General features: G+C 61.4%; 101 protein-coding genes and 2 pseudogenes (2 of these 103 cut by a window edge). 33 read left to right on the forward strand and 70 right to left on the reverse strand.

Features of this window, described 5'->3' with window-relative positions:
• The 5 genes from ACIPW4_RS18570 to ACIPW4_RS18590 form a co-directional block, all read left to right on the forward strand.
• Nucleotides 1–588: the 3' portion of a LysR substrate-binding domain-containing protein gene (locus ACIPW4_RS18570; protein ID WP_400660406.1), read on the forward strand. Its footprint begins 330 nt before the window's first position; the window shows 588 of its 918 coding nt (coding positions 331–918); the start codon falls outside the window, past its left edge; its stop codon occupies nucleotides 586–588.
• Nucleotides 589–1,015: 427 nt separating this feature from the next.
• The gene (locus ACIPW4_RS18575; RefSeq protein WP_400660407.1) at nucleotides 1,016–2,083 is read left to right on the forward strand and encodes an LLM class flavin-dependent oxidoreductase; all 1,068 of its coding nucleotides are present in this window, start codon (nucleotides 1,016–1,018) and stop codon (nucleotides 2,081–2,083) included.
• On the forward strand, nucleotides 2,080–2,610 hold the full coding sequence (locus ACIPW4_RS18580; RefSeq protein ID WP_181097976.1) for a flavin reductase family protein: 531 nt from the start codon (nucleotides 2,080–2,082) through the stop codon (nucleotides 2,608–2,610). Before ACIPW4_RS18575 ends, ACIPW4_RS18580 begins: the two co-directional genes overlap by 4 nt.
• The gene (locus ACIPW4_RS18585; RefSeq protein ID WP_400660410.1) at nucleotides 2,607–2,909 is read left to right on the forward strand and encodes an EthD family reductase; all 303 of its coding nucleotides are present in this window, start codon (nucleotides 2,607–2,609) and stop codon (nucleotides 2,907–2,909) included. The genes ACIPW4_RS18580 and ACIPW4_RS18585 overlap by 4 nt, the downstream gene beginning before the upstream one ends.
• 21 nt (nucleotides 2,910–2,930) lie before the next feature.
• Nucleotides 2,931–4,433 carry an aldehyde dehydrogenase family protein gene (locus ACIPW4_RS18590; RefSeq protein WP_181097975.1) on the forward strand — a complete coding sequence of 501 codons (1,503 nt, stop codon included), beginning with the start codon at nucleotides 2,931–2,933 and terminating at the stop codon, nucleotides 4,431–4,433.
• Nucleotides 4,434–4,526: 93 nt separating this feature from the next.
• Here the strand turns inward: ACIPW4_RS18590 and ACIPW4_RS18595 are convergent, their stop codons facing one another.
• The 3 genes from ACIPW4_RS18595 to ACIPW4_RS18605 form a co-directional block, all read right to left on the reverse strand.
• Complete coding sequence (locus ACIPW4_RS18595) at nucleotides 4,527–5,537, reverse strand: Lrp/AsnC family transcriptional regulator (protein WP_400660412.1); 1,011 nt, start codon at nucleotides 5,535–5,537, stop codon at nucleotides 4,527–4,529.
• 63 nt (nucleotides 5,538–5,600) lie between these two features.
• Entirely contained in the window at nucleotides 5,601–6,716 is a 1,116-nt protein-coding gene (ribBA, locus tag ACIPW4_RS18600; RefSeq protein WP_400660414.1) for a bifunctional 3,4-dihydroxy-2-butanone-4-phosphate synthase/GTP cyclohydrolase II, read from the reverse strand.
• A 38-nt stretch (nucleotides 6,717–6,754) separates the two neighbouring features.
• Entirely contained in the window at nucleotides 6,755–7,708 is a 954-nt protein-coding gene (locus ACIPW4_RS18605; protein WP_400660416.1) for a CobW family GTP-binding protein, read from the reverse strand.
• Between the two features lie 295 nt (nucleotides 7,709–8,003).
• On the opposite strand from ACIPW4_RS18605, the gene ACIPW4_RS18610 reads away from it, so the two are divergent.
• The 4 genes from ACIPW4_RS18610 to ACIPW4_RS18625 all read left to right on the forward strand — a co-directional run bounded on the left by ACIPW4_RS18610 (nucleotide 8,004) and on the right by ACIPW4_RS18625 (nucleotide 11,666).
• Nucleotides 8,004–9,605 (forward strand): amidohydrolase, encoded by a 1,602-nt coding sequence (locus ACIPW4_RS18610; RefSeq protein WP_223272742.1) that lies wholly within the window; start codon nucleotides 8,004–8,006, stop codon nucleotides 9,603–9,605.
• A gap of 63 nt (nucleotides 9,606–9,668) precedes the next feature.
• On the forward strand, nucleotides 9,669–9,821 hold the full coding sequence (locus ACIPW4_RS18615) for a hypothetical protein (protein WP_181097971.1): 153 nt from the start codon (nucleotides 9,669–9,671) through the stop codon (nucleotides 9,819–9,821).
• Nucleotides 9,818–11,263: a purine-cytosine permease family protein gene (locus ACIPW4_RS18620; protein ID WP_400660418.1), complete on the forward strand. Its 1,446-nt coding sequence runs from the start codon at nucleotides 9,818–9,820 to the stop codon at nucleotides 11,261–11,263. Before ACIPW4_RS18615 ends, ACIPW4_RS18620 begins: the two co-directional genes overlap by 4 nt.
• 64 nt (nucleotides 11,264–11,327) lie before the next feature.
• Nucleotides 11,328–11,666 carry a YybH family protein gene (locus ACIPW4_RS18625; RefSeq protein ID WP_400660420.1) on the forward strand — a complete coding sequence of 113 codons (339 nt, stop codon included), beginning with the start codon at nucleotides 11,328–11,330 and terminating at the stop codon, nucleotides 11,664–11,666.
• A 104-nt stretch (nucleotides 11,667–11,770) separates the two neighbouring features.
• On the opposite strand, the gene pgi is transcribed toward ACIPW4_RS18625, so the two are convergent.
• The 6 genes from pgi to ACIPW4_RS18655 all read right to left on the reverse strand — a co-directional run bounded on the left by pgi (nucleotide 11,771) and on the right by ACIPW4_RS18655 (nucleotide 19,722).
• On the reverse strand, nucleotides 11,771–13,438 hold the full coding sequence (gene pgi, locus ACIPW4_RS18630) for a glucose-6-phosphate isomerase (RefSeq protein WP_400660422.1): 1,668 nt from the start codon (nucleotides 13,436–13,438) through the stop codon (nucleotides 11,771–11,773).
• Nucleotides 13,439–13,514: 76 nt separating this feature from the next.
• Nucleotides 13,515–14,984 (reverse strand): glucose-6-phosphate dehydrogenase, encoded by a 1,470-nt coding sequence (zwf, locus tag ACIPW4_RS18635; protein ID WP_400660424.1) that lies wholly within the window; start codon nucleotides 14,982–14,984, stop codon nucleotides 13,515–13,517.
• Nucleotides 14,985–15,096: 112 nt separating this feature from the next.
• Nucleotides 15,097–16,365 (reverse strand): MFS transporter, encoded by a 1,269-nt coding sequence (locus tag ACIPW4_RS18640; RefSeq protein WP_400660426.1) that lies wholly within the window; start codon nucleotides 16,363–16,365, stop codon nucleotides 15,097–15,099.
• Between the two features lie 268 nt (nucleotides 16,366–16,633).
• The gene (locus ACIPW4_RS18645) at nucleotides 16,634–17,989 is read right to left on the reverse strand and encodes a D-tagatose-bisphosphate aldolase, class II, non-catalytic subunit (RefSeq protein ID WP_400660428.1); all 1,356 of its coding nucleotides are present in this window, start codon (nucleotides 17,987–17,989) and stop codon (nucleotides 16,634–16,636) included.
• Entirely contained in the window at nucleotides 17,970–18,929 is a 960-nt protein-coding gene (locus ACIPW4_RS18650; protein ID WP_400660430.1) for a sugar kinase, read from the reverse strand. The genes ACIPW4_RS18645 and ACIPW4_RS18650 overlap by 20 nt, the downstream gene beginning before the upstream one ends.
• Nucleotides 18,930–18,942: 13 nt before the next feature.
• Nucleotides 18,943–19,722: an L-iditol 2-dehydrogenase gene (locus ACIPW4_RS18655; protein ID WP_400660590.1), complete on the reverse strand. Its 780-nt coding sequence runs from the start codon at nucleotides 19,720–19,722 to the stop codon at nucleotides 18,943–18,945.
• A gap of 188 nt (nucleotides 19,723–19,910) precedes the next feature.
• Between ACIPW4_RS18655 and ACIPW4_RS18660 the strand changes: the two genes are divergently transcribed.
• Complete coding sequence (locus ACIPW4_RS18660; protein ID WP_400660432.1) at nucleotides 19,911–20,855, forward strand: sugar-binding transcriptional regulator; 945 nt, start codon at nucleotides 19,911–19,913, stop codon at nucleotides 20,853–20,855.
• 71 nt (nucleotides 20,856–20,926) lie between these two features.
• Here ACIPW4_RS18660 and ACIPW4_RS18665 read toward each other — a convergent pair whose 3' ends face one another.
• The 4 genes from ACIPW4_RS18665 to ACIPW4_RS18680 form a co-directional block, all read right to left on the reverse strand.
• Nucleotides 20,927–21,754 carry an aldo/keto reductase gene (locus tag ACIPW4_RS18665; RefSeq protein ID WP_400660434.1) on the reverse strand — a complete coding sequence of 276 codons (828 nt, stop codon included), beginning with the start codon at nucleotides 21,752–21,754 and terminating at the stop codon, nucleotides 20,927–20,929.
• 77 nt (nucleotides 21,755–21,831) lie between these two features.
• The gene (locus ACIPW4_RS18670; protein WP_400660591.1) at nucleotides 21,832–22,992 is read right to left on the reverse strand and encodes an MFS transporter; all 1,161 of its coding nucleotides are present in this window, start codon (nucleotides 22,990–22,992) and stop codon (nucleotides 21,832–21,834) included.
• A gap of 138 nt (nucleotides 22,993–23,130) precedes the next feature.
• Nucleotides 23,131–23,991 (reverse strand): SDR family NAD(P)-dependent oxidoreductase, encoded by an 861-nt coding sequence (locus ACIPW4_RS18675; protein WP_400660435.1) that lies wholly within the window; start codon nucleotides 23,989–23,991, stop codon nucleotides 23,131–23,133.
• On the reverse strand, nucleotides 23,988–25,148 hold the full coding sequence (locus tag ACIPW4_RS18680; RefSeq protein ID WP_400660437.1) for a metallophosphoesterase: 1,161 nt from the start codon (nucleotides 25,146–25,148) through the stop codon (nucleotides 23,988–23,990). The genes ACIPW4_RS18675 and ACIPW4_RS18680 overlap by 4 nt, the downstream gene beginning before the upstream one ends.
• Nucleotides 25,149–25,274: 126 nt before the next feature.
• Here ACIPW4_RS18680 and ACIPW4_RS18685 point away from each other — a divergent pair, with 126 nt between their 5' ends.
• Nucleotides 25,275–26,195, forward strand: coding sequence for a LysR family transcriptional regulator (locus ACIPW4_RS18685; protein WP_400660439.1), 921 nt, complete (start codon nucleotides 25,275–25,277; stop codon nucleotides 26,193–26,195).
• A gap of 282 nt (nucleotides 26,196–26,477) precedes the next feature.
• Here ACIPW4_RS18685 and ACIPW4_RS18690 read toward each other — a convergent pair.
• Nucleotides 26,478–27,803 (reverse strand): annotated as a pseudogene (locus ACIPW4_RS18690) (aldehyde dehydrogenase (NADP(+))); the annotation flags it as partial.
• On the opposite strand from ACIPW4_RS18690, the pseudogene ACIPW4_RS18695 reads away from it, so the two are divergent.
• Together ACIPW4_RS18695 and ACIPW4_RS18700 are read left to right on the forward strand one after the other, a co-directional pair.
• Nucleotides 27,765–28,569: pseudogene (locus ACIPW4_RS18695) on the forward strand (tyrosine-type recombinase/integrase). The pseudogenes ACIPW4_RS18690 and ACIPW4_RS18695 overlap by 39 nt on opposite strands.
• 450 nt (nucleotides 28,570–29,019) lie before the next feature.
• A complete protein-coding gene (locus tag ACIPW4_RS18700; protein ID WP_400660440.1) occupies nucleotides 29,020–30,402 on the forward strand; it encodes an amidohydrolase family protein in 1,383 nt (460 codons plus the stop codon).
• Nucleotides 30,403–30,408: 6 nt separating this feature from the next.
• Here the strand turns inward: ACIPW4_RS18700 and ACIPW4_RS18705 are convergent, their stop codons facing one another.
• The 12 genes from ACIPW4_RS18705 to ACIPW4_RS18760 form a co-directional block, all read right to left on the reverse strand.
• The gene (locus tag ACIPW4_RS18705; RefSeq protein ID WP_400660442.1) at nucleotides 30,409–31,734 is read right to left on the reverse strand and encodes a carbohydrate porin; all 1,326 of its coding nucleotides are present in this window, start codon (nucleotides 31,732–31,734) and stop codon (nucleotides 30,409–30,411) included.
• 193 nt (nucleotides 31,735–31,927) lie between these two features.
• On the reverse strand, nucleotides 31,928–33,247 hold the full coding sequence (locus ACIPW4_RS18710) for a c-type cytochrome (protein WP_400660444.1): 1,320 nt from the start codon (nucleotides 33,245–33,247) through the stop codon (nucleotides 31,928–31,930).
• 8 nt (nucleotides 33,248–33,255) lie between these two features.
• Entirely contained in the window at nucleotides 33,256–35,022 is a 1,767-nt protein-coding gene (locus ACIPW4_RS18715; RefSeq protein WP_400660446.1) for a GMC family oxidoreductase, read from the reverse strand.
• Between the two features lie 17 nt (nucleotides 35,023–35,039).
• Nucleotides 35,040–35,762 carry a gluconate 2-dehydrogenase subunit 3 family protein gene (locus ACIPW4_RS18720; RefSeq protein WP_400660448.1) on the reverse strand — a complete coding sequence of 241 codons (723 nt, stop codon included), beginning with the start codon at nucleotides 35,760–35,762 and terminating at the stop codon, nucleotides 35,040–35,042.
• Between the two features lie 242 nt (nucleotides 35,763–36,004).
• Nucleotides 36,005–37,033, reverse strand: coding sequence for a LacI family DNA-binding transcriptional regulator (locus tag ACIPW4_RS18725; protein WP_400660450.1), 1,029 nt, complete (start codon nucleotides 37,031–37,033; stop codon nucleotides 36,005–36,007).
• A gap of 74 nt (nucleotides 37,034–37,107) precedes the next feature.
• Nucleotides 37,108–38,010 carry a DoxX family protein gene (locus ACIPW4_RS18730; protein ID WP_400660452.1) on the reverse strand — a complete coding sequence of 301 codons (903 nt, stop codon included), beginning with the start codon at nucleotides 38,008–38,010 and terminating at the stop codon, nucleotides 37,108–37,110.
• Between the two features lie 12 nt (nucleotides 38,011–38,022).
• Complete coding sequence (locus tag ACIPW4_RS18735; RefSeq protein WP_400660454.1) at nucleotides 38,023–38,535, reverse strand: heme-binding protein; 513 nt, start codon at nucleotides 38,533–38,535, stop codon at nucleotides 38,023–38,025.
• A 63-nt stretch (nucleotides 38,536–38,598) separates the two neighbouring features.
• Complete coding sequence (locus tag ACIPW4_RS18740) at nucleotides 38,599–39,084, reverse strand: heme-binding protein (RefSeq protein ID WP_400660455.1); 486 nt, start codon at nucleotides 39,082–39,084, stop codon at nucleotides 38,599–38,601.
• 129 nt (nucleotides 39,085–39,213) lie between these two features.
• Entirely contained in the window at nucleotides 39,214–40,401 is a 1,188-nt protein-coding gene (locus tag ACIPW4_RS18745) for an L-dopachrome tautomerase-related protein (RefSeq protein WP_400660457.1), read from the reverse strand.
• Nucleotides 40,402–40,427: 26 nt separating this feature from the next.
• On the reverse strand, nucleotides 40,428–41,816 hold the full coding sequence (locus ACIPW4_RS18750; protein WP_400660459.1) for an MFS transporter: 1,389 nt from the start codon (nucleotides 41,814–41,816) through the stop codon (nucleotides 40,428–40,430).
• Nucleotides 41,817–41,877: 61 nt separating this feature from the next.
• Nucleotides 41,878–43,080: a mandelate racemase/muconate lactonizing enzyme family protein gene (locus tag ACIPW4_RS18755; protein WP_400660461.1), complete on the reverse strand. Its 1,203-nt coding sequence runs from the start codon at nucleotides 43,078–43,080 to the stop codon at nucleotides 41,878–41,880.
• Nucleotides 43,081–43,207: 127 nt separating this feature from the next.
• Nucleotides 43,208–44,251, reverse strand: a complete 1,044-nt coding sequence (locus ACIPW4_RS18760) for a LacI family DNA-binding transcriptional regulator (RefSeq protein ID WP_400660462.1) — start codon at nucleotides 44,249–44,251, stop codon at nucleotides 43,208–43,210.
• A 206-nt stretch (nucleotides 44,252–44,457) separates the two neighbouring features.
• Between ACIPW4_RS18760 and ACIPW4_RS18765 the strand changes: the two genes are divergently transcribed.
• From ACIPW4_RS18765 to ACIPW4_RS18775, 3 genes are all read left to right on the forward strand, one after another.
• Nucleotides 44,458–45,162 (forward strand): gluconate 2-dehydrogenase subunit 3 family protein, encoded by a 705-nt coding sequence (locus ACIPW4_RS18765; protein ID WP_400660464.1) that lies wholly within the window; start codon nucleotides 44,458–44,460, stop codon nucleotides 45,160–45,162.
• Nucleotides 45,163–45,246: 84 nt separating this feature from the next.
• On the forward strand, nucleotides 45,247–47,022 hold the full coding sequence (locus ACIPW4_RS18770; protein ID WP_400660466.1) for a GMC family oxidoreductase: 1,776 nt from the start codon (nucleotides 45,247–45,249) through the stop codon (nucleotides 47,020–47,022).
• A gap of 11 nt (nucleotides 47,023–47,033) precedes the next feature.
• Nucleotides 47,034–48,341 (forward strand): c-type cytochrome, encoded by a 1,308-nt coding sequence (locus ACIPW4_RS18775; RefSeq protein ID WP_400660468.1) that lies wholly within the window; start codon nucleotides 47,034–47,036, stop codon nucleotides 48,339–48,341.
• A gap of 84 nt (nucleotides 48,342–48,425) precedes the next feature.
• Here the strand turns inward: ACIPW4_RS18775 and ACIPW4_RS18780 are convergent, their stop codons facing one another.
• The 4 genes from ACIPW4_RS18780 to ACIPW4_RS18795 all read right to left on the reverse strand — a co-directional run bounded on the left by ACIPW4_RS18780 (nucleotide 48,426) and on the right by ACIPW4_RS18795 (nucleotide 54,012).
• Nucleotides 48,426–49,670, reverse strand: coding sequence for an OprD family porin (locus tag ACIPW4_RS18780; protein ID WP_400660470.1), 1,245 nt, complete (start codon nucleotides 49,668–49,670; stop codon nucleotides 48,426–48,428).
• 154 nt (nucleotides 49,671–49,824) lie between these two features.
• The gene (locus tag ACIPW4_RS18785; protein WP_400660472.1) at nucleotides 49,825–51,357 is read right to left on the reverse strand and encodes a UxaA family hydrolase; all 1,533 of its coding nucleotides are present in this window, start codon (nucleotides 51,355–51,357) and stop codon (nucleotides 49,825–49,827) included.
• Nucleotides 51,358–51,422: 65 nt separating this feature from the next.
• Nucleotides 51,423–52,610 carry a mandelate racemase/muconate lactonizing enzyme family protein gene (locus ACIPW4_RS18790; RefSeq protein WP_400660474.1) on the reverse strand — a complete coding sequence of 396 codons (1,188 nt, stop codon included), beginning with the start codon at nucleotides 52,608–52,610 and terminating at the stop codon, nucleotides 51,423–51,425.
• A 16-nt stretch (nucleotides 52,611–52,626) separates the two neighbouring features.
• Nucleotides 52,627–54,012 carry an MFS transporter gene (locus ACIPW4_RS18795; protein ID WP_400660476.1) on the reverse strand — a complete coding sequence of 462 codons (1,386 nt, stop codon included), beginning with the start codon at nucleotides 54,010–54,012 and terminating at the stop codon, nucleotides 52,627–52,629.
• Nucleotides 54,013–54,294: 282 nt separating this feature from the next.
• Here ACIPW4_RS18795 and ACIPW4_RS18800 point away from each other — a divergent pair, with 282 nt between their 5' ends.
• The gene (locus tag ACIPW4_RS18800; protein ID WP_400660478.1) at nucleotides 54,295–55,323 is read left to right on the forward strand and encodes a LacI family DNA-binding transcriptional regulator; all 1,029 of its coding nucleotides are present in this window, start codon (nucleotides 54,295–54,297) and stop codon (nucleotides 55,321–55,323) included.
• Between the two features lie 12 nt (nucleotides 55,324–55,335).
• Here the strand turns inward: ACIPW4_RS18800 and ACIPW4_RS18805 are convergent, their stop codons facing one another.
• The 10 genes from ACIPW4_RS18805 to ACIPW4_RS18850 form a co-directional block, all read right to left on the reverse strand.
• Nucleotides 55,336–56,265, reverse strand: coding sequence for an alpha/beta hydrolase (locus ACIPW4_RS18805; protein WP_400660480.1), 930 nt, complete (start codon nucleotides 56,263–56,265; stop codon nucleotides 55,336–55,338).
• Nucleotides 56,266–56,280: 15 nt separating this feature from the next.
• Complete coding sequence (locus tag ACIPW4_RS18810; RefSeq protein WP_400660482.1) at nucleotides 56,281–57,561, reverse strand: OprD family porin; 1,281 nt, start codon at nucleotides 57,559–57,561, stop codon at nucleotides 56,281–56,283.
• A gap of 39 nt (nucleotides 57,562–57,600) precedes the next feature.
• Nucleotides 57,601–58,470: an aldose 1-epimerase gene (locus tag ACIPW4_RS18815; protein ID WP_400660483.1), complete on the reverse strand. Its 870-nt coding sequence runs from the start codon at nucleotides 58,468–58,470 to the stop codon at nucleotides 57,601–57,603.
• A gap of 81 nt (nucleotides 58,471–58,551) precedes the next feature.
• Entirely contained in the window at nucleotides 58,552–59,640 is a 1,089-nt protein-coding gene (locus ACIPW4_RS18820) for a mandelate racemase/muconate lactonizing enzyme family protein (protein ID WP_400660485.1), read from the reverse strand.
• The gene (locus ACIPW4_RS18825) at nucleotides 59,637–60,446 is read right to left on the reverse strand and encodes an NAD-dependent epimerase/dehydratase family protein (RefSeq protein WP_400660487.1); all 810 of its coding nucleotides are present in this window, start codon (nucleotides 60,444–60,446) and stop codon (nucleotides 59,637–59,639) included. The genes ACIPW4_RS18820 and ACIPW4_RS18825 overlap by 4 nt, the downstream gene beginning before the upstream one ends.
• A gap of 34 nt (nucleotides 60,447–60,480) precedes the next feature.
• Nucleotides 60,481–61,770, reverse strand: a complete 1,290-nt coding sequence (locus ACIPW4_RS18830; RefSeq protein ID WP_400660489.1) for an MFS transporter — start codon at nucleotides 61,768–61,770, stop codon at nucleotides 60,481–60,483.
• An 88-nt stretch (nucleotides 61,771–61,858) separates the two neighbouring features.
• Entirely contained in the window at nucleotides 61,859–62,152 is a 294-nt protein-coding gene (locus ACIPW4_RS18835; protein ID WP_027608972.1) for a Dabb family protein, read from the reverse strand.
• Between the two features lie 13 nt (nucleotides 62,153–62,165).
• Nucleotides 62,166–63,572: an aldehyde dehydrogenase (NADP(+)) gene (locus ACIPW4_RS18840; protein ID WP_400660490.1), complete on the reverse strand. Its 1,407-nt coding sequence runs from the start codon at nucleotides 63,570–63,572 to the stop codon at nucleotides 62,166–62,168.
• A gap of 110 nt (nucleotides 63,573–63,682) precedes the next feature.
• Nucleotides 63,683–64,129, reverse strand: coding sequence for a nuclear transport factor 2 family protein (locus ACIPW4_RS18845; RefSeq protein ID WP_400660492.1), 447 nt, complete (start codon nucleotides 64,127–64,129; stop codon nucleotides 63,683–63,685).
• 3 nt (nucleotides 64,130–64,132) lie between these two features.
• Nucleotides 64,133–64,942, reverse strand: a complete 810-nt coding sequence (locus ACIPW4_RS18850) for a ribonuclease activity regulator RraA (RefSeq protein ID WP_167057502.1) — start codon at nucleotides 64,940–64,942, stop codon at nucleotides 64,133–64,135.
• Nucleotides 64,943–65,116: 174 nt separating this feature from the next.
• Here ACIPW4_RS18850 and ACIPW4_RS18855 point away from each other — a divergent pair, with 174 nt between their 5' ends.
• Nucleotides 65,117–66,682, forward strand: coding sequence for an IclR family transcriptional regulator C-terminal domain-containing protein (locus ACIPW4_RS18855; RefSeq protein WP_400660494.1), 1,566 nt, complete (start codon nucleotides 65,117–65,119; stop codon nucleotides 66,680–66,682).
• Nucleotides 66,683–66,815: 133 nt separating this feature from the next.
• Here ACIPW4_RS18855 and ACIPW4_RS18860 read toward each other — a convergent pair whose 3' ends face one another.
• From ACIPW4_RS18860 to ACIPW4_RS18930, 15 genes are all read right to left on the reverse strand, one after another.
• Nucleotides 66,816–67,763 (reverse strand): LysR family transcriptional regulator, encoded by a 948-nt coding sequence (locus tag ACIPW4_RS18860; protein ID WP_400660496.1) that lies wholly within the window; start codon nucleotides 67,761–67,763, stop codon nucleotides 66,816–66,818.
• 29 nt (nucleotides 67,764–67,792) lie between these two features.
• A complete protein-coding gene (locus ACIPW4_RS18865; RefSeq protein ID WP_279839781.1) occupies nucleotides 67,793–68,704 on the reverse strand; it encodes a LysR family transcriptional regulator in 912 nt (303 codons plus the stop codon).
• A gap of 74 nt (nucleotides 68,705–68,778) precedes the next feature.
• Complete coding sequence (locus tag ACIPW4_RS18870) at nucleotides 68,779–70,011, reverse strand: OprD family porin (RefSeq protein ID WP_400660499.1); 1,233 nt, start codon at nucleotides 70,009–70,011, stop codon at nucleotides 68,779–68,781.
• Between the two features lie 82 nt (nucleotides 70,012–70,093).
• Nucleotides 70,094–70,495, reverse strand: a complete 402-nt coding sequence (locus ACIPW4_RS18875; protein ID WP_400660501.1) for a hypothetical protein — start codon at nucleotides 70,493–70,495, stop codon at nucleotides 70,094–70,096.
• Nucleotides 70,485–71,861 (reverse strand): acetyl-CoA carboxylase biotin carboxylase subunit, encoded by a 1,377-nt coding sequence (accC, locus tag ACIPW4_RS18880; RefSeq protein WP_400660503.1) that lies wholly within the window; start codon nucleotides 71,859–71,861, stop codon nucleotides 70,485–70,487. Before accC ends, ACIPW4_RS18875 begins: the two co-directional genes overlap by 11 nt.
• Nucleotides 71,854–72,288, reverse strand: coding sequence for an acetyl-CoA carboxylase biotin carboxyl carrier protein (locus ACIPW4_RS18885; RefSeq protein WP_400660504.1), 435 nt, complete (start codon nucleotides 72,286–72,288; stop codon nucleotides 71,854–71,856). Before ACIPW4_RS18885 ends, accC begins: the two co-directional genes overlap by 8 nt.
• On the reverse strand, nucleotides 72,288–73,070 hold the full coding sequence (locus tag ACIPW4_RS18890; RefSeq protein ID WP_400660506.1) for a LamB/YcsF family protein: 783 nt from the start codon (nucleotides 73,068–73,070) through the stop codon (nucleotides 72,288–72,290). Before ACIPW4_RS18890 ends, ACIPW4_RS18885 begins: the two co-directional genes overlap by 1 nt.
• Nucleotides 73,071–73,085: 15 nt before the next feature.
• Nucleotides 73,086–74,051, reverse strand: coding sequence for a biotin-dependent carboxyltransferase family protein (locus tag ACIPW4_RS18895; protein WP_400660508.1), 966 nt, complete (start codon nucleotides 74,049–74,051; stop codon nucleotides 73,086–73,088).
• A complete protein-coding gene (pxpB, locus tag ACIPW4_RS18900) occupies nucleotides 74,048–74,734 on the reverse strand; it encodes a 5-oxoprolinase subunit PxpB (RefSeq protein ID WP_400660510.1) in 687 nt (228 codons plus the stop codon). Before pxpB ends, ACIPW4_RS18895 begins: the two co-directional genes overlap by 4 nt.
• Nucleotides 74,735–74,806: 72 nt before the next feature.
• A complete protein-coding gene (locus tag ACIPW4_RS18905) occupies nucleotides 74,807–76,138 on the reverse strand; it encodes an MFS transporter (protein ID WP_400660512.1) in 1,332 nt (443 codons plus the stop codon).
• Complete coding sequence (locus tag ACIPW4_RS18910) at nucleotides 76,138–76,779, reverse strand: hypothetical protein (RefSeq protein WP_400660514.1); 642 nt, start codon at nucleotides 76,777–76,779, stop codon at nucleotides 76,138–76,140. The genes ACIPW4_RS18905 and ACIPW4_RS18910 overlap by 1 nt, the downstream gene beginning before the upstream one ends.
• Before the next feature lie 270 nt (nucleotides 76,780–77,049).
• On the reverse strand, nucleotides 77,050–78,258 hold the full coding sequence (locus tag ACIPW4_RS18915; RefSeq protein WP_400660516.1) for a pyridoxal phosphate-dependent aminotransferase: 1,209 nt from the start codon (nucleotides 78,256–78,258) through the stop codon (nucleotides 77,050–77,052).
• Complete coding sequence (locus tag ACIPW4_RS18920; RefSeq protein ID WP_400660518.1) at nucleotides 78,255–78,884, reverse strand: RraA family protein; 630 nt, start codon at nucleotides 78,882–78,884, stop codon at nucleotides 78,255–78,257. The genes ACIPW4_RS18915 and ACIPW4_RS18920 overlap by 4 nt, the downstream gene beginning before the upstream one ends.
• The gene (locus tag ACIPW4_RS18925; protein WP_400660519.1) at nucleotides 78,881–79,546 is read right to left on the reverse strand and encodes an RraA family protein; all 666 of its coding nucleotides are present in this window, start codon (nucleotides 79,544–79,546) and stop codon (nucleotides 78,881–78,883) included. Before ACIPW4_RS18925 ends, ACIPW4_RS18920 begins: the two co-directional genes overlap by 4 nt.
• A gap of 1 nt (nucleotide 79,547) precedes the next feature.
• Nucleotides 79,548–80,210: an RraA family protein gene (locus ACIPW4_RS18930; protein ID WP_400660521.1), complete on the reverse strand. Its 663-nt coding sequence runs from the start codon at nucleotides 80,208–80,210 to the stop codon at nucleotides 79,548–79,550.
• A 107-nt stretch (nucleotides 80,211–80,317) separates the two neighbouring features.
• Here ACIPW4_RS18930 and ACIPW4_RS18935 point away from each other — a divergent pair, with 107 nt between their 5' ends.
• The 4 genes from ACIPW4_RS18935 to ACIPW4_RS18950 all read left to right on the forward strand — a co-directional run bounded on the left by ACIPW4_RS18935 (nucleotide 80,318) and on the right by ACIPW4_RS18950 (nucleotide 83,958).
• The gene (locus ACIPW4_RS18935; RefSeq protein ID WP_400660523.1) at nucleotides 80,318–81,217 is read left to right on the forward strand and encodes a LysR substrate-binding domain-containing protein; all 900 of its coding nucleotides are present in this window, start codon (nucleotides 80,318–80,320) and stop codon (nucleotides 81,215–81,217) included.
• 90 nt (nucleotides 81,218–81,307) lie between these two features.
• Nucleotides 81,308–82,117 carry an alpha/beta fold hydrolase gene (locus tag ACIPW4_RS18940; protein WP_400660525.1) on the forward strand — a complete coding sequence of 270 codons (810 nt, stop codon included), beginning with the start codon at nucleotides 81,308–81,310 and terminating at the stop codon, nucleotides 82,115–82,117.
• Between the two features lie 82 nt (nucleotides 82,118–82,199).
• A complete protein-coding gene (locus tag ACIPW4_RS18945; protein WP_400660527.1) occupies nucleotides 82,200–83,636 on the forward strand; it encodes an alanine/glycine:cation symporter family protein in 1,437 nt (478 codons plus the stop codon).
• 64 nt (nucleotides 83,637–83,700) lie between these two features.
• Nucleotides 83,701–83,958, forward strand: coding sequence for a hypothetical protein (locus tag ACIPW4_RS18950; protein WP_400660529.1), 258 nt, complete (start codon nucleotides 83,701–83,703; stop codon nucleotides 83,956–83,958).
• A gap of 83 nt (nucleotides 83,959–84,041) precedes the next feature.
• On the opposite strand, the gene ACIPW4_RS18955 is transcribed toward ACIPW4_RS18950, so the two are convergent.
• Entirely contained in the window at nucleotides 84,042–84,722 is a 681-nt protein-coding gene (locus tag ACIPW4_RS18955; protein ID WP_400660530.1) for a nitroreductase, read from the reverse strand.
• 321 nt (nucleotides 84,723–85,043) lie between these two features.
• Here ACIPW4_RS18955 and ACIPW4_RS18960 point away from each other — a divergent pair, with 321 nt between their 5' ends.
• Entirely contained in the window at nucleotides 85,044–85,229 is a 186-nt protein-coding gene (locus ACIPW4_RS18960) for a hypothetical protein (protein WP_400660532.1), read from the forward strand.
• Nucleotides 85,230–85,295: 66 nt separating this feature from the next.
• Here ACIPW4_RS18960 and ACIPW4_RS18965 read toward each other — a convergent pair whose 3' ends face one another.
• From ACIPW4_RS18965 to ACIPW4_RS19015, 11 genes are all read right to left on the reverse strand, one after another.
• Nucleotides 85,296–86,696, reverse strand: a complete 1,401-nt coding sequence (locus tag ACIPW4_RS18965) for a DUF2252 domain-containing protein (RefSeq protein WP_400660534.1) — start codon at nucleotides 86,694–86,696, stop codon at nucleotides 85,296–85,298.
• Nucleotides 86,697–86,724: 28 nt separating this feature from the next.
• The gene (locus tag ACIPW4_RS18970) at nucleotides 86,725–89,259 is read right to left on the reverse strand and encodes a fused MFS/spermidine synthase (protein ID WP_400660536.1); all 2,535 of its coding nucleotides are present in this window, start codon (nucleotides 89,257–89,259) and stop codon (nucleotides 86,725–86,727) included.
• Nucleotides 89,260–89,335: 76 nt separating this feature from the next.
• Nucleotides 89,336–90,874 (reverse strand): arylsulfatase, encoded by a 1,539-nt coding sequence (locus ACIPW4_RS18975; RefSeq protein WP_400660537.1) that lies wholly within the window; start codon nucleotides 90,872–90,874, stop codon nucleotides 89,336–89,338.
• A 138-nt stretch (nucleotides 90,875–91,012) separates the two neighbouring features.
• Complete coding sequence (locus ACIPW4_RS18980; protein WP_400660538.1) at nucleotides 91,013–92,008, reverse strand: HAD family hydrolase; 996 nt, start codon at nucleotides 92,006–92,008, stop codon at nucleotides 91,013–91,015.
• Nucleotides 92,009–92,037: 29 nt separating this feature from the next.
• A complete protein-coding gene (locus ACIPW4_RS18985) occupies nucleotides 92,038–93,339 on the reverse strand; it encodes a hypothetical protein (protein ID WP_400660540.1) in 1,302 nt (433 codons plus the stop codon).
• Complete coding sequence (locus ACIPW4_RS18990; RefSeq protein WP_400660541.1) at nucleotides 93,336–94,928, reverse strand: VWA domain-containing protein; 1,593 nt, start codon at nucleotides 94,926–94,928, stop codon at nucleotides 93,336–93,338. The genes ACIPW4_RS18985 and ACIPW4_RS18990 overlap by 4 nt, the downstream gene beginning before the upstream one ends.
• A 1-nt stretch (nucleotide 94,929) precedes the next feature.
• Entirely contained in the window at nucleotides 94,930–95,910 is a 981-nt protein-coding gene (locus ACIPW4_RS18995) for a vWA domain-containing protein (RefSeq protein WP_400660542.1), read from the reverse strand.
• Nucleotides 95,897–96,403, reverse strand: a complete 507-nt coding sequence (locus ACIPW4_RS19000; RefSeq protein ID WP_400660544.1) for a DUF4381 domain-containing protein — start codon at nucleotides 96,401–96,403, stop codon at nucleotides 95,897–95,899. Before ACIPW4_RS19000 ends, ACIPW4_RS18995 begins: the two co-directional genes overlap by 14 nt.
• A complete protein-coding gene (locus ACIPW4_RS19005; RefSeq protein WP_400660546.1) occupies nucleotides 96,400–97,341 on the reverse strand; it encodes a DUF58 domain-containing protein in 942 nt (313 codons plus the stop codon). The genes ACIPW4_RS19000 and ACIPW4_RS19005 overlap by 4 nt, the downstream gene beginning before the upstream one ends.
• 3 nt (nucleotides 97,342–97,344) lie before the next feature.
• Complete coding sequence (locus tag ACIPW4_RS19010) at nucleotides 97,345–98,319, reverse strand: AAA family ATPase (RefSeq protein WP_400660548.1); 975 nt, start codon at nucleotides 98,317–98,319, stop codon at nucleotides 97,345–97,347.
• Nucleotides 98,320–98,381: 62 nt separating this feature from the next.
• The gene (locus ACIPW4_RS19015) at nucleotides 98,382–100,685 is read right to left on the reverse strand and encodes a tetratricopeptide repeat protein (RefSeq protein WP_400660550.1); all 2,304 of its coding nucleotides are present in this window, start codon (nucleotides 100,683–100,685) and stop codon (nucleotides 98,382–98,384) included.
• Between the two features lie 101 nt (nucleotides 100,686–100,786).
• Here ACIPW4_RS19015 and ACIPW4_RS19020 point away from each other — a divergent pair, with 101 nt between their 5' ends.
• The 3 genes from ACIPW4_RS19020 to ACIPW4_RS19030 are packed head-to-tail and all read left to right on the forward strand — an operon-like array spanning nucleotide 100,787 to nucleotide 103,041.
• Nucleotides 100,787–101,692, forward strand: coding sequence for a transporter (locus ACIPW4_RS19020; RefSeq protein ID WP_400660552.1), 906 nt, complete (start codon nucleotides 100,787–100,789; stop codon nucleotides 101,690–101,692).
• 27 nt (nucleotides 101,693–101,719) lie between these two features.
• Entirely contained in the window at nucleotides 101,720–102,232 is a 513-nt protein-coding gene (locus tag ACIPW4_RS19025; RefSeq protein ID WP_400660554.1) for a hypothetical protein, read from the forward strand.
• 2 nt (nucleotides 102,233–102,234) lie between these two features.
• Nucleotides 102,235–103,041 (forward strand): transporter, encoded by an 807-nt coding sequence (locus tag ACIPW4_RS19030; protein WP_400660556.1) that lies wholly within the window; start codon nucleotides 102,235–102,237, stop codon nucleotides 103,039–103,041.
• 4 nt (nucleotides 103,042–103,045) lie between these two features.
• Here ACIPW4_RS19030 and ACIPW4_RS19035 read toward each other — a convergent pair whose 3' ends face one another.
• The 3 genes from ACIPW4_RS19035 to paaY form a co-directional block, all read right to left on the reverse strand.
• Complete coding sequence (locus tag ACIPW4_RS19035; protein WP_400660558.1) at nucleotides 103,046–104,824, reverse strand: ATP-binding protein; 1,779 nt, start codon at nucleotides 104,822–104,824, stop codon at nucleotides 103,046–103,048.
• Between the two features lie 43 nt (nucleotides 104,825–104,867).
• Nucleotides 104,868–105,791: a phenylacetic acid degradation operon negative regulatory protein PaaX gene (gene paaX / locus ACIPW4_RS19040; RefSeq protein WP_400660560.1), complete on the reverse strand. Its 924-nt coding sequence runs from the start codon at nucleotides 105,789–105,791 to the stop codon at nucleotides 104,868–104,870.
• Nucleotides 105,792–105,868: 77 nt separating this feature from the next.
• Nucleotides 105,869–106,468, reverse strand: coding sequence for a phenylacetic acid degradation protein PaaY (paaY, locus tag ACIPW4_RS19045; RefSeq protein ID WP_400660562.1), 600 nt, complete (start codon nucleotides 106,466–106,468; stop codon nucleotides 105,869–105,871).
• A 279-nt stretch (nucleotides 106,469–106,747) separates the two neighbouring features.
• On the opposite strand from paaY, the gene paaF reads away from it, so the two are divergent.
• From paaF to paaA, 7 genes are all read left to right on the forward strand, one after another.
• The gene (gene paaF, locus ACIPW4_RS19050) at nucleotides 106,748–107,521 is read left to right on the forward strand and encodes a 2,3-dehydroadipyl-CoA hydratase PaaF (protein WP_400660564.1); all 774 of its coding nucleotides are present in this window, start codon (nucleotides 106,748–106,750) and stop codon (nucleotides 107,519–107,521) included.
• Nucleotides 107,522–107,559: 38 nt separating this feature from the next.
• Complete coding sequence (gene paaG / locus ACIPW4_RS19055) at nucleotides 107,560–108,351, forward strand: 2-(1,2-epoxy-1,2-dihydrophenyl)acetyl-CoA isomerase PaaG (protein WP_400660566.1); 792 nt, start codon at nucleotides 107,560–107,562, stop codon at nucleotides 108,349–108,351.
• A gap of 2 nt (nucleotides 108,352–108,353) precedes the next feature.
• On the forward strand, nucleotides 108,354–109,871 hold the full coding sequence (paaH, locus tag ACIPW4_RS19060; protein ID WP_400660568.1) for a 3-hydroxyacyl-CoA dehydrogenase PaaH: 1,518 nt from the start codon (nucleotides 108,354–108,356) through the stop codon (nucleotides 109,869–109,871).
• Nucleotides 109,864–110,319, forward strand: a complete 456-nt coding sequence (gene paaI / locus ACIPW4_RS19065; RefSeq protein WP_400660570.1) for a hydroxyphenylacetyl-CoA thioesterase PaaI — start codon at nucleotides 109,864–109,866, stop codon at nucleotides 110,317–110,319. The genes paaH and paaI overlap by 8 nt, the downstream gene beginning before the upstream one ends.
• The gene (pcaF, locus tag ACIPW4_RS19070; protein WP_400660572.1) at nucleotides 110,312–111,532 is read left to right on the forward strand and encodes a 3-oxoadipyl-CoA thiolase; all 1,221 of its coding nucleotides are present in this window, start codon (nucleotides 110,312–110,314) and stop codon (nucleotides 111,530–111,532) included. The genes paaI and pcaF overlap by 8 nt, the downstream gene beginning before the upstream one ends.
• A gap of 114 nt (nucleotides 111,533–111,646) precedes the next feature.
• Nucleotides 111,647–112,966, forward strand: coding sequence for a phenylacetate--CoA ligase PaaK (gene paaK, locus ACIPW4_RS19075; RefSeq protein ID WP_400660574.1), 1,320 nt, complete (start codon nucleotides 111,647–111,649; stop codon nucleotides 112,964–112,966).
• A 191-nt stretch (nucleotides 112,967–113,157) separates the two neighbouring features.
• On the forward strand, nucleotides 113,158–113,494 hold the start of the coding sequence (gene paaA / locus ACIPW4_RS19080; protein WP_400660575.1) for a 1,2-phenylacetyl-CoA epoxidase subunit PaaA. Its footprint extends 653 nt past the window's final position; 337 of the gene's 990 nt are visible here — the first part of the coding sequence; it begins with the start codon at nucleotides 113,158–113,160; its stop codon lies beyond the right edge, outside the window.

Here is a 113,494-nt window from a genome sequence, read left to right on the forward strand (position 1 = left end):
TCCAAATTCCAAGCTCACAGTGATCAGTTCAACGCGCGCGTCGTTGCGGCCAACATCCATGATGCGGTGGTCGCCCTCGAAGAAGGCAGTTGTGACCTGATGATCACCTATCACCATCCTCAAGCCCCCATCCTCCTGGATCCTGCGTACTTCAGAAGCCTAACCCTGGGTCACGAAACCTTCATGCCAGTGTCAGCGCCAGCGGCGGACGGCAGACCCAAATACCAGCTTCCAGGCCGCAGTTCAGCGCCGGTGCCCTACCTCGCCTACACTGCTTCGACCTTTCTTGGGAAGGTCGTAGACACCCTGATAGCGGGTACAGGTGTGCCTGTCGCATTGGAGCGCTGCTACGAAGCAGATATGGCCATGTTGCTTATGCGCATGGCTGTCGAGGGCTACGGAATCGCCTGGCTACCGCAAAGTGCCGTACAGGAAGAGCTTTCGCGAGGGCGTTTGATTCAAGTCGGTGGCAGCACTTGGAGCACGGAGTTGGAGATCCGCTCCTACTCAGCTGTGCAGAACGACAATCCAACCATGCGCGGACTGTGGGAGGCTCTGGAAAGCTTCCAGAACGCAGTCCACCAGTGACCTGTTGATCCGCTGAGCTCATCAAGTTGGCCCAGGTGCAAAGACACTTCTTCGTGGATGAGACCTGCCTGGGCAGCTTAGACCCTCTCCTTCCCCCTGTTTTCCTCTCTCGTTCGCCCGGACGACCTGACAGCCCTACATGCCCTGTCCCTGAGAGTGCTGGCGACTCTCAGTGGTAACTGGATCGCCTGAGGCAACAGGATCCAACGCTTCGACTAACTGCCCCTCTATCACTCGAATTCGCGCCTCATCGATTGCCGCCTGGGCAAACCGGAAACGCAGAGCCTTTCGGGCGCTTTTTCCGGTAATCGCAAGCCGCGAAAATAACGAAAGACGGCAATAAAGTGAAAAATAATGCTTGAATGCGTCTCTCGTCTGGGTATAGCCTGCTGAAACCGGAAAACAAAAGCCCAATGGGAGACGAAAAATGAAGATCAGCCTGTTGCAAGAAGGCGAAACCATGCAAGGCGTGAGCGTTGCTCAGCGTTATCAGGAAATGATCGCTGAGGCGTGCCTGGCCGATAAGCTTGGTTTCTATGCCTGGGGCACCTCAGAGCAGCACTTCAACCCACCAAAATTCACGGTGTCGGCGCCTGAAGTGCTGTACGCCGCCATTGCAGCCCAGACCAAAGACATCAAGCTGCGCACCATGTGCGCAGTAATGCTCCAGTGGAACCATCCAATCCTGGTGGCTGAGCGCACTTCTACGCTGGATATTGTCTCGAACGGCAGGGCCGAGATTGCCACCGCGCGTTCCAACAACCTGGTCACGCTGGATGCTTTCGGCGTTGATCCGAGCACCACGCGTGCGCAGTGGGAAGACGGTATGGAAGTCCTCATCAAGGCCTTTGCTGATGAGACGCTCCAGCACAATGGGCCGATCTGGAACATTCCGCCCCGCACTGTTGTTCCTCGCCCACTGCAGACCCCGCACCCTCCGATTTACGTTTCGGCATCGAGCCTCCAGACCCACAGCAACGCAGGTGAGCGTGGCATTGGCGTGTTGAGCTTCGAAAACTACTTCGGGTTCGATTACCTGCAAGAGTGCATCGACGCCTACCGCTCCGGGCTCGCGACTCACAAGAGCAGTGTCCCGCGCCGAACCGAGCAAGCCGGCCTGTACGTAGCAACGGCGTTCTGTGATACCACTCGCGCGCGTGCCGTTGATATCGCTCGTGACGTAACGACGAGCTACTTCAAATTCATCATCGACCTGTACGCCCCTCTCGGTAAGAAGGGCTCTTACGAGTACCTGGACGGACGCATGCTGCGCTTGCTGGAGCATGAAGGCGACATGGACTTCCTGATCTCCGAGACCCCATCAGTAATGGTCGGTGATCCGGATGACTTCATCAAACGCATCCGTCAGCTCCAGCAGATGGGGATTGACGAAATCCTGTTGCGCATCGATGGCATTCCTCATGAGGACATCATGCGCTCGATCGAACTGATCGGTCGCGAGGTGATGCCAGCCATCAATGGAGGTGCGAAATGAGCCAGGCTCAGTTGCAGCAGCCCCTTGAGATGCCAGATATCGACCTGCAGGTTTTCAAGGAGGCGATGGCAGATTTTCCAGCAGCAGTCACAGTTATCACGACCTGGGATGACGAAGGCCATCCCGTGGGTGCCACCCTGTCCGCTGTCTCCTCGCTCTCGGCGACCCCACCCATGATGTTGGCGTGCTTTGACCGCAAATCGAAGACACTGGAATGCCTCACTCGGGGGAAGCCGTTTTTGATCCATGTGCTGGGTGCAGGACAAGAGCACCTGGCGATGCTGTTCGCCGGCAAGAGCACCGACAAGTTTGATGGCATCGCGTGGAAGTCGGGCGAACTGGGTCTGCCAACACTCCCGGGCGCGGCGTGCACACTGGCGTGTGAAGTCGCCGATGTTCTCCCGGGCGGGGATCACCTCATCGTTACCGGCTGCATCCGGCACATTTCGCATAACACGCAGCAGATGCCGCTTCTGTATCACCGCCGCAAGATGTTCGCCGTTCCACAAGCGGCCGCACAGCCATGAAGCGGGTCGTCGTGGTCTACGAGTTGCCGTCAAACCCAACTGAGTTTGAGCGCCACTACCGTGGCGTTCACATCCCACTCGTGAAGAAAATGCCAAACCTCGTCGCCCTCGAAGCCAGTATCAGTGGCTCGGCCAGCGCGCCACACGAGTGGCACACCGTCGCGATCATGACCTTCCGCAACCAGGCTGAACTTGATGAGTCCTTGGCGTCCCCTGAGGGAGTTGCGGCGGTTGAGGATGTCTCTCGCTTCGCCACGGGCGGCTGCAGGATCTTCACCTGCGAATTCGAAAGCTACTAACAATTAGAGTGAGGCCTTGCCATGAATTTACCACTGGATCCTTTGAAGCACCTGAGCCCTACCGTTCAGGCGTTTCTCAAGCAACCCATGAAGCTGATGATCGACAACCAGTTCGTGGATGCTTGTGAAGGGAAGGTTTTCCAGACCTTCGACCCCGCGACCAGTCAGCTCATAGCAAATGTTTCTGAAGCGGGTATTGCAGACGTCGAAGTTGCTGTTGCTTCCGCTAATCGTGCACTTGTAGGCCCGTGGGCAAAGATGCTGCCTAAAGACCGCGAAGCGGTCATCCATAGGCTTGCAGCCCTCATCGAGAAACATGGCGACGATCTGGCTCAGATCGAGAGCCTGGACAGCGGCAAGCCTGCCGCCCAGATTCGAGCCGTGGACGTCGAGCTTGCTATCGGTGCGCTTCGATACAATGCAGGCTGGCCAACCAAGCTCCACGGCCAGACTATTCCCGTAAGTGCACCTGATATGCACGTCTATACCCGACGCGAACCGCTGGGGGTAATTGCTGCCATCGTGCCGTGGAACTTCCCCCTGTGCCAAGCTTGCTTCAAGCTGGCTCCGGCGCTCGCTGCAGGCTGCACCGTCGTACTGAAGCCTGCCGAGCAAACCCCGTTGTCGGCACTATTCCTCGCGAAGCTTGCCATCGAAGCCGGCCTCCCTCCGGGTGTGCTCAACGTGCTACCTGGCTTCGGAAAAATTGCAGGCCAGGCTCTTGTCGAACACCCTGGCGTTGCGAAGATCGCGTTCACCGGCTCTGAAGCGGTGGGCAAGCATATCGTCAGAACTGCCGCCAGTGACCTCAAGCATGTCTCGATGGAACTGGGCGGGAAGAACCCGAACGTGATCTTCGCCGATGCTGACCTCGACAAGGCGGCGGCTACGGCAGCAATGGCAATCTTCTTCTACTCCGGTCAAGTCTGCGCAGCGGGCTCTCGTTTGATGGTGGAGCGCAAAGTTTACGAGCGCGTACTCGAAACGGTGATGGCAGAAACCGCCAAGCTCAAGCTGGGGCATGGTTTGGCTCCGGACACTGCCTTGGGGCCGCTGATTTCCGCCGATCAATTTGCACGGGTTAGCGGATTCGTTGAGCGCGCTAAGGCCGAAGGTGTCGAATGCGTGATGGGTGGTAACAAGGCAGGAGGCGCGCTTTCTGACGGCCACTTCCTGGAGCCGACGATTCTGGTGAATGCTTCGGATAGCCGTGAGGTCGTGGTTGACGAAATCTTTGGGCCGGTGCTGGTCATCCAGACGTTCGAGACCATTGATGAACTCACCACCCGGGCCAACAATACCGGCTTTGGTCTCTCTGCTGGGGTCTGGACAAGAGACGTGGGCAAGGCCCACCAGGTCGCTGGAGCACTGCAGGCTGGTACCGTCTGGATCAACACCTACGGCAACTTCGACTGTGCAGCCCCCTGGGGTGGATACAAACAGTCTGGCTATGGTCGCGATAACGGAGCTGAAGGCATCGAGAAATTCCTTCAGACCAAGACCGTCTGGACGAACTGCAACTGATCAGCGTGCGTTGCTCCTCTGAAGAGCCTGAGGGGTTCTTCAGGCAATCCGTCACCCTCTTTAGCCGACCAGAAGGTCGGCTTTTTTTCGGATTCAGATTTTGTCGGAGCCTAGTCGCTTATACAGGAGGTCGATGTAGGGGAAGCTTTCGATCCGCTCGATGCCCTCCACCATTCGCAATTGATCATCGATGAGCTCGAACAGGGCGTGCCTGGAGGGACAGACCACTTCAACGAACAAATCGAATCGGCCGGCGCAGATGGTGATGTAGGAGACTTTTTCGATCGCACGCAAGCGCTCAGCAACATCCTTGACCCGAACGCCGGGTCGCACGGTGATAGCCGTCCATGCGAGGGCTCGATCTTCAAGGTTCATTGGGCTGGTGATCGCCATGATATTGAGCAGCCCAGACTCAAGCAGAACATTTAGCCGGCCCCTGACCTGGGATTCCGAAATGCCGAGGGCCACAGCGATATTCTTCAAAGGCGCTCGGCCATCGTGGCTGAGTTCGCGCACAATCTTCTTGTCGACCTCGTCCATTTCCTTGCTCACCACCCCATGAGGCTGAGCTGCCGGCGGACGCCCGAAGAATTGCGCGCGCTGGTAGAAGACGCTGTAGTAAGGGAATACCTCAATGCCCTTAACGCCGTGCAGTACTGCCACCTCCTTGTAGAGGACATGCTGCATGCGCGCCATGTCGGTGCAGATAATCTCTACAACGATGGAGAAACGTCCCGTTGTGGTGACTACGTAATCGACATCTGCGATTTTGATCAACGCCTCAGACACTTCTGGTGCCGAGCAAGAGAGATCAAGGGTGATCCCAACCAATGCACCTGCTTGATACCCCAGAGACGCCGGATCCGTCAGCGCGACGATCTGGATGACGTTCTGCTCCAGCAACTGATGTACACGGTTGCGGACAGTGCGCTCTGAGATGTCCAACTCTCGGGCGATGGCTACAAAGGGACGTCGGCCATCCTCCTGCAGATGGGCAATGATTTCTCGATCAGTGACGGACAACAGCTGCTCTGAAAGCGGGCCTTGTCCTTTAGGCTGAAGTCGTGTGATGACGGGCGCTTCGTTCAGATCGGCAGTGTTCATATACTCAGCAGGTCTAGGGGGCAGGTGCGGGTATTATCCACCCCCTAGTTGAATGGGCAAGTACTAGGCTTCCACCTCACCCGCCAGTACCTCGACGACTTCCAAGTCAAACCCAGCCAGCCCGAGGAACTTGGCTGGAGACCCCATGTTCCTGAGCTTTCGTACGCCCAGATCCTGGAGGATTTGAGCGCCTGTGCCCAACTCGGCATAGGTGCGTGAATGGGCGCGCTGAGATTTGCGGTTTGGCTTTGAAAGCTGGGGAACACGCTCCAGTAACTCCTGAGACGACTCATGGGTGGCCAAGACCACCACTACACCCTCTCCTTCGGCGGCTACTTTCTCTAGCGCACTCCAGAGCGTCCAACTGCTCGGTGTAGAGCAATCTGCGCCCACAAGATCGCAGAGAGGATCAATGACATGCACCCTGACCAGCACGGGCTCATCACCAGTCGGCTTACCCATGACCAATGCCATGTGAACACCACCCTCGACAACATCTTCGTAGGTGACTAGGCGGAAGTTACCGTGAACCGTGGGCAGCTCACGCTCACCGATGCGAACCACGGTACGCTCGGTCGCCAATCGATAGTGGATGAGATCAGCAATCGTCCCAATTTTGATGCCGTGCTTCTGAGCAAACTGCTCCAGGTCTGCGCGTCGGGCCATGCTTCCGTCATCATTCATGACCTCCACGATAACCGATGCGGGAGTCAGCCCTGCGAGGCGCGCAAGGTCGCACCCAGCTTCGGTGTGACCCGCCCGGGTCAGTACACCACCATCCCGAGCCTGGACAGGGAAGATGTGGCCAGGCTGTACCAAGTCGCTGGCCTTCGCTCCGGGCCGCACTGCCGTTAGTACCGTATGAGCACGATCTGCCGCTGAAATCCCTGTCGTCACACCCTGTGCGGCTTCGATCGACATGGTGAAAGCGGTGGAGAACACCGCCCCGTTGTTCGGCACCATTTGCTTGAGCTCCAGCCGAGTGCAGTGCTCTTCAGTCAGGGTAAGGCAGATCAAGCCGCGCGCCTCCCTGGCCATGAAATTGATCATCTCCGGCGTGCACAGCTCCGCCGCGAGCAGCAGATCACCTTCATTTTCACGGTCTTCGTCGTCCACCAAAAGCACGGGCTTGCCCTGGCGAACATCCTTAATGATTTCTTCGATTGTGTTGAATAGCATGTTATCGCTCTTGTTTTAGGAGATTGATCGGGGTTGTGCTACTGCAGGCAGGCTTCGAAAGAGCTGCGCAAGGCGTCGGAATCAAGGTTTCGACCAATGAAGACGAGTTTGCTGGTGCGTGGCTCATCGTCCTGCCAGCGCCGCTGAACGTCGCCGTCAGCCATCGCCTGCACGCCCTGGAACACAAACCTGCGAGGCTCGTGGGTCAGCGCTAGAACCCCCTTGTATCGCAACAGATCCTCTCCGTACTCGCGCTGCAAGGCCTGTATGAACCCCATGAATCGGTCTGGCACCACCTCCTTGTCAGTGGTCAGAGACACGCTCACGACATGCTGATCGTGACGATGCAGCAGCACAGGAAACCGGTGGTCAGCACCTGTGATTTCCAGATCCTTCAAGCTGTATGCGCTGAAGCCAGACAGTAATCCCACGTCGACCGCGCAATGGCTCGTTCTAAACTGCTTGGCTGAAGGACTGAGTTTGCGAAGCAGGGCATCAACGGATTCAGCGTCGTCATCACAAAGCTGCTCAATCTTGTTCAGTAGCACGACGTCAGCGAAGGCAAGCTGCTGGACGATTTCCGGATGGCGTTTCCAGTAGCCTTGGATGTGGGCGCCATCGACTACACAGACCACCGCGTCGAGCACCAGCTCATCGTTCAGGTCATCGTCAAGCATGAAGGTTTGTGCAATCGGCGCAGGATTCGCGAGGCCCGTTGTCTCGATGATCAACGCATCGAAGCCACCCTTTTCGAGCAGAGCTTCCAGGCTCGACAAGAGATCCCCCCTCACTGAGCAACACAAACACCCATTGCTCAATTGGATGACCTGCTCGTCCCTGCTCTCGATCAATTCGGAGTCGATCCCAAGCTCAGCGAACTCGTTGACGATAACGGCGTAACGCCTCCCCCTGGGATCCGCAAGCATCTTGCTCAACAAGGTGGTCTTGCCCGCTCCCAGATAGCCCGTCAGTACCGTGACCGGAATTTTCATCGTGTCGGCTCCATCAGCTGGTCGTGCAGTGCTGTCGCTCGGCAGCACGCCGACCGACAGGGGAAAAAGACATTGACATCCCCTTTCGTTGCTGATTATGTAGCATCTCGTTAAGAAAAAAAACAAAAGCGGAATTTAAAAGATTGGAAAAAGTTTTTTCCGTAGCTGACCGGTGGATAGTGCTGTGGTATCCGCCTTCGCGTTAGCCTTTTTGAACCTCCGCAGTGGAGACGTAACGATGATTGAGAGAGAGGCACCGCCCGAGAGGATCCTTCTTGGCGGTAAGGTGATTACCATGAGCCCGGATGCTGACTCGCAGGCTGAAGGGGTAATCATCAGAGGTGACAGGATCGTGAGGCTGATTCGCCGTGATGAGGTCGATCAGTTCCGCACTGAGAACACTGTCGTCACAGACCTTGGCAATCGCACCCTCATGCCCGGGTTCGTAGATGTCCATGCTCATGCGGAAGTCGTGTGCAGGACGACTTTCAACACCATCGATTGCCGTGCGCCGGAGTGCTCCTCAATCGCTGACGTCTGCAGCTTGTTTGCGAAAGCACGAGACGAGCGTGCTCCAGGCGAATGGATCGTTGGCCAAGGCAACCTGTTCTTTGATCGCAAACTCAAAGAAGGCCGTTTACCGAGCAAAGCCGAATTAGATGCCGTCAGTACTGAGCACCCCATCGCTATACGCGCCGGGGGGCACATCACCGTACTCAACAGCAAGGCTTTGGAAGTCGCTGGCATCGACAGAGATTATGTGGCGCCCGAGTTCAGCGTCACCGGCCTTCCTATCGTCGAGCGCGACGACAATGGCGACCCTACAGGGGTAGTCAAGGAAATGGATACGTTACTCCCCTTCCCTGGCTGCGATCGTGCAACCCTCAAGAGCGCACTCAAGGAAGGTCTGTTCGATTACTTCACCCGGTTCGGCGTTACAACAATCGGAGAGATCTCTGAGACCGTCGAGGGCATCCAGTGCATGGATGAGATGGCCTGTGAGGGAACACTGCCCGTGGCGATGCGCGTCTATATCTGGGCGCCGGGCACCATGGAGCTCGATGATGCCTGTAACTGGCGGAGCAAATTCGAGCTAAAGGCATCCGAGCACATGATCCGCATGCAAGGCATTAAGCTCTTCGCAGACGGCGGATTCTCGGCCAAAAGCGCTGCTGTCAGCTGCCCATACCTTGGGCTGAATGGCCAATGCGGCGAGATCGCATTTCCTAAGTACTTTTTCCGTCGTGCCTACGAGCAGTCCCAGAAGAGTGGGCTACAGCTGGCAGTCCACGCGAACGGTGATCGAGCTCAGGAGTGGCTGTGTGAATTAGTCCAGTCCATGGGGGGCGCCAGCAGCGGTCGCACGCGCATGCGAATCGAGCACGCAGGCAACTTCATGCCTAGGCAGAAAACCATGGAGGCCTGGGCAACAGCCGGCATCATCCCAGTACCCCAGCCGGTGTTCATCTACACCTTCGGGGAGTACTTCCCTGATTACCTCGGTGATACCGGTCGCATTGGACGTTTCCCGTTCAAAGACCTGATTGCTCAAGGATGGCGACTGTCGGGTAGCTCTGATGTCTGGATCGGCTCGGAGCGAGAGGCTACAAATCCCCTCTTCAGTGTCTGGTGCTGCGTAAAGCGGGAGACCTACTCCGGTAACTACATCGATCCAGAGCAAGCAGTCACGCTGGAACAGGCCCTTCGCATGCATACCCTTGATGCCGCTGCGACCATGGGCGAAGACGATATCAGAGGAAGTATTACTCCAGGCAAACTTGCCGACATTATCGCGCTTGACCAAGATCCCTTTGAAGTTCCCGTTGATGATCTTAGAAAAATAAAAGTGGAATACGTACTCACACAAGGACGTACGGCTCTTAACCTTACCTGTTAACTGCCAATTCGGCCGACCAGTAATGGTCGGCTCTCACAAGAAAAGGTTGCAGGAGATTTAGAAATGCGTGCATTACCGATCGAACTCGAAAGAAGAATTAGTTTGCTGGAGCAAGAACAAAATCAAGGATCGGATTTTGATTCCGTTGCATGGTTTTGGCTCGTTGCGTTGGGCGTAGTATTCCCCGCAGCCGTTGCAGCGTGGGGGTGGGCATGAGCAAGCAACATACGTTAGACGTTGCTGCGGACACATCCGCATGGCCATTACTACCAGCTGAACGAGTCTGGGGCAGTTGGCAGTTGTTGATTGCTCTGACGACGGCCGGCGCAGCAACCTGGTGCTACATCATTGGCGAATACGTTGGCTATTATCTGAATTTCAAGCAGGGGTTTGCAGCACTCACCGCTGGCTGTATGTTTGGGATGTTGATCACTGTGCTCGCAGCCTTGCCCATTTGTTGTCGATTTGGTGTTGACTCGATCGCATCCAGCAAGCCGGCGTTTGGCTCTAGGGGTTGGATAATCCCTGCAACTTTGCAATTCCTTTCGATCCTTGGCTGGAACTGCTTGCTGCTCATTTTCTTTGGGAAGTCGGCGGCTCAGTTCTTTGTCGCGGTCGGTCTTGCTACGCCGGATCAGAGTGGAATCATTGAACCCTGCGCAACCCTGTTCGCCTGTGTGCTGGTCATGCTCTTGCTGATAAAAGGCTCTGGTGGGGTCGACAAAGTCGCCAAGATTCTCGTCGCTCACGTGTTCGTCGGCATATGGATGCTCTACATCATTGTCAACGAGCGCTGGGAAGACCTGTCCATGGCCAAGCCTGTGTACGCCTCCCCCGATCCGCTGTGGAACTTTGTGACAGGCCTGGAGCTCGGCATTGCGTCATCTCTGTCTTGGTGGCCCTACGTCGGCGCCATGTCACGGATGGTTCCTAATGGAAGAAAAGCTGCCGTCCCAGCGTTGATTGGTCTGGGAGGATCGGTTGCCGCGCTGAGCTTGATTGGTGTTGCCGGCGTTCTCGTGCTCAAGGTATCGGATCCATCGGAATGGTTGCGTACGGTGGGCGGGCCAACCTATGCGATCATTTCCCTTGCGTTTGTGACCGCTGCGAACCTGGGCACCGCCGTAGCAGGTATCTACTGCTCGGCCCTGGGGCTGCGTCACTACAAAAAATTCGAGCAAATCTCATGGAAGGTCTTGCTGGTGGTGGTGATTACACCTATAGCCATTATTGGCCTAGCCATTCCTAACTTGTTCTTCAGCAACTTCTCCACCTTCTTAGCATTCATTGGCGTAGGGTTCGCGCCTCTGTGTGGCATTCAAATCATTGACTACTACTTGCTGCGTCGGGGCAAGATCAATGTTCGCGGTCTGTTTGACGAAAGCGAGCCCAGCTACCGATACTGGAAAGGCTTCAATCCAGCCGCTGTGCTTGGCATGATTGCTGGTATTGGCACCTACATTTACGTCCTGAACCCGCTTACCTACACGTCCAACTACCCTTACCCGCTGGTTCCAGCCTCTGTTCTGGCCGCTGGCGTAGCAAGCCTTGTTTTCCTGATTGTTACTCGGATCATTGTTATCCCTTCTGGCAAAGGCGGCTATGACCACTCAGAGAAAACCTTGCAGCCTGAAGAGCACACTACCCCTCAGATCTAATTAAGCGCAAAGCCCGCCACTCCAAGTGGCGGGCACACTGCATTTCAATACATTCGGAGGTTGCATGACTGGTATTACCGTTGATTTGATTGATGAAATCGTTGAAGCATTTAATCGGCACGACATCGAAAAAATTCTCACTTATTTCAGTGATGATGGTGAGATGGTCAGCGCAAGTGGCAACCAAGGTCGTGGATCAAGTTTCAAAGGTAAAGAAAGCATTGAGGCCGCACTGCGATCGCGGTTCACGGCCTGCCCAGATATCCAGTGGGTGGATGGGAAAACTGGGTTTATGGCAGCAAAGCCGTATCAGAGTTCCGGGTCGTCGCCAATCTTCCAGATGGGAGCAAGCTCAACACGCTTGGTTGCGATCTGTGGGAATTTGCAAATGGGAAAATCGTAAAAAAGAACACGTACTACAAACAGTAGTTCATGTGCGCAGGCGCAAACTGGCCCACAAGGGGGCCAGTTCGTGGTTCATGACAAAAAATGCACGCCCACGCTGTGTCAGCCGCGATGACGATTGCGGAAATAAGCTACAAGGCCTGCTGTGGATGCGTCATCACCGGGCTCTGCGCCTTGACCTAGTAATTGTTCATAGACGTTCTTGCCAAGCTCTTTGCCCAATTCCACTCCCCATTGGTCAAAGGAGTTGATCCCCCATACCACACCCTGGACGAATACCTTGTGCTCATAGAGCGCCACTAGGGCACCGAGCCGATTCGGGCTGATCATGTCCATGACCAGCGTGTTACTCGGACGGTTGCCAGGAATTACTTTGTGAGGGGCAAGCCGTTGCACCTCACCCTCTGTCATCCCCTTCGCTCGCAATTCAGCTTCGGCCTCGGCTTGAGTCTTGCCAACCATCAGTGCCTGGCTCTGGGACAAACAATTGGCGTATAGCCATTGCTGGTGATCTGCAACCGGATTGTGGCTCACCACTGGAACGATGAAGTCCGCAGGAATAAGAGGGGTGCCTTGGTGCAAAAGCTGATGGTAAGCATGCTGCCCGTTACATCCAACACCTCCCCAGATCACAGGGCCAGTTGTGCAGGTAACGGGCCGACCGTCACGCTGGACGCTCTTGCCATTCGACTCCATATCCAGTTGCTGGAGGTGCTTCACAAAATTTCGCAGGTAGTGGTCGTAAGGCAGGAAAGCGTAGGTCTGGGCGCCCCAAAAATTGTGATACCAGATGCCCAGCATCGCGAGGATGACCGGCATGTTCTCCTCGAATGGCGCCTCCTGGAAATGCCGATCCATTGCGTAAGCCCCGGCCAGCATATCCTTGAAATTCGACATCCCAATTGCGAGCGCAATGGGTAGCCCTATTGACGACCACAGCGAGTAACGGCCCCCTACCCAATCCCACATCGGAAAGACGTTTTTCTCGCGGATGCCAAAATCGACCGCCGCCTGGCGGTTACTGGTGACGGCAATGAAATGCCGATACAGCCGCTCACTACTCCCTCCTTTCGCCAGATACCATTCGCGCGCGGCTTGGGCATTTTTCAGGGTTTCCAGGGTGCCAAAAGTCTTGCTGGTGATGATGAAGAGCGTGGTTTCAGGATTGAGCCGCGCGGTGAGCTCACAGAATTCACTGCCATCGATGTTCGCCAGGTAGTGACACCGCACGCCTGACTGATGTGTGTACGGTAGGAGAGCCTCAGAGACCAGTTGCGGCCCTAAGTAGGATCCGCCAATGCCGATGTTCACCACATCGGTGATAGCTTTATCACTGTACCCGCGCCAGAGCTGATGATGAATGCGACCGACGATGTCGGTCATCTGCGCGAGTGCAGCATGGACGTCATGCATGACGTTATGCCCGCCGACTTCCAAAACCTCTCCAACCGGCCGACGTAATGCGGTGTGAAGAACTGGGCGTTTCTCCGACTGGTTAAACTGCTCCCCCTGGACTACCTGCTGGATCGCTTCGCTCACGCCTGTTTCCCGCGCAAGCTTGACCAGCAGCCTCCTTGTCTCGACGGAGATCAAGTTTTTCGAGTAGTCCAGGAACAGCCCGCAGCTGGAAAGTGAAAACTCTGAGAATCGCCCTGGGTCGGCACTGAAGGCTTCGCGCATCCTGAAACGATCCATTGCCTCACGATGGTGGGTGAGTGCTTGCCAGGCGGACAGGGAAGTAACGTCTGGAACATGGTGCTGTTGGAACATGGTTAGAGCTTCCTTCGAGGGGATAGATAGCGCCATGCTGAGCATGGGCCATTCGAAATCGATTCCTTGGCTTGAGCTAGAAGTCGCCGTACCAGCTATGCCCATCTCTTGCCATCAGGGCGATGCTTGCGGATGGCCCCCAGCTGCCGGCCTGGTATGGCCTAGGGCGATCGCCCTGTTGCTCCCATCCAGTAATCAGCTGGTCGCACCATGTCCAGGCATGTTCAATTTCATCTTTGCGTACAAACAGATTCTGGTTGCCCTGCATGACCTCCAGAATCAGCCGCTCGTAGGCGTCAGGGATTCGATTGCGACCCGGAGCGCTGGCTAGATTCAACTGAAGCGGCCCCCCTCGCAGTTGCATCCCTCTGTCCAGACCTTGCTCCTTGGTCATTACCTGAAGCTCGATGCTTTCGTTCGGCTGCAGGCGGATGATGAGCTTGTTACCCACCAGAGGGCGCTGAGCGGGAGCGAAGATGTAGTGAGGTGGTGCTTTGAAATGGAGGACAATCTGTGACTGCTTCTCTGACATCCGCTTACCCGTCCGCAGGTAAAACGGCATACCTGCCCATCGCCAATTTCGCACCTCAACTCGCATCGCAACGAATGTCTCGGTATCGCTTTCGGCATTCGCATTCTCTTCTTCCAGGTAGCCCGGCAATACTCGCCCCAACGAATTACCTGCAACGTACTGCCCACGAACGACGCTGTCGCTCAACTGCGCAAGCCCAACTGGAACCAGCGCTTTGAGTACCTTCACTTTTTCGTCCCGAATGCTGTCTGCGGATAGGTCGCTCGGGGGATCCATGGCGATCAGGCACAGTAGCTGGAGAAGATGATTCTGGAGCATGTCTCGCAACTGCCCGGCTTTGTCGAAATAGCCCCAACGCCCCTCAATACCGACCTCCTCGGCCACGGTGATCTCGACATGCGAAATGTGGTGTTGATTCCACTGGGTCTCAAACAAGCTATTGGCAAACCGCAGAGCCACGAGGTTCTGCACGGTTTCTTTGCCCAGGTAATGGTCGATCCGATAGGTACGATCCTCGGGGAAAAACTTCGCGACCGCCTCGTTGACAACGCGAGAGGATGCGAGGTCGTGACCGATCGGTTTCTCCAAGACTACCCTGGTACGCTCGGCTAGCCCGGCGCCTGCCAACCCTGCGCAGATTCCACCGTACAAGAATGCCGGCGTGGCGAAGTAGGCGATCAACTGACCACCCTCACCTAGTCGGTCTGCCAACTGTCCATAGTCGTGCTGCTGAGTGAAATCCAGGCACTGATACGCAATGCGATCAATCAAGCGCCCAATGACTTCATCGTCTTGCTCGTGCAGAGGCACGTGATTGCGCAGTTGCTCAACGATCCGGTTGACCTGAATTAGCCCATCGCCTGCACTGGAATCTAGGGCGAGCACGCGGATTTCAGCACTGAGCAAGGCGGTACGATCGAGCTGATAGAGCGCAGGGAATAGCTTGCGCAGGGCGAGATCGCCCAGTGCACCAAAGATCATCAAGGTGCAGGGTTCAACTGTCATAGTCTTCATAATGAATCATCATGGAAGCAGTCATGCCGTAGCAGGAGTCTGCCTAGGCGAGATAGCAGCGCCTCTGGGGATCGAGGTCAGGCACGAAAAGGTGCCGACCTCAATCTCAGGCTCAGTGGGCCGCCTGGGTACGAAGCGACGCTTTTTGATCGGGTCGGGTAAGACCAGGTTGCTCGACTTTGATGAAGCAAGTCAGGACGAAAGCCAGGAGATACAAGCCGGCGAACGTCCAAACAACAGCAGCAGCTCCCCAAAGTGCCATGATCACCCCCACCAGACCTGGCGCCATGAAGTGACTCAGCCCCGCCGATAGATTGTGTGCAGAAACCGCTGCACCCTTGTGTTCTGGCTCCAGAGCTGGGAACAAGGCAGACATGGGAACAAAGCCGGATATGGTTACACCCAAGAGTGCGGACACGCTCATTCCTACCCATACGTTGCCTTTGAACATTTCTGGCAGGTAGAAAAAGGCCAAGGCCGATGCAGCGCATCCCAGACAGCCGACAACGCGGACAACTTTCAGCCAGCCGATCCGGTCACCTACATTGCCCCACAGGACGTTCGTGAAAACCGCAGTGACGCTGAGCATTGCCCAAATTCGCAGCCACTGCTCGATGGTGTAGCCAAACTCGTCCGTAAACACCAACGGCATGAAAACCACAAAACCGAACAGCGAAAGCTGATTGATGACCCTGACGATCACGGCCAGGGTGACATTGCGATTGGAGTAAAGGATGGTGATGGCTTTGGAGAGCTCACTGAGCTTTTTGCGCGGCATTCGAGGCGCCGAGGCGCCTCGTACACCCATTTTGAGAAACACCAACACCACACCAGACAATGCTACCCAGGCAAGCGCCATCCACAGCGTGCCCATGTAGCCAAGGATCGGAATGGTAATACTGGGGATGAATGATCCGAACACGCCCAGCCCTAAAGCAAACATTGTCCAAAACCAGCCCATGGCTGAGGCCATCCGCTCGGGAGAAACCACCATGGTGATCCATACGACAAAGCCGTAGATGAACATGGGATAGCTGATACCCCGAATGCCGTAGGCTGCGAGCATAACTGCGAAGTTCTTCTCCGCGAGGCCAAATGCTAGGAACATCACATGGAACAGGAGCCATAGGAAGACCCCTGCAAACATAAGGCGCTTGGGATGCCAGACTTCCGCCAAGACACCGGATAGCCAGGATGCAATCGCGACAGCCAATCCGTACACAACGAAGAGCAGCGAGGCTTGCTCCGCTGAGAACCCAATATCCACAACGTATCGAGACAGAAACGCTTGCTCAATGCCGTCACCGGTCATGAACAAGCCGACACCGAGGTATCCGAGCAGCAAGGTACTGGGCAAGCCAAAAAAGGAACGTGTTTGCATCGGTCTAACCCTCTTATTCTTGTGATTGAGGTGCAGCCGCAAACTGCTTATCAGGCTGTGCAGTTTTGAAAGATCTTCTATCGTGCGGGGTGTCTTACTTACCCAGCATTTACTGCCTGATGCCAGTGGCCCAAGCAGCTCTATCTTCACCTGATGAATCGACAGTGAGAGAAACGAGCAGCAGTCAACCTTCAGTAAGAAACCGAATCTGCGAAAGCAACATTCTATCATTCCACCAGGTAAAGAATTCGAGCGGCTAGGAGCGCGACTACGCGGCTATTTTTCGCATCGATTTGAAGCCACAAGCGCGGGCATACGAAGCAATGACATGGCGAACCGAATAGCGGAGCCAATCCAATGGGTCACTGCTGGTAAGCATCCCTGTGCGGCGAGCTTCATAGATCAAAGGCAGGTACTGGCTTATAAGCGGCTCACTGGGTGTGTTATGGCGGAGATTTTGCACCAGGCACTCGACCGCCTGGCAAACCTCAGGCTGCTGCCAGTAATAGCGGATTCGGTCGCTGTAGCTATACCTGCGAGCTAAACGCTGAGCGCGCTCATCCCCTTGGTAGTACCCGCTCCAGTGTTCAGGTGCATCAAGCATGCATTGTTCGAGCACCCGTCGCACATTGGACGATTTTTCATTCGAACAGAGAATTTCATCCTCAATCGCGCTGAGCGCGAACAATGCTTCACGCCATGCATAGGTGACCCCAGGCCCAACCTTCAGGATGGCGAAGTGATCTCTTACCAGGTGCGTCAACGCTTCCTCGGTCTGGTAGTCCGTGGAGTGAGCCTCGAACACCATACCTGGAAACTGGAGGATGGAATTGCTCAGTGCCTGAGCCTCCAACGGCTGATAATCAATCACGTCTTGATCATCAAACTCCACGCCTGGCTGGGTGACCAGGGCCACTACTCGCTCAAAAGCCGAGCCGAGCCCCTGCTCCAGGAACACTTGACGGTGTGATTCATAGGTATCCGCCACAGCGGCGATTTCGGTCACGGCCAACGCTTCACTCTCACCGTGGTGGCTTTGAGCTCCGCCAGGAACCGGTACTTCAGTACCGATCACATAGCGTGGCATTTGCTGCTCACTGCGACCCAGCGCTCTCGCAGTTTCTTCTGCTGCGGCACAGAGGCGTGCCGCGCGTGTTGCGATAGTCAAAACCGACAATGGTGTGGGGTCGTCTGCGCAGGCCATGCTGGCATCGAGATGAAGCTTGCTGAAACCTGCCCGAACGTAGTGCTTGATGAGCTCCTCAGCTTTTTCCATTGCCAGGGCTGCAGGCTCATTACGCCAAGGGTTGGGCCCCAGGTGATCACCGCCAAGCAATAGACGGTTCAAGGGGAATCCAACCTCGTTGGCGAGGTCACGTACCTTGGCGATAAAGTCGTCAGGACGCAAACCGGTATAGCCACCGAACTGGTTCACCTGGTTGCACGTGGCCTCAATCAGCAAGGGTGAGTCATCTTCAAGAGCCTGCTCCATCGATGCTCGCAAGACTTCCTCATGCGCAGAACATATCGAGTAGATCCCACACTGCCGACCCTGCCGGTTTTGCTCGACTAACCTTTCCAAAATGGAAGCGTCCGCGTACTGCTCAAGCGATCTGGCGGTCATTGCGCAAATCCTCCTGCAAGAAAGCATTCAGTTGATCTGGTGTGCTGTTCCCTTCCATAGGGCCCAGACGGGTGACTGCCAGCGCACCGGCGGCGTTGGCCAAGTGAAGTGCCCGCTGTGGCTCGAAGCCCTGTGCGATAGCCGCCATGAAGGTTCCGCCAAAGCAGTCCCCTGCCCCTGTTGGATCAACCTCGGTGACGGGGAAGGGTTTGGCGTGAAGTGATTGGTTCCGGTCGATGTATCGACATCCACCGTTCCCTAGTTTGAGGGCTACCCATTCAAGCTGATCTCTCAGAAGGCATTGAGTGATGGCCTCTTCGAGTGACAGTCCCGGGTAAAAGAACTCAAGATCCGTCTCGCTCGGCAAGAAGACATGGCAGCGTTCGAATACCTTTCTGAGCGCTGCGGCCATGGGCTCGAACTGGAGCATCTCTACTCGAACGTTGGGATCGAACGACACCTTCACACCAAAAGCCTCAGCCTGGCTCAGAAGAGCGTCTACGGCCTTGATGGCGCCATCGTTGTTCAAGGTTGATCCCATAACATGGAGGTACTGACAGCCTTGAAGCACATCATCGCGGATGCTGTCGCGACTCAAGCGTCCAGAAGCACTGGCGGTAACGTTGAAGACAAAGCTACGGCTTCCGTCACTCGCATAGGTTACGAAAGCTGTCCCGGTGGGAAGAGGCTCGCGCTTGACGCACTCCACATCTACTCCGGCCTGGACTAGGCGATCCTGAATGGCATCGCCAAACGCGTCAGCTCCCAGGTGGCCGATGTACTTGACACGAGCCCCTTGACGAGCGGCCTGGTCGGCAAAGATGACTGGCGCCCCGCTTGGGAATGGGCCACGGAAGCTCCCCGGCTCATGCAAACGCTGATCTATCCGCTCAGCCATGAATTCAGCCAGCATTTCGCCAAAAGCGACGATATGGATCATGGTGTTCTCCGCCTTAGCTCATCCAGTTTCCACCATCTACATTCAGCGTTTGTGCTGTGACGTAGTTCGAGGCTGCTGACGCGAGGAAAATGGCAGCCCCAATGAAGTCATCGGGAACGCCCATCCGCCCCATCGGCACAGCCTCACCGACCTCACGTTTCTTCTGGCCAACTTCCTTGCGTTCATACTTGGCAAAAAGGGCATCAACCTTGTCCCACATTGGGGTATCGACAACACCGGGAGCGATGCCGTTAACGTTGATGCGATGCTTAGCCAGCGCCAGCGCGGCAGATTGGGTGTAGCTGATCACTGCTGCCTTGCTGGCACAGTAGTGGGCCACGAGTGCTTCCCCCCTACGTCCAGCCTGCGAAGCCATATTGATGATCTTGCCACCCTCGCCTTGTTCCACCATCTGACGCGCAACCGCCTGCATCAGGAAGAACATGCTGCGCACGTTCACCGCGAAGAGACGCTCATAGCTGTCCCAGGAATCCTCTAGCAGTGGCCCCATATCAAAAACCGCCGCATTATTCAGCAGGATGTCTACCCGGCCGAACCGCTCCACAGCAGCATCGACGACCTGCTGGATGCTGGCCCGCTCGGATAAGTCCACGGTCAGAGCTGACAGCGAATCACGTTCGCCTGCAGTGAATGCCTCCAGCAGCTCTGATTCAGGTTTGACGTCTACCAGTAGGCATTTAGCGCCTTGAGCAACGTAGCCCTTGGCTATCGCCATGCCGATACCGCTGCCTGCGCCGGTGACGATCGCAACCTTGTTTGCCAATTCCATGATTCGCCCTTCTCTTGTTCTTAGGTAAAATCGGTATGTGATTTACATTAGTTCAGCAGCGCTACAAATGCAAAGCTAAAATTTCCATTTTTCCTACCATGTATCATTGGCTGGCGGTTTTTTGACTTTTTGCGCTCAGCCTATCTATTTAAGCTATAGTGCGGCATACCCAGCGACTGGAGGCTGACTGAGTGTCGACGGCGAACAAGCAAGACCTGATGGCGAAGGTGGCATGGCTGTATTTTGTGGGTAACAAGACTCAACAAGAGATTGCCCAAAGCCTCAACATCTCTCGACCGACGATCAATCGCATGATCAGCCAAGCTACGGACTCTGGTCTTGTACAGGTGCGGATCAGCCATAGCACCCGGGATTGCCTTGAACTTGCCGAGACGCTCCAGCGGCGCTATGACCTCAGCTTGTGTGAGGTTGCGCCAACGCTGGATGGTGGTGAGAACGGTGACTACCGAAGCATCGCAGCCCTGGGCGGCGCTGTTATGGAGCGCTACCTCAGCGATTCTCGGTTGGCGGTCATCGCTGTTGGCTTTGGCCGAACCTTGAAGGCGGTTGTCGAAGGTGTCAGTGAAATTCCTGCACCTCATCTCAAGATCCTCTCACTGGCTGGAAGCGTCGCGCTGGACGGATCGTTCAACAATTTTGACGTGGGGCTTCGTCTCGCGGACAAGACCGGGAGCAAGGCATTCCTTCTCCCCATGCCAGTGATAGCGCCGTCCACGGAAGAAAGAGACCATTGGCACAATGGCCAGCTCTTCCCTTTGGTGAAGCAGCTTTACAAAGAAGCTGAGGTAGCCTTCGTGGGTATTGGTGATGTGCTGGAAAACTGTGCTCTTGTCGCAGATGGATTCATTTCCGCAGAAGAAGCCCTGTCCCTCCAGTCTGAGGGCGCTGTGGGTGAGATCTTGGGTTGGGCGATGAACAAGCATGGTGAACGCGTTAACGACGGCTGGGCAGAGCGAGTTACCAGCTTCCCGCTGGAAAGCTTGGCGAAACGACCAATCATTGCATTTGCTGGCGGAGAGCGAAAAATCCCCGCCATCCTAGCTGCGCTCCGTGGGCGCTGGATCTCAGGGCTTGTCACCGATGAGGCAACAGCTGTCCGGCTTGCCGCCCTTTGAACTTGCTCTGGCCTTTTCGCGGGGCCTGATCCTGAATGTGCTGCAGACATTCAATTCCCAAAGCTGAAGCACTAGGCAAATGTACTGGGGTCGGGGCCCAGACGCTTGGCACTATCCAGTGCAGCGACGGCGGCTAGATCTGATTTATCCAGAGTGAAATCGAATACGTTGAAATTTTCCCGAATACGTGAGGGCGTTATGGATTTTGGGATCGCAATCAGGCCGATCTCTATGTGCCAGCGGACAATTATCTGCGCAGCTGTCCTGCCGTGCTTTTCAGCAATATCTAAGATGACCGGGTTGCTCAGTGCACTGCCCTGCCCTAACGGACTCCATGACTGCGTAGCGATCCCCATCGACTCATTAGCCTTCCGGAGTGCCTCCTGCTGCATCAATGGATGAAGCTCGATCTGGTTAAGAACGGGAGCGACGCCGGTCTCATCAACCAGGCGTTGCAAATGGTCTTCATTGAAATTGGACACTCCAATAGAGCGAGCCTTGCTGTTGCGCTGTGCGTCGATCAATGCCAGCCAGGTATCCACAAAGTTGTTTTGGCTTGGTGCTGGCCAATGGATCAGAAGCAGATCGATATATTCGACCTTTAGTCGTTTCAGGCTTTCATCCAGTGCCGCCGTCGCAGCGTCGTATCCATGGGCATCATTCCAGATCTTCGTGGTCAGAAATACTCGCTCTCGGGCAATACCCGCGTCTCGAATGCCCCCACCTACACCTTTCTCATTTCCATAGATCGATGCTGTGTCCACATGGCGATACCCTTCTTCTAAGGCAACGCACACAGCAGCACGCGCCTCCTCGTCGCTGGCTTGCCATACACCCAGGCCGACCTGAGGGATACGATGTGCGTCAGATAGTTGAATGGTCAGCTGTGGCTTCACCATGGAATTAATCTCCTACTTTGAAGTGTCGGAAGACAAGACAATTGGGGGGTACCGTTCGGCACCTGGCCTCTGCCTGGTTACGATTTTGTGAGCCCGCCGGAGCTGGAGCGTTTCTCTAGCCCGATGGAAACTGCGAAGAAGACAACCCCAAGAATCGCCAATGCAGCACCGACCCAACCCGTAGACGCCCAGCCAAGGCCACCAGCAATCGCTAGGCCGCCGAGAGATGCACCCACGGCGTTTGAGATATTGAAAGCACTGTGGTTCAGCGCAGCCGCAAGCGTTTGGGCCTCTCCAGCAACTTTCATAAGACGTACCTGAAGCGCCGGCACTAATGCGAATCCGCAACCGATCAAAAAGAGCACAGCCAGCGTGCCAATGTACGACGATGCAAAAAGTGAGAATGCCCCAAGGAACACTGCATTCCAGATCATGATGTAAAAAATCGCGGGCACAAGCGCACGGTCAGCCAACCAGCCGCCGACTAGATTGCCAACAATCATGCCGAGGCCCCAGAGCGCCAATACCATCGGTACTTGCCCAGAAGTGAAACCAGTCACTTCTGTAAGCGTCGGAGTGATATAGCTGTACACGGAAAACATTCCTCCGAAACCGATGGAGGCTGTCGCCAGCGTCAGCCAGAGCTGGGGTTTCTTGAGCCCGCCGAGCTCGGACTGTGGACTGGCAGATTCGTCACGTGGGACGGTTGGGATAAACACCCAGAACAGGATGATAGCGATTGCTCCCCCCGCTGCTAGCGTAGCGAATGCACCACGCCAGCCGACCAACTGACCAATCCAGGTTGCAGCCGGCACGCCAACGACGTTGGCTGCAGCTAGCCCAGCCATTACATAGCCTGCAGCTTGAGCTTTGCGATTTTCTGCTACCAATGACGCTGCCACGAGGCAGGCGACACCGTAGTATGCACCGTGCGGCAGACCTGCAAGGAATCTCGCTCCGAGCAAGGTTGCGTGATTCCAAGCAACCGCACTCGCGCCGTAACCTACCGCGAACAATGCGAGCAAAGCGATCAATAGCGTTTTGCGAGGCCAACGAGCTGCGAGAATCGCAATGAGCGGTGCGCCTACGACGACGCCGAGGGCATAGGCCGTGATGTACCCCCCTGCAACCGGTATGGAAACGTCTGTGCTTGAGGCCAAACCTGGCAGCAGGCTCATGGAAGCGAACTCCCCTGTGCCGATGAATAGACCGCCCAGTCCAAGCATGCTGATAGCCATGCCGGCGCCATGCGCGACTGAAACTGAAGTTTGAGAGCGTGATGCGGCTGTGTTGATACTTGTTTGGCTGGTCATCAGCGATGCCTCCGATTAAGCGGTACCGAAGGCACCCTTAGAAAATAAAAAACTCCGCCGAGCCTACTTGCCAGCAACGTCTTTGATGGAGTCTGCGAATTTTTCCACGTAGTCCTTATGCCAGCGCGAAAGTGCCGGTCGGTTCTGAATCATGTCGTCTGCCGACCATTGCATCCGACGCTGATCCAGCGCCCAGCTGGACTCGTTGTCTTCACAGAAAATGTAGAAGTCGCCCGCTGCCATTTTTGCTATCAACCGATCAGCCACTTGGTCGGCACTCCAGGGGCTGTCAGGCTTCGGAGTGTCAGGGTTCATGCCGGGGAAGTTCATAGGTGTGAACGTGTAGCCCGGGATCAGAAGGTGCGCTGAAATGCGATCACCGACCTTTTCACGTAGCTCATGGGTCAACTGCTCAGTGAGGACTTTGACTGCCGCCTTTGATACCGAATAGGCAGCGTTACCAGGGCGCGTTGTGATGCCTTCCTTCGAACCCAGATTGACAATGGCTGCATGTCCTTTCTGGGAAAACATGGTTTCCACAAAAAGGTGCTGCAAGGTCAATATGCTCCAGAAGTTGATCTCCATTAGTGTTCGCCATTTGGACAAGCTATCCCATGGCCCGGCTCCCTTGATGATGGCGGCGTTGTTTACCAGCAGAGATACTTCACCGAACTCACATGACTTCTCGTAGAGCTTGTGAAGGTCGCCGTCGGACGTGACGTCGCCACTGATCGCAAGCACCCTCACGCCCGGGCACTCGTTGAGTAAGCTCTTGGTTGCGACATCCAATGCGACTGCATCCCGGTCGAAGAGAACGATGTCCATGCCCTCCTTGGCAACTCGTCGGGCGATGGCGTAGCCGATCCCTACTGCCGCACCGGTGATGACCGCAACAGCGCCGTTACGAATGGCTGGATGATTCATAGGATTGTGCTCCTGGCTGTATGTCCGTTGGAACCGGGATCGGCGCGAAGGACGATCTCAGTGATTTCAGGGAGTACACCGAGCCGGATGGGGAAACCATTCCACAGTGCAGTGCCATTGCTGACATAAAGCGTCATCTTGCCCACTTCATACCGGCCTGAAATGAAACCTTGATTGGCGTAACCAGCGACCAAATTCAAGCCGCTAATCATCCCGCCATGGGTATGTCCGGAAAGCTGCAGTCCGATCCCTGCAGCTGCCGAACCTGGCGCGCCTTGGGGGCGATGTTTGAGTAGGATGGTTGGAGCTTTTGTCTGGGCCCCGGCGAGCGCTTTAGCCACGTTGGGGCCCTCGTGACCAAAGGCAGAAGCGGCCTCGTCGGTAACTCCAGCGACTACCAGTTGGTCTGCCCCTTTCTGAAGAATCACGTGTTCGTTCACCAGGACGCGCATTCCCAGACGTTTGAATTCTGCCACCCACTGGTCGACATCGAAGTAGTACTCGTGATTGCCTGGGATCGCGATGACACCCAGCGGGGCGGTCAGTTTGCTTAACGGTGCGACATCGCGTTTTCGCGCATCAACAGTGCCATCTATGAGGTCGCCCGTAATCAGGATGGCGTCAGCATTGAGTGCGTTAGTACGGGCGACGACACCTTCAACCCAGTCAGCCTGGAAAAGGCGACTGATATGCAGGTCGGTCAGTTGGACAACTCGCAGGCCGTCGAGAGATCTGGGCAAATTATTGACCGTCACCTCGATTCGTCGAACCTCTGGCAGTTGCACAGCTTGGTAAACACCGATTCCGGACAGCATCAGCGCTACGGCTGCGATGACCGTACGCAACCGCGCACCATACAAACCCTTCAAAGAGGCTCTGAGCCTCACTGCAAGAGCCCCACACACTAGGTCGGTCAGCAGCGTCAACACGACGATGAGGACGAATGCGCAGAACAGCCAGCCAGCGATCAGTACCCATGCGCGAGGCACCTCAGGGGAGAACATCGTTCCATACGCTGCGATGAGGATGAGGTGGTACTTGGAGACCACCAACAGCGCGATAGCCAGGAACAGGCGCCACGCGCGGCTGATAGGCAGTGGAATTACGAAACGCCAGAGCACGAAGAGATAGGCAATCGTCAGGTAGACATGGAACACGATAAAACACCATCGATTGGGTTGACGTAACGATCGTTGAGTGGAATTAATGGTACATGAGTTAAATTAGGTAATTGATTAGATCAATTGCATAATCCATTGAGTTCAGCTCAACCATGGAGCGCTATGCCTGTACTCCCTACCACGCGTCTATCTCGCGCAGACCTGGCCGACCTCAACTCTTTTCTTGCTGTGGAAAGGATGCGAAGTTTCACTCACGCCGCTGTCGAGCTCGGCATCACTACCTCAGCGCTGAGCCATTCGATTCGAAATCTGGAAAGCCGGCTAGGTGTACGGCTGTTAAATCGCACCAGCAGGACGGTCTCCCCAACGGATGCAGGTGCGGCACTGGCCAAGCGACTGACGGTTGGTTTCTCCGAGATCAGCGGTGCATTGGCAGCGCTTGATCGTCACCGGGACAGGCCTTCGGGAAGGCTACGTCTCAACGTATTGAGCGACGGTGCACGGTTGCTGTTCACCAAGTTTCTGCCCCCATTTCTGGAGGCTTATCCTGAGGTCTCTGTTGAGGTGGCAGTCGACGACAGGATGGTCGATATCGTGTCAGCGGGCTTCGATGCGGGTATCCGGTTCGGCGACACGATCCCAGAAGATTTGATTGCGGTGCGGTTGAGCGAGGAGCTTAGATGGGTGGCAGTCGCCTCACCCAGGTACCTGAACGCCAACGCCCGGATCTACGAGCCGGAAGATTTGAAGGCTCATAACTGCATTCAGATCCGCACAGGGAATGGCGTGATCTATCGGTGGGATTTTGAAAAGGACGGCGACCATCGCACTATTGATGTGCCTGGCCAGCTCTGCGTCAATGAAACAACCTTCGGCATTGAGATGGCGCTCGCTAACAGGGGGATCACCTACTGCCTCGAAGAGCGCGTGCGTTCTCATATCGATCGGGGTGAATTGCAAATCGTGCTGCCGGACTGGTCTCCGATCGAGCCTGCGTTTTACATTTACTACCCTGGCCGTCGACAGATGCCACCAGGACTTCGAGAACTGGTGGATCTATTTCGGGCAGACCTCCGTTCTTAAAAACGAAGACTTGTAGGCGACGCCGCCCCCCACCCCCGGCGTCGCCGAATCTGCGTATGACGATATGGAAAATTGCTTCAACTCCGTAGTCAGATGGACAGGCCACCCCAATGCCAGCTCATGACCGCATTGGTCAAAATTCACGTTTTTTTCGAGTTGGACACAAATACTGAAGTCTTTGAACGACGCATCTCGAGCAGCGCTCGCTTACGGAATTTAGGCAGACTCACGATTCGCCCCGCACGGCGCTCGATGGCCGATTCAAAATAGAGCTCGCCCAACTCAGCGTGAGCTCACAGCGTCGCGGACAGCAGCCCCATCGACCAGACGAATGATGCCCAGTGGATTCGCATCCTTCAGTGCCTCCGGCAACAACGCATCCGGATAATTCTGGTAGCACACCGGCCGCAGGAAGCGGTCGATGGCCAGAGAACCCACCGAGGTCCCCCGCGCATCCGACGTCGCCGGGTACGGCCCGCCATGCACCATCGCATCGCTCACTTCGACGCCCGTCGGATAGCCGTTGACCAACAACCGCCCGGCTTTGCGTTCGAGCAACGGCACCAGCGCGGCAAAGCGTTGCAGGTCGGCGGGCTCGGCGATCAGAGTGGCGGTCAACTGGCCATGCAAGGCATACAGCGCGCTGCGCAGTTCTGCCTCGTCGGCCACCTCGACCAGCACCGTGGTCGGCCCGAATACCTCTTCCTGCAACACATCATCGCCACTTAGCAACACTCCGACATCCGCCTGGAACAGCTGCGCATAGGCCTGGTCGCCGTCCTGCCGCTGCCCGGCCAGGTGACGCACGCCAGGGTGCTGCTGCAAGCGCTGCACGCCGCTCAGGTAACTGCGCAAGGTGCCGGCATTGAGCAGGGCTTGCCCAGGCTGGTCAGCCATGCGTGCACTCATCGCCGCCACGAATGCTGAAAACGCCGGCCCCGCAAGGCCCAGCACCAGGCCCGGATTGGTGCAGAACTGACCGCCGCCTAACACCACCGATGCTGCCAGTTCGCTGGCCACCTGCTCGCCCCGGGCCTGCAAGGCGGCCGGCAGCACCAACACCGGGTTGACGATGCTCATCTCGGCGAACACCGGGATCGGCTGCGGGCGCGCCGCCGCCAGGTCGCACAAAGCCCGACCACCCTTGAGCGAGCCGGTAAACCCCACCGCCTGGATCGCCGGGTGGCGCACCAGCGCTTCGCCCACCCCAGCGCCGTAGATCATGTTGAACACCCCCGCCGGCATGCCCTCCGCCTCGGCAGCCCGCTGGATAGCCTCGCCCACATACTCCGCGGTCGCCATGTGCCCGCTGTGGGCCTTCACCACTACCGGGCAGCCGGCGGCCAGCGCGGCCGCGGTGTCGCCGCCAGCGGTGGAAAACGCCAAGGGGAAATTACTGGCGCCGAACACCGCCACCGGACCGATGCCGGTGCGGTACTGGCGCAGGTCCGGGCGCGGCACTGGCTGACGCTGGGGCTGCGCGCGATCGATGCGCGCGCCCAGATAATCGCCCCGGCGCAGCACCTGAGCGAATAGCCGCAGCTGGTTGCTGGTGCGCCCGCGTTCGCCCTGGATGCGCGCGGCCGGCAAGGCGGTTTCACGGCAGACGGTGCCGCCGATGCGTTCATTGCTGCAGGTACCGCCGCGAATACCGTGCGCAGCTACCAGAGCGCCCTCGCCTTTTGGGCTATCTGGCTGCGACTGCGCTATGGCCAGGCGCTCGGTGATGGTCCGCTGCCATCTGCAGTCGCCGTGCAGTTCATCGCCGACCACCTAGCTCGCCCCGACGTGGACGGCGGCTGGAGCCACCTGTTACCGCTAGCCATGGATAGCGCATTGGTCGCTGCTGGCGTCAAGGGCAAGCCCGGACCTTTGGCCTTCAGTACGGTCAGCCACCGCCTGGCCGTGTTGGCCAAATGGCACCGACTCAACGGCTGGGACAGCCCGGGTGATACGCCGGCAGTTAAGACCTTGTTGCGCGAAGCCCGCAAAGCCCAAGCATGTCGTGGGATGGCGGTGCGGCACGCTGTTCCATCGCCTATACAGGGGCGGCCGGGTCGCCCCGAGCGGACTGTCAGGCGACCAGGTCGCGCGCATCGTCAAACGCCGCGCAACACTCGCCGGTCTTGACGGCGACTGGGCGGCGCACAGCCTGCGCTCAGGCTTTGTCACCGAGGCCGGCCGTCAGGGGGTACCGCTCGGCGAGGTGATGGCGATGACCGAGCACCGCAGCGTCAACACGGTAATGGGCTACTTTCAGGCGGGCTCCCTACTGGGCAGTCGTGCGAGCCAATTGTTATCCACTGAGCCGTCCAGCGAGGTTCCACCGGGCGACGCGCTGCCTGGAGGGATCAACCCTCGTCTGAATGATTAGGAAGTGCACGGCAGAAGGTAGGGGATCAGGACCGGCGTACTTCCTCATGCCTCGGTTACTCGGATTCATCCGCACATCACCTTATCCCCGAGCCAGCCGAACGCAGCGGAACGTCCATCCCCTCCTCCAGCTTTTACTGGAAGGCTGACTGAGTCAGCGTTTTTAGGCGAGCAGTTGACGCACTGTCTCACCTGGCGCTTGGTATAAAATTCCCTTCGAAAAGCAGCATGTGTGCAAGGCCGAGATTGCGCTGGGTGACTTCGACTGAGCCAAGGCGCGCATCGGTGATCAAATCAGCTACGTCGCTGACCGCTATAGTCTCTGGTCACCCACCTAAAAGGCCTGCCCCAGCCTTCACATTAAGAAACAACTCTAAGGCGCATCCTGACCTCGCTGTAGTACTTTTCTTGCTTACTGAAAGGAAACAGCTACTGTCCTGGAGGATACGCGATGGTCATCGACCGCCGAACGCTACTGCAGCTAGGCGCCTGTGCAAGCGCCAGCCTGGCACTTCCAGGCTTTGCCTCTGCAAAGCCAGCCGGACTGGCGACACCCCTGCTGATACGTGACGCCACCGTGGTCACGATGGACCCTGTACTGGGGGATATGGCGCGAGCCGATGTGTTCATTGACCAGGGCACCATCCGCGCGATCGGCCAACAGTTGCCAATCAACGGCGCACAGGTGCTCGACGCCAGCGGGATGATCCTGATCCCCGGCCTCATCGACAGCCATTGGCACTTGTGGAACAGCCTGCTTCGCAACAGTGCACCAGTGCCGGGCGGTCCACCCTTCTTCACCTCGCAGCAGGCCACAAGCAAACGCTTCACGCCTGCGCTGAACGAGCTCAGCGTACGCCTGGGACTGGCCGAGGCGGTGCATGCCGGGATCACCACGGTCAACAGTTGGTCGCACAACCTGCGCAGCCCGGAATACGCCCAGGCCGAACTGCACGCATTGGCTGCCAGCGGCCTGCGCGCCCGGCTCTGGTATGGATATGCTCAGGATCTGGCGGCCACCGCGCCCATGGACTTCAAGGATATCCAGCGAGTGCAAACGCAGTTGCAGGGTACCGACTACGCGCGCATCGACCTCGGCCTGGCCATTCGCGGCCCCGAGCGCACCGAGGCGGCCATCTGGGAGCAGGAGTTCGCCTTCGCCAGGGCGCAGTCGCTGCCAATCTCTACGCACATCGCAGTAACCCGTCAGATGCAGGAGAAAAGGGCGATCCAGCAATTGGAGAGTCGCGGCTTGCTGAGCCCTACGGTGCAGCTGGTGCATGCCACCCATGCCGACCAGCAAGACATGGCCAGCATTGCCCGATCCGGCGCCACGGTGTGCATCACGCCGCTGACGGAAATGCGCGTGGGTTACGGCTTGCCGCCGGTGGCGGCGCTGCAACGGGCCAAACTGCCCGTGACACTGGGCATCGACACCCTGGTGCTGGGGGGCAATGCCAACCCGTTCATGCTCATGCAGACCTGCCTGAACCTGGCCATCGCTACCTCGGGAGAAGAGCAGTTGATGACGGCTCGCGACGCATTGCACTGGGCCACCCAAGGGGCAGCGGATGCCATGGGCATCGGCAGACAAACGGGGTCGATCACCGTAGGCAAGCGCGCCGACCTGGCGCTTGTCGACAGCCGCAGGCTGGGGATGTTTCCGGTGAACGACCCGTTGGCGTGCATCGTCCAGTCGGCAAGCCCTGCCGATGTCGACACCGTCATCGCCGATGGACGCATCGTCAAGCGCGCAGGGCAGTTGATTGGCGTCGATCTGGCCAGCCTGCGCGCCCAGGCCACGGCCGGGGCCCGGCAGTTGTTGCACAGATGATGACGATCAGAATGTCGCCTGTACCTTCAACCCTCCGACCCAGGCATCGTCCACCTGCTTCACCCCGCCTGGGTGTCGGACGAATTGCAGGTTCGGCCGCACCGTCAGCCAGTCGGCCAGGTGAATACCGTAGTTGAGCTCGGCGTTGTACTCGGTTTGCTGTACCGGCAGGTAAGCCGGGTCATCGTAGTCCTCGATAGCATTGGCCAAATTGGTCAGTGCGGCATTCTTGCGGTACGCCGGGTTCACATGCACCTCGGAAACCGCCAGGCCGATGTCATCCTGCGGCCGCGCCGCGAACAGCCCCTTGTACACCGCGCCGACCGACACATAGTGGTCGACCTTGCTGGTCTTCTTGTCATGCACCGTGGCCATGGCGAACAGGCTCAATCCGCGTGACGCGTCGCTTGCCTGGCGAGTGACCTGCTGCATTGCACCCAGCCACAGCCCGTGCTTGCTCGAGGCACTGCGGTAAGCCGCGCCACTGATCACGGCCGGCTGACCGTTGCTGTCCTTGAGCACGTCTTTGGAATCGGAGGTGCTGTAGTAATAGCCGGCGCGGTACTCACCCGGCAGGCCGTCGATACGCGGCTGCCAGACCAGTTCGACAGGCAGTACCGCGCCTTCGGTGCCGCTGCCACTGAGCTTGAAGCCGTTGTCGTTCTGGGTGTTGGACGGGTTCTGTTCGTACGCACCGATTTGCGCGAACAGCTCAGGGGTGAGCTGGTACTTGACCCGCAGAGCCCATTGGGTGATCGGCCAGTTGTACCAGATGCCACCCCAGTTGCCGACCTGCGAGCCGCAGAAGGTCAGGTTCTGGAAGTTGCAGTCAAAGCTGTTGAAGTCCTCGCCTTCGCCGAAGCGGCCAGCCTTGATGTCCAGCCGCCGGTCGAAGAACGCCTGCTGGTAGTACAGCTGGGTCATGCGCCAGTGCGAGCCACGCCCCCAGACTTCCTGGGACGAGCTCAGGGTGCCGACGCGCGGGTCACCGACGCGGTCGTTGGAGATGTTGTCGCCGTTGCGATCAGCCACGGTCAGCTGGAAGCGGGCGTCGTGCCAGCCGAGCAGCTTCTGCAGGTCGAAGCGGGCGCCGAGCGAGTACTGGTCGCTGTAGCTGGCGCTGCGGTCGTTGTTGTAGCCGCCGCCGAGGTTGGCGCCGATTTCGCCGACGTAGGCGAACTCGAAGTCGATGCCTTGTTCAGCCAGGGTGCTGCGGGTGCCGTTCCAGTCGCCCAAGGCCCAAGGGGAATTGCTATCGAAAGGGTCGGCGGCGTGGGCCGTTGAGGTGCAAACCATGGCGGCGAGCAAGGCCCGATGTTTGAAGGTAAGCATGGGGTTCTCTTTGTTATTGATGTTGGCTGTTCCGGCCCTTTCGCGTTCAAGCCCGCTCCCACAGGGATCTCCATAGCCTCAAAGCCGGTGCAGTACCTGTGGAAGCCAGCTCCCACAGGGACCTCCACAGCCTTGAGGCCGGTGCAGTACCTGTGGGAGCGGGCTTGCCCGCGAAGAGGCCGGGACAGGTTGATTACTGAACGCTGGCGCGCATCTGCTGCGGCAAGTCGAGCTGCTTGCGCATCTTCGCCACCTCCTCCGCCGTCACCGCCGGCGCACTGTTGCCCCAGCTGTTGCGCGCAAAGGTCAGGATGTCGGCAATCTCGGCGTCGCTGAGCTTCCAGTCGAACGCCGGCATCCCCGCACCGGTGACATAGGTATGGGTATGCACCGCCCGCGCTCCGCCCAGCACCACGCTGGTCAACGTGTCGGTGTTGTCCGCAAGGATCGCCTTGTTGCCGGCAAAGCCGGTGATCATGTGGCTCACACCCTCGCCCGCCGTGCCGTGGCAGGCCGAACAATGCACCTCGTAACCCTGGCCGCCCCGCTGCATACGGGCATCGCTACCGGCCAGCGCGGCCGGTGCTGGCTGCGGGTTGCCGGGCAACGATTTGAGGTACACCGCAATGGCGCGCAGGTCCTGGTCGGTCAGGTGCTGGGTGGAGTTCTCGATCGCTTCGGCCATCGGCCCGCTGGCCACGGCAACGCCATCGCTGCCGGTCTTCAGGTAGTCGACGATCTGCTCGACACTGCTGTCGCCCAGGCCCTGGTGCGGGTCGTTGGTGATGTTCGGCGCGAACCAGGTGCCGACCAGGCCACCTTGCAGCGCCTGGGCAGCGATGGGCCCGCCCAGGACGTTGCGCGGGCTGTGGCAGGCGGCGCAGTGGCCGGCGCCATCGACCAGGTAGCGGCCACGGTTCCACTCGGGGCTTTGCGCTGGGTCCGGGGCATACGACGTGTTGTCGAAGAACATCCAGTTCCAGCCCGCCATCAGCAGGCGCTGGTTGAACGGGAAGTTCATGCCGGCCAGTTCGTCGACCTTGTGCGCCTTGGGTTCAAGCGTGCTGAAGAACGCCCACAGCGCGCGCAGGTCGTCATCGCTCATGCGCGTGTAGTCGGTGTACGGCATGGCCGGGAACAACAGGCCATGGCGGCCCTGTCCTTGACGCACGGCATTGAAGAAGTCGCGCTGGGTGTAATTGCCGATGCCGGTTTCACGATCGGGGGTGATGTTCGACGACTGGATGTCACCGAACGGCGTGCCGATCACGTAGCCACCGGCAAAGTCGCCGCTTTTGGCCGTGTGACAGGCCGCGCAGTCGGCGCCGCGCATCACATACTCGCCCTGCTTGATCAGTGCCGCGTCGGTGGACTTGAAGTCGCTCAGGCGCACACTGTCATCGGCCACCTGCGAGCGCGCGGTGGAGTTGGCCTGGATCACCAGGCCGAGCATCACGGCGCCGGCCAGGGCCACCACGCCGCCGCCAATCAGGGCGGTTTTCTTGTTGATCATGGCAGGCCTCACACCAGGGAACCGGGGTTGTGCTGGTACTTCTCATGGATCGCCCGCGCCGTACGGATGGCCAAGGCGCCCACGGTGCTGGTGGGGTTGTAGCCGGCGTTGGTGGGGAACGCCGAGGCGCCGACCACGAACACGTTGTGCGCGTCCCAGCTCTGCAGGTAGGTGTTGACCGCACTGGTGCGCGGGTCTTCGCCCATGACCATGCCGCCCTGGGTGTGGTTGGAGTTCTCGTCGTACGGGCTCCACGCCTTGGCGGCCGAATTGAAGGTGTGCACGTGCTTGGCGCCCATCTTCTTGCCAATGTCCACAGCGCGTTGCTCGATGAAACGGGCCATGTTGCGGTCGTTCTGGTTCCAGTCGAAGGTCATGCGCAGCAGCGGCGTGCCCCAGCGGTCCTTGTAATTGGGGTCCAGCGACAGGTAGGCATCGCGGGCCGGCATTGAAGTGCCCTGGCCGAAGATGATCCCGTAGTTCTGGTAGTTGTCCTTGTAGGTCTGCTTGAAACCCTTGCCCCAACGCGGGCTGCCCGGCGGCAACAGCCCTGCCCGGCCGATCGGCATGCCCTCACGGGACACGGTAAGCAAGCCGGCACCGCCGATGAAGTCGAGCTGGCTGTGGTCGAAGTTGTCGCCGTTGTAGTCGTCCACCTGGATGCCCAGGCCGCCTGCACCAATGAATGGGTTGAGGGTCTCGTCCTCGAACCACACGTGGGCGCCTGCGCAAGTCTGGTAGTTGTAGGCGCGGCCGATGGTACCGGTCTGGCTGACCGGGTCATACTGCTTGCCGATGTCGCTGAGCAGCATCAGACGCGCATTATCGTAGGTGAACGAGCACAGTGCGACGATATCGGCAGGCTGGATTACCTCGCGGCCCTGCTCGTCGAAGTAGCTGACGCCGGTGGCGGTCTTGCCGTCTTCGGCCTTGTGGATTTTCGTCACGTAACCCTGGGTGATCAGGGTGAAGTTCTTGCGCCGCATCAGCGCTGGGATCACGCAGGCCTGGGGCGAAGACTTGGAGTAGTTGCCGCAGCCATGGAACATGCAGTAGCCGCAGTAGGTGCACGGCGCCATGCTCACGCCCAGTGGGTTGACGTAGGCCGCGCCAACGTGGGCTACCGGGATGTAGAACGGGTGCAGGCCCATCTGCGCGGTGCTGTCGCGGTACATCTGCATCAGCCGCGAGTCTTTCAGCGCAGGCGTCGGGAATTCGCGGGTGCGCGGGCCTTCGAACGGGTTGCCGCCGGGGCGGATCTCACCGTTGAGGTTGCCGGCAATGCCGGAGATGCCGGCGATGCGTTCGAAGCGATCGTAGAACGGCTCCAGATCCGCGTAGGTAATGCCCCAGTCCTGTACCTGTTCCAGGCCCTTGAGCTTGCTGGCGCCGTAGCGCTCCAGGGTGGCCGAGCGCACACGGAAGTCCCACTCGGAGAATCGCCAGGCCATGCCGGCCCAATGGAAGCCCGCACCGCCCACCGACTTGCCCATCTGGAAGGCTTTCAGCTCGCGGGTCGGCACCGCGGTCTGGCCGGAGTGGTTGCGGAACGTCAGGGTGTAGTCGCCCGGCTGCAGCAGCAGCTCGCGGCGGATGGTCCAGCGCAGCTCGTCGGGGTCGACGGCCGGCGGTGTGTCGGTTGAGGTGTCGAGCCACGGGCCGCGGTCGATCGCCACCACTTCCAGCCCGGCGCGGGTCAGTTCTTCGGCCATCAGCGAGCCAGCCCAACCCAGGCCGACGATGACTACGTCAGCTTTTTTACGTGTAATTGCCATGTTGGTTTCCTCTGGCCTCAGCTCACCGGGATCAGGCTGATGGGCGCCAGGCCCAGGTCCTGCCCGCGCCGGTCGATGTATTGGCGGTAGTCGTAGCGAGCGCCGGGGAAGCCCACCAGCTTCCAGCCGACCATGCCGCGGTTGCCGCCGTAGAGCGGGTCGGCGAAGTAGCCTTCGCGCACGCTGAGCAGCAGGAATTCGAACAGACGGCTGCCGCTGCCGGCGCCTTCCCAGTCCAGGCGGCCTTCGTCCAGCTGGCGCAGGATCGCGTCCATCTGCTCGCCGTCGAGCTCGGCGAAGGCGCGGCCGTGCAGCTGGCGGGCGTGCTGGTCGATGAACGCAAGGCCGGCCAAGGTGTAGTCGCGGCGGGTGCGCAGGCTGATGGTCAGGCCCATCAGCGCAGACTCGTCGGCCTGCAGCGGGCGTTCCAGGTACAGGTCCTTGGACTCGCCATAGGGGCCGTTCATCTGTGCATCGAGGTAGTCGACGCAACCGGCTTCGCTGGCCGAAGCACCCAGCTCGTCCTGGGGGATGAGGCGGTCGAACACGGCAGTCAGGGTGGCGCGAGCCTGGCCCTTGAACACATTGCCCTGGCCGCCGCTCATCACCGGCGATGGCAGCATTTCACGGGTGAGGCCGGTTTCCGGCGGCACCGACTTGAGTTCCACCGCGCCGACCTTGGCCAGGCCAGCGGCGGCGAACAGCGCACCCATTGAACGCAAGGCGTCCCTACGTTTCATGGAGTTCTCCTTATCGACAATCACGGGGGAGCCGTGCTGCAGGTCGCGGAATTTCGGGCGCGCAAAGGCACACGGCGGGCACGGACGGGCTCGTCGGGGGCGATGGGGATCTGGGCGGATGAACGAAAAACGCGGTGTACTGGGGAGTGAACCTGGCAACCTGCCGATCACGGCGGGGCCAGTCTATGGCGCGACATAACGCCGCGCCATCGAAGCGTTGACGTGTTTACGTCAAAATCGCGTCAACACGTGGCAGGCGGGAGGGTTTCGTCGATCACCATACGCAGCTGCGGCCACACCTGCGGCGGTGCGTCCAGGTCACCGTTGGCGTACAGCAGCTGCTGGATGGCGGCTTCGGCCTGCCCTTCAGGGTCCTGATCGAGCACCAACGACAACAGCCCTTCGCGCAGCATGTCGGCATGCTGCGCTGTAGCCTCATGGCTGATCCAGACCAACCGCCCGGCATGCCTTGAAAGCGCCTGGTGCACACCGGTGGAACCGCTGCCGGTGGTGTACAGTCCGACCACTCCTGCGTCCTCGGCAAGGTACTCGCTGATCTTCGCGGCATTGAGCTGGTTATCGTCGAAGCACTCCACCGGGCCGAGCACCTCGACCTGCGGCGCCCGCTCGGCCATGACGTCGAGAAAGCCCTGCACACGTTGCTGATGGGCGCGATAGAGCAACGAGTTGGTCACCAGCAATACCCGGCTTTGCGTGGGCGCAACCCATTGGCTCATCAGTCGCCCGGCGGCGCGGCCGGCGACATGGTTGTCGATCCCGGCGTATATTGCCCCCTCCAGCCCAGGCAGGCTGCTGGTCACCAGTATCACAGGCACACCGGCAGCGACCTGCGCACTGAGGGCTTCGCGCACCTGCGGGGTGTCCTGGGCAACCACGATCAACCCCTGGCGCGGCACCCTGGGCTGGTTGATGAGATCCAGCAATTGCTGCGGCTCACGCTCCTGCCAGATGTGGCGCTGCAGCACCAGCCGCGAGCGGTGCATCTGCGCCTGCTTGACGAAGGCGGCTGCCAGGCGCCGGTAATGGTCGGTGGCGCTGTCCACCAGCAGCAGATCGAAACGCAGCAAGCCATGCAGCGCAGACGGCAGCAGGCGTTTGAGCCCCAGCGCCTGGGCTGCCTGCAGCACCTTGCGACGCTTGCTGTCGGAAACGCTGCCGCGCTCGTTCAGCACACGATCGACGGTACTCAGGCTGACGCCGGCCAGTTGGGCGACATCAGCCATGCCTTGGCGACGGTCAATCTTGTCCACCTAGAAACATCCAGTAACCAAAGACGCGGAGTCTGCCATGCCAGCGCAGCTTTCGCCTACTCCGCGTACTTCTCCTACCCAGTGTGGCGAGCACCCGTTTCATTGAACGCCAACCACCTCAATTGGCGCGGCATCCAGCCCCGACGTAACAGCCAGCCATCGAGCGAGAACTTGCCGGCCCCGGTCACCATGACGCCGGCAAACACCACCATGAGCAGCATCACGTACTCCCAGCCGCCCCCGCCCGCCGAGGCCCAGGCATACCCTCGGCTCCACTCCCCGCCGAAACCGACCGTGGCCACGAGGAAGTACACCAGGCTCACCAATGCCCCCAGCCGTGCGAACAATCCCAGCCCAACGCTGACGGCACTGGCAAACTCGATCAGCCCACCCAGCACCACGAAGTACGCCGCGACCTCGCCCAGGCCAAAACCCTGGAAGCCCGTCTCCAACCGATGGAACCAGCCCAGCCCGGCGAAGATCTTCTCGGAACTGTGGCACAGCTCGTTCAGGCCGAAGTACATGCGCACGATCGTCGCCTGCCACAACAGCAGCCCCAGCCAGGCCCCTGGCTTGTTGCGATCACGGCGCAGGTCGCTGAGCACGCAGTCGGCGAACTGCAGCAGCAACGGCACGGCGGCGATGCTCGCGACCCAGACCATGACAAGTGCATCGTTCATCGCCGCCACGCGCCAGGCGATCAGGAACGGCAGCAACGACATCAGAAAGCCCGGGGCGAATGTTCTGGGGGTGATCAACGCCGCACTGAACAAGGCGACGCACATCCACAGCGTGCTCGACCAGGCGGCGAAATCAGGCAGCGTATGGTTGCCCCAGCCACAATAGAGGGCGGCCATGAGAGTCGCCGCCAGCCCCGCCACGCTGAGCGTGTTGGGCATGCGCGACGGTTTGAGCAAACCGTAGTCGTTGGCATAGGCGCCCTCGACCACATCAAGGGAACGTACAGGACTGTTCATCACGAACCTCGCTCAAGGGTGGCTGACAGGCAGGGTTTTCTCGAAGGCACGCGCAAGCTCCGTGGCCATGCGTTGCTCCTGGTCATCGCTGGCACCGCCGGCCACGCCCAAGGCACCGACAGCCTGGCCCTGCTGACGGATCACCACCCCGGCGACGGCGGGCAAGATGCCGGGGATGCTGCCCAGTTGCAGGTTCTGCTGACGCGCCAGGTCGTAGAACACCACGGTGTCGACGTCGTTGATCGCCGCCGAGTTGGCCTTCTTGATCGCCGCTTCGATGCACCCCGGGGCCGCGCCGTCCATGCGTTTGAAGGCCAGCAGGTAACCATTGGTGTCGGTCACCGCGATGCACGGGTGAGTGCCTTCGGCGCGGGCCTTGGCCACGGCGCTGTCGAGCAGCGCTGTCGCGCCGCCCAGGGAGAGCTGGGTGGTGCCACGCAAGGCAGTAGTTTCAGTTGCCGCGGCCCATGGCGCGGCAAGCAGGGTGAGGCCAGCCAGGAGCAGGCGCCGGAAATGAACGTTCATCTGCAATTCCTTTTCAATCGATCCAGGTAGCCCTCCACGCATTCGCGCAGAGGGCCACAGCCGTCAGCGGAAGGTCGCTGCCACGTCTTCGGCGAGTTTCTGCTCGGTCAAGTCGGTGGCACCGCTGACGCCAACACTGCCGACCACATTGCCGCCGTGCTTGACCACCACCCCGCCCACTGCCGGCAGGATGCCGGGGATGGTGCCGATGGCTAGGTTCTCCTTGCGCGCCAGGTCGTAGAACGTGATGGTGTTGATGGCAAAGCGCGCGGCCGAGGTGGCCTTGGCAATCGAGGCCTCGACGCAGCCGGCATAGGCACCCTGCATGCGGGTGAAGGCCAGCAAGTGGCCGTCGGCATCGGTGACCGCGATGCAGATCTTCATGGCCCGGCTGGCGGCAAGCTCGGTTGCCTGCTGCGCCAGCTGCTGGGCGGCGGCAGTCGACAGGTTTTCCTGGGCCACCACCGTCGGCGCCGGGCTGGCGGCCTGGGCAGAGGTCGCCATGGCAAAGGCAAGGGACAAGGCGGCGATGGTCATTGTTGTTTTCATCGGTACATCTCCTGGGTGGGTGCCCTGTGCGTGCTTGCGCAGGGCTGGCTGAATGCGGGCGCAGGGGCGCCCTGCTCGCGAGCCGCAGGGGCTCGCAAGTGCATCAAGTGGGTTGATGGGGTAAGTGGGTCAGCGGGCGACGGTGGCCAGCGGCTTGCCGACCACGGCCGGGACTTTCTCGCGCCCGCCCAGGGCTGCCGGCAGCTGCACCTTGTAGATCATGAATGGCCGCAAGATCGCATCCTGGCCGCCAGGGCCACGGTTGGAGGCCATGCGTGCACTCTGCGGCACCGGGATATAAAGCTCGCGCTGGTCGGAAATGATCATCGCATCCGGGTTCCACAGCCGCGGGTCCTCGGCGACCACGCGCAGCGTGCCGTCCGGCGCATACACCGACACGCGCGGCCGGTCATACTCGCCCAGGTAGACGTTGCCGGCACTGTCCATCGCAGTGCCGGTCAGCGGGCTGGTGTCATGAACGAACTCGACCTGCTTGCCCAGCTCCGCCTCGCTGATCCGCGTGTCACGCAACGCTGCGGTCGGCACCCGCCACAACGGCCCGCTCAGCGGCTGGTAGTACAGCCATTGGCCGTCGGGGCTGATCTCGATCGGGTCGGAATGCACCTGGTGATCGCTGCCATCGGCCAACAGCAGTGGTTGGCCATTCTCACCGATCGGCCGCCTTTCGGGCGCCATCTGCGTCGACGGATGCCCGGCCAGGCGGCGCACGGCTTCACCGGTTTTCAGGTTGACGACGATGATCGCGCCCAGGCCCGAATCGGTCACATAGGCATGCTCGCTGTCCAGCCGCAGGTCGTTGAGGTTGGCGCCGGCCGGCAGCACGCTGGCGGGCAGGCTGATGCTGCGCAGCAGCTTGCCGTCGCGGGTGTCGAACTGCAGGATCTTCTGCCCAGGGTTGATGCCCTTGGGCCCGGCATCCTCGCCCTGGTCGACGGCCCACAGGGTGTCGTCATCGAAGATATGGATGGTGTTGATCTTCACCAGCGCTGCGGCGCTCGGCTTGCCCGGCGACCAGGCATTCCACTGGCCACCCGGGAACGGTTTGAGACTGCCGTCGGGCAGCACCTCGGCGATCGACGGGGTCTTCTCGAAGCCCGGCCAGCGCGGCAGGCCGACGAACAGACGGCCGCCGGAAGTCAGTGCCACGGCGTTGCACAGCCAGTCCAGGCGGGCGACCTCGGTCAGCGGCTGGCCGCTGGGCGGTAGGTCCTGCGCCTGTATCAGCGGGGTGCAGGCCAGGCCGAGGGCAAAACCGGCAATGCGCAAAGCGCGGGAGGTACGTCCTGATGTATTCATTGTTATTGTCCTTGTCAGTAATAAAGTCAGCGCGCCGTAGCAGGCTGGAGCGATGGCGCGGGCCGGTCGCGGTCTTGCGGGTTCGAGCTGTCGTCGGGGCGTTGCAGCGGGCCGACGATGAGCAGGTAGCTGACGAACGCACCGACGGCATTCAGCGCCACATACACCAGGGCACCGTTGAACGAGTGCATCGACTGCACCATGTAGCCGATCACCACCGGGGTGACGATGCCGGCCAGGCTGCCAAAGGTGTTGAAGATCGCGCCATTCATGCCGATGCTGTCCTTGGGCGAGACATCGGCGATGATCGCCCAGCCCAGCGCGCCCACGCCCTTGCCGAAGAACGCCAGGGCCATGAACAGCACGATCAGCAGGTTGGTTTCCACGTAGTTGCACAAGATCATGCTCATCGACAGCGCCATGCCGATGAAGATCGGCAGTTTGCGCGCCAACGTCAGCGACATCCCCTTGCGCAACATCCAGTCCGAAGCCATGCCCCCGGTAATCCCGCCCACAAAGCCGCAGATCGCCGGCACCGCCGCCAACAGGCCGGCATCCAGCAGCGACAGCCCGCGCTGCTGCACCAGGTACACCGGGAACCAGGTGAGGAAGAAGAACGTCAGCGTGCTGATGCAGAACTGCGCCAGGTAGATACCGAGGAACATGCGCTGGCGCAGCAGGCCACGGGCGCGCGTCCAGGTGTCGCGCCAGCCCTGCCCTGACGGCCGGCTGCTAGCGTGCTCGCGCAGGCTGGCCCCGCCCAGGCGCATGGCCTCGAGCTCCACCGCCGTCAGCGTCGGGTGCTCGACTGGCGCCTTGATGCGGCGGATGAACACCACGCCCATGGCGACGCCCGCCACGCCCATCACATAGAACACCCACGGCCAGCCCCAGCGGGTCGAGACCCACGCCAGCAACGGTGTGAACACCACCGCAGCGAAGTACTGGGACGAATTGAAGATCGCCGTCGCGGTGCCACGTTCAGCCGTGGGGAACCACATCGAGACGATCTTGCTGTTGGCCGGAAAGCACGGTGCCTCGGCAGCGCCGACCAGAAATCGCAGGGCGAATACGGCGACGAAGGCCAGGCCCACCGGCATCATCGCGACGGTGCCGATCAGCCCGGTGAACACCGACCAGGCGACGATCGCCAAGCCCAGCACACGGATGCTGCCGAAGCGGTCGATGGCCAGGCCTCCCGGCAGTTGCAGGAGCATGTAGGCCCAGGCGAAGGCCGAGAACAGCCAGCCCATCTGGGCATGCCCCAAGCCCATTTCATCGGCCAAGCTGGCGCCGGCGATGGACAGCGTGGCGCGGTCGCCCTGGTTGATGATCATCATCACGAACAGCAGGGCAATGACTTCATGGCGCCGGTGTTCGGCGATGAAGCGGCGCAGAGAATGTATTTTTTTCATTGTATTCTCGATACCGGTTTGCCAACACGAACAGCCTGTGAGGCCGCCGCGCAGCAATCAGTCAGCAGTGGGTTTCACGCACGATGGCATCGGCACGTTGCCGGATTTCAGGCCGCAGCGCCGTGCCCAGGCCCGGCCCTCGTGGCGCCAAGGCGAAGCCTGAGTCGATCTGTGGCAGTGCAGTGACCAGTTCGCCGTACCAGGTCGACAGCGACGCCCTGACTACCTCCTGCAACACTGCAGTCGGTGCATGCAGGCCCAGGTGCAGCCCGGCGAACAACGCCACCGGACCCGTGCAGTCGTGGGGCGCCAGCGGCTTGTTGTAGGCCTGGGCCAGCGCGGCGATCTTGCGCGCTTCGGTGAAGCCGCCGCACCACACCAGGTCGAGCATCAGGTAATCGAGGCTGTCGGCCTTGAGCAGGTCGCGATAGGCCGTGCTGCCGCCCAGGGTTTCGCTGGCGCAGATCGGCACCCGCGTGCGCTTGCGCAGGTCGGCCAAGGCCTGGGCGTCGTCCATCTTGCACAGCGGGTCCTCCACCCAGTACACGTCAAAAGCTTCCAGCGCCTGGCAGATGCGCAGGGCTGCCGTGGTGTCCCACAGGCTGTGCAGCTCGCACATGATCTCGATGCGGTTGCCCACCGCCGCGCGAATCTGGCGGAACGCTTCGCAGCCCTTGTGCACTTCGTCCAGGCTGATGGTGTTGGCCCCGGGCTGGCGAGCGAACTGGTCGAACGGCCAGATCTTCATGGCCGTGTAGCCCTCCTCCACCAGGCTGATGGCCAGGGCGCCGGCGTCGCGGCTGAATGCCAGTTGGTCGTCGTAGGGGCCCTGGGCGCGGTCGCTTGCGCTGATCTCGCGGCGGGCGCCCTGCTGGGTGTTGAACTCGTATCCGGCGCAGGTGTTGTACACCCGGATGCGCTCGCGGCAGGCACCGCCGAGCGCTTCATGGATGGGGATGCCGTGGCGCTGGCCCTTGAGGTCCCACAGGGCGATGTCCGCAGCGCTGGCGGCGCGGATTTCGGCGCTGGCGCTGTGGTAACCCACGTAGGGCGTGGTGAGTTCCAGGGAAATGGCTTCGATCTGCCGTGAGTCGCGGCCGATCAGCCCTGGGGCGATGAGTTCGTGGATGGCCGCCTCGACGGTGGCAGCACCGCGGAAGGTTTCGCCCAGGCCAATCAGGCCTTCATCGGTTTCGATCTCCAGCCAGAGCAGCTTGGGGCGTTCGGGCAGGCGCAGGGTTCTAACACAGGTGATCTTCGACATTGTTCTTGTCCTGAGTCCATTCCAACAAATGGTATCGTTACCATTTCCGCTAAAAAACCTAGCGCATCGCAAAACTCAGGACAAGAGAATTTAGAAAAAAGTTTTCTGAAGGGTGAAAATGTTAACGCTAACTTTCCAGCGTTCGCGTGCTCTCGCGCTGCACCAGGCTGAAGCCGATATCAACGGTCGCGGGTGACTGCGCATCGCCGCCCAAGCGCTCCAGCAGCAGCCTGGCGGCGGTATCGCCCATCAGGGTGCCGTCGATGCGCACCGTCGACAAGGCCGGGAAGGTGTGCGCAGCAAAGGCCATGTCACCAAAGCCCATCACCGCCAGTTGCTCTGGCACCGCGATGCCGCGGGCAGCTGCTTCGGTCAGCACGCCCTGGGCGATGGTGTCGGAGGTGCAGACCACGGCGCTAGGGCCATCGCTGTCGACGGCAGACTGCTCCAGCAGCATGCTCAGGCCTTCACGCCCCTGGGCCAGGGACGGCAGGCCCTGCCAGGTCTGGCGCTGGACGTCGGTGATGCCCTGCTCGGCCAGGGCCTGGACGAAGCTGTCGGCACGGCGCAGGCCACGCGGGTCGTCAACGGCCAGCAAGGCGAAGCGTCGGTAGCCCTGGCCTACCAGCTGCCGCGCCACCTCGCGCCCGGCCTGTTCGTGGGAAAATCCGACCAGCATGTCGATCGGCTCGGCGGACAGGTCCCAGGTTTCCACCACCGGCACGCCTGCCGCGCGCAGGCGGTTGCGGCTGAGACTGGTGTGCAGGGTACCGGTGAGGATGATGCCGTCCGGGCGGCGGCTGAGGATCACCTCCAGCAGTTCCTGCTCCTGCTCGGTCTGGTAGCCCGAGACGCCCAGCAGCACCTGGTAGCCGGCCTTGACCAGGCGCTCGTTGATGGCCTGGAAGGTGTCGGAAAAGATCGGGTTGGTGACCATCGGCACCACCACCGCCACCAGCCGGGTGCGGCTGGACTTCAGCGCGCCGGCCAGGCGGTTGTGCACGTAGCCAGTCTGCTCGATGGCCCGACGCACCTTGAGCCGGGTCGGTTCGCGCACGGTCTCCGGCTGGTTGAGGTAGCGCGACACCGTCATCGGTGCAACGCCGGCCAGGCGTGCCACGTCGCTCAAGGTGACTGTCGCACGCACCTGCCCTTTGCCGTCTGAAGCCATACCCGCCCTACCCCGTGGATGCACCGTTGCTGAAGTCGGGCAAGAGTAGCCTGCGACAATCTTGAAGGAAACCCGTCAAAACAGTCGTGGCGCGAGTCACGGCTGCGCCCATAGACTCGCCCCGCCAGCCACAAGGCCGGCCCCATAACAATAACGCACGCGTCGCCAGTGCCTCTTGGCCGACGCACGTCCTGAGGATGATGGACATGAATCGACGTGAAGCCCTGATCTCACTCGTTCAACTCAGCGCCCTTGGCGCCATCGGCAGCGCCAGTGCCGGCGTGCTCGCCAGCGACCGCCCGTTGGCCATCGGCACCCATGCCGACGCCCTGCCCCAACCGCCAAAACCCGGCGCCCTCGCCTACCTGAGCGCAGATGAAGCCCTGGAAGTGGCGGCCATCTTCGACCGCCTGATCCCCGAGGACGAGCTGGGCATGAGCGCCAGCCAGGCCGGCTGCGTGGTGTTTCTCGACCGGCAACTGGCCGGGCCCTACGGCCAGGCCGCCAGCACTTACCGCCTCGGCCCATACATGCAGGGCACGCCCGAGCAAGGGCCGCAGTTCAGGCTGACGCCTGCGCAGCGCTACCGCGAAGGCCTGGCGCGGCTCGGTCAGTACTGCCAGCAGCAGCACGCCCGGCCGTTCAGCGGCCTGACCGGTGAACAGCAGGATGCCCTGCTGCGCGCGATGGAAGCCGGTACCGCGCCCCTGGATGCCGACTTCTTCGCCCTGCTGCTGCAGAACGTGCGCGAAGGCTACCTGGCCGACCCCATGTATGGCGGCAACCGCGACATGGTGGGCTGGCGGCTGATCGGCTTCCCCGGCGCCCGCTACGACTATCGCCCGTACCTGCACAGGAAAGGCCTGCCGCTCGACCTGGAACCGGTGAGCCTGCTCGACCGGGCGGGCTGAGCCCAACCGCCACCTTCCCCCATTTGCGCGAGGCAGCCCCGTGGCCCTGCCGGCCCCTGCCTGCGCGCGCCCCAAGGAATACAGATGAAAACGACAAGAGCCAAAGCGGACGTGGTGGTGATCGGCCTGGGCTGGTCCGGCTCGGTCATCGCCGAGGAACTGGCCCGGGCCGGGCTCAAGGTGGTGGCCATCGAGCGCGGCGCCTGGCGCGACACCGCCACGGACTTTCCGCCCTCGGTGGACACCGACGAACTGCGCTGGGCGACCCGCAAGGAAATCCTCCAGCCGCCGCGCCTGGAGACCTACACCGTGCGCAACCACGCCGGTCAGCAGGCCCTGCCGGTGCGCGAGTGGAGCAACCTGACCCTCGGCAACAACGTTGGCGGCGCCGGCACCCACTGGGCCGCCGCGTCCTGGCGTTTCAACCCGTTCGACTTCGAGCCTTACAGCAGAACCGTGGAGCGTTACGGCAAGCAGCAACTGGTGCCGGGCCTGCAGGTGCAGGACTGGGGCGTGACCTACGCCGAACTCGAACCCTTCTACGACCGCTTCGAGCGCATCGCCGGCACCAGCGGCAAGGCCGGGGTGATCGAGGGCCAGGTGATGCCCGGCGGCAACCCTTTCGAGGGTTCGCGCAGCCGTGAATTCCCGACCCCGCCGCTGGTGCCCAGCCACTGGAACGACATCTTCACCCGCACGACCACCGAGCTGGGCTACCACCCCTTCCCGGTCCCCGCCGGCACGATTTCCCAGGCCTACGTCAACCCGCTGGGTGTGCGCATGGGGCCCTGCACCTATTGCGGCTACTGCCAGATGTTCGGCTGCGGCAACTGGTCCAAGAGCAGCCCCAACGCCTGCGTGGTGCCAGTATTGATGCGCCACCCGAGTTTCGAACTGCTGACCGAAACCGAAGTGTTGCACATCAACAAGTCCGCCGACGGCAAGACCGCCACCGGGGTCAGCTACATCGACAAGCACGGCATGCAGGGTGAACAGCCCGCCGACATCGTCATCGTCGCCGCCTACCAGCTCGACAACGTGCGCCTGATGCTGCTTTCGGGCATCGGCGAACCCTACGACCCACGCACCCGCCGTGGCGTGATCGGGCGCAACTACAGTTTCCAGACGCTCTCCTACGCCTACCTGTGGTTCGAGCAGGAACACCTCAACCCGTTTATCAACACCGGCTGCCTGGCCATCCAGATCGACGACTTCAACGCCGACAACTTCGACCACAGCGGCCTGGGTTTCATTGGCGGCGCGGGCATCCAGTCGCTGTCCAACAGCGGCCTGCCGATCGGCATGGCCGGCGTGCTGCCCAAAGGCGCGCCGACCTGGGGCAAAGGCTGGAAGCAGGCCTTCCGGCACAGCTACCAGAACTGGGCGATGATCCAGGGCCAGGGCACCAGCTATGCCCACGAGGACATGTACTTCGACCTCGACCCGACCTACAAGGACAACTACGGTCGGCCACTGATGCGCATGACCTTCGACTACAACCTCAACGACAAGCGCTCGGGCGAATTCATCCGCAAGCAATGCGAACGGATCGCCCAGGCCGTCGGTGGCCAGCACATCGAGTCTTACAACTTCGCCGCCGACCACTACACACCGTTCCGCGCCAACGATTCCTCGCACACCAATGGCGGTGTGGTGATGGGCACCGACCCGCGCACCAGCGCCCTGAACCGCTACCAACAGTGCTGGGCAGCGCACAACGTGTTCGTGCTCGGCGCCTCGTCGTTCCCCAACAACGCCGGCTACAACCCCACCGTGACCATCGGCGCCCTGGCCTTGTGGACGGCCAAGGCGATCATCGAGCAGTACATCAAGAACCCCGGCCCGCTGGTGCAGGCGTGAAAGGAGCTGCCATGAAGACCAAGACCATACTGGCCAGCTGCATCGCACTGGCGCTGGCCGGCCTCGCCGCCGCCGTGTTGCACAATGGCGACACTGCCAGCGACAACGTCGCCGATAACCAACTGACAGCCATGGACACCCTGGCGGCCGACCCGGCTGCCATCGCCCGCGGCGCCTACGTCTCGGCCCAGGCCGACTGCGCGGCCTGCCATACCAAGCCGGGCGGCGCTCCGTTTGCGGGCGGCTACGGATTGCAGACGCCCTTTGGCGTGATCTACTCGACCAATATCACCCCCGACCCGCAGACCGGCATCGGACGCTGGACCGAGCGCGACTTCTTCCGTGCGGTACGCCATGGCCAGCGCAAGGACGGGCAACGGCTGTACCCGGCCATGCCCTACAACGCCTACGTCAAGATCAGCGACGCCGACCTGCACGACCTGTGGGCGTACATACGCACAGTGCAACCGGTGCAGCAGTCGCCCACGCCCAACACCCTGGGGTTCCCCTTCAACATTCGCCAGAGCCTGCTGGGCTGGAATCTGCTGTTCTTCGACAACACCCCGTTCGTGCCGCAGCCCGAGCAGTCCGCACAATGGAACCGCGGGCGCTACCTGGTGGACGGCGCCGGCCATTGCGCAGCCTGCCACACGTCGAAGAACCTGCTCGGTGGCGACACCGGCCGCTACCTGCAGGGCGCCGAGCTGCTCGGCAGCTACGCGCCGGAAATCACCGGCGACGGTTATCGCGGGCTGGGAAACTGGAGCGCGGAGCAGATAGCGGCCTACCTCAAGACCGGTGCCAACCATCAGGCGATTGCCTCGGGGCCGATGGGTGAAGCGGTGGAGTTTTCCACCCAGCACCTGAGCGACCAGGACCTGGCTGCGATTGCTGAATACCTCAAATCAGTGGTCGGGTCGAAGACCACCCCACCGCCCGCCGTTGCGGCCAGTGAACCGGTCATGCAGCGCGGTGCGCAGGTCTATGAGCTCAACTGCATGGCCTGTCACAACGTTAGGGGCGAAGGCCTACCCGGCATGGTCACCGGTTTTGCCGACAACCCCGGAATTCGCACGCCCAGTGGTGCGAACCTGGTAGGCACTGTGCTCAAGGGCGGCCAGGCGGTGATCACCGAGGGCAACGTAACCGGGGCCGGCATGCCTTCATTTGATTGGAAACTCAGCGATAGCGACATCGCCGCCGTGCTGACCTACGTGCGCAATAGCTGGGGCAACGCCGCCCCTGAGGTCAAAACCCAGGTCGTTACGCTTACACGGGAGCACCTTGGTCTGCAGCCACCGATGAAGAACCATTTCTGAGGGGATCGAAAAAAAGCCGGTAAAAATCTTTACCGGCTATACCGCCAAGGCACGGCGATCACTCCTCGTACATGACCTGATAAATCAGAACAACGGCAGTGTGTAGCTCACGATCAGCCGGTTCTCATCGATATCGCGTTGGTAGTTGGAGCGCAGCGCGGCGTTGCGCCACAGCACGTTGACGTTCTTGAGCGGGCCGGATTGGATGGTGTAACCCAGGTCGGTATCCCGTTCCCACTCACGCCCTTCGCCGGCGAAGGTGGCCGGGTTGGCATGATCGGCATGGTTGTAACGGGTCGAGAACGTCAGCCCCGGGATGCCCAGGGCGACGAAGTCGTAGGCGTAACGCAACTGCCAGGTGCGCTCGCCGGTTTCCATGAAGTCGGCGGCCATCATGTAGTTGGTCAGATAGGCGTCGGTGCCGATCAGGTAAGGCATGGCCGTGGAGCCCGACAGACCCTGGTAGGCGACGCCAAAGGTATGCCCGGCCTGGCTGTAGCTGAGCAGCACGTTGAGCGTGCGGTTGTCGACCTGGCCGGCCAGGGCCTGACCTTTGTCATCGCTGATGAAATAGCGCGCATCAAGGGCAAGTTTGCCGGGGCCCAGCGCGGTGCTGCCGAGCAGCCCGAAATAGTGCTGGCCGTAGATCTCGTCGAGCTCGCCGTATTGGTAGCTGAGGCTCAGGTTCGGGTTGACCACGTAGTCCACGCCGCCCATGCGAAAGTCGTCAGCCTCGGGCGTGCCGCTGAAACGTCGGTTCTTGTTGACCAGGCTCATGGCCTCCGTGTGGGAATAATCACGCTTGGTGGTCCGGTCGATCTGCGCGTAGGTGAAGGTCAGGCTATCCAGTTCTTTGGAGGTGAGTACACCGCCCTGGAAGGTCTGCGGCAGGATACGCCCGGTGCTGGAGGCGATGGTCGGATACTTGAGCAGTTGGGTGCCGATCTTCAGCTCGGTCTTCGACAGCCGTGCCTTGGCGGTCACGCCGAATTTGCTGTACTGGTCCGGGGCGCGACCGTCGTCGCCCACCGGCAGCAGCCCGGTACCACTGCGGCCTGGGCCTGAGTCGAGCTTCAGGCCGAGCATGCCGAGGGCGTCGACGCCAAAGCCGAGGGTGCCAGGGGTGTAGCCGGAGCGGAAATCGAGGATGAAGCCCTGGGCCCATTCTTCGCGCTTGGAGATGCCGGCGTCTTCGCGGAAGTCGCGGTTGAGGTAGAAGTTCTGGGTCTTCAGCGTGGCCTGGCTGTCCTCCAGGAAACCTTCGGCGTGGGCCGGGAGGGTGAAGCACAGCAGTGAGGCAGCAGGCAGGATCTTGTTGTTTTTGTGCATGGCTGGTCCGTTCGGCCAGGCTGGAGCGCTGGCCGTTATTGTTGTGTTGTGTGTGAGGGCCTCTTCGCGGGCACGCCCGCTCCCACAGGGACTGCACAGCCCCTGAGATAAAGGTGAATCCTGTAGGAGCGGCTTTAGCCGCGAAGAGGCCAGGTCAGGCGAGCACGCCTATCTGCCACGGGCAGAATTCATCCTCGCCCAGGCCATTGAGCTCGCTCTTGGTCGCCTCCCCCGAGGCATGGGCGAGCAGGCGCTCGAAAATTTCCTGGCCCATCTGGGCAATGGTCTTGTCGCCGTCGATGATCTGCCCGCAGTTGATGTCCATGTCGTCGCGCATGCGCTGGTACATGGGCGAGTTGCTGGCCAGCTTGAAGGTCGGCGCCGGCACCGAGCCGAAGCACGAGCCGCGGCCGGTGGTGAAGGCGATCAGGTTGGCGCCGCCGGCGATCTGGCCGGTGGCAGAGACCGGGTCGTAGCCAGGAGTGTCCATGAACACCAGGCCGTGGGTCTTTACCGGGTGGGCATACTCGTACACATCCATCAGCGGCGCGTTACCGCCCTTCTTCGCGCCGCCCAGGGATTTCTCCAGCACGTTGGCCAGACCACCGGCGTTGTTGCCTGGGCTGACCCGGCCATTGATCTGGGTATCGCGGCCGCGGTTGTACTCCAGCCACCACTCGATGCGCTCGATCAGCTTGCGGCCCACCGCCGGGGTGGCGGCGCGGGCGGTCAGGGTGTGCTCGACGCCGAAGATTTCCGAGGTTTCCGAAAGGATCGCGGTACCGCCATGGCGCACCAGGATATCCACCGCTGCGCCCAGCGCCGGGTTGGCAGAGAGGCCGGAGAAACCGTCCGAACCACCGCACTGCATGCCAATCATCAAATGCTCGGCGGAAACCGGCTGGCGACGCGCCTGGTCGGCCTTGGGCAGCATGCCTTCGATCAGGGCAATGCCCTGGTCGGTGGCGCTCTTCACCCCGCCGACGTCCTGAATCACCAACTTCTTCAGCATGTCGCCTTCCACCAGCCCTTCTTGCTCGAAGAAGCCATGAATGTTGTTGCGCTCGCAGCCCAGGGCGATGACCACCGCGCCCACGGTGTTGGGGTGCTTGATGTAACCACCGATGGTGCGCCGCAGCAGGTCCATCGGCTCGCCAGTCATTTCCATGCCACAGCCGATTTCGTGCACATAAGGCACCACGCCGTCGATGTTGGGGAAACCGGCCAGGCGGCGCTCGTCGAAGTGGTTGGCGATCTTGCGCGCCACGGTGGCACCACAGTTACCGACCACGAATACGCCCAGGTAATTGCGCGTGGCCACGCGACCATCCTCGCGGACGATGCCCTGAAAGGTCGCGCGCTGCTCGGCCGGCAGCAGGTCGGTGGCCACGTAGTCCAGGCCATAGCGGTAATCGCGGTCGGTTTCCCCGAAGGCGATGTTATGGCTATGCATCCAGGTACCAGGCGGCAGGTCCTCAGCGGCATAGCCGATCACTGTGTTGTACTTGAGCACCGGCTCGCCCTTGGCGATCAGCCGGGCAGCGACCTTGTGCCCCAGCGGCACAGCTTGCTGGGTGATGACACCTTCACCGGGGATGGCGGTGCCGGCAGGGATTTCGATACGTGCGACCACGACATTGTCGGCGGCATCGAGGCGAATGACGGAGCTGACTTCACGGTGACTCATGGTGTTTTCCTATGGATGTTGTCACCCATGGCAGTGGCGACACAAGCGCCACCGCCATGGCTTGCTCAAGGGCGTTTGCCGAACTCGATGCTGTGCTGGGTCCAGGCCTGCGCCTGTTCGCTGAGGGAGAAGCCCAGGCCCGGGCGGTTGGGCACCCACATGCGGCCTTCGCGCAGTTCCAGGCGCTCGTTGAACATTGGTTCGAGCCATTCGAAGTGCTCCAGCCATGGCTCTTCCGGGTACGCTGCTGCCAGGTGCAGGTGGATCTCCATGGCGAAATGCGGCGCCAGCTTCAGACCCTTGAAGCTGGCCAGGCTCATGATCTGCAGGAACGGCGTGATACCGCCGACCCGCGGCGCATCGGGCTGGACGAAGTCACAAGCGTTGGCGGTGATCAGCTGGGCGTGCTCGTTGAAGCTGGTGAGCATTTCGCCGGTGGCAACGGCGGTGTCCAGCGACGCGGCCAGGGCGGCGTGGCCTTCGACGTCAGCGCTGTCCAGCGGCTCTTCAATCCAGGTCAGGTCGAACTGTTCGAGCTTGCGGCAGAAGCGTTGAGCGGTGACACGGTCCCATTGCTGGTTGGCGTCGACCATCAGCGGGAAGCCTTCGCCCAGTTGCTCGCGCACCGCCTGCACACGCTTGAAGTCGATGCTGGTGTCCGGTTGGCCGACCTTGATCTTGATTCCGCCGATGCCGTTGCCACGGGAGGTCTGCACGTTTTCCAGGACCTTTTCCAGCGGCGTAGACAGGTAGCCGCCGGAGGTGTTGTAGCACTGCACCGAATCGCGGTGGGCACCGAGCAGCTTGGCCAATGGCAGGCTGGCGCGCTTGGCTTTCAAGTCCCACAGGGCAATGTCGAATGGCGCGATGGCCTGGGTGGTCAGGCCGCTGCGGCCCATCGAGGCACCGGCCCAGAGCAGCTTGTTGTAGAGCTTGGCGATGTCGTTGGGGTCCTCGCCCAGCAGGGTCGGGGCGATTTCCTGGGCGTGGGCGTACATGCCCGGGCCGCCCGCACGCTTGGAATAGCCGAAGCCGATGCCTTCATGGCCTTCGCGGGTATGGATCTCGGCGAAGATGAAGGCGATTTCGGTCAGCGGCTTCTGCCGCCCGGTCAACACCTTGGCATCGCTGATCGGCGCGCCCAGGGGCAGCACGGTGTACGACAGCTTGATCCAGGCGATGCTGTCGGTGGTCGCTGGCCCGGGTTGCAGGGCAGCGATCTTCGGGTCGATGTAGACGTTGCTTTCGATCATGGCGTGGTCCTCGGAATCACTGGGCGTCGGCAGGTTTGCCGGTCAGGTCGGAAAGTTGCAGGCGCTGGATGCGGCCGACGATCACCAGATAGGCGAACGCCGCCAGCAGGCCGTGGGCGCCGACATAGATGAGTGCACTGTTGAACGAGCCGCTGGAGTGCAGCAGGTAGCCAATGACAACCGGGGTGACGATGCCGGCGGTGTTGCCCAGGGCGTTGAACACGCCACCGGTCATGCCGATCATTTCCCGTGGGGCGGTGTCGGCCACCACGCTGAAACCGAGGTTGCCAAAGCCCTTGCCGAAGAAGGCCAGGCTCATCACCGCAATCACCAGCCACTGGGCGTCGACGTAGTTGCACAGCATCATGGTCGAGCTCAGCAGCACGCCGGTGATGATCGGCGTCTTGCGGGCAATGCTCAGGGACTGGGTACGGCGCAGCAGGTAGTCGGAGAAGAAGCCCGACGACACCGCACCGATCAGCCCGCACAGGGCCGGGATCGACGCCACCAGGCCAGCCTGGAGGATGTCGAAGCCACGCTCCTTGACCAGGTAGATGGGGAACCAGGTGACGTAGAACCAGGTGACCGCGCTGACGCAGTACTGGCTGATGAACATGCCCAGCAGCATGCGGCTCCTGAACAGCAGGCCGACTTCGGCCAGCGAGTTGCGGCGCTTTTCCTTGGGCAGCGCGGCCTGGGCTTCAAGGTCGACCAGCGCTTCACCCTTGCGCAGGTAATCGAGTTCTTCGCCGTTCATCTTCGGGTGGCTGACTGGCAGGTAGTAGTTCTTCCACCAGATCGCGGCGATGCCGAAGCCGACGATGCCCATGACGATGAACACGTATTCCCAGCCGAAGGCGTAACACAGCCAACCCATAAACGGGGTGAAGAACGCCAGCGAGATGTATTGCGCACTGTTGAAGATGGCACCGGCCATGCCCCGCTCCGCCGACGGAAACCAGGACGCGATCACCCGCGTCGAGGCCGGTCCCACCGGCGCTTCGGCCACGCCCAGCAGAAAGCGCAGCGCCAGCAGCAGCGGCACGATCATGCCGACAAAGTGCACCAGGCCCATGCACACGGTGAAGGCTGACCACACGGTGATGGCCAGGGCCATGGTCTTCTTCGAGCCAAAGCGGTCAGCCAGCCAGCCGGAAGGGATCAGGAAGATCACGTAGGCCCAGCTGAAGATGGAGAACAGGTAACCCATTTCCACCGAGCTGATGCCGAGTTCCTTGCCCATGTCGGAACCGGCCACCGACAGGGCGGCGCGGTCGCCGCTGCTCAAGGCCAGGACCATGGTGATCAGGGCCAGGATCAGGTAGCGATAGCGGGTGGCCGTGGTGGACGCGGCCACGGCGCCAGGGGCAGGCCCGGCGGCGTAGGTGTCGTGGTTGTGCATCGCGGTTGCCTCATTGTTTTTATTGGCGTCGTGCAGGGCCTTGCACCGGCACCTGCTTCGAATTCTGGCAGCTTGCAGCCCTTGGCAGAGCTGTTTCCGACCAATGACAGCGTTATCAAATGACAGCGCTGTCATTAATCCTAGGCCTTACTCTTCGAGGGTTGCAAATTGGCTTTGTGGTGAAATTCCCACGCACTGGGAATGCTGCAAAAGAACAGGAAAGCGTGCGCCGTTCCGGTAGAATCGACCCACCCGCCCAACCCGCCTGCCTTGAGGCTTCGCATGCTGGAAACGCCCGCAATCACCACTGGCCTGAAACCGGGCCCCGCCACCCTCGATGACGTGGCGAAGATGGCCAAGGTCTCGCCCATCACCGTTTCCCGGGTGATCAACCGGCCGGAACTGGTGTCGGAAAAAACCCAGAAAAAGGTGCGCAATGCCATCCGCAAGACTGGATATGTACCGAACATGCTCGCTGGAGCCCTGGTTTCGCAGCGCAGCCGGCTGGTCATCGTGGTGGTGCCTAACATCGCCAACCGCGCCTTCGTCGACACCATTACCCAGCTCGGCCAGCGACTGGCAACGGCGCGCTACCAGTTGCTGCTCAGCCAGTCAGACCTGGCAAACAGCAGTGAAGCGGAACTGATCGATGCGATTCTTGCCCGCCGCCCCGACGGCATCGTGCTGACCCGCCAGCTGCAAAGCCCTGAAGCGCGGGAAAAGCTGATCGCCCGTGGCATTCCGGTAGTGGAGACCTGGGAGCTGACGCAGGACCCGATCGACACTGTGGTCGGTTTTTCCCACGAGGCCGTTGGCCAGGCCATGGCCGAGCACATCGTCGAACGCGGCCTCCGCCGCGTGGGCCTGGTCTGGAGCGACGACGCCCGTGCTACCCGCCGGCGCCAGGCGTGTGTCGACACGCTGCGCGCAGCCGGCGTCGAAGTGGTCGCCTGCGAGCTTGAAGCCGTGCCGGTGAACATGGGCCATGGCCGTGAAGCCATGGCCCGGCTGCTGGCGGCCAAGGTGCCGATGGATGCGGTGATCTGCAGCATTGACCTGCTCGCCCAAGGGGTCATGGCCGAAGCGCAGGCCAACGGCCTGCGGGTACCTCAGGACTTGGCGGTGATGGGCTTCGGCAACCTAGAGTTCGCCGCGCACACCCACCCGCGCTTGAGCACGGTGAATGTTGACGGCGGGCGCATTGGCCTGCGCACGGCGGAACTGCTGCTGCAGCGGATCGAAGGCAGCCTGGGACGGGGGCAGCAGGTGGAGGATGTGGGCTTCAACCTGGTGGTGCGCGAAAGCACCTGAGGGCTACGCTCATCAATCACTAGCCCAGCGCCGCAACTGCGCCGCCATGTGGTCCCAAGCCTGCTCGACTTCGGCCACACCGAACGCACGCAGGCTTGAATGCACCATGCCCTCGCCTACCCAGGCTTCGGCGGCCACACCGGCCGCCAGCAGCGCATCGACATAGGCCAGCCCGTGATCACACAGCGGGTCGATCCGTGCCACCAGTACTGACGCCGGTGCCAGCCCAGTAAAGTCTTCAGCCTCCAACGGCATGGCGCAGGGATCATCGCGCTGCAGCGATCCAGGCAAGAAGCCGCTTAACGACTTCATCAATCCCGCCACCGTCATCATCGGTGCCTCGGCCTGTTCACGCATCGAGGGCAAGTGCTGCCGAGCCGTCAGCACCGGATACACCAGCAACTGGCCCAGTGGCTGCTCCAGCCCGTCACGGCGCAACGCCATGCACAGTCCCGCAGCCAGCGTACCCCCTGCGCTGTCTCCCGCCACCATCAGGCACGCTGTGCTCAGGCGAGGGTCGACAAGCCCGGCGCGCAAGCCATGCCAAGCTTTCCGGCAGTCCGCCAGTGGCGCCGGATAGGCATGCTCCGGCGCCAGCCGGTACTCCACGGTAACGATCGCCAGCGGCACCCGCTGCATCAGGGCATGGGCAAACCAGTCATGAGTGTCGAGGTTGCCCAGGTCCCAGCCGCCGCCGTGCACATACAACAGCGTCGACCACCCCCCGGGCGGCACTTCGCCCGGGGGGGTGTAACAGCGCAGGCGCAAGCCCTCCAGGTCGATGTCGGCAACCTGCCAACCCGCTGGCCGCGGTGATGTGCAGGCACGGCAGGCGGCGAGAAAGGCCTCGCGCCGGGCCGCCAGGCTGTCGTCACGGGGGGCAAAGCGCCGGCTGTTGTCGATGTAGGCCTGCATGGCAGGGTCGAGCGCACGGGATACCACGGGCAATCCTCCAAGTCAGAGTAACGGCAAGGTGTAGGCGATGATCACCCGGTTTTCATCACGCCGGCCGGTTGCATCGCCCTGCAGCTCGACGTTGCGCCAGCGCAGCGCGAGGTTCTTCAACGGGCCGCTTTGAATCACATAGGTAATGTCCAGGTTGCGCTCCCATTCACGGCCGTCCTCGCCGGCCACCTTGAAGTTGTCGCCCTTCACGTAACGAGCGAACGCGGTCAGCCCCGGCACGCCAAGGGCTGCGAAGTCGAGGTCGTAGCGGGCCTGCCAGGAACGTTCCTGAGCACGGTCGAAACGCAGCACCTGCACGGCATTGGCTACCCCGGGCAGGTCGGTGTCGTGGATGAACGGCAAGGCACTGTCGCCGGCGTTGTACTGGTAGCCGAGGCGGAAGGTCTGCGCGCGCAGGTTGGCGCTGAGCATTGCCGAAGTCATGCGGCTGTCGAGCTGGCCGGCCTTTTCGCTGCCGGATTCGCCGGTGTCGAGGTAGTTGAGCGTGCCGGAGAGGTTCCAGTCACCGGCCTTGAGGGTGTGGGTGCCGGTGTACAGGGTTTGCTGGTAGACATCCGCCAAGCGGCCTGTCCACACCCCCAACGAGGTCTGCGGCGTGGCGCGCCAGGTGCCGCCGAGGTAATCGAAGCGGTCGCTGAACACGCTGTAGTAGTTGCCCACCTGGATATCCCGGGCGCCGGCGAACTCACGCTGGTTGACCCGGCGCATCTGGCCCAGGCCGATGTCGAGGTTGTCCAGCTCGCGAATATCCAGCATCGCCCCTTCGAAGAACTGCGGCAGCAGCCGCGCGTCGCCCGAACTGACCAGCGGAATTTTCGGGAACAGCCCGCCCACCTTGAGCTCGCTCTTCGAATACTTGAACTTCACGGCCGCCGTGGCCTCGGAAAAATTGTCCACCGAGCGCGGGTCGGCATTGCGCGGGCCGCCGGCACGGTCATAGGCCCCCGGCAGCAGCCCGGTGCCGCTACGCGAGGGCGACGAGTCGAGCTTGAGGCCCAGGCCTGCGTACACATCCACACCCACCCCGACAGTCGTGTCGGTGTAACCCGACTCGCCCTTGAGGATGAAGCCCTGGGCCCACTCCTCCAGCTTCGACTGGGCAGGCTTGGTCGAGTCGCGCAGGTCGTGGTTGTAGTAAAAGTTGCGAAAGGTCAGGTTGGCCTTGCTGTCGTCAAGGAACGCGCCCTGGGCATACAACGGGCCGAGCCCGAACAGCAGGGACAAGGGTTTTGCAGCGCGAGCGAAGCCCGCTCCAGTCGAGGAGTGTTTCATTGTTGTTGTTCTCTTCTTATAGGTATGTGGGGTGTTGCTTCAGCGGTGCTGCCAGGTGAATTCGAGGGTGGCCTCCAGGCGCTGGCCCGGGGCGAGCTCATGGGTGCCGGTTTCGGCCCAGCTGTCGCGGGGCTGGTTGAAAGCGTCAGCCAGGTGCGACACCGGCTCCAGGCACAGGTAAGGGCTGCCGGCCGGGGCGAACGCGACGAAGTGGTTCAACAGCTGCGAGGCCTGCAGGTGTAAATGGCCCTTGGGGTAATCGAGTTGCAGCCGGCCCTCCCAGCGTGACTGGTAATGTGCCAGTGCTTCGTCGGCATCCGCTTCGATCGTCCAGTCCCTGATACCCTCCTGAAACGCGCCGGTAGCCAGGTACTGCGCGTCGATCTGCCAGTCGCGCCCGGTGCGGTACTGCACGCACAGGCCAGGGTGGCGCTTGAAGTACGGGTGCAGCCCGAGGCCGCCAGGCATGGGTGTTTGCCCCTGGTTGATCAGAACCAAGGTGATGCGCAGGCGTGCGCCATCGAGCGCGAAGTGCTGTTCGGCGCGAAAGGCCCAAGGCCAGTGCTCGCCTTGATAGTCGCAGGCGATGATCAAGCGATCGCTGCCGGTGTCCACCACCTGCCACGGCCGGGTGTGGGCCACCCCATGCAAGGTATGCGGCAGTGCCGCCGGATGTGCAGGCAGCGCGTGCTCGGTGCCGGCAAACTGCAGCCGCGCATTGCGGATGCGGTTGGAATACGGCATCAGCGGGTAAGCGCCGGCCCGTGGCCAATCCAGCGGGTCGAACTGACTGGCGTTGATCGGCAGCAGGACCTCCAGCCCATCGGCATTGAGGTAGCCGATGCGCCCGCCCCAGGCCGGCAGCACGCCCAGCGACCAGGTAGCATTGCTCAGAACCACGGTGTGCATAGAACCTCCTATGCCTTTTTCAGGCATGCACTGCCCCTGCCGCTGTGCCAGGGCACGGCGGTGAGGCGCTAAAGGGGTGGACTAGCGGCGAAAGCGCTCGACGACCTGCAGGTCGATGTCCAGGCCTAAACCTGGGCCCTGGGGGATCTGCAACTGGTTGCCCTGGCGCAGATGCTCGACCGGGTACAACCAGCCAGCCGGCTCGACGAACAGGTACTCCACCTGCGGCACCCGTCGCTGTACAGCGGCCAAGTGCAGGGTGGCGATCAGGCCCGGGCCGAAGTAGGGGCAGTGCGGCAGAATCACCGCCTCATGCTGCTCGGCCAGGCGGTCGATGCGCAGGCATTCGGAAATGCCGCCGACCTTGGTCACGCTGGGCTGTATGGAATCCACCGCAGCGGTCACCAGGGCCTGCTCGAACTGCACGGCGGTGCACCAGTTTTCCCCGGCAGAAATGTCCACGCCCTGCCCGCGCAGGCTGCCCAGGGCTGTGAAGTCCTCAGGCGGGAAGATCGGCTCTTCCAGCCAGGCCAGCTTCAGTTCAGCCAGCGCCGGCAGCCAGTCGCGGGTGCCCTGCACGGTCCAGGAACAATTGACGTCGGTGGACAGCGGCACGTCATCGCCCACAGCACGGCGGCACGCGCCGATGTCATGTAGGGTGGCCTCGTGCAGCTTGATGTCGCTGAACCCCTGCTCCAGCGCCTTTTCGCAGGTGGCCGGGGCCACCTGGTCATCGCCATAGCGCACCAGGCTGGCGTAGGCCGGCACCTGCTCGCGGTGGGCCTGGCCCAGCAGCCGGTGCAATGGCAGGCCCTGCCGGCGGGCGGCAAGGTCCCACAGCGCAATGTCGAGCCCGGAAATGGCGAACATCGTCACGCCGTAGCGGCCGAACAGGTGCAGGCGTTGCTGCAGTTCCAGGTTTAGCGCAGGAATGTCAGTGACCTCGCGGCCCAGCACCTGGGGCGCCACCAGCCGGTCGATCAGGGCCCTGGTGGCGTCGGCGACGAAGTAGCCGAACGCCTCGCCCCAGCCAACGTTACCCAGCTCGTCTTCGACGCGCACCAGCACGTTCTCCAGCGTGCGCCAGGCCGAAGGTGTACCGCCCACCCCACGACCGCCGTCATGGAAGGGGATTTCGACGATTTGGGTATCGATACGGACGATCTTCATGCTTGCTCCAGAACACTAGCCAGGGCCACGCCGGCATAGGCGCCACCTACATGGTCACGGCCGGAACCTACCGGGGCCATGGCGTCATAGGCGAGGAAGTTGTCGGCCAGGTGCTCGGCCGCATTGTCTTGCGGCCGATAACCCAGGGCGCGGGCGCGGCTGTTGTGGAAAAGCGCCTGGGGGCATTCCGACACGCCGTAGACGATCTCGTGACGCACCTCGGGGTGCTCAAGGCCGATCAGCACCAGCTGAGCCAGGTCGCGGGCACTGGTCCACAGGCGCAGGCGACGGGCATCGGCGACCTTGGCGTCGGCGTTGCCGATGCGCACGATGAACGTCGCCAGCTCGCTGCGCAGGGAGAAGGTGGCGCACGCCGCTTCGCCGAACACCTTGCTCAGCGCGTAGTAGCTGTCCGGCGCCACCGGGTGGTCGTCGAACTGTTCGGCTGCTTGCGTGGGATACTGGCCCAGCACATGGTGGCTGCTGGCGAACACGAAGCGCCGCACCCCTGCGCGCTGGGCGGCCTCGAGCAGGTACAGGGTGGCGTGGTAGTTGGGCTCTACCGTGGCCTGGAACTGGATGTCGGTGCCATGGGCACAGGCCAGGTGCAGCACCGCATCGACGCCCTCGCAGGCCTGGCGGACGAAGGCCGGGTCGGTCAGGTCGCCGACCAGGGCGGTTTCATTGGCGGCCAGTCCGCTGACTGGCCGGCGATCCAGCAGGCGCAGGCTGAAGCGCTCGCGCAAATACGGCCGCAGGGCGGTTCCGACGATTCCGGCAGCGCCGGTGACTAGAAGCGTAGGCATGGTGTATTCCCGTAAAACGTGGATTGCAGTCTGTTCAGGCGGCAGCGATGACGTTGGCTTGCCGGGCCGGCTTCTGGCCGACGAACAAGGCCACGATCAGCGCACCGACGATACCCAGCACGGCGGCCAGGCCAAAACCGCTGCCATAGGTGCCGGTGGACTGGATGATGAAGCCGGTCACGGTCGGCGCAACGATGCCAGACAGGTTGGCCAGGCCATGCATGAAGCCGCCGGCGGTACCCACCTGATGGTCCGGCACGGCGTCCTGGATCAGCGACCAGTAGGCGGGCGCGGTCAGCATCAGGAAGCCGATGGCCACGGTCATCACCACCACGGTGCTGGTAACGCTTTCCACTTGCCCGGTCAGGCCGATGCACACCGCAGCCACCAGCAGGCAACTGACCAGCACGACCTTGCGCGAGAACAGCTGCTTGCCGGTGCGCTTGTACACCCAGTCGATCAGCAGCCCGCCACAGACGAAGCCGACAGTACCCACCAGCCACGGCAGTGCGGTGACGATGCTCATGGCCTTGAGGTCGATGCCCTTGGCCTCGATCAGGTAGCTGGGAAACCAGGTCATGAAGAAGTACAGGATGTAGTTGTAGCAGAACAGCGAAACGCCAGTGACCAGTACCGAGCGCTGCAGGATGATCTGCAGCACCGGGGTGCGCGGAGCGTCTGCGACGGCAGTGACCGGGGCTTCACGGCCCTCGTTGATCAGCGCCAGCTCTTCGGCCGACACCTGCGGGTGCTCCTTGGGCGTCGAGGCCGCCAGGCGGTACCAGGCGATGGCCCACAGCACGCCGATGACTGCGATCACCACGAATGCCACGCGCCAGCCCAGCCACAGGGCGAGAAAACCCACGATCGGACCCGCCAGTGCGCCGCCCAGCGGGCCGCCGGCCTGGTTGATGCCGATGGCGCGGGCGCGTTCCTTGATCGGGAACCAACTGTTGACGGTCTTGTTGGCGGTGGTCGACACCGGGCCTTCGCCGACGCCGAACAGCGCGCGCACGATCAGCAGCGACCAGAAGTTGAAGGCCAGCGCGGTGGAGCCGCACAGCAGCGACCAGAAGCTCATCGACCAGGTCAGCACACGCTTGGGCCCGAAGCGGTCGGCCAAATAGCCACCGACGAAACAGAACAGCGCATAACCGAAGAAGAAGCTGCTGAAGATCATGCCCTTCTCGGCGGGCGTGAGGTGGTACTCCTGGGTAATGAACGGCATGGCGATCGACAGGGCAGCGCGATCGACATAGTTGATGATCATGGCCAGGAACAACATGGTCAGGATCGTCCAGCGATAATTCTTTTTCTTGTTCATGTACGACTCCGCCCGGCACCTGTGATGCCGGATCTTTTTTGTTATAACGCCTGGCCCCCGCAGAGGGCCAGGTGCCTCTTGGGGTCAATCAGACGCTGTAATCCACTGCCACCCACTCGAAGTACTGCTTGAGGTCGGCGACCAGGGCTTGGTGCGCCGGATGTGGCAGGTAACGCTGTACTGCGTCGGCGTCGTCGAAGCTGGACTCCAGGATGTAGTCCCAGCAGATCGGCCGATCCAGTTCGTTGGCCGCGACGCGCCAGTCGCGGATGAAGTCGATTTCTTCGGTGAGGTCGCGCATCCGCGCTACCAGCACCGACTCCAGCTCAGGCTGCGCTTCGACGCCCGGCAGACGGCGGAACAGCACGATATGTCGCATCATCGCCCTGCCCTCCTCAGCCCAGTGCCCAGGCCGGTGCGTCCTGCAACGCAACCGGGCGCAGGAAGCGCTCGATGGCGGCAAAGCCGACCGAGGTGGACTGTGGCGCAGTGGACGACGGCCATGGCCCGCCGTGCTGCTGGGCGTGGCACACGGCAACGCCGGTCGGCACACCGCTGAACAGCACGCGCCCGGACACTCGCTGGGCCGCGCGCAGCAGCTGGCGGTTGTCGGCGTTGTCGGCGTCCAGGCCCCACAGGGTAGTGGTCAGGGTACCGCCAATGGCTTCGAGCACTTCAGCCGCCTGAGCAACGGAATGTGCGGTCACGATCAGCGCCGCCGGGCCGAACATTTCTTCACGCAGGTGAGTATTGGCAATGAACGATGCGGCATTGGTGGCGAACAGCCGTGGTGCCGGACCAGCGCCATCGGCCTGCGGGGCGAACACCGCTGCGGCATTGGCAGCTACCGTGGCAGCTGCCGCCTCGAAGCCCTGCTGCATGCCCGGGGTGAGCATACGGTGCGTGGCAATCGGCGCAATGGCCTCGGCCAGCTGGCCGACGAAACGCTGACTGTGGGGCGAGTCGAGCAGCACGATCACCCCGGGGCTGGTGCAGAACTGGCCACAGCCGAGGGTGATCGAGCCAGCCAGGGTCTTGGCCAAGGTTTCGCTGTCTTTTTCCAGCACAGCCGGCAAGGCCACCAGCGGGTTGATCGAACCCAGCTCACCGAAGAACGGCACCGGGCGTTCACGGTCATTGGCGGCCTGCCACAGGGCTTTGCCGCCCTGGTAAGAACCGGTGAAGGCCACGGCAGCGATTGACGGGTGCTGGACCAGATAGGTACCGGCGACACGGTTGGGCGCTTCGGCCAGGGTCAGCAGGCCTGCCGGCAGGCCCTGGGCGCGGAGCACACCAGCGGCCAGGGCGAACACAGCGCGGGACAGTTCCGGGTGACCGGAGTGCGGCTTGATCACCACGGGGCAACCGGCGGCCAAGGCCGAGGCGGTATCGCCGCCCAGCACCGAGAAGGCGAACGGGAAGTTGCTGGCCGAGAACATCGCCACCGGGCCCAGCGGGCGTTGCACGCGAGTCAGGCGTGGGCGGCCGGCGGGTGGCGCACCGGCGATGGCTTGGTCATCGACCTGACGGTATGGCACACCGGCTTCCACTTCGCTGGCGAAGCCACGCAACTGGAAGGCAGTGCGGGCCACTTCGCCATTCAGACGAGCGTCACCGAGGCCGCTTTCGCGGTCGGCGATGGCGACCAGTTCGGCTTGCTGCTGTTCCAGGGCATCGGCCAGGCCGCGCAGCAGGGTTGCGCGCTGGGTGGCACTGGAGTCGGCCCAAAAGTCGGCGGCGGCGGAGGCTTGGGCGACTACTGCGTCGATGGCTGTGAAGTCGGGATTTTGCGGGGTGATCATGGGTAACTCCTTCAACATTGCAGTGCGGCCATGCGCGGGGCAAGCCCGCTCCTACAGGTACATCACGGCCCTTGCAGGAGCGGGCTTGCCCCGCGAAGAGGCCAGTGGCGTTAACGCGCCTTCGGCTCCAGGTGATACCCCCGGCCGATATAGTCGAAATCGACCAGTTCGTTGATCACCACGTCCTTGTCAGCCGGCGAGGCGTAATAGGCGCGGATCTCCTTGATCAAACCGCTCTGCTCGTCGAACACGTACCACTCGTCACCACGCAGGGCCGTGCCCAGTTTGCTTTTCCAGTGAGTCCACTCGATCACCGCTTCGTTGCTGTCGTGGCTGACAAGGATCTTCTCGATGGTCCACTGCGAGCCCAGGTTCTCCACGCACCACACCCATTTGCGGGCGATGGTGTCGGCAGTGCGCCACGGGATTTCCGGCAACCCCGAGGGGAAGTAGTGCACCGCGTCCGGGGTAAAGCAGGACACCAGCTTGGCGTAGTCACCTTCGTTGCAGGCGTCGAAGTAGCGGCGGATCAGCTGTGCATGCTTATGCTCTGCCATGGCTCAGCCCTCCTCGCGGTCGATGATCGACGGGATGGCCGGACGGCCGGCGGCGACCCAGGCGTGGTAGTCGGACACCGACGCCGGGCTCGGCGGGTACACGCCCCACAGAGGCTCGCCCGCGGCGATGCGCATGGCCAGGTAGCCTTCGATGTCGTCCTGCACGCTGCACACCTCGGCCAGTTCCTCGGCCAGGTGCGCTGGTACTACGGTCAGGCCATCGGCATCGCCGACGATGATGTCGCCTGGGTACACGGCAACGCCGGCGCAACCGATCGGCACCTGCAGGTCAGCCACGTGGTGGTAGGAAATGCGCGTGGTCGCGGTGATCTCGCGGGCATAAGCCGGCAGGCGCATGGCGGCGATCTCGCTGCCATCGCGCAGCGCGCCATCGGTGACGATGGCTTTGGCGCCACGGGCCAGCAGGCGGGTTACCAGGATGTTGCCGGCGGAAGCGGCGGCCGGGTCGTTGCGGCTGTCGATCACCAACACGTCGCCCGGCTGGATCTGCTCCACGCCCACCCATTGCAGGTTGTCGTCGTTGGGCTTGGTGGTCATGGTCGAGTAGGTGTCAATGTCTTCACGGGCGGGAATGAAACGCATGGTGAAGGCACGCCCGGCGAACGGCTTGGCGTCGCGGCACATGGCGCGCAGGCCGACCAGCGCAGGCTGGCGGAAACCGCGCTTGAACAGCTGGGTGGTCAGCGAGCCGCTGCTGCAAGTGGCGAGCTTGGCAAGTACTTCGTCGCTGACGACGACCTGTTTGCCAGAGACGCTCTCATGGGCATCGGCGTAGTTGTGGATGACGGACATTGTTGTAGGTTCTCCTCGCGGGTTCATCCGATGGGCGGCCAGGGCAAATTCCCAACATATGGAACGGTGTTTGACTGAAAGCCCTGCTGAGGTCGATTCTATGGCGGAAAGTCCCACGAAAAAGGGGCAAACTGGACACTCAGCCAGCCGAGTTCCAACAGGTGGGAATCAACAATGAAAACAGGTGAAGGCACCGCCGCTCTCGACAAGGCCCTGGACGTGCTCCAGGCCATTGGGGCAACCGCCACCGGCATCAACCAGGCCGAACTGGCCGAGCAGGTACCGCTGCCGCGCACGACGCTGTATCGGATCATCGCAACCCTGGTGGAACGTGGCATGATCCGCCGCGACCCGACACGCAAGGTCTACCGCCTGGGCTTCAACTACCTGGAGATGGTCCGCAACGCTTACCTGGAGCCAGACTTGGTGGCCGCCGCCAGTTCCGAACTGCGCGCCCTGCGCGACCTCACCGGAGAAACCTCCTACCTGGCGGTGCTCGACGGCAACCAAGTGCTATCGCTGGAGCGCTGTGAGGGCGCCCACACCCAACGCTCGGCCGCTAGCCTAGGTCAGGGCAAGCCGGTGTATTGCACCGGTCAGGGCAAGGCGATCCTATCCGCGCTCTCCAGCTCGGCCCGCGATGAAATCCTCAAGGGCCTGGTGCTGGCACCGCTGACGCCGCTGACCATCACCGACCGCCGCCGCCTGCTGGCCGAACTGCAGATCACCCAAGTGCGTGGCTACGCCTTGGACGACGAGGAAATCCGCTTGGGCATCCGCTGCGTCGCGGCGCCGATCGTTGATAAGCAGGGCCAGGTTCGCGGCGCCATCAGCGTGGCCGGGCCTGCCTACCGCCTGACCCTGGAGCGCTTGACCCTGCTGGGCCCGGAGCTGGCAGAGGCAGCACGCCGGGTGGGCGAGCAACTGCGTCCGGACGCTGCCCCGCGCACTGCCGACGAGCTCAGCGTGGTCCCCGGCCCATGGGCGTTTCACGGCGCCTTCCCGCGGTGGCACGCCGGCCAGCGCGTGCTGTACTGGGCCGACACCCTGGCGCCGGCCATTCATCGCTGGGATGGCCACAGCAGCCGCCTGTTGATCCGCCTCGACCTGCCGGTACGTGGCATGGAACTACACCCCGACGGTCTGCTCGTGGCCCAGGCCGGGGGCTGGTCGCTGATCGACTGGGAAGGCAACGAACACCCGCGCCAGGACTTGCTTGGCAGTCGCCTGCTGGCTCTGGCCTCGCACCCGTCCGGCGCCCTGTGGGCCTGCGCGAAAAGTGGCAACGGCTGCCTGATCGGCGAACTCAGCGCCGAGGGCGAACTGCGCCACGGCTGGTCGTTGCCAGAGCCGGTCAGTGCGTTTCGCTGGAATGCCACGGGCAGCGCGGTGTATGCCCTGGTGCCGGAGGCTGGTGACATTGTGCTGTTGCAACCAGGCAGCAACAGCGTGCGCCGGCTGGCCTCGCTGCCTCGCGGTGGTGGCAGCCTCGGCGGGTTGGCGCTGGATGCCGACGGTGGTGTGTGGACCACGCAACTGGATGGCTGGAGCCTGGCGCGCTTCGATGCCGAGGGTAATCTGGACCGAATGATCGGATTGCCAGTGCCGAGCCCGACAGACTTGTGCTTTGGTGGGGAGGATGGCACGACCCTGTTCATCACCAGTGCCCGCCATGCACTGCAGTTGGAAACGTTGGCCAGCGCGCCGGACTCAGGGTGCCTGATGCAAATGCAGACTTGAGCTTGAAAGGTGCTGCAACCATCAAGGCAGCACAGGTGGCCATACCTCTGGCCCAGATCCGACACTGAACAATACAATCACCCCGAGGCGCAAACTGAAGGGGGCGCTAACTGAGGCACTCGCGAGCCTGTCTTCAAGGTTTTGCCCTGGTTGACGGCGCCGAGGATAGCCCTCCAAGACGCGAACCAAACCTCTCAACAGCCTCGTCAATGAAACGCTGCAGCTTTACGCTTCGCTGCTTTTCCACGGGATAGATCAGATGCACCGGCTTATTGGGCGCTTCGAAGTCAGGAAGTACCTGGATCAATTCTCCAGACGCCAGTGACTTTTCCACCAGATCTGCGGCCCCCAGCAAAATCCCCAAGCCGGTACGCGCAGCATTTAGCTGGGCTACCGCATCATTGACCTGAAGTCGCCCTCCGACACGAATCTTGAACAGCTCATCATCACGGGTGAACAGCCATTCGTCATAGACAACCCGATCCCAAAAAACGTAGCCGAGGCACTGATGCCGGTACAGGTCACTGGGATGCGCTGGTACACCGTGGTCTCTTAGATAATCCGGCGCAGCACAGGTCAGCATCTGATAGACCCCCAAAGGACGCGCGACCAAACTACTGCTGTCGCCAATACAGAGGTCACCGATCCGCACAACAGCTTCAAAACCCTCTTCAATGATGTTCACTGCACGGTCGGTCAAGCTGAGGTCTATCTCAATGTTCGGGTATCGCTGCATGAACTCCCCAACAAACGCCATCAGGCTATGCGAACCAAACTGGTGGGGTGCGCTAATGCGTAGCCGACCATGAGGTTGCTCATGTGCTTCCATCGCCAAAACATCGGCTGCATCGAAGGCGGCTAGCGCGTCTCTACAACGGGCTAGATAGCGTTGTCCAACTTCCGTGAGGCTTTGTTTTCGGGTCGTTCGGTTGATCAGTCGGACCTGCAGCCGATCTTCCAACGCTAGTACGTGGCGAGCCACCATCTGCGCAGACATACCCAGCTGGACAGCCGCAGCTGCAAATGAGCCAGTGTTGGCTGCGGCAACAAATACTTCCATGGAACGCAGTCGATCAAGCATCTCGTTTACACATTTGGCCGGCAGAAAAATTAGGTGGCGGCGTATGGCGGTACGAGTGCTCGCACATACTGATCGCACTCTACACACGCCAGCTCGGCGACCAAGCGAATGGCCTCGGATGAGTGCGCCTGGGTATAGCTTACAACTAATGGTTGGTTAGGAATTGCCAGACCGCAGTCGACCAGACTGACTCGCCCCGACTCAATGGCATAGCGCACCGGCGCAAGAGGCACAAACGCGTTGCCAAAGCCTGCCTCAACCAGTTGCACGAGTGCTGAGATAGAGCTGACATGATGGGTTTTTCCAACAGGAAGGCTGAACCTGCGGTAGAGCTCCTTGAGCACCAGATGGGGTTGTGAGTTCTGGCTCATGGTAATGGTTGGTTGGCCGAGTAAATCTAGAATGGGCTGCTGGGCGCTGATCATTGCCTGATTGCTGACTATCCATCCCGTTGCGATAGAGAGGCACGGAATGCTGGTGATCCCATCACCCTCAATCGGATGCGTCTGTAGCGCAATGTCGATCATGCCGTCACGTAAAGCTTTGTGAACGCCAGCGCTGGTTTCCGAAGTCAGTTGCACCTCGATTCCAGGGTATGTCGATTGCAAGCGTTTCAGGAAGTCGATCAACCAGGTATGCACCACGCTGTCCACAGCGCCAATACGTACCAATCCCAAAACTTCGTGACTGGGCCGGCCCAGGTGGCGGATCTCTTGTTCCAAATCCAGCATGCGCTCGCCATAGTCGACCAGCCGCGAGCCGACCGCAGTCAACTTGAGCTCTCGTGTTTCCCGCTCAAACAACCGTGCACCGATCTCTTCTTCAAGCGAAGCGATCCGGTTGGATATGGCAGCTTGGGTCAGGTGCAGATGCTCGGCCGCGGCTCTGAAGCTTTTCAGCCTTGCAATCTGTAAAAACGCCTCGATGAAACGCGTATTCATTGATTCCCCACGAGCTCGATCCGGCGGATAGCCCCGCTACCAAGCGGGGCGTTCGATCTAAGGTCGATGATCCATCAGAACAGGCTCAGTGGGTAGCTGATCACGAGGCGGTTTTCGTCGATATCATTACCAAAGGTTGAGCGGACAGTGGCGTTGCGCCATTTGATTGAGGCATTTTTCCATGAGCCGCCCTGGATGACATAGGTGAGCTCACTATTGCGCTCCCATTCTCGTCCTTCGCCGCCGCTCGAAAGCTGAACTTGGTCGCCCCGGACATATCGGCTCATGAAGCTCAACCCAGGAACACCCCATGCGGCCAGATCCAGATCGTAGCGCAACTGCCACGAACGCTCTCCAGCATTGGAAAACTGCAGGATCTGCACGAAGTTAACGAGGTAGGGATCGGTTCCGGTTACGTACGGATAAGCATCGCGCCCGCTCATCTTCTGGAAGCCCATACTCAATGTGTGGTGCTTTTGGCGGAACCCTACCAACGCGCCCACTGCCCTGTTGTCGATGTCGCGAAAGTCCTCTACATCCCCCGCCTTCGCCCAGCGCAAATCGAAAGAGAGGTGTCGATCCGCCGTGAAATCGACGCGCCCTAGGTAATTGGCCAGCGTGTGTTGGTAAATCCCGTCCAGCTTGCCGTAATACACCCGGAGTTGGCTTTTATCATTCAGCGCGTAATCAGCTCCGTACAGGGTGAAATCGTCGCTGTGCCCGCCATAGCGGCTGGTCAGCCGCTCCCAGTTAGATGAATCCAAACCCATCGTCTTGGTCACGCGTGCAGCCTGAAGCGTGAGGCCCGCCAGCTCACTGGATTCAAGCGTGGTGGCTTTGAACAGACCAGGTAGCAGGCGAGAGTCGGCGCTTTGAAGCACGGGCTTGCGAAAGGCCATGACACCTGAGCGAATAAGCGTCTTGGAGTACTTCAATTTGAAGCTCGCGCCCAGTCGGCTGAATTCATCCTCCGAACTGCCGTCACGCTCAGTTGGGAACATGCCGGTGCCTGCACGATCTGGGCTGGAATCGAGGTTGAGGCCAGTCATGGCGACGCCATCGATCCCCAGCCCAAACGCGCCTTGGGTAAATCCGGATTGGAGTGTCAGAACGGCGGCTTGACCCCATTCCCGTGCTTGGCTTTGACCGTTCGCAGTGTTACCTCCAGGCTGGCGAAAGTCTCTATCGAAATACAGGTTTCTGAAGTCGACGTTTGCCCGGCTGTCTTCGAGAAAGCCAGCGGCTCTCAGGTCCGTTGCAAAGGTCAAACACAGGACAGCAGGTACCACGGGCCAATGTGCACGCATGCAGCGACCTCTTCTTGTTGATATAGATGAATACCGCGGGAGGGAGTGCGCACGATAAGGTCGTGCGCTTGCTGGCTTTCCCTTAGGAAGGGATCAGCCTGGCGATTGGCGCCCCGTAGCCGACGAGCTCGCCGTCGACCGGGCAATAGCCGGCCATGACGCCGGCGGCTTTCGCTTTGACGGGGTGAAGGGACTCACCAACCTGAATGAAGCCGATGATTGCACCCACCTCGACAGGTTCGCCAACGGCCGACAGAGCGACGCCCTGCAAAGGATGGGAAGACAAGAACCTTCCGGCCTTCGGAGCCTCGACCAAAGTATCCTGGTGACTCGGGACAGGCAGTTGGACCGGTTCCACGACAGATGTACGGGAATGTGACGCGAAGACCAGAACCACTGACCCGTGTTCAGTTTCGTACTCACATCGCGCAATACCTCGCCCTTGCAACTGCTGAACCAGTACCGCGAGTTCTTCAACGCTCATGAGGGCTCTCCGCAGTCTGACCAAAGCCTTGTTCGAAAAGATGCTCCAGGTGATGGATGTTGTAGCCACCAGCTGTGAAGCCAGGTTCATCCATCAACCGTCTGTGCAGTGGAATAGTGCATGGAATCCCCTCCAGCATGGTTTCTCCTAGTGCCTGGCGCATCCTGCTGACGGCCTCCTCGCGGTTGCTGCCATACGTTAGCATCTTGGCCACCAGCGAGTCGTAATGGGCTGGTACTCGGTACCCAGAATACAAGTGGGACTCGACACGAACTCCCGGGCCGCCAGGCGGGAGCCAATGGTCGACCGTGCCTGGTGCCGGCGTGAACCTCCATGGATCCTCGGCGTTGATGCGACACTCAATCGCGTGCCCGGTCACGGCTACATCCTTCTGGCCAAACGACAGAGGCTCCCCCCGGGCGATTCGCAACTGTTCCACCACCAAATCGATACCGGTTACCAACTCAGTCACCGGATGCTCGACCTGGATTCGGGTATTCATCTCGATGAAGTAGAAAGCCCCGTCTTCGTAGAGAAACTCGAAAGTGCCCGCGCCGCGATAGCCGATGTGCACGCAGGCGTCCACGCAGCGTTGCCCGATCTCTGCGATCGCCTCTCGCGAAACACCGGGGGCCGGAGATTCTTCGATCACTTTCTGATGCCGCCGCTGCATGGAACAGTCGCGCTCACCGAGCCATACCGCATTGCCGAATCCGTCCGCCAGGATCTGAATTTCGATATGCCGCGGACTTTCGAGAAAACGTTCGATGTAAAGGGCCGGGTTACCAAACGCACGATTGGCTTCTTCCCGCGTGGTAACCACCGCCTGAGCCAACTGGCTTGGCTCGCGGACGATGCGCATTCCCCGCCCGCCTCCGCCACCTGCTGCCTTCACAATCAGCGGATACCCCACATCTCGGGCTATATCAGCCACCGCCTGTGGGTCGCTAGGCAGAGCGCCGTCCGAGCCGGGCACGCAAGGCACGCCGGATTCCAGCATGGCTTTCTTGGCGCTGACCTTATCGCCCATCAGGCGAATGGCTGCAGGGGTGGGGCCGATGTACACTCGACCGGAGTGTTCTACAGCCTCGGCAAAATCGGCACGCTCAGACAAAAAGCCGTAGCCGGGGTGGATGGCGCCCGCGCCGGTTAGCTCGGCGGCCTCCAGCAGGCGACCGATATCCAAGTAACTTTGAGCCGCGGCTGCGGGGCCAATACACAGTGCCTGATCGGCCAATTGCACATGGCGCAGGTCGGCGTCTGCCGAGGAATGCACGGCAATGGTCCGAATCTGCAATGCCCGGCAAGCACGCAGGATTCTCAAGGCGATCTCGCCTCGGTTGGCGATCAAGACTGAGTCAAACATGGGCGTCCTCCATCGATTGCAGCTCGAACAGCGGCGTCCCTGCCTCTACCGAAGCACCGTCCTCCACCAAGATGCGCACCACACGCCCGCTGCGCTCGCTTTCGAGCACGTTTAGCATCTTCATCGCCTCAATGATTCCTACCTGCTGGCCTTCCTCGATGGCAGTGCCAACATCGACGAAAGCCGACTCATCCGGCGATGGGGCGCGGTAGAAAATGCCAGTCAATCCGGCATCAATGGTCCAGCTCGATTGGCGTGTCGGTGTTGCCATGGATGACTGCGCCTCAGGTGCGCGAGGCTGCATGGGCACCGTTTGCCCCGACTCTTTCACCAACCGAATACGGGTGCCGTCTGCCGAGTATTCGATTTCACTCAACGCGCTGTTTTCGAGCAGGCTGACGAGCCGTTCGACAAGAGGTTTGTCCATCAGCGGGATCCCTCAGCGAAAGCACAAACCTGGACGCCGGCCGACTCCAAGGTCTTGCGTAGTGCCCGTGCCATGCTGATCGCGCCTGGCGTATCGCTGTGCACACAGATGGTGTCGATATGAACTGGAAGCATGCGTCCGCTCACCGTTTCGATACCGCCTGCCTGAACCATGCGCAGCATGCGCTGGGCGGCGAATTCAACGTCGTGGAGCACTGCACCAGACTCTTTACGATGAACCAGATGGCCGGCCTCGGTATAAGCACGGTCCGCGAAGACCTCTGCACGAGTTTCGAGGCCCCTATCATTGGCAATTGGAATCATTAGTCCACCCGCGAATGTGACGCAGACGAGCTTGGGGTCGACGGCTTTGACGGCCTTGGCGATCGCTTTAGCAACCTCGGGGTCCGTTTGGGTGAGATTCCCGAGTGCACCATGGGCTTTGACGAACGTGATGGGGTGACCGGCGTAACTGGACAGCGCCACAGCCGCACCGACCTGGTAGGCAACGAACCGCTCAATTTCGCCGGTCGTGTGCGGAATCACTCTTCGACCGAAACCCCAAAGATCTGGAAAACCGGGGTGGGCCCCCACTGCTACGCCCTTGGCTTTGGCTTGGGCGAAGGTGGTAGCCATGATCTCAGGATCGCCGGCATGCAGTCCGCAGGCGACGTTAGCAGAAGTGACGATGTCGAGGATGGCGTCATCGTCACCCATTTTCCAAGGACCAAAGCCTTCGCCCATGTCCGAGTTGATATCGATGCGTAAGGTCTTGTTGTTCATTGTCTGTTCCTCGAATCAGGCTGGTGGACTGACGTCCAGGTGTCGCTGAATGTTCGCGAGCGCCGCACGGTGCTGGGCAAGGGCTTCGATGCCTTCGGCCACAGTGACGAGCTCGAAATGGATGCTGCAGCCGACGCCCGCTTGGGCGAGGCGCCAGAGGTCGCAATCGAGCACCGTGGCGATCTTCGGATAGCCGCCACAGGTATTGGCTTCCGCCAGTTGCACGATGGGTTGCCCCGCCGGCGGCACCTGGACAGTGCCCGGCGCAATGCCATGGGAGAGCAATTCGATGGGTCGAAGGGTCTGCAGGGGTTGGCCCTGCAGGCGGTAACCGACGCGGTTGGCCTGCGGGGTGACTTCGTAGGGAGTGGAATAGAACGCGTCCAACGAAGCGGAGGAAAAGTCGTCAGCCTGAGCTGCCGCGATCGCCCGCACCGTCACCTGCTGGCCGCGCATAGCCTCTGCATACTGCACACGCTCAAGGGGCAGGATGGCACGTCCTGGTAACGAAAAGCTTTGGGGCAATAGTCGAAGACGGTCACCACGATTGAGGCCCCGCCCTTCATGACCGCCGAAACCCGCCTTCAGATCTGTCGCGCGGGAACCCAATTGCACCGGTGCGTCAACACCACCTGAAAACGCAAGGTAAGCCCTGGCCCCCAAGCGTGGTCGCTCAACCACTACCTGTTGGCCGGGCCTGATCTCCAGGCAAGTCCAACTGGGTACGGGATGCCCATCCACGCTCAGTGCGCAGTGTGCACCCGTGCAACTGACGAGTAGCTCGCGTTCCGCCTTGAAACGGATCGGAAAGATGTTCACTTCAAGCCCTGCAGCGTTCTCCTGGTTGCCAACCAGCCAGTTGGCAATCATCAGTGCGGGCGCATCCATGGCGCCACTGCGGCTCACCCCCATCGCCATGCACCCCGAGCGCCCGAGATCCTGGATCAGGTTCAGTGCGCCACTACTCAGTACTTCGATCATGACGCGACCTCCCGAATCAGGAACCGGACTTGATCGCCGGGCAACAGCAGGCATGGCTCCTGTCTTTGAATGTCGAACATATCGACGTCAGTACGCCCTATCGCGTGCCAGCCTGATGGTGCGGTGCACGGCATTACTCCGGCCTGCGCCCCACCAATAATCACAGTACCTTTGGCGAGCTGTGCCCGCGGCGACGCTCTTCTGGGTTTGGCCAGTTCAGCGGGTAGCCCTGTCAGGTAGGCGAAGCCGGGCATGGAGCCGACGCACGCCACCTCATAGGTTGCGTTACTGTGACATTCGATCCACTGATCAATGCTGAACCCCGCGTGCTCGGCGAGCATGGCTAGGTCCTGAGCGGCTTCACCGCCGTAGCTCACCGGGATTTCCATAACCCTGGGGGTGGAAGGAGGCGCGTCGGGATACAGCCAAAGGCTCTGAATCAGTTGTTCAATCGTCGAAGGTGAACTAACGAGCGGGTCAAACATGACCAACAGGTTGTTCACCCCGAGCACCAGTTCACTGATCTGTTGATCAGTTTCCAGTGCGCGCGCCAGTGAGAAAAACTTTCTTTGCACACTTGGCGAAAACACCGGGTGGGAACTATCAACAAGCACTGCACCACACCCTGACGGGCTAAACAATAATTCGGCGGCAGGCGTTTCAATAATGTCTATATCTCGCATGGCTTGATCCCACAGCGAAGTTTTGACAGGCAATCCCAATTGGGCATCAGGAAGTTGCCTGTCTATTTCGGATTATTCTTCCAACGGTTTCTTCGCGGTTTCACGTGCGAATGCAAGCGCTATCAAGGTGATGGTCAGCCCGCCGGCGATATATAGGCTGACTGCAAACGAAGACTCGTATACCTTGAATATTCCCGTGATAACCAGTGGGGCCAGTCCGCTTCCGACAATGCCGGCCAAGGTATAGGCCAACGACGATCCGGCATATCTGACGCGAGTGGGGAATTGCTCGGTAACGAAAGCAGCTTGGGGGCCGAACATCATTGCCTGGAAGATCATGCCGACAATGACTGCCAGGCAGATGAGCACGGGGGATGCGGTATCCAGCAGCACGAAGAACACAAACCCCCAGCCAAGCGATAGCACTGCTCCCAATGCGTAGACCGGCCGGCGCCCCAATCGGTCGGAGAGCATACCGAACAGCGGAACACTGACGGCATGGAACACGGAACCGATAATCGTGGCAGTCAGCGCGGTAGAACGAGGTAAGTGCAGGACGTTGGTCACATAAGCGAGCGTGAATACCACCAGCAACGCGTAGACGATGTCCGAGCCAATACGTGCGCCGCCTGCGACCAGCAACCGCCGCCAGTGCCCAACGAACACTTCCCGCACCGGTGCATCGACTTTGGCTTCCTTCGCCTCGATCGACTTGAATACCGGTGTTTCATCTACACCCCGACGCAGCCAGAATCCGAGCATCACCAACAGGACACTGGACAGGAATGGAATACGCCAGCCCCATTCCTGGAACGTCTCGGGCGTCATGACGAAAGTGATCAAGGCAATGAACCCGGCACCCAACAGGGTCCCGCAGGCCGGACCTACCTGTGTGAAGGAAGCATTCCGACCACGATGGCGATCTTCGCCATGCTCCATGGACAACAGTACTGATCCGGCCCACTCCCCACCAATAGCCGCCCCTTGCAGGAAACGCAGCAGTACCAGAAGGATCGGGCTCCAAATACCCCAGATTTCATAGGTAGGTAACAACCCCATCAGCCCGGTCACCGTCCCCATCAAGATCAGTGTCGCCACCAAAACCCAGCGCCGGCCGAGCTTGTCGCCCAGGCTGCCGAAGACGATCCCGCCCAGAGGGCGCGAGACATAGCCTACCGCGTAGGTGGAGAACGCAATGACGGTACCCGCCAACGGGTCGAACGAAGGGAAGAAGATGACATTGAAGACCAGCGCCGCCATCAGGTTGTAGACCGTGAAGTCATACCATTCGAGCGTAGTCCCGATCGAGCTGGCAGCGGCGAGTCGCCTGATGTCGGCACGCTTGCCAGAATTTTCGGTGCTGATGGAGCCTGACTGATCCGCGGATGCGATCGAAGTGTTCATCAACGCACCTCCCCGACCGAGCCCTTGCTCAAGCTCTGATACACGCCAAAATGAGTGCTACCGGGGGGCAAATGGATCAGGCTGGATTCGGCAGCCTGTCGCGCCGCACTTTCGCTGGCGCACTCCACGATGAGCATGGGAGCCATCGGCCGCGGGTTGCCGGCTTCTTGGGGCAACGGCAAGCTCAGCGCTGGCACCGGACTTATAGCGTAGCTCTGGATATACCCAGGGATCTCGGCAAGCGCTGAATGAAGCGTGTTCAGCGAGCGAGGCTCAGTTGCTTTGGCTGCTGCGACGACTGCAACCCAGTCCCCTCCAGGCTGGTCAAATTGCCCGAAAGCTTCACCGATGCGACGGGTGGGGTTCTGCATGAGCGGAAGAATCTTCTTGGACCAGACAGACTGGTACTTGAACGCATGCGCATATTCCGGGCAGTCGAAGGCAGAGATGCCCTCTGCCCAATAGAGCGCGAGGTATTTTGGAGAATCGGATGGGGATTTAAAGCGTGTTGCCTTAATCACTCCGGCCATCGATGCACGGTCCGGAAGATGCTCCTCGTCGTACCAGCGGTTGAATTCAAGTTCATGCACTGCATCAATGTCAGATGCAACAAATAACATACCAAATGGTGAGCCGTTCATTGTTATTTTCCTCAGGGTGGCTTGACCTTGTGGCTATGTTCATCGATAGAAAAAACTTAGGCAAACGAGTTTTTTTACCCGTCTTTGATAGGAAAAACTTTTCAAACAGCATGTGTTTCTGCTCCTTTTTGAGTCATTAGATTGATTGGCAGCACCAGCCCAGAGCGGACATTGACTGCGTCCAAAAAAAAAGGCCGCACCACCTGTATCGCACGTATGCAATTGAGGAGGTGCAGCCTTTCGCTGCTCTACTTCGGCGTGGTTATCTAGCTATCGCGCGTCCTCGCAGAAGCGGTGGATAGCCTGACACGCCGCACGCAGAGAATCGTCATCGAGCGCGTAAGCAATGCGCAGGTAGCCAGAAAGACCAAAAGCGCTGCCCTGAACAACTGCAACGTTGGCCTCTTCTAGCAACGCCAGGGCCACCGCCTCATCATTAACCAACTCACAACCGGCGGGAGAACGCTTGCCGATCAGCCCAGAACAGTCGGCGAAAGCGTAGAAAGCTCCTCCCGGAACTTCGCAACTAATGCCCGGCGCTTGGTTGAGCAGTTCGACCATAAAGTCGCGACGTTGCTGGAAGACTTCGCGGCTATGAGCGATGAAGTCTTTCGGACCGTCGAGGGCAGCAATTGCTGCGTGCTGCGAGATGGAACAGGCACCTGAGGTCTGCTGCCCCTGAAGCTTCTCCATCGCCTCGAGCAGCCAGCGGGGACCGGTAGCAAACCCGATTCGCCAACCCGTCATGGCATAGGCTTTCGACACGCCGTTCATGGTCAACGTCCGTGCAGCCAGACGTGGTTCAACCTGGGCAAGCGTGAGGAAGTCACGGTTGTCGAAAATCAGGTGCTCATAGATGTCGTCAGCCAGAATCAGAACCTGCGGATGGGCCAGCAACACCTCAGCCAGCGCTTGCAGTTCGTCGCGATCGTACACGGCGCCCGTGGGATTGGACGGTGAATTCAGGATCAACCAGCGGGTGTTCGGGCCGATGGCTTCGGCCAGTGCTTGCGGGGTCAACTTGAAGCTCGATCCGGCGCCGCAGGCAACAATGCGCGACTCGCCACCACACAGCTCAACCATTTCTGGATAGCTGACCCAGTACGGCGCCGGGATCACGACTTCGTCGCCTTCGTTTAGGGTTGCGGCCAGGGCATTGAAGATGACTTGCTTGCCGCCGCTGCAAACCAGCGTGTCCTGCCAGCTGACGTCAAGACCATTCTCACGCTGGTACTTGCGCGCAATGGCTTCCCGCAGTGCCCGAAGGCCGGCCACCTGGGTGTAGCGAGTGTGACCATTGTTGATCGCACTGATGGCTGCGGCACGGATGTGCTCCGGCGTATCGAAGTCAGGCTCACCCGCGCAAAGCGAAATGATCGTCGCCCCTTCTGCGCGTCGCGCAGCCACGCGATCGATGATCTTGTAGGTTGCCGAAGGCTTGGCAGCCTCCAAGCGACGGTTCAGCGTTTCCAGGCTCACGCGTGTTCCTCCGGATGAGTAAGGCCCATCAGGTCCATGGTGGTGTGACCTTCGCGCAGCTTGGCCATGAACGCTGCTTCTTTGTCCGCACGTTTCTGGCCTTCGCGTAGCGTGCGTTCGACTGCATCCGCCGGGATGATGATCACACCGTCCTCATCCGCGACGACCAGATCGCCGGCGCTTACTTGCGCACCGCTGAAGTCGAACGGTTTACCTACTGAAGGCGTAGTCGCCTTGACGGTACCTTTGACCGATATACCCCGCGCAAACACTGGGAAGCCATGCGCTTCAAGCGCAGCGATGTCGCGTACGCCGCCATTGATTACCAAACCGACAATGCCTGCGGCTTCCGCCGCCACCGTGAGCACTTCACCCCAGTAGCCAGCGATGAAGTCGGCGCAATCACAGACCAGGACGCTACCGCGCGGCGCTTTTGCCACCGCCAAGTGCAAGCCCAGGTTGTCACCAGGCGAACACTGCAGCGGGTAAGCGGGTGCGGCAATGAAGGCGCCCTTCCAGACAGCGCGAATCGCGCGGTCGACTGCAGATGGCAGCCCAGAGGCCTCATACAGGGTGGAACTACCAAGGACCTTTGCAATGTTCTGATAATCGTGTGGAAGGCTCATGGCTGTTTGCTCTGCAGGGAGTGGTAACCGAGGGCGGCACGCGCTTCTTTGAGGCTCATGCCAGTGGCGATCTGTTCGCGGATCTTCGCTTCGACATGTTCGATACGACGTGCCGTTTCAGCGACCTCCTGCGCACGATTGCGCGGGACGATGACGACACCGTTGGCGTCAGCGACAACGATGTCGCGGGCGCAAACTCGAGCTCGGCCAACCGACACCGGCTGGTTTACAGCCACGACTTCCACGCGGTCCTTACCGGTACGCATGAAACGGCCTTTGCTGAACAGCGGGTAGCCCTCGCCCAGCGCTTTGTTCACATCGCGGCAGACTCCGTCAATGACCGTGCCGGCAATACCACGGGCCAGTGCGTACTGGGTCATGATGTCGCCCCACACCGTGCAATCGGTACGGCCGTCATTGGCGATGACCACCACATCGCCTGGTGCTACTTCATCAATGAAGTCACCGACAGTGCCAGGCGGTGTGCTCGCACTGACATACTGAACAGTGAAGGCAGGGCCGACCACAACCTGGCTGTAGTTTGCCAAAGGCGCGATATCGAAGGCCTGGCCTGGAAGGCCCAGTTTATCCATCGCGTCGGAAACACCCGGGGTATCCAAGCCTTCGAACAGGGCAACCAGGTCTTTATCAGAAAGGCTCATATCAGTGCTCCACCTTGATGGCTTCGAATTGCGTGTCGTGCATGACTTCTTCGACTGAGCGACCGGCGCGGACAGCGTCCACCATACCGGCTTGACGCCGGTCAATACGCTCGGCCAAATCAAGCACTTTCTCGATGGCATTGACCGGGACGAAAACGGTGCCGCATTCATCGGCGATCACATAGTCGCCCTCATCAACTTCAACACCAGCCATGCGAACTTTGACGGCTGCATCGATCTGGATGAGCCTGTTGCGCGCGCTGATCATGGTCACGCCGCGGCCGAAGACCGGGTAACCGATATCTGCGCTGCCGCGGATGTCGCGGCTAAAGCCATCGATGATCGAGCCACGAATGCCTTTGCGCTGGGCTGCGTTGGCCAGGATGTCGCCCCAGCTGGAGATACCGTCGACACCACCGGCGATCACCAGCACGCGGTCATCGGTGGTGATCTGCTCCACGACCGGGGTAATCAGGTGAACGGTGGGCGCCACGTCCTGCTTTGGCCCCAACTGCACGGTGCTGGCTCGGCCGACAATTTTGGGGCAGTTCCAGAGCGGCAGCAGGCCGTTAGTGGCGCCAGGCAGTTGGAGGAAGTCCAGAGCGTCCGACACTGTGTTGGTATCGAGCGCAGCCAGGCGTTCAAGCGGGGCTTTCAAGCTCATCTGTTGCAGGCCTCTTGTAGGTGAGGCTTGAGTATCGGCGCCGAGATTTGATACGTATATTACGAAGAAGCTAAGCTTGTTATATCCTAAACCTATGGAAAAGCGCCGTGATCAACTTTCGCTTGATACGCCACCTTTGGCTGTTCCTGGCTGTGGCAGAAGACCAAAATTTCAGTCGCGCGGCCAAGCGGTTGGGTATGTCGCAACCGCCGTTGACCGAACAGATCCAGGCGCTCGAACAGTCGCTACGCGTTCAACTTTTTACCCGTTCTCGTCGCGGAGCACAGCTGACTGCCGCCGGCGCCGCGATTCTTCCCGCGGTCCGGAAATTCGCTGATCAACTTGAGCGACTAGAGTTGGCGGTTCACGAAGCCGTCGCAGGCCATGCCGGCGTGGTGACCATCGGGGCCATTACATCGGCCATGATCGACGTGCTACCCCCGTTGATCGAGCGCTTCAAACAGAACCATCCGTTGATTACGGTATCGGTTCGAGAGATAGATAGCGCGGAAGCCATACCCGCACTGGAGGCGGGTGATATCGACATTGCATTCGCACGCCTGGAAGGGAATCTCGGTCGTCATATTCAATCCTTGCCGTTGTCCGAAGATAGGCTGGCTGTCGCGCTGCCCAAAGACCATGCCCTGGCTGCCAAAGAGTCAATCTCTCTGCAATCCCTCGCGGACGAAACCTTGGTCATGGCTTCACGGGATGTGAGTCCTGTGTACTTCGACTATCTGGTTGGGCAGTGCAAAGCCAGCGGCTTCGCACCGCGCATCGTCCACCAGGTGCGGTCCGTATCTTCACAAGTCGCCTTTGTCAGTTGCGGTCAGGGCATCGCATTAGTCCCGACGTCTATGGGTAAACTCGCGCCGGAGAACGTCGTCATCCGCCCTCTGCATCCCGAAGTAAAAGTGGTGATCACTGCCATGGCTTGGCATAGCGAGCACAAAAACCCATTGGTGGAGGCAATGATCGACGATGCAAGACAAGATTTACTATCATAGGCCGGGCGTATGACAGGGTTCGTGGCTTCGTATTTTACAAATCATTTGGCTCGTTCAACATTGGGGACTCTGTTATAGGAGTTTGTATCCGTGTCCCATGCAGCTCGCTTCACGTACGAGAAAATCCCACTGAGCATCGATGGTGTGCAGCTCGATCTGGCGGTGATACACCGCACCGGGCCAAAAACGCCCATCCTGTTCCTCCACGGATTCGGTTCTACAAAAGAGGACTATGCCGATATCACCCTGCAGGCGTCTTTTGAAGGACACCCCTTCATTGCCTATGATGCGCCAGGCTGCGGTGAAACGGAGTGCGCCGACCTCTCGCGCATCAACATCTCATTCCTCGTGAAAACCGCGCAGGCCGTGCTCAGGCATTTCGGATTCGACAAGTTTCATCTGGTAGGCCATTCCATGGGGGGGCTGACCGGCTTGGTATTGGCTAACGAAGAGCCTGATCGCATTCAAAGCTTCGTTGATATCGAAGGCAACATCGCACCTGAGGATTGCTTCCTCAGTCGGCAGATCCATGATCATGATCGTGAGGACGACGCGGGCTTCTTCCGTGATTTTATCAATCGCACCCGGTTGGCTTCTGATCCTGCAAGTGCACTCTATGCCGCCAGCCTCGCGAATAAAGTACGGACCGGCGCAGTGCGTGGCATTTTCGAATCAATGGTGGACTTGTCCGACAATGCTCAGTTGATGGACAAGTTCCTCGCACTACCCTTCCCGCGCCAATACATGTATGGGATAACCAACTCACACCTGTCCTACCTCGACCATATCGCTGCACAAGGTGTGGAACTGGCGTGCATCCCTGATTGCGGTCATTTCCCGATGTATTCGAATCCCTCCCTGATGTGGAAGTACATCAAGGCTTTGCAAGACCGCGCCTGAGCGGATCATATCTTTACCACGCGGCTGAGTCGGCTGCGTGAAGCTCGCACTACCCCAGTAAAAATAACAATGAGGTTGCGCCATGCTCGAAGCCATCAATGGTTTTCTTTCGGGAAAGCTACTCATCGTCCTGGTCGTCGGACTAGGTACTTATTTCACCATCAAGACACGCTTTGTGCAGCTTCGCTATTTCCTGCACATGTTTAAAGTTTTTAAAGACAGCCTCACCAGCAGTTCAGCGCAAATTAGCTCGTTTCAAGCGCTTATGTTAAGCCTCGCGGGCCGGGTAGGTGCAGGCAACATTGCCGGCGTTGGGGTTGCTGTAACAATGGGTGGTCCGGGTGCTGTTTTCTGGATGTGGGTCACAGCTCTGGTTGGCATGGCGACCACGCTTATGGAATGTAGCTTGGCCCAGTTGTACAAGCGTAAAGATGCCAGCGGCCAATTCTATGGCGGACCGTCCTTCTACATTGAATACGGGCTGAATAAGCGATGGCTCGGCGTACTAATGGCAATTTTGCTCATCGTCACCTTTGGCTTTTCATTCAACGGACTGCAATCGCATGCCGTAACCCACTCCCTACAAAATGCCTTCGGCATCGATCCTACTCATTCGGGAATCGTCCTGGCCGTCGTGCTGGGCCTGGTGTTTGTAGGCGGCATCAAGCGTATCGCGAAGGTGGCAGACCTGTTGGTACCGGTGAAGACGCTAGCCTACGTGGCGGTAACACTCTACGTGATTGTTTTGCAGTTCGATCACGTGCCAATGATGCTGCTGACCATCATAAAAAGCGCCTTCGGCCTGGACCAGGCTTTCGGCGGCCTCATTGGCAGCGCCATCGTGATGGGGGTCAAACGCGGCGTGTTCGCCAATGAAGCCGGCCTGGGCAGTGCTCCAAACGTCGCGGCAGTGGCCGAGGTCAGACACCCAATTTCTCAAGGTGTAGTACAGGCGTTTAGCGTGTTCTTCGACACGTTCGTCATTTGTACCTGCACTGCTCTGCTGATCCTGCTGTCCGGCTTCTACACCGCCGGCTTTGCCGGTGACGGTCTGGTTCTGACCCAAAACTCACTAGCTGCGGTTGTGGGCGACTGGGGGCGCATTTTCATTAGCGCTGCACTGGCATTGTTCGTGTTTACCTCGATCCTCTACAACTACTACCTCGGCGAGAACAACCTCAAGTTTATCCTTGGTGAAAGCCGCAAGGTCCTTTTGGGCTACCGCGCAGTCGTGCTAGCACTCATCCTCTGGGGCTCGATGGAAGACCTATCAACAGTATTCGCGTTTGCCGACATCACCATGACCCTTTCCGCCTTGGTAAATTTGATCGCTCTGACGCTGCTGTGCAAGGTTGGCCTCAGGCTGCTCGCAGACTACGACAAGCAACGTAAAGCGGGTGTTACCGAACCAGTCCTGACTGTTAGTGCTTTTCAGGATGTGAATATCGACCAGGGTATCTGGGCTCAACAACCCCCAGCCCCCGTAGATAACCCAGCAGTTGTGGTTAGCCACCGCTAAATCTGGCTGTGGCGATGGGGTCCATTACGTGGTCCCATCGCCTGCGTAACTTAGGAGGTTCAACATGAATGCGAGCCCGCTGCCTACTCCGCAAATCTGCTTTCCCGGAGGGAACTACCTGCACTTCGACGTAACCGCGAAAAATTTCAACTTGCCGGTTCAGGAACAGCTCACGCGGATCAAGACAAAGATCTTGAAAACAATCAAGGGTATTGAGGACATCCACCTCGGCCTTAACCATATGACGATCCTTTACAACCCCTATTTGATTTCTCCGATCAGCTTGGCTAACGATCTGCGGAAACACTGGCTTGCCACGTGATCGCCGAAGGTAACTCCAACTGCAACCTTCTGTACTCCTAGGCGACGCCCGGTAAGAAAATCGGACGTCGAGAGGAGTTGATCTTAACCGTGGAAGGTTACGCTTTGCGAAACCGGAATTCGACCTACGGTGATGTCATTGGCAGCTGCAGCTCGGTCTGCATAGCCGAAAGAAATACCTAAAAGCATTTTCATATCCAAGTCGATGCCCAGCACCTCGCGGACAGTATCGGCATACATTCCCAAAAGCGTCTGCGGGATACCTGCCAATCCATGAGCAGTCAATGACAACAAGAATGTCTGGCCGTACATGCCTAGGTCACTGGCCACCCGAACGCTGTCCCCTAGCGCAGGCATGAAGAGTAAGGCCACATGGGGCGCGCCGAAGAAATTCAAGTTCTGACGCATAGCTTTAGCACGGCCCTCTTTATCCTCACGAGTGACATGGATGGCATCGTAACGCGCTTTCGCGCTGGATCGAGCCCGCTCCGCATAGATTTCAGGGTATTCAGTCATATCAAAGTAGTAGTCCGGGGTGAAGCGCCCGGCATCATCAGCAGCCGATAGTGCCATAGCGAGCTCGTCACGTTTAGCGCCTGACACCACGTGGACCTGCCATGGTTGAGTGTTGCAGTTGGAGGGGGCCTGCTGGGCGTCTTCTAGCACCGCCTGGATGAGTTCGGAAGGAATCGCCTGCGGCAGAAACTCACGCATGGATCGACGATGACGTACTACATGGCTGAAATGGTGGCTCGACGTATTCATTGAATTGACTCAGGTAGTGAAAAGGTCGAGCAGGCTAAGCCGGTTCAATGTGTGGATAAATAGTTAACGGGTCACAACTTTAACTACTCGCAGTTGTTAATAGATTAGCGCCGAAGCGGTATGTATCGGCGCTGCCGTGCGCTCGAATCACGCCAGCTTGGTAGGTCAGGACCTGCGTTAATCGGGCGCGCATCTGGGAGCAGTTCCGAATCTGAATACTGACAGCACCTCCCTCACCTCGCTATATTAGGTCTGATAAGCCACAGGTTATCCGAACCTATTGCAGCGTTGATCAAGATGAAATTGACAGAGCCGGTACAGATGCCCTCCTCCCAGCCGCTGGTGCTAGCAGAGTTGACCGACAGCACCCGCGCCGCAGCCGAGGCGTTCATTGCGGCCGGCACCGCAGCCAACGCCGGCTGGCCTCGCTGCCTCGCGGTGGTGGCAGTGCCCGCCATGCACTGCAGTTGGAAACGTTGGCCAGCGCGCCGGACTCAGGGTGCCTGATGCAAATGCAGACTTGAGCTTATGACGCATCACATGCGATCAAGTCTACCCTGCCCCCTACGACCGTCAGTCTTCTTCGTAGATCACTTTCACCCGGTCAGAATGAGCAGCCTTGAGCAGCACTTCATGGTCCAGCTCGGTCTGTTCGGCATACAGTAGCGCAAAATCACCGAGGGCCTGGTCGAAGATGTCGCTCTTGCCCAAATAGCCGCTGATGGTCGCTGCATCGCCGGACTTGGCGTGGGCACGAGCCAGGGTCATGCCGCAGAAGTCGGCATAGCGCTCCAGCTGTTCGATGTCGATGTGCTCCAGTGGTATCGACATTTTCATGTCACGCAATTGCCGGACAAAGAAGTCGTACCCGGACGGCCCCCTGACCCACCCCAGAAATATGTCGCTGGACGATTGCATCAGCCGCTGGCCCATCACCACCCGCTGTCCCTGGTTGTCGTACTGACTCTTGCCCGCATAAGGCTCCAGCACCGAGCGGCAGGACTCTTTGAACTGCAGGATCAGCGGGTGGTTTTCTTCGGAGAACAACAGCCCGATATAGCAGCGCGTGCCCACACTGCCGATGCCGACTACCTTGAGCGCGGCATCCACCAGGCGATAGCGGTCAAGCAGTACCCGGCGCTCGTCAGACAGGCTCAGCCGATACGCCTGCAAGCTGCTGCGCACGCGTTCCAGAAAGTCCGGTTCATCGACATGCTGGATGACCGGTGGCTGATCGACGATACGCGGCTGACCACCCACCTGCCCTGCGATCTTCGGAAACACGCTTTCCATTACGCGCTCACGGGCGCGATCGAACAATTGCTGGCGGAATTTGCGGGCCTTGGCGTCGGGCGCGGTATCCATCAATGTTTGCGCGTCCAGCCGCGAATACCAGACCTCCAGCGGCTTCATCTTCGAGAAACGCCGCAAGTGCTCACGGTAAGCCCGGGTGCAGGCCACCGCAACTTTGTGGGCCTGAGCGTCGACCGCGCCATTGTCGCGGGCCGCCACGGCAAAGCTGGCGACCAGCCGCTTGATGTCCCACTCCCAAGGTGCCGGCAGAGTTTCGTCGAAGTCGTTGAGGTCGAACACCAGGTTGCGCTCGGGCGTGGCGAACAGGCCAAAATTGAGCAGATGGCAGTCGCCGCAGGCCTGCACATTGACCCCGATGTTCGGACCTTGGGCCAGGTCATGGGCCATCAGTGCCGCCGAGCCGCGCAGGAAGGTGAAGGGACTGCGCAGCATGCGCCCATAGCGGATGGGCACCAGTTCCTGCAGGCGGTCGCGGTTGGAATTTTCCAGCAGGGCAATCACGTCGCGCTTGATCGCGGGCTTCCAGTTGCCATGGCTTTCTCGAGGCACCGTGGCGCGCAAGCGCTTGCCATCGGCGAGGCGCTCCTCGCGCGCGCGAAATACCTGGCTCGGTACATTGGCGTCTGTAGTCTTGCGAGCAGATGCACGTCGCGGTGCCATGATGCGATCGTCTCCTCTGGAAGAAACATCACTGCCCAGCAGCGAAGAACCAGCGGTAATACGGGTTAGCGCCGTCCGCCTGCATCAGTTGCCGGACCTCACGCGCCCATGCCTGGCGGTTACCCTGGTAAGCCAGTAGGCTTATCCCATAGAACTTGCTCAACAAGCCCCAGCGCGCCTCGACGGCCGTCCGCAAGCTGTCATCCCCGCCCTGCAAGGGCGGTGGCGTGCGCAGTGCGAGCAGCGAGGGCAGCACGCGGGTAATCTCCCGTGTGCGCACCCACGGCGCATACTCGATGCGTGGGCGGTCATCGGTCACCGCCGGGGCGTCCCCGGCAAAGCGCTCAAGCCCTTCCCTGTCGGTCAGCCAGGTGGCCAGCAGGGCCTCCACCGAATCCACGCCAACCTCGGCGAGCGCTGCGGCCACCGTCGGTTGGGCAAAACGCTGACGGATGCGTGCAACATCCAGTTGCAGCGGTTCGAGCGAGCCGATCAGCAGCGTTTCATGGAACTCGGTGGTCCACAGGCTGGCATGCGGGAACACATCGAGGAAGCTGCGCACCAGCGAACGCGAGTCCTCTTCGTTCTGGGTCGGCAATGGCAGCCACTGGGCGACGATGCCACCGGGCTCCAGGCGCGATGCTGCGAGCGCATAGAAGTCCCGTGAATAGAGGTTCACCACGCCGCTGGCGGACGGTGGCGGCGGTTCCAGGGTGACCAGATCATAACGCTCGCTGCTGCGCAGCAGTTCCCGCCGGCCATCGCGCAGGCGAATTTCCAGGCGCGGGTCGCTCACGGCTCCATAATTGCCGTTGAACAGCGGCGCCGCGGCCAGTACCTCGGGCAGCAGCTCCGCCACCACCGGGCGCTGCAGGCCTGGGTAGCGCAACATGGCGCCAGCAGTGATGCCGGTGCCGAAGCCGATCACCAGGGCCGAACGCGGTTCGCGGTTATGGATCAGCAGCGGCAGCAGGGCCTGCAAACGCATGTAGCGCAGCGATGGCATGGCATCGCCGGTGTTCGACACGCCCTGGATGTACAAGCGGTTGAAGGCGCCGCCCGGGCGTTTCTGGCTGACCACTGCCACCGTGCCGCCGCGCCCCTCTTCATAGAACGTGATACGGCCGCTGCGCGCACCGGGCAGCAGCTCGGCCAGTTTTTGCGGTGGGGTCAGTATCCCGACCACCAGGGTGGTCAGGGCGACGCCGAGGATGGCCATGCGCAAGCACTTGTGCGCTGCCCGCCCGCGCCACATCGCCAGGCACCCGACCACGGCGGCCAGCACTGCCAGCACGCTCAAGGTGCGTACCAATCCCAGCCCTGGTACCAGCACGAAGCCCACCAGCATCACTCCGACAATGCCGCCCAGGGTGTTCAACGCCACCACGGTACCGACATCGCGGCCCACCTGGTCACGGTCGACGGCCAGCCTCAATACCAGCGGGAACGCCGCGCCGAGCAGCGTCGTCGGCAGAAACACCACGCACAGCGCGGCGCTGGCGAACCGTGCCGACATCCCTGCCAGCGGGTTGCCTGTCAGTTGCAGGACCAGCGCTTCGATCTCGCTCTGGGCGACGATCAACCAACGCCCGAGCCCGGCCACGAGCAACAGTGCGAGCAAACCCGCCAGGGCGATCAGCAAACCGAACAGGCCCCACGGATCACCGATCCGGTCGGCGCGGCGCGCATAGATCGCACTGCCCAGCATCAGGCCCAGCAAGTAGGTGGCCAGCACAACGGAAAAGGCGAAGGCGCGGGTACTCATGAATTGCACGATGGACTGGGTCCAGACCACTTCGTAACCGAGCGCCACGCCACCCGCCACGCAGTACAAGGCGATGGCCAGGCGCGCTGCCCCCGTTCTGGACACCGGGCCTTGCTGTGCTGCAAGTGGCAGCTGTCGATCACGGCGTCGATAGAGCCAGGCGCCGCCGGCGGCCAGCAGGTTGAGCCCGGCCGCGATCAGCGCGCTGCCGGTAACGCCGTGGCCCGGCAGCAAGACGAACGCCGTCAGCAACGTCCCGGCAATGGCGCCAGCGGTATTGGCCGCATACAGGCGCCCGCCCGCCTCGGCCATCTGCCCCTGGCCGGGTGCGAGCGCCCTCATCAGTACCGGTAACGTGCCGCCCATGAAGAAAGCCGGAACACCGACCAGCAAGAACGGCAGCACCCAGGCCAGCAGGCCGATGCTCGCTTCCAGCCGGGCGAACAGCCCTGCACTGCTGGCCAGTGCCAGGGTAGCCAGCACGCCCAGCACGGCCACCGCCAGTTCCAGGCTGGCGTACAGCCCGACCGGGCGCGCAAGCCGGTCGGCCCAGCGCCCGAAGGCCAGGCCACCCAGGGCCAGGCCGATGAAAAATGCACTGATCCCGGCGGTGATGGCGTACACCTCCACCCCCACGACCAGGGACAATTGCTTGACCCACAGCACCTGATACACCAGCGCCGCCGTGCCGGAGATAAACAGCAGGCCGGCCGGCACAAAGACTTGCAAGGGATGGCTGCGCGTTGCCGAATCGGCGTCAGCAGCGTGACGATGGGATGGACTTGCAACTGCGCGCATCTATCGACCTTATCGGGTGTCAGCCCGAGTGGCAGAACAAGGAAGCGCCCGTCAGTGACGGGCGCCGGTCACCTCATTATTGCTTCTTCATTTTCTCTTCGATCTTCTTGTCCACATCAGCACGGATCTGGTCGATGCTGAAGCTTGCCGGGCGCTGGCTCGGCGGGTAGTCGACAAACGTCTGCAGGAACGCTGCCGCGCGGCGGACACCGTCGAACACCAGGTAGTCGTTCTTGGTCAGGAAGTCGTTGTACTGGTCAGACACGATGTCAGCCCGCTCATACGGGTCCATCCGCAGGTTGAACAGCTTGGGCACCCGCAGGCAGGTGAAAGGCTCGCTCCAGACTGCAAAGCCGCCCGGCGCGCGCTGTTCACAGAACACCACCTTCCAGTCGTTGTAGCGCATGCCTACCAGGTCGCCATCGTCGTTGAAGTAGTAGAACTCGGTGCGTGCGCTCTTGTCGGTCTTGCCAGTCAGGTAATCCAGCTGGTTGAAACCGTCCAGGTGCACCTTGAAGTTCTTGCCACCCACGTCGGCGCCTTTGAGCAGACGGTCCTTGATGTCGGTGTCACCGGCAACGGCCAAGAGGGTCGGGAACCAGTCCAGCCCTGAAACCATCTGGGTGGAGACCGTGTCGGCCTTGATCTTGCCTGGCCAGCGCACGATGGCGGGTACCCGGTAGGCACCTTCCCAGTTGGAGTTCTTCTCGTTGCGGAATGGCGTGGTGGCGGCGTCTGGCCAGGACCACTGGTTCGGCCCGTTGTCGGTGGTATAGACCACGATGGTGTTGTCAGCGACCTTCAAGTCATCGAGGGTCTTGAGCAGCTTGCCGACATCGCCGTCATGCTCGACCATGCCGTCGGCATACTCGTTGCCAATCATGCCGCTCTGCCCTTTCATGGCCTCGCGCACGTGGGTGAAGGCGTGCATGCGCGTGGTGTTCATCCAGACGAAGAACGGCTTGTCGGCCTTGACCTGCTTGTCGATGAAGTTGATCGCCGCCTGGGTGGTTTCGTCGTCGATGGTTTCCATGCGTTTCTTGGTCAGCGCCCCGGTGTCTTCGATCTTGCCGTCGGCGCTGGACTTGATCACGCCGCGTGGCGATGCGGCCTTGACAAAGTCCGCGTCATCCTTGGGCCAGTACTCGCGCTCAGGCTCCTCCTCGGCATTCAGGTGATAGAGGTTGCCGAAGAACTCGTCGAAACCATGGTTGGTCGGCAGGTACTCGTCCTTGTCACCCAGGTGGTTCTTGCCGAACTGGCCGGTGGCGTAGCCATGGGCCTTGAGGGCCTGGGCAATGGTGACATCGCGAGCCTGCAGGCCGACCGGAATGCCCGGCATGCCAACCTTGGACAGGCCGGTACGCAGGGCCGCCTGGCCCGTGATGAACGTCGAGCGCCCGGCGGTGCAGCTGTTCTCCGCGTAGTAATCGGTGAACATCATGCCTTCTTTGGCGATGCGGTCGATGTTGGGCGTCTGATAGCCCACTACGCCTTTACCGTAGGCGCTGATATTGGTCTGGCCGATGTCATCGCCGAAGATCACCAGAATGTTCGGCTTGTCAGCGGCATAGGCAAAACTGGCACTCAGCACCGTGCTGGCAGCCAGGGTCATGGTCGTTATCCACCTTCTACTGCTCCGGTTCATAAGGTCATTGCTCCGCTTCACGTTATTGGCATGCGCCACGACTACGTGCACGTGAGTGCCGACTGCCTAGCTGGTTCCCTGTGCGCCTGCGGTCCTTGGTTACACTTACTTGATCTGATCAAAGGGATAGATACGTCGCCACTCGCGGGCCATGTCGACCACCGTCCAGCCTTGGTCATTGGCTATCGTCAACGCCTTGTCCAGGCGCCCGACCTTGCTGTCACGGTCGTAGGCCCACTCGCGTGCGGCATCGGTGTGGTGCACCAGCCCGGCGAAGCGCAGCCCCGGACCGGCCTTAGTCCATTGCAGCATCTGCAGGTCGCCGTCAGAGTTGCCAAAGGCAAGCAGCGGCCGGCGGCCGATGATCGAATCGATGCTGACCGGTTTGCCCGGCCCATCGTCGTTGTGCAGCAGTTTGGGCTGGCGAAGGACTGAAAGCTGACCCTCGGCGTCGACGAAACGGGCATCCAGGGTGGTGCCGATCACCTGCTCGGGAGGGATGCCGTAGACTTCTTCGGCGAAGGCGCGCATGAAGGCGACCTCGCCGCCGGAAACGATGTAGGTCTTGAAACCGTTGGCACGCAGATAGGCCAGCAGCTCGAGCATGGGCTGGAAGACCATCTCGGTGTAGGGTTTGCCGGTTTTCGGGTGTTTCGCGCTGGCCAGCCACTGCCGGGTGCGGGCAATGAACTGCTCGGTGCTGACGCCAGCGTGGGTGGCTGCGACGATCTTCAACATGCCGTCCATGCCGCTATCGGCCAGCGCCTTGCGGTCATCCTCGAGCACGGCCTTGAACGGCTGCTCGGTCTTCCATTCAGGGTGGTCCGGGGCCAGGCGCCGCACCTCGTCGAGGGAGAACATCACCTCGAAATACAGCGGCTGCTCGCTCCACAGGGTACCGTCGTTGTCGAACACCGCAATGCGCTCCGGCACTGGCACATAGTGCTTGCCACCCGCTTCAGTCACGGTATCGACGAAACTGACGATGGCCTGCCGCGAGGCCCCATCGTTCCAGGAAGGCAAGGGTTCTGTAGCCTGGGAGACCAGCGGGGCCAGCAACAAGAGGCTCAACAACCAAGTCAGGCGAGGCAGCGTAAGCATGGCAACTCCTTGTCATGGCCCTGAAGGCGTCAGGGATTCAGCGGTTTCAAAGCAGGATGCTGGTGGGCGGCGTTATCGTGCTTGATCCGTTGCCGAACTCGGCGCAGGTTTTCCATAAGGTCGGCGGGTACATATTCACCGCCCGATGCTTCCCTATAGCGAATCTCGAGCAAGTTTAGGCAACGAACGTCAGCCGTGTCGGGGAAAAGCTCAAAAAATCTTTGCAGCGTCTGTTTCCCACTGCTGCGACGTACCCACAGGTACAAGGCATCCAGGCGTGGCGGTTGCTCTTGCAGCTGCCGCGCCATGCCTGCCCAGGCAAAATCCGCCGAATCCAGCCAACGCTGCCGGCGTTTTTCACGCCAGGCACGCCACGCGCCACGGGCGGGTTCGAACCAGCGTCGGCACAGCCAGACCGACAGCGTGCCAGCGAGCACGCCCACAACGATCAGCAGCCAATGCCCACCCACCTTGATTCGCGCCTGCTGGCCCAGGGCACGCAAGTCGTCGTCGATGGAAAACGGCGCACGGTATTCTGCGGCGGCGGCATTGAATGACACCGCGTCGACCGAGGCATCATGGGCATTGCCGGCATAATCCCACCACTTCATCTGGACGGCGGGCAGTGTGAGCGCGCCGGCCCGCTCGACCACATAGGTCACGCTGTCCTCCCGCGCGCCGCCGACAGTGCCCCCCCGGCCATCGCTCAACGGCTTGACCTGCGCAGGCTGCACGTAGCGTTTCAGCCCGGCGATCTGCACGAATGCCGGTGCCGGCATCGACATGGCCTGAGCCCCTTCTGCCTGCAGGCTGAGCGTGCGGGTAATGCTGTCGCCGACCCGCAGCGGGTCGTGCGACAGCTGTATGGACTGACTCAGCTTCACGTTGCTTGCAATCAGATGGGGTTGATCGCCAGCACCGGCCAAGGCCTTCGCGCTGAAGCTCAGTGGCTTACTGGTGAGGGTGACTGGCACGTTGCCCGGCCCCGGTTGCACCTGGTAACTGAGCGCCGGTATGCGGAATGCCCCGGCCACCTGTGGGGTGATTTGCCAGGTGTAGCGCAACCCGAAAAACGCCTTGCCGTCTATCGTCTGGTTCAGATGCTGGGCCTCACCGTTGGGTGGCGTGATGACGGCCCCTGGCAGCTGCAGCTGTGGCAGTACCGGCGCGGCGGTGAACCAGCTGTCCACCAGGAGGTCAACCTGCAGGCTTACGGTCGCGCCGACCAGAGCGCCGTCCGCGGGTACCAGGCGGCTCTGTACCCGCACATCCGGGTCTGCCCAGGCACACCAAGGCAGGCTAAGCAGTAACAGGATGACCAGGCGGCTCATGGTGACGCTCCAGAAGGTTGGCGTGCCGCATCCTGCAACGCGAACTTGCGCTTGAGGAACTGCGCCGGCGAAGTCGTCAGGTTGTTTAGCCAGGCCTCATCGGACGCGGCCTTTGCGGTAGTTTGCTGGCGTTCCTGGCCGCCTTTGCTCGAGGTCTGGTCTTCGACCACCTTGTCGGCTTTTTCGTCGGGTGTTCCAGCCTTCTGCTGATCGTCGTAATCTTTTTGCAGCGCTTGCGCCAGCGCCAGGTTGGCGGTGGCCTGAGGAAACGCCGGCTGGCGTTGCAAGGCTTGCTGGTAAGCGGTAATCGCCTCGGGGAACTTGAACAGCCGCACGTAGATATTGCCCAGGTAGAAATACGACGATGCCGTGTCCAGCTGGGCAAAGTCGGCGAGCGCGGCCTGGTAGTCGGCTGCCTGGTAGGCCGCTACAGCACGCCAGTAAGGGTCCTGAAAATGCGCCGCCGCCTCAGGGTAGTGGCCGTGTTCGAAGGCCCAGCGCCCTTGCTGGTCGGGGGTCAGGAATGCGTCGGCCAAGCCCCCTGCCTGTGCCGTTTGCGGTGCGCCGGCCAACAGCATCAGCACCACCGCCAGCCAGTGCACCTGCCAGCCACGGCGCACGCAGAACAGCGCAATCAACGCCAGCGGCCAGCACAGCCAGTAGCCGGCGTCCTTCCAGTGCACTTCTTTGCCTTCGTCCTGCACGGCCTGGAAGTGCCGCTGGGCATGCAGTTCGATCCAGTCCAGGTCGTCATCGTCGAGGGTCAGGCTACCCAAGGGTGCATCGGCGGCGCGGGCCAGGCCCTTCAAGCCTTCGGCGTCGAAATTCGCCAGCAACGGCCGGCCATCGCTGCCCACGCGCGGGCGCCCCTGGCGGTCATGCAGCACGCCACGATCCTGGCTGCCGACAGCCAGCACCAGCACCTGCAAGTCACTGCCCTTCAGGTGTTCGCTGACGGCGTCGAACTGCGTGGCATCGGCGCCGTCGGTAATCAGTACCAGGGTTCCCGGTACCTTTTCGGCTGCCAGCAGCGTTTTGGCCTGGTCGATGACACCGGGTACATCCCTGCCGGTCCTGGTCATCAGCGAGGTGTCCAGTGCCTGCATGAAGCTGTCCAGCAGGCCAGGGTCTTGCGTGGCCGGCAGCACCAGGTGGGCGCTACCGGCGTAAGCGATCAAGGCTATGCGCGCCCCAGCACGGCGCTTGAGCAGATCGTGCATCTTGTGCTTGGCCGCCATGAGGCGCGTCGGCGGCACATCGTCGGCGTCCATCGAAGGCGACAGGTCGAAGGCCAGGATCAGGGGAGCACGGTTGTCGAGAAAGCCTGGCCGGTCTTCGGTCCAGGTCGGCCCGGCAGCGGCCAGCGCGCCGAGGCCCAGCAGCAGTGCCAGCAAGTGCACCGGGCGCAGGGTCTGGCGCTGTTCAGGGGTGATGACCAGTGCGGCGACCAGGTGCGGGGCGATGACCCCGTCCAATTGGCGCTTCAGGTCATGCCGGCGCGTCCACAGCCACGGCAGCCACAGCGCCGGCACGATCAGCAGCAGCCAGTACGGGCGCAGGAAGTGGAACGCACTGAAGTCGAATTCCATCCTACCCTCCCCGTGCCAACGATCGGCTGCCAAGCCCGGCGGCCAGTACATGGCTGACCACCAGCATCGCCAGTGCCGCACCCAGCGGCCACCAGAACAGGTCACGCTTGGGCTGGTGGCGCAGGGTCTTCACCTCGTGTGGGGTGATGCTGTCGAGCGTGGCGTACACTTGCTGCAAAGCGTCGCGGTCATCGGCGCGGAAGAACCGCCCGCCCGTCTGCCGGGCGATGTCCTGCAGCAGCGCCAGGTCGACCTTGGCCTCCCCACTGGCCTGAGGGTCGCCGATGCCGATGGTATGCACCACGATGCCCTGGGCCTTGGCCAGGCGCGCCGCATGGGCCGGGGTGATGGCGCTGCCGGTGTCGTTGCCGTCGGTGAGCAGGATCAGCACCTTGTCCTGCTCATGGGCCTGGGCGAACAGCTTGATGCTGAGCCCGATCGCGTCGCCCAGCGCGGTGTTCGGGCCGGCCATGCCGATGCCCACCTCGTCCAGCAGCACCCGCAGGCTGCCATGGTCGAGGGTCAGTGGTGCTTGAGGATAGGCGCCCGTGCCGAACACGATCAGGCCAAGGCGGTCGTCCTTGCGTCGGGCGATGAAGTCCCGCACCACGTCCTTGACCACGCTCAGCCGGTCGCTGCGGGTGCCGTCTGCCGCCGTGTAGTCGCGGGTTTCCATGGATTGCGAGATGTCGATGGCGAGCATCATGTCGCGCACTGGCTGGTTGTGTTCGATGGCCTGCTCGACCCAGACCGGCCGGGCACAGGCCGCTATCAGCAAGGCCCAGACCGCCAGGTTGAGCACGCTTTGCCAGCGTCGGCCGCCCGTATCGGTGCGCGGTGCAAGCCCCGCTGCCCGGCTCATGGCTGCAAAAAACGGCACCCGCACGGCGCTGCGTGCCTCGCGGTAGGCCGCCAGGTAGCGCCAGGCCAGCCACGCCAGCGGCAGCGCGGCCAGCACCCAGGGATAGTCAAACTGCCACATGATGGGTCTCGATCCATTGCCGGCTCAGGGCGAACACCGTGCTGATCTCCGGCTCCGGGATGGCCAGCACGTCACTTGCCGGGGCATAGCTCAGCGTGTGCAGGCGGGCCGCGAAATCTGCGGGTAACGGTGCCCTCGCCCGCGCCTCGAGAAATGCCTGCCACTGGGCGCCTGCCAGTGTAGCCACGGGCGGCGCATCGGGCATCGACAGCCCTACCCGCTTGAGCAGCACCGGCAATTCACGCAGCGTCTGCAAGCGCCGCTGCGAGTCGGTCACCCCTTGCACCAGTTGGTCGAAGTACGCCAGCGCCTCGCGCCGGTAACGCTCCCGACGCCAACGCCGACGGCTGCGCACTGCCCAGGCCACGCAGGCCAGCGCCAGCACGCCCAGCAGCACCCACCAGCCCCAGGTCTGCGGCATGTAGCTGAACGGCGGCGTCGCCAGCGGCAACTCCTGCAGCTGGGCGATATCCGGCACCACCGGCGTGGTCATCGGCCACCTCCGGGCAGCCGCCCCAGTTCACGGCGCAACTGCAACAGCGGCTCTTCGCCGGTACTGAACATCATCAACGGAATCTGGCTGCGCCGCAGCAGCTCTGCCACGTCCTGCAAGCGTCCGCTGAGATACTCCCCCAAGGGCCGGCTGACCTGGCGACGGTCGATCTGCATCTCCACCTGCAGTTCGCCCTGGGTCACGTTGACCCGGCCCTGTTCAGGCAAGCGCAGCGCCAGCGGGTCGTAGACCTGCATGGCGATTACGTCGTTGTGCGCACTGAGCTGGCGCAGCAGCTGCAAGGTTTGTGTCGAAACCCCGGCGAAATCGCTGATGATGCACACCAGCGCATCATGCCCGGCCAGGGCAATGGCTTGGCGCAAGGCGCTGTCCAGCTGCCGTTCGTTCTCGGTGTCGGGGCCACTGGCGGACAAGGCCTGGTTGCTGCCGACGATCGCTGCGCACAGCGCTTCCACACGGGCGCGGCTGCGCAAGGGGCGTATCTGGCGTACCTGCTGGTCATCGAACACCAGCCCGCCCACCCGGTCACCCGCACGCAATGCCATCCACGCCGACAGGGCCGCCAGCTCCGCCGCCACCACCGACTTGAAGCTGCGCTGCGAACCGAAGAACATGCTCATGCGCTGGTCCACCAGCAGCCAGGTCGGGCGATCACGCTCCTCGGTGAAGGTGCGCACGAACGGCTTGCCGAACCGCAGCGAGGCGCGCCAGTCGAGGTGGCGCAGGTCGTCACCCGGCTGGTAGCGGCGCAGTTCGTCGAAGCTCAGGCCGCGCCCACGCAGGCGCGAGGCATGGCCGCCGGCGAGGATGCTGGTGAGCGGCTGGCGGGCGACGAAACTCAGCGCACCGACACGATGCTCCAGCGCCATCAGCTGCGCGAGCGAGGCGTAGACGAAGCCATCGACGGGCGCCTGCATGGCTCAGGCCGGGATGGCCACGCGGTCGAGCAGGCGGTCGATCACCTGGTCGGGCGTGACGGCTTCAGCGACCGCGTCATAGCTGAGCTGCAAGCGATGACGCAGCACCGGATGGACAACGGCACGTACATCGTCCGGGGTAACGAACGCATTGCCGGCCAGCCAGGCATGGGCGCGTGCCACCCGGTCCAGGCTGATGCCACCGCGTGGGCTGGCGCCAATGCGAATCCAGCGCGACAGGTCGGCATCGTAGTCGACTGGGTGCCGGGTGGCGTTGACCAGGTCGACCAGGTAGCGGTCGATCGCCTCGGACACGTGCACCTGTGCGACTTCGGCGCGGGCGGCGAACACCACCTCCTGTGCCAGTTGTTCAGGGGCCTGCGCGCCGTTGCGGCCTTGCGCTTCTTCATTGCGCACCAGACGCAGCACCAGCGCCTCATCTTCGACCTTGGGATAATCCAGCTGCAGTTTCATCAGGAAGCGGTCCATCTGTGCCTCAGGCAGCGGATAGGTGCCTTCCTGCTCGATCGGGTTCTGCGTCGCCATCACCATGAACAGTGACGGCATGGCATAGCTCTGCCCGGCCACAGTGATCTGCCGCTCTTCCATGGCTTCGAGCAGCGCTGCCTGCACTTTGGCCGGGGCGCGGTTGATCTCGTCGGCCAGGATCACGTTGCCGAACAGCGGCCCGGGCTGGAATTTGATCTGGTTGCCTTCGCTTGTCTGCTGCAGGATCTCGCCGCCGGTGATGTCCGACGGCAGCAGGTCCGGGGTGAACTGGATACGCCGCATCTTCGCGTCCAGGTGGGTCGCCAGGGCCTTGACCGTGCGTGTCTTGGCCAGCCCTGGCAGGCTTTCGAGCAGAACGTGACCGTTGGCCAGCAAGCCCAGCAGTACATGCCGAATGGTTTCGGCCTGCCCCAGTACCTGCTCGGCGACACGAGCCTCCAGCGCTGCAATTTCCTCGCGTATGCTCACGCTCTTGCTCCCTGACCGTATGGGTATCGGCTAAATCTAGCAGCGCTTGTCGGCTTCGCCAGCTATGGCTTCTGCCAATACGGCTCGATCGCCTGCAAACGCGGATCATCGGGTGCCGCCTGTCGCAAGCGCTTCACGTAACCAAAGGCCTCGGCGCGCTCACCGGCCAGGGCATGCAGGTAGATCAGCGAATAGAGCAGATCCGGGTCATCAGGGGACTGCTCCAGGCCGCTGTTCAGTGCGGCGATGGCTTCGTCACGGCGCTCAAGGCGCGACAACAGCAAGCCCTGGTTATAGCGAATCCGCGAATTGCCCGGCAGCGCCACGGCCGCGCGCTCCATCCATTGCAGCGCCTCGTCCTGCTGACCACGCTCGACCAGCAGCAAGGCCAGCATGTAGGCCAGGTTGCCATGATCGGTGGCGGGCATCTTGTCGAGGGCCACGCCCTCGCGCAGCACCTGCTCGGCCTCGTCGAACCGCTGAGCGGCACTGGCGAGGGTCACCAGGTTGACACGCGCCGGCACGAAGTACGGGTCCAGCCGCAACGCCTGGCGGTACTGCTCCATGGCCTCGGCATCACGCCCCTGGCGGCTGAGCAGCACCGCCAGGTTGAGGCGCCCGCCTGGCAGGTCGGCGTTGCCGCGCAGGCGGCGCTCATAATCGGCCAGCATCGTGGCGAACGCATCACGCTTGTGCTCGGGTATCTGTGCGGCGGGCACTGCGGCCAGTACTCGCACCGCTTCGTCGCGCACCGCCAGGGTCGGGTCTTCGAGCAGCGGCAACAACGGTTGCAGGCGCTGTTCAGGCGGCACACTGGCGAACCCGGCCACCGCGTAGGCACGTACCAGCGGGCTGTTGTCCTTCAACGCCCAGCCCAGGCTGATCACCGACTGCGTGCCCAGTTCGGCCATCTGCTGCGCTGCCGTGGCGCGTACGATGGCCGGCTTGCCCTTGTCGGCAAGCACCGCGTTCAGCTCGCTCAGGGCGATGCCGTGGCCGCTGCGCACCGCCTGGAAGTTCTCGCCGTAATGCACCGGGCGCTTGCGCGGGCCGAACCAGCCGTCGATGGCCGCCGCCGCCCATTGCGGCTGGCGGTCCTGGTGGCAACTGGTGCAGGCGTCGGGGCTGGCGGTCTTGCCCGCGAGGTCCGGGCGCGGGATGCGCAAGCTGTGATCGCGGCGCGGGTCGACCACCATGTAGGTCTTGGTCGGCATGTGGCAATTGACGCACTGCGCGCCCGGCGAGCCGGCCGGGTGGTGATGGTGCGCTTCGCTGTCGTAGTCCTTGGCCTGCAGGCTGGGGAAGCGCGCCACCGGAGGCTGGCTGTTGTGGCATTGCAGGCACAGGCCATTGCCTTCGATCTTCACCTTGGTGGTATGGGGGTTGTGGCAGTCGGTGCATCCGACGCCGGCGGCGTACATCTTGCTCTGGGTGAACGAGCCGTACTCGTACACTTCACCGTCAATCTGGCCATCGGCATGGTACAGGCCCGTGCGCAGGGTTGCCGGCAGGCTTTGATCGAACTGCGCATGCCCCGGCAGCATGCCGACGCCGAGGGTTTGTCGCCGGCTGTGGCAATAGGCACACTGCTCGACCAGGCCCTGGCTGCCCAGCGCCTTGTAATCCACCGCCAGACCATTGGGCTCGCCCGGCTTGGCTGCCTTGGCCCAGTCGACGTGCGCTTTGCCCGGCCCATGGCAACTCTGGCAGCCGACGTTCTGCTCCTGCCAAGTCGAGGCGAAGCTGTCGTCACGGTCGTTGTAGTTTTTTACCAGCCGGGTCGAATGGCAGTCGGCGCACATGCCGTTCCAGTTCTGGTAACGGCCGGTCCAGTGCAGCGGGTCGTCCGGGGCGAAGCGCTGCCCCGGATACAGCGAAAACCAGCGTTGCCCGCCCTGCCCCTTGGGTCGGCTGTCCCAGGCAATGGTCAACGCCTGCAAGCGCCCGCGCGGCAGGTCGACAAGGTACTGCTGCAGTGGGAAGTGGCCGAACGTGCGGCGCACCTGAAAGTCGGCCGGTTTGCCGTCCTCGCCCTCGAGGTTGACGAAAAAGCCCTGCCCCTTGCGGAAGAAGTGCGCTTTCACCCCGGCCTCGTCGAACCGGGCGTCATTGAAATTACCCAGCACGTTGGCCGCGGTGGCATCGCGCATGGCCCAGCCGTGGTCGGAGTCTTTCCATTGCTTGGCCTGGTCAGCGTGGCAACCGAGGCAGGTTTGCGCTGCGACATACCCCTCGGCAGGTTGCGCCTGGGCCGGCGGGCTGGCTGCCGCCGCACTCCCCAGCCAGGCCAGCAGCGCTGCGCCCAGCAGCCCACAGATTACGCCTCTGATCGCCTTCCCCATTCCACGCTCCACGGCCAGTTCCATGGGCCCTGTACCGGACCCTGCGGCACTGAGGCTAGCAAATTTTTCGGGGCAGGCGGCGAACTTGAGCTATCACTGATGGACAGCCTATGCATGGAGCCAATATGACCCACCCTCAGCGCTCGTGCCTGCTACTGTCGCTGTCGATCGGTCTTTGCGCCCAGTCGGCCCTGGCCGATAACGCCCGCGACTGGCAGAACACGCCGGTCGACCTGAACATGGTGTTCGGCTATTACAACCTGATCGACACCAACACGCCGATCGACACCTCGCTGCCGCTCGATGGCCTGTCGCTCAATGCCGACTTGTACATCCTGCGCTACGCCCGCTCGTTCGGCCTGGACGGGCGCAACTCGGCGATCCAGGTGCTGCAGCCGTATGCCGACGTCTCGGCCTCGTTCGACAACGGGCGATTTTTCAGCGGCACCAAGCACAATGGGGGCATGGGCGACACGCAGATTGTCTTTGCACACAATTTTTTCGGTGGCCCGGCGCTGACCATGGCGCAATTCGCCAGCTGGAAGCCAGAGACCTTCTTCAGTGGTGCGCTGTGGCTGACTGCACCCACCGGCGACTATGACAAGGACCGGATCATCAACATCGGCGCCAACCGCTGGGTGGTCAAACCGGAACTCGCCTTCGGCACGCCGTTCGGGCCGACCTGGCTGGAAGTCAACGGCTATGTCTCGTTGTACGGCGACAACGACGAGTACCAGGGCAACAGCAAGCTGGAACAGAAACCGCTGTACGCGATCGAGGGCCACTACAGCTATACGGTCAACCGGGCGTTGTGGGTGTCGCTGGACAGTACCTACAGCACCGGTGGTGAAACCCGAATCGACGGTGTCGGCCAGGACAACAAGCAGGAAAACGTGCTCTTGGGTGCCAGCCTGGGTTTCATGCTGAGCCCACAGTTCGGTGGGCTGCTCGCCTACTCTGACACCGTATCGGAACGCACCGGATCGCCGGATGTGAATACCTGGACGTTACGTTTGCAATATGTCTGGTAATCGACCTATTCCCCAGAGGACGCCGCAATGAACACTGTCTTGCTCAAGCTCAAACATGAATTCATGAAAGTGCTCCCGCCCACCATTTTCTTCTTCGTGATCCTGCACATCGTCGCGCTGATACGTGCGCTGATGATCAAAGGCTCTGGGGTAGAGCTGCCGGTCTCAGCCTCCGTACTCATCGCCTCCCTGGTACTTGGCAAGTCGGTACTGGTTGCCGACATGCTGCCATTCATCAATCGGTTTCCCGACAAACCGCTGATCTGGAACGTGGCCTGGAAAACCGCCATGTATGCCTTTGTGGCGCTGATCGTGCACTACCTGGAGCGACTGTACGATTACTGGAAAGAGGCACCGGGGTTCGTGGATGCCAACCACTTGCTGTGGACGTCCATGAACTGGCCGCGCTTCTGGGCCATTCAGATTCTGCTGGTCACGTTGATCTTCATGTATTGCGTGATTGCAGAGCTTGCCCGAGTGATCGGGCGTGAACGACTGAAGCGGATGTTCATTGGACCACTGCCGGTAAAGGATGCCTGATCATGCCCCAAGCAAACGGCTATGCGCTGTATGTGCTTGCCTTGCTGCTCCCGCTCGGTACTGCTCAGGCAGAAGATTCTGCAGAGCTTGCGAAAAAGGCATTGAACCCGGTCGCTGCCATGTACAGCTTGCCGGTGCAGTACAACTGGGATCAGAAACTGGGCGCCGACGATGACGGCAAGCGGAATGTGACCAATATCCAGCCGGTACTGCCCTTCAGCCTGGATGAAAACTGGAACCTGATCTCTCGCACCATCCTCCCTGTGGTCGACCAGCACGGTCTGGGCGGTAGCGCGGACACCTCCGGTGTGGGCGACGTCACCCAGAGCTTTTTCTTTTCACCCAAGCAGCCCACTGCCAGTGGCTGGATCCTTGGCGCCGGGCCCGCGCTGCTGATCCCGACAGCCAGTAATGACGTGCTGGGTAGCGAGCAATGGGCGCTCGGGCCGACGGTGGTTGCATTGAAACAGTCCAATGGCTGGACCCGGGGGATACTCGCCAATCACCTGTGGGGGCTGGAAGGCAGCCCCGCGGATGACAAAGAGAAGGTCAACCAGACCTTCATGCAGCCGTTTCTTTCCTACACCAACGCCTCACTGACCACCTTTGGCATCAACAGCGAGGCCACCTACGACTGGCAGAGCAAGGACTGGGCGATCCCGGTCAACCTGACCGTCACGCAGCTGTTCAAGATCGATGGTCACCCCATCACCGTGCAGGCGGGCCCGCGCTACTGGCTCGAATCACCCGACAATGGGCCGCAAGGCTGGGGCTTTCGCTTTGCGGTAACGCTGCTCTTTCCGCGCTGATGACCTAGTCGGCCAACAATTCGCCCACGCGGCTGCCGAGCGCCTGGAGTGTGAAGGGTTTGCTCAGTACAGGCCTGCCTGCGGCCAGTTCGCTGGCCTGCACGTAGCCAGTGACGAACAAGGTTTTCAGTGCGCCATTCAAACCGAGCGCCTTCTCTGCCAGTTGCCAGCCATCCATCTCCCCCGGCAAGCCCACATCACTGAGCAGCAGATCGACGCGGACACCGGAGCGCAGCAGTTCCAGCGCGGCGGCCCCATCGGCCGCCTGCAATACCTGGTAGCCAAGCTCTTCCAGTGTTTCCGCCACGACCATGCGCAGGGTCCGCTCATCTTCCACCAGCAATACCGTCTTGCCGCCCTGCAAGGCTGGCAATGGCGGCCCGTCGCCGGCAGGCTCGGGCTCGGGCTCGGGCACCTCGCCAAAATGCCGAGGCAGATACAGGTCGACCCGGGTGCCTTCGCCCACTTTCGAGCGAATTTTTACCTGGCCGCCAGATTGCTGGGCGAAGCCATAGATCATCGACAGGCCAAGGCCGGTGCCCTGCCCCACGGGTTTGGTAGTGAAGAAAGGTTCGAAGACGTGAACCAGCACGTCGGGCGACATGCCGGTGCCGGTGTCGGTGACGCTGAGGTGCACATACTGCCCGGGTTGCAGCTCATGGCGCTGGGCGCCTTGCACGCTCAGCGTAAGGTTGCTGGCCTCAAGCATCACTGTGCCGCCATTGGGCATGGCGTCACGGGCGTTATTGCAAAGATTCAGCACCGCGCTCTCGAGCTGGCTCGCATCGACAAAGGCCGGCCAAAGCGCCTGATCGCATACAGTCTCGATCCGAATGGCGGGCCCTGCCGTGCGCTGGATCAGTTCGCTCATGTCCTGCAGCAGCGTGGCCAGCTTCACCGCGCGAGGTTCCAAGGTCTGCTGGCGGGAAAACGCCAGCAGACGATGGGTCAGGATGGCGGCCTTGCTGGCAGAATTTCGCGCGGCAATGAGGTGCCGCTCGACCTCACCCGTGCGTCCTTGCTCGATGCGCTGGCTGAGCAGCTCCAGCGAACCGCTGATGCCACCCAGCAAATTGTTGAAGTCGTGTGCCAGGCCCCCGGTCAACTGGCCAACCGCTTCCATTTTCTGGGATTGACGCAGTTTTTCTTCAGCCGCCATCAGCTCGGCAGTACGCTGCGCGACCCGGTGTTCGAGTGTGTCGTTGAGCTCGCGCAGGGCTTCTTCGGCCAACGTGCGTTCCAGCAGGTCGGCAGCGGTGCGGGCGAGGATGTCGAGCAGCCGCAACACGCGGTCCGACGGGTGATGCGGCTGGGCCCAATGGGTGGACATCATCCCTAGCAACTGGCCACTGCGTGACAGCAGTGGCGTGGTCTGCGCAGCACGGATACCGGCTGCGCGAAAGGCGCGCAGTTCTTCGGTACCGGCTATTTCGTCCCACTGCTCGAAGTCGGCAATGATTGCACGCTTGCCACGGCGCAGCGCCAGGCCGCAGCTGCTCAGCGCGTTGTAGTTCACCCACTGCCAGAACTGGATGGCATCCGGGGGCAACCCGCGCGAGCAGAGCAGTTGCAGCTTGCCGCCGTGCCCCGAGGCGTCGTCAGCCGGGCAAAGTACCTGCATGGTGGCAAATTGCGAGCCGGTGATGCTCGCAGCCGCATCGACAATCTTCACATAGAGCGCCTGACGGTCCTGTTCGCCGATCAGTGCGACGCTGATGCTATGCAGCAGGTCGAGGTCGCCAAGTACACGGTCTTCAGAGGGGTTATCGGCCGTTGTCGTCATGTCATTCCCTTCCAAGGGGCAGGCGCTGATGGGCATTTCACGCTCAAGCCAGACCACCAAAGCGTTTGTAGAAGCTTTCGTTCACATCCGGCAGCGGCCCGTCTGCGGTTTCCAGCTCGGTGTTCAGCCACGCTTCGGCCTTGGCAGCCACCAGGCGGTACAGGTTGCGGCACAGTTGCCGCGCTGCCCGACCTTCCCAATCACCCGGCAGCAGCTCATCGGGAAGCTGCGGGTCACGCAGCAGCAACCTGCGGTACTCGTGGATCAACAACGTACGGGCCAGGAAGCAGTCCTCGGGGTTGAGCTCGTCCTGCTCTTTCAGGCTCTGCCACAGAGGCCGGAACAGCTGGATGAATTCACTGAACTGCTGCCCCAGCTCGTCGATGCGCCAGCTTTCGCGCACCTGTGCGCGCATCGCCTTGGAGGCCAGAACCTCCTGAGTATGGGTCTCGAAAACGATACTGTCGTCGCTCGCGTCCAGTTCGCGCAGGGTAGCGGCCAGGTCGGCGCGGTCCGCCCGCGGGCAGCCAAGCACGTTTGGCGCCATGGCGGCGAAGCCCTGCCATTCCAGTTCTTCACGCACGGCCTTGCGTTTGCCGGCATCGAGCTGCGACAGCAGGACCAAGGTCCAGGTGCCGTCCCAGGCCGGCTGGCTGGGGCTGTAGACACGTTTGAAGGCTTTTTCGAAGCGCCGCCGACCGGTACCGGTGAGACTGTAGTAGCTGCGCCGGCCGACTTTTTCAGCGGTAAGCCAGCCTTCCTTGGTCAGGCGGAAGATCGAGGTGCGGATCAGCCGTTCGTTGATGCCGATCGGCTCCAGCAGCTTGATCAGGCTGCCCAGCCAGACCGTGCCGCCATGGGGCTCGATGGCATCACCATAGAGGGTGATGATCAGCGAACTGGCGCGGATCGGGGTCTGCTCCTGGAAGCGAGTGATCAGGTTGTTCAGCGGAACGAGGTTGCTCATGGACGAACTGCGCGCGTGGAAAGCACCGACTATACCTGTGCGACGGGTCGCCTGGCCATGGCGCGACGCCGGCACGCTCATGCGCCTGCCTCGCCCTTGGGCCTGAACCCGCAGTCACCCATGCGCGGCCGCTGTGCTTCGGCTGCGCTCAGCGGTGGGCACTCCACCATCGTCGCCATGCAGCGTTGGCTCAGGCGTTGGTACTCGGCAGTGCCGCGCTGCTTCCAGCTCAGCTCCTCTTCGGTCAGGGGGCGCTTGACCTGCGCCGGGGCACCCATCACCAGGCTCTGCTCAGGGCACTGGAAGCCGGCTTTGACAAAGGCCGTGGCGCCCACGATGCAGCGCGGTGCTATGTGAGCCGCGTCCATGACCACGGCATTCATGCCGATCAGCGCGTCTTCGCCCACTCGACAGCCGTGCAGCACCGCGCCATGACCGACATGGCCGTTGCGCTCGATCACCGTGTCACCGCCCGGGAAACCATGCATGACACAGGTGTCCTGCAGGTTCGCCCCTTCTTCCAGCACGATGCGCCCGAAATCGCCGCGCAGCGACGCCAGTGGGCCTACGTAGCAGCGCGGGCCAATGATCACGTCACCGATCAGCACGGCACTGGGGTGCACATAAGCAGTGGGGTCGACCACCGGGGTCAGGCCGTCGAGCCGATAGCAAGGCATGTAGTCTTCTCCGTAAATTGTCAGCAATGATGTCAGATTGTGTATCGCAATGAGTTGTCACGCTCGTTCAAGTCAAAGCCGCTTTATTAAAGGCTTTCCGCAGTACTTGAATAACGATCAACATAAAACGAGATACGTAAAAACACAATTACTGTTGCATATGTGTATCACATAGTGCTTATACTGAATGCACCTGGGCAGCCCCGCGCCGCCCCTGCAGACAATTCCAATAAATGCCGGCCACCCGATGTGCCGTGCGAGCAGCCTGAGGACCCCGACATGCCTCGTTTCATCGATGTGCAGGCCCCTGAACACGGCGTTCGCCTGCTCACCCTGCAACGCCCGGAAGCGCTCAACGCCTTGTGTACCGAATTACTCGCAGAGCTTGCCGCCGCGCTCGCCGACGCCGATGCAGACCCACTCACCCGCGCCGTGGTCATCACCGGCAGCCGCAAGGCCTTTGCCGCCGGTGCCGATATCCGCGAGATGGCCGAGCGCGATCTGGTGGGCATCCTCAATGATCCTCGGGTTGCCCACTGGCAACGCATCGCCGCCTTTGCCAAGCCGCTGGTCGCAGCCGTCAACGGCTACGCCCTGGGTGGCGGCTGCGAGCTGGTGATGTGCGCCGACATCGTCATCGCCGGCGATGACGCCCGCTTCGGCCAGCCAGAGATCAACCTCGGCATCATGCCGGGCGCCGGTGGCACCCAGCGGTTGCTGCGTGCCGTCGGCAAGCCGCTGGCCATGCAGATGGTGCTGACCGGTGAGGCCATCACGGCCCGCCACGCCTTGCAGGCAGGCCTCATCAGCGAAATCACCCAGCCAGAGCTGGCCGTCGAGCGTGCCCTGCAGGTCGCCCGCAGCATCGCTGCCAAGGCACCGCTGGCGGTGCGCCTGGCCAAGGAAGCACTGCTCAAGGCCGGCGACAGCGACCTGGCCACTGGCCTGCGCTTCGAGCGCCACGCCTTCACCGTGCTGGCCGGCACCGCGGATCGCGACGAAGGCATTCGCGCCTTCCAGGAAAAACGCCCGGCACAGTTCAAAGGCTGCTGAGCCGCCCACTCCCCATCGACCGATCGAGCGAGTCCGTCATGACTTTCGAGCACATTGTGTTTTCCATCGAGGACGGCGTGGCCTTCCTTGCGCTGAACCGCCCCGAGCAGCTGAACAGTTTCAATACCCAGATGCACCTGGAAGTGCGCGAAGCCCTCAAGCAGGTCCGCCAGAGCAGCGAAGCACGGGTATTGTTGCTGACCGGTGAAGGCCGCGGCTTCTGCGCAGGCCAGGACCTGTCCGACCGCAACGTCGCGCCAGGCGCGGCCCTGCCCGACCTGGGCGAGTCCATCGACAAGTTCTACAACCCGCTGGTGCGCACCCTGCGCGACCTGCCGCTGCCGGTCATCTGCGCCGTCAATGGCGTGGCCGCCGGGGCCGGTGCGAACATTCCGCTGGCCTGCGACCTGGTGCTGGCCGCCCGCTCGGCCAGCTTCATCCAGGCGTTCTGCAAGATCGGCCTGGTGCCGGACTCCGGCGGTACCTGGCTGTTGCCACGGCTGGTCGGCATGGCCCGGGCCAAAGCGCTGGCCATGCTCGGCGAGCGCCTGAGCGCGGAACAGGCCGAGCGTTGGGGCTTGATCCACCGGGTAGTCGACGATGCCGCGCTGCGCGACGAGGCGCTTGCCCTCGCCCGCCAACTGGCCTGCCAGCCAACCTATGGCCTGGCGCTGATCAAGCGCAGCCTTAACGCCAGCTTCGACAACGGCTTCGACCAGCAACTGGAGCTTGAGCGCGATTTGCAACGGCTTGCCGGCCGCAGCGAGGACTACCGCGAAGGCGTCAGCGCCTTCATGAACAAGCGCACCCCTGCATTCAAAGGCCGCTGACCATGAGCGCACTCGACAACAACGCCCTGGTCGCGGTTATCGGCGCCGGTGCCATGGGCGCAGGTATCGCCCAGGTGGCCGCCCAGGCCGGCCACCCGGTAAAACTCTACGACAACCGCCCTGGCGCCGCTGCCCAGGCGGTCGCCGGCATCGATCGCCAGCTCGGGCGGCTAGTGGAAAAAGGCAAGCTGCTGCCTCACGACCGTGAAGCCATTGCCGCACGCCTGCAGCCGGTCGACACCATCGAAACCCTGGCCGACGCGCGGCTGGTGATCGAAGCCATCGTCGAGAACCTGCAGGTCAAGCAGCAACTGCTGCAGCAACTGGAAAGTCTGTGCGACGAGGGCTGCATCCTCGCCAGCAATACCTCGTCGCTGTCGATCACCAGTCTTGCGGCGGGCCTTCAACGGCCACAACGCGTGGTCGGCATGCACTTTTTCAACCCGGCGCCGCTGATGGCGCTGGTGGAGATCGTTTCCGGCCTCGCGACCGAGCCTGCTATTGCCAACGCGCTCTATGACACCGCCAAAGCCTGGGGCAAGAAGCCTGTGCACACCCGCTCCACTCCAGGTTTCATCGTCAATCGCGTGGCCCGGCCCTTCTATGCCGAAAGCCTGCGACTGCTGCAGGAAGGCGCTGCGGATTGCGCGACGCTCGATGCCCTGCTGCGCGATGCCGGCGGCTTTCGCATGGGTGCATTCGAACTCACCGACCTGATCGGCCATGACGTCAACTACGCCGTCACCTGTTCGGTGTTCGAAGCCTTCTATGGTGACTTCCGCTTCCAGCCTTCGCTGGTGCAGAAAGAGCTGGTCGATGCCGGACGCCTGGGACGCAAGAGTGGTCAAGGCTTCTATAGCTACGCCGAGGGTGCCGAACGCCCGCCGGCCGCCGAACTGCACAGCCCGGCAAGCGCCGAATGCTGCGTGGTCGAAGGCGAACTGGGCGCCTTGCAGCCATTGCTGTCGCGCTTGCAAGATGGCGGCCTGGCGATTACCGAGCGCGCGGGCAACGGCCTGATCCGCAGCGGTGACGCCACCCTGGCCCTGTCGGACGGCCGCCTGGCCAGCCAGCGTGCCCGTGAGGACGGCCTGCGCAACCTGGTGCTGCTGGACCTCGCGCTGGACTACCAGGCCGCCACCCGCATCGCCATCAGCTGGTCTGCCGACACTACTGTCCAGGCTCGCGACCAGGCGGTGGCCCTGCTGCAGCGCGCTGGCCTGAAGGTGACCGGCGTCGCCGACCTGCCGGGCCTGGTGGTGCTGCGCACCGTGGCCATGCTCGCCAATGAAGCCGCCGATGCCGTGCTGCAAGGCGTTGGCAGCGCTGCCGACATCGACCTGGCCATGTGCGCCGGGGTCAATTATCCACGCGGCCCGCTGGCCTGGGCCGAACAGCTTGGCATCGATTACACCCTGCGCGTGCTGGAAAACCTGCAGGCCAGTTACGGCGAAAGCCGCTACCGGCCTTCCCTGCTGCTGCGTCGCAGCGCCGAACAAGGAGCGAACCTGCATGAATGAACTGCAGCGCAACCCACATGAGCTGGCCCAGGCCTGTGCCGACGCGATGTATTCCCGTGATCCGGCCACCCAAGGTCTGGGTATTGCCTTGCTCGACATCGCCCCGGGCCTGGCGCGCCTGAGCATGCCGGTGCGCGCCGATATGTTGCAGGGCCACGGCACCTGCCACGGCGGCTTCCTGTTCGCCCTGGCCGACTCGGCCTTCGCCTTTGCCTGCAATAGCCACGACAAGGCCACGGTGGCCCAGGGCTGCAGCATCGATTATCTCGCCCCGGCGCTGGCGGGCGACGTGCTCACTGCGGCGGCCAGCGAACTCAGCCGCAAAGGCCGTACCGGCCTGTACGACGTGCGCATCGAAAACCAGCGCGGCGAGCTGATCGCCTTGTTCCGTGGCAAATCCTACCAAGTGCGCGGCACCGTGCTCGCGCAGGAGACCCAAGATGACTGAAGCCAAGCCCCTCGATGCCCTGATCATCGATGCCGTGCGCACCCCGATCGGCCGTTACGGCGGCGCCCTCAGCGGCGTGCGCGCCGACGACCTGGCCGCCGTGCCGATCAAGGCCCTGATCGAACGTCACCCGGAACTGGACTGGCAGGCCATCGACGACGTGATCCTCGGCTGCGCCAACCAGGCCGGTGAAGACAACCGCAACGTCGCCCGCATGGCTGGCCTGCTGGCGGGGCTGCCGATCAGTGTGCCAGGCACCACCATCAACCGTCTGTGCGGGTCGGGGCTGGACGCCATCGGCAATGCTGCCCGCGCCCTGCGCTGTGGCGAAGCCGGGCTGATGCTGGCTGGGGGCGTCGAGTCGATGTCGCGCGCGCCGTTCGTCATGGGCAAGTCCGAACAAGCGTTCGGCCGCAGCGCCGAGCTGTTCGACACCACCATCGGCTGGCGTTTCGTCAACAAACTGATGAAGGCCGGGCACGGCATCGACTCGATGCCGGAAACGGCAGAAAATGTCGCTGAGCAGTTCGGCATCTCCCGCGCCGACCAGGACGCCTTTGCCCTGCGCAGCCAGCAAAAAGCGGCAGCGGCCCAGGCCAATGGCCGCCTGGCACAGGAAATCGTGCCGGTCGAAATTCCCCAGCGCAAAGGCCCGGCCATCTGTGTCGAGCAGGACGAGCACCTGCGTGCAGACACCACCCTCGAACAGTTGGCCAAGCTCGGCACGCCCTTCCGTCAGGGCGGTAGCGTCACGGCCGGCAATGCCTCAGGCGTCAACGATGGCGCCTGTGCCCTGCTGCTGGCCAGCAGCGAGGCCGCACGCCGCCATGGCCTCACGGCCCGTGGCCGTATCGTCGCCATGGCAGTTGCCGGGGTCGAGCCACGCATCATGGGCATCGGCCCGGTGCCGGCCACCCGCAAGGTACTGGAACTGACTGGCCTGTCACTGGCCGACATGGACGTCATCGAGCTCAACGAAGCCTTTGCCGCCCAGGGCCTGGCCGTGCTTCGCGAGCTGGGCCTGGCCGACGATGACCTGCGGGTCAACCCCAACGGCGGCGCCATCGCCCTGGGCCACCCGCTGGGCATGAGCGGTGCGCGGCTGGTCACCACCGCCCTGCATCAGCTGGAACGAACCAACGGCCGTTATGCCCTGTGCACCATGTGCATCGGCGTTGGCCAAGGCATTGCCATGGTCATCGAGCGTCTCTGACCAATGGCTTGTTACCGAACGTGACGCCGCCGGTTATGCTGCGTCCATGACACTCACGGTAAGCCGCTTGTCCACTGCAAGTGGCCGACGTACAAGAACAATTCGAGTGAAGCCATGAATATGTACCATGATGCCGATCGTGCCCTGCTGGACCCGATGGAAACTGCCAGTATCGACGCCCTGCGCCAGCATCAGCTGGAGCGCTTGCGCTGGAGCCTGAAGCACGCCTATGACAACGTACCGCTGTACCGCAAGCGTTTCGACGAATACAGCGCCCATCCCGACGACCTGAAATCTCTCGACGACCTGGCGAAGTTCCCTTTCACCGGCAAGAACGACCTGCGCGACAACTACCCCTACGGCATGTTCGCCGTGCCCCAGCAAGAAGTGGTGCGCCTGCATGCCTCCAGTGGAACCACCGGCAAGCCGACCGTGGTCGGCTACACCCAGAACGACATCGATACCTGGGCCAACGTGGTTGCCCGCTCGATCCGCGCCGCCGGCGGGCGCAAGGGTGACAAGGTGCATGTGTCCTACGGCTACGGCCTGTTCACCGGTGGCCTGGGTGCCCACTACGGCGCGGAGCGCCTGGGTTGCACGGTGATTCCGATGTCCGGCGGCCAGACCGAAAAGCAGGTGCAGCTGATCCGTGACTTCCAGCCCGACATCATCATGGTCACGCCCTCCTACATGCTCAATCTCGCCGACGAGATCGAGCGCCAGGGCATCGACCCGAATGATCTCAAACTGCGCCTGGGCATCTTCGGCGCCGAACCGTGGACCGACGAGCTGCGCCGCTCCATCGAGCAACGCCTGGGGATCAACGCCCTGGACATCTATGGCCTGTCGGAAATCATGGGCCCGGGCGTGGCCATGGAGTGCATCGAGACCAAGGACGGCCCGACCATCTGGGAGGACCACTTCTACCCCGAGATCATCGACCCGGTGACCGGCGCGGTGCTGCCTGACGGGCAGCTGGGCGAGCTGGTGTTCACCTCGCTCAGCAAGGAGGCCCTGCCGATGGTGCGCTACCGCACCCGCGACCTGACCCGCCTGCTGCCCGGCACGGCGCGGCCGATGCGGCGCATTGGCAAGATCACCGGTCGCAGTGACGACATGCTGATCATTCGCGGGGTGAACGTGTTCCCGACGCAGATCGAAGAGCAGGTGCTGAAAATAAAACAGCTTTCTGAGCTTTATGAGATTCATCTGTATCGTAATGGCAACCTGGACAGTGTCGAGGTGCATGTGGAGCTGCGCGCTGAGTGCCAGGGGCTGGATGAGGCGCAGCGCAAGCTGGTGATCGGGGAGCTGGGCAAGCAGATCAAGACCTATATCGGCATCAGCACGCAGGTGGTCCTGCAGCCTTGCGGCACGCTCAAGCGGTCGGAAGGCAAGGCTTGTCATGTGTTCGACAAACGGTTGGCCAGCTGAGTTATCGGCTGCCTTTATGCCCCGGCATGGTCCGGGGCTTTTTTTTGCGTTTTTTCTGCCGCCCCTTTCGCGGGTGAACCCGCGAAAGGGCCGGAAAACGACACACAAATCTTATTCGATACATATAAAACCGTTTGACGTTATCTTTTGTATCGCTTACAAATGACTCATGCCTCAGCAGGAGTCGGATCATGTATGCACAGCTAGTGGAAACCGGAGTCAAGCGCGTCAAGTCGCTGGAAGAGATGTCGCCCGAGGAGCGCAACTTCCAGGAAAAAATCGACGCTGAAATCAAGATCGAAGCCAAGAACTGGATGCCCGAGGCCTACCGCCAGACCCTCATCCGCCAGATCTCCCAGCACGCCCATTCGGAAATCGTCGGCATGCTCCCCGAAGGCAACTGGGTCACCCGCGCCCCCAGCCTCAAGCGCAAGCTGCAACTGATGGCCAAGATCCAGGACGAGGCTGGCCACGGCCTGTACCTGTACAGCGCCATGGAAACCCTCGGTGCCGACCGCGACGAGGAAA

The organism is Pseudomonas sp. NPDC089996, assembly GCF_044748405.1.
In the GTDB taxonomy this organism is placed as follows: domain Bacteria; phylum Pseudomonadota; class Gammaproteobacteria; order Pseudomonadales; family Pseudomonadaceae; genus Aquipseudomonas.

Excerpts from the sequence above, each read along its gene's own strand:
- ACIPW4_RS18575 (WP_400660407.1), top strand. The coding sequence starts at position 1,016 with ATGAAGATCAGCCTGTTGCAAGAAGGCGAAACCATGCAAGGCGTGAGC.
- ACIPW4_RS18580 (WP_181097976.1), top strand. The coding sequence starts at position 2,080 with ATGAGCCAGGCTCAGTTGCAGCAGCCCCTTGAGATGCCAGATATCGAC.
- ACIPW4_RS18585 (WP_400660410.1), top strand. The coding sequence starts at position 2,607 with ATGAAGCGGGTCGTCGTGGTCTACGAGTTGCCGTCAAACCCAACTGAG.
- ACIPW4_RS18590 (WP_181097975.1), top strand. The coding sequence starts at position 2,931 with ATGAATTTACCACTGGATCCTTTGAAGCACCTGAGCCCTACCGTTCAG.
- ACIPW4_RS18595 (WP_400660412.1), bottom strand. The coding sequence starts at position 5,537 with ATGAACACTGCCGATCTGAACGAAGCGCCCGTCATCACACGACTTCAG.
- ribBA (WP_400660414.1), bottom strand. The coding sequence starts at position 6,716 with ATGCTATTCAACACAATCGAAGAAATCATTAAGGATGTTCGCCAGGGC.
- ACIPW4_RS18605 (WP_400660416.1), bottom strand. The coding sequence starts at position 7,708 with ATGAAAATTCCGGTCACGGTACTGACGGGCTATCTGGGAGCGGGCAAG.
- ACIPW4_RS18610 (WP_223272742.1), top strand. The coding sequence starts at position 8,004 with ATGAGCCCGGATGCTGACTCGCAGGCTGAAGGGGTAATCATCAGAGGT.
- ACIPW4_RS18615 (WP_181097971.1), top strand. The coding sequence starts at position 9,669 with ATGCGTGCATTACCGATCGAACTCGAAAGAAGAATTAGTTTGCTGGAG.
- ACIPW4_RS18620 (WP_400660418.1), top strand. The coding sequence starts at position 9,818 with ATGAGCAAGCAACATACGTTAGACGTTGCTGCGGACACATCCGCATGG.
- ACIPW4_RS18625 (WP_400660420.1), top strand. The coding sequence starts at position 11,328 with ATGACTGGTATTACCGTTGATTTGATTGATGAAATCGTTGAAGCATTT.
- pgi (WP_400660422.1), bottom strand. The coding sequence starts at position 13,438 with ATGTTCCAACAGCACCATGTTCCAGACGTTACTTCCCTGTCCGCCTGG.
- zwf (WP_400660424.1), bottom strand. The coding sequence starts at position 14,984 with ATGAAGACTATGACAGTTGAACCCTGCACCTTGATGATCTTTGGTGCA.
- ACIPW4_RS18640 (WP_400660426.1), bottom strand. The coding sequence starts at position 16,365 with ATGCAAACACGTTCCTTTTTTGGCTTGCCCAGTACCTTGCTGCTCGGA.
- ACIPW4_RS18645 (WP_400660428.1), bottom strand. The coding sequence starts at position 17,989 with ATGACCGCCAGATCGCTTGAGCAGTACGCGGACGCTTCCATTTTGGAA.
- ACIPW4_RS18650 (WP_400660430.1), bottom strand. The coding sequence starts at position 18,929 with ATGATCCATATCGTCGCTTTTGGCGAAATGCTGGCTGAATTCATGGCT.
- ACIPW4_RS18665 (WP_400660434.1), bottom strand. The coding sequence starts at position 21,754 with ATGGTGAAGCCACAGCTGACCATTCAACTATCTGACGCACATCGTATC.
- ACIPW4_RS18670 (WP_400660591.1), bottom strand. The coding sequence starts at position 22,992 with ATGGCTATCAGCATGCTTGGACTGGGCGGTCTATTCATCGGCACAGGG.
- ACIPW4_RS18675 (WP_400660435.1), bottom strand. The coding sequence starts at position 23,991 with ATGAATCATCCAGCCATTCGTAACGGCGCTGTTGCGGTCATCACCGGT.
- ACIPW4_RS18685 (WP_400660439.1), top strand. The coding sequence starts at position 25,275 with ATGCCTGTACTCCCTACCACGCGTCTATCTCGCGCAGACCTGGCCGAC.
- ACIPW4_RS18700 (WP_400660440.1), top strand. The coding sequence starts at position 29,020 with ATGGTCATCGACCGCCGAACGCTACTGCAGCTAGGCGCCTGTGCAAGC.
- ACIPW4_RS18705 (WP_400660442.1), bottom strand. The coding sequence starts at position 31,734 with ATGCTTACCTTCAAACATCGGGCCTTGCTCGCCGCCATGGTTTGCACC.
- ACIPW4_RS18710 (WP_400660444.1), bottom strand. The coding sequence starts at position 33,247 with ATGATCAACAAGAAAACCGCCCTGATTGGCGGCGGCGTGGTGGCCCTG.
- ACIPW4_RS18715 (WP_400660446.1), bottom strand. The coding sequence starts at position 35,022 with ATGGCAATTACACGTAAAAAAGCTGACGTAGTCATCGTCGGCCTGGGT.
- ACIPW4_RS18720 (WP_400660448.1), bottom strand. The coding sequence starts at position 35,762 with ATGAAACGTAGGGACGCCTTGCGTTCAATGGGTGCGCTGTTCGCCGCC.
- ACIPW4_RS18730 (WP_400660452.1), bottom strand. The coding sequence starts at position 38,010 with ATGAACAGTCCTGTACGTTCCCTTGATGTGGTCGAGGGCGCCTATGCC.
- ACIPW4_RS18735 (WP_400660454.1), bottom strand. The coding sequence starts at position 38,535 with ATGAACGTTCATTTCCGGCGCCTGCTCCTGGCTGGCCTCACCCTGCTT.
- ACIPW4_RS18740 (WP_400660455.1), bottom strand. The coding sequence starts at position 39,084 with ATGAAAACAACAATGACCATCGCCGCCTTGTCCCTTGCCTTTGCCATG.
- ACIPW4_RS18745 (WP_400660457.1), bottom strand. The coding sequence starts at position 40,401 with ATGAATACATCAGGACGTACCTCCCGCGCTTTGCGCATTGCCGGTTTT.
- ACIPW4_RS18750 (WP_400660459.1), bottom strand. The coding sequence starts at position 41,816 with ATGAAAAAAATACATTCTCTGCGCCGCTTCATCGCCGAACACCGGCGC.
- ACIPW4_RS18755 (WP_400660461.1), bottom strand. The coding sequence starts at position 43,080 with ATGTCGAAGATCACCTGTGTTAGAACCCTGCGCCTGCCCGAACGCCCC.
- ACIPW4_RS18760 (WP_400660462.1), bottom strand. The coding sequence starts at position 44,251 with ATGGCTTCAGACGGCAAAGGGCAGGTGCGTGCGACAGTCACCTTGAGC.
- ACIPW4_RS18765 (WP_400660464.1), top strand. The coding sequence starts at position 44,458 with ATGAATCGACGTGAAGCCCTGATCTCACTCGTTCAACTCAGCGCCCTT.
- ACIPW4_RS18770 (WP_400660466.1), top strand. The coding sequence starts at position 45,247 with ATGAAAACGACAAGAGCCAAAGCGGACGTGGTGGTGATCGGCCTGGGC.
- ACIPW4_RS18775 (WP_400660468.1), top strand. The coding sequence starts at position 47,034 with ATGAAGACCAAGACCATACTGGCCAGCTGCATCGCACTGGCGCTGGCC.
- ACIPW4_RS18780 (WP_400660470.1), bottom strand. The coding sequence starts at position 49,670 with ATGCACAAAAACAACAAGATCCTGCCTGCTGCCTCACTGCTGTGCTTC.
- ACIPW4_RS18785 (WP_400660472.1), bottom strand. The coding sequence starts at position 51,357 with ATGAGTCACCGTGAAGTCAGCTCCGTCATTCGCCTCGATGCCGCCGAC.
- ACIPW4_RS18790 (WP_400660474.1), bottom strand. The coding sequence starts at position 52,610 with ATGATCGAAAGCAACGTCTACATCGACCCGAAGATCGCTGCCCTGCAA.
- ACIPW4_RS18795 (WP_400660476.1), bottom strand. The coding sequence starts at position 54,012 with ATGCACAACCACGACACCTACGCCGCCGGGCCTGCCCCTGGCGCCGTG.
- ACIPW4_RS18800 (WP_400660478.1), top strand. The coding sequence starts at position 54,295 with ATGCTGGAAACGCCCGCAATCACCACTGGCCTGAAACCGGGCCCCGCC.
- ACIPW4_RS18810 (WP_400660482.1), bottom strand. The coding sequence starts at position 57,561 with ATGAAACACTCCTCGACTGGAGCGGGCTTCGCTCGCGCTGCAAAACCC.
- ACIPW4_RS18815 (WP_400660483.1), bottom strand. The coding sequence starts at position 58,470 with ATGCACACCGTGGTTCTGAGCAATGCTACCTGGTCGCTGGGCGTGCTG.
- ACIPW4_RS18820 (WP_400660485.1), bottom strand. The coding sequence starts at position 59,640 with ATGAAGATCGTCCGTATCGATACCCAAATCGTCGAAATCCCCTTCCAT.
- ACIPW4_RS18825 (WP_400660487.1), bottom strand. The coding sequence starts at position 60,446 with ATGCCTACGCTTCTAGTCACCGGCGCTGCCGGAATCGTCGGAACCGCC.
- ACIPW4_RS18830 (WP_400660489.1), bottom strand. The coding sequence starts at position 61,770 with ATGAACAAGAAAAAGAATTATCGCTGGACGATCCTGACCATGTTGTTC.
- ACIPW4_RS18835 (WP_027608972.1), bottom strand. The coding sequence starts at position 62,152 with ATGATGCGACATATCGTGCTGTTCCGCCGTCTGCCGGGCGTCGAAGCG.
- ACIPW4_RS18840 (WP_400660490.1), bottom strand. The coding sequence starts at position 63,572 with ATGATCACCCCGCAAAATCCCGACTTCACAGCCATCGACGCAGTAGTC.
- ACIPW4_RS18845 (WP_400660492.1), bottom strand. The coding sequence starts at position 64,129 with ATGGCAGAGCATAAGCATGCACAGCTGATCCGCCGCTACTTCGACGCC.
- ACIPW4_RS18850 (WP_167057502.1), bottom strand. The coding sequence starts at position 64,942 with ATGTCCGTCATCCACAACTACGCCGATGCCCATGAGAGCGTCTCTGGC.
- ACIPW4_RS18855 (WP_400660494.1), top strand. The coding sequence starts at position 65,117 with ATGAAAACAGGTGAAGGCACCGCCGCTCTCGACAAGGCCCTGGACGTG.
- ACIPW4_RS18860 (WP_400660496.1), bottom strand. The coding sequence starts at position 67,763 with ATGCTTGATCGACTGCGTTCCATGGAAGTATTTGTTGCCGCAGCCAAC.
- ACIPW4_RS18865 (WP_279839781.1), bottom strand. The coding sequence starts at position 68,704 with ATGAATACGCGTTTCATCGAGGCGTTTTTACAGATTGCAAGGCTGAAA.
- ACIPW4_RS18870 (WP_400660499.1), bottom strand. The coding sequence starts at position 70,011 with ATGCGTGCACATTGGCCCGTGGTACCTGCTGTCCTGTGTTTGACCTTT.
- ACIPW4_RS18875 (WP_400660501.1), bottom strand. The coding sequence starts at position 70,495 with ATGAGCGTTGAAGAACTCGCGGTACTGGTTCAGCAGTTGCAAGGGCGA.
- accC (WP_400660503.1), bottom strand. The coding sequence starts at position 71,861 with ATGTTTGACTCAGTCTTGATCGCCAACCGAGGCGAGATCGCCTTGAGA.
- ACIPW4_RS18885 (WP_400660504.1), bottom strand. The coding sequence starts at position 72,288 with ATGGACAAACCTCTTGTCGAACGGCTCGTCAGCCTGCTCGAAAACAGC.
- ACIPW4_RS18890 (WP_400660506.1), bottom strand. The coding sequence starts at position 73,070 with ATGAACAACAAGACCTTACGCATCGATATCAACTCGGACATGGGCGAA.
- ACIPW4_RS18895 (WP_400660508.1), bottom strand. The coding sequence starts at position 74,051 with ATGATCGAAGTACTGAGTAGTGGCGCACTGAACCTGATCCAGGATCTC.
- pxpB (WP_400660510.1), bottom strand. The coding sequence starts at position 74,734 with ATGCGAGATATAGACATTATTGAAACGCCTGCCGCCGAATTATTGTTT.
- ACIPW4_RS18905 (WP_400660512.1), bottom strand. The coding sequence starts at position 76,138 with ATGAACACTTCGATCGCATCCGCGGATCAGTCAGGCTCCATCAGCACC.
- ACIPW4_RS18910 (WP_400660514.1), bottom strand. The coding sequence starts at position 76,779 with ATGAACGGCTCACCATTTGGTATGTTATTTGTTGCATCTGACATTGAT.
- ACIPW4_RS18920 (WP_400660518.1), bottom strand. The coding sequence starts at position 78,884 with ATGAGCCTTCCACACGATTATCAGAACATTGCAAAGGTCCTTGGTAGT.
- ACIPW4_RS18925 (WP_400660519.1), bottom strand. The coding sequence starts at position 79,546 with ATGAGCCTTTCTGATAAAGACCTGGTTGCCCTGTTCGAAGGCTTGGAT.
- ACIPW4_RS18930 (WP_400660521.1), bottom strand. The coding sequence starts at position 80,210 with ATGAGCTTGAAAGCCCCGCTTGAACGCCTGGCTGCGCTCGATACCAAC.
- ACIPW4_RS18945 (WP_400660527.1), top strand. The coding sequence starts at position 82,200 with ATGCTCGAAGCCATCAATGGTTTTCTTTCGGGAAAGCTACTCATCGTC.
- ACIPW4_RS18950 (WP_400660529.1), top strand. The coding sequence starts at position 83,701 with ATGAATGCGAGCCCGCTGCCTACTCCGCAAATCTGCTTTCCCGGAGGG.
- ACIPW4_RS18955 (WP_400660530.1), bottom strand. The coding sequence starts at position 84,722 with ATGAATACGTCGAGCCACCATTTCAGCCATGTAGTACGTCATCGTCGA.
- ACIPW4_RS18960 (WP_400660532.1), top strand. The coding sequence starts at position 85,044 with ATGCCCTCCTCCCAGCCGCTGGTGCTAGCAGAGTTGACCGACAGCACC.
- ACIPW4_RS18965 (WP_400660534.1), bottom strand. The coding sequence starts at position 86,696 with ATGGCACCGCGACGTGCATCTGCTCGCAAGACTACAGACGCCAATGTA.
- ACIPW4_RS18970 (WP_400660536.1), bottom strand. The coding sequence starts at position 89,259 with ATGCGCGCAGTTGCAAGTCCATCCCATCGTCACGCTGCTGACGCCGAT.
- ACIPW4_RS18975 (WP_400660537.1), bottom strand. The coding sequence starts at position 90,874 with ATGACCCTGGCTGCCAGCACGGTGCTGAGTGCCAGTTTTGCCTATGCC.
- ACIPW4_RS18980 (WP_400660538.1), bottom strand. The coding sequence starts at position 92,008 with ATGCTTACGCTGCCTCGCCTGACTTGGTTGTTGAGCCTCTTGTTGCTG.
- ACIPW4_RS18985 (WP_400660540.1), bottom strand. The coding sequence starts at position 93,339 with ATGAGCCGCCTGGTCATCCTGTTACTGCTTAGCCTGCCTTGGTGTGCC.
- ACIPW4_RS18990 (WP_400660541.1), bottom strand. The coding sequence starts at position 94,928 with ATGGAATTCGACTTCAGTGCGTTCCACTTCCTGCGCCCGTACTGGCTG.
- ACIPW4_RS18995 (WP_400660542.1), bottom strand. The coding sequence starts at position 95,910 with ATGTGGCAGTTTGACTATCCCTGGGTGCTGGCCGCGCTGCCGCTGGCG.
- ACIPW4_RS19000 (WP_400660544.1), bottom strand. The coding sequence starts at position 96,403 with ATGACCACGCCGGTGGTGCCGGATATCGCCCAGCTGCAGGAGTTGCCG.
- ACIPW4_RS19005 (WP_400660546.1), bottom strand. The coding sequence starts at position 97,341 with ATGCAGGCGCCCGTCGATGGCTTCGTCTACGCCTCGCTCGCGCAGCTG.
- ACIPW4_RS19015 (WP_400660550.1), bottom strand. The coding sequence starts at position 100,685 with ATGGAACTGGCCGTGGAGCGTGGAATGGGGAAGGCGATCAGAGGCGTA.
- ACIPW4_RS19020 (WP_400660552.1), top strand. The coding sequence starts at position 100,787 with ATGACCCACCCTCAGCGCTCGTGCCTGCTACTGTCGCTGTCGATCGGT.
- ACIPW4_RS19025 (WP_400660554.1), top strand. The coding sequence starts at position 101,720 with ATGAACACTGTCTTGCTCAAGCTCAAACATGAATTCATGAAAGTGCTC.
- ACIPW4_RS19030 (WP_400660556.1), top strand. The coding sequence starts at position 102,235 with ATGCCCCAAGCAAACGGCTATGCGCTGTATGTGCTTGCCTTGCTGCTC.
- ACIPW4_RS19035 (WP_400660558.1), bottom strand. The coding sequence starts at position 104,824 with ATGACGACAACGGCCGATAACCCCTCTGAAGACCGTGTACTTGGCGAC.
- paaX (WP_400660560.1), bottom strand. The coding sequence starts at position 105,791 with ATGAGCAACCTCGTTCCGCTGAACAACCTGATCACTCGCTTCCAGGAG.
- paaY (WP_400660562.1), bottom strand. The coding sequence starts at position 106,468 with ATGCCTTGCTATCGGCTCGACGGCCTGACCCCGGTGGTCGACCCCACT.
- paaF (WP_400660564.1), top strand. The coding sequence starts at position 106,748 with ATGCCTCGTTTCATCGATGTGCAGGCCCCTGAACACGGCGTTCGCCTG.
- paaG (WP_400660566.1), top strand. The coding sequence starts at position 107,560 with ATGACTTTCGAGCACATTGTGTTTTCCATCGAGGACGGCGTGGCCTTC.
- paaH (WP_400660568.1), top strand. The coding sequence starts at position 108,354 with ATGAGCGCACTCGACAACAACGCCCTGGTCGCGGTTATCGGCGCCGGT.
- paaI (WP_400660570.1), top strand. The coding sequence starts at position 109,864 with ATGAATGAACTGCAGCGCAACCCACATGAGCTGGCCCAGGCCTGTGCC.
- pcaF (WP_400660572.1), top strand. The coding sequence starts at position 110,312 with ATGACTGAAGCCAAGCCCCTCGATGCCCTGATCATCGATGCCGTGCGC.
- paaK (WP_400660574.1), top strand. The coding sequence starts at position 111,647 with ATGAATATGTACCATGATGCCGATCGTGCCCTGCTGGACCCGATGGAA.